Source organism: Chryseobacterium sp. CH25 (genome assembly GCF_004119455.1).
Taxonomy (GTDB): domain Bacteria; phylum Bacteroidota; class Bacteroidia; order Flavobacteriales; family Weeksellaceae; genus Chryseobacterium.
In genome coordinates, this window is the sequence record NZ_NRQT01000011.1 from 57,672 (window position 1) to 157,686 (window position 100,015).

Sequence of the window (100,015 nt, forward strand, 5' to 3'; positions counted from 1 at the left end):
TTGGTCTGATGGATACATTATCCTTCCCAAAGGCTTTTTTCAATTTTTCTGTAGTTTCCGGAGTAAGATCTTTATCTACATAAACGATTGCGTTGGAGATATCTCCGCCTTTGATCAATCCGTGATCTAAAAGCATTTCCAATTCATGTAAGAAACTGAATGTTCTTGCTGAAGAGATTTCGTCTTTAAATTCGGAAATATTTTTAAGAGTAGCATTTTGAGTTCCTAAAACTTTAGTTCCAAAATCTACCATAGTAGTTACTTCGTAAGTATCTGAAGGAATAATAGTGATTTCCGAACCTGTAGCCGGATCACTGTAGGTAAGAACTTCTTTTACAACAAGATATTCTCTGGCAACATTCTGATCTACTACTCCTACGCTTTCGATAGCTTCTACAAAATATTTTGAAGATCCATCTAAAATAGGCGGCTCAGATGCGTCCATTTCCAACACTGCATTGTCTATATCACAACCTACTAAAGCAGCCAAAAGGTGCTCACAGGTAGTAATTTTTACGCCAAGCTTTTCTAATGTTGTACCTCTCTCTGTTGCTACTACATAATTAACATCAGCTTCAACCTGAGGATTTCCCTCTAAATCGGTTCTTACAAATACAAATCCCGTATTTTCTTTTGCGGGTTTGATGGTAAGTTTTACTTCTTTACCAGTATGAAGGCCTATTCCAGAAAGTGTTACCTCTTCCTGAAGCGTTTTTTGCATATCACTCATTAGTATTATCTTTTGAGTTATTCTCAAGATTATTTATTCTGTTGACTATTCCAGGTAAGTTTCTGAAATGAACATAGCTTCTTAAATAGTCATTGTAGCTGATTGCCGGTGAACCATATAAAGTTTCTCTATCGTTAACACTGGAGTTCACCCCACTTTGGGCCTGAATCTTCACCTGGTTTCCGATTTTGATATGTCCGACAACTCCTACCTGACCTCCAATTTGATTCCAGTCCCCAATGGTAGTAGAACCTGCAATTCCGGCTTGCGCTGCAATTACATTATTCTGTCCTATTTTTACGTTATGGGCAATCTGAATCAGATTATCAATTTTTGTTCCTTTTCCAATGATCGTTGAACCAATTGTTGCTCTGTCAATACTACAGTTTGAACCAATTTCAACATCATCTTCAATGATTACATTTCCAAGCTGTGGAATCTTTTTGAATCCTTCAGCTGTGGGTTGAAACCCGAAACCATCACCTCCTACTACTGTATTGGAGTGAATAACACAGTTATCCCCAATGATACAGTAATCGTAAATTCTGGCACCACTGTCAATTTTACAGTTTTTACCAATTTTTACTCCTTTACCAATATATACATGCGGATAAATCTGCGATCCGTCACCGATCTTAGCCTTATCAGAAACATATGTAAATGCTCCTATATAAACTTGATCACCTATTATCGCTGAATCATGGATGGATGAACCATCTTCAATACCTTCTTTTCTTCCTCTCATCTCCTGATATAAGTTCATCAGAATCTGAAAAGATAAATAGGCATCTTTTACAACAATTAAGGTAGGGTTATAACTATTATTATTCAGAAGTTTTTCCGAAACGATGATTACGGAGCATTTTGAGGTATCTAAAAAATGAGAAAATCTATCTTGTGCTATAAAAGAAAGATGTCCTGATTCTCCATTTTCAATTGGAGAAACCCCTGTAATAAGTGCATTCTCATCACCTATTATTTTTCCGTCAATAAAACTTGCAATTTGCGAAGCTGTGAATTCCATATTCTGCAAAGATAAGAAATTCTATAATTTGCAAACATTTTTTGATTTCAGATATTCAATTTTAATATTATTTAAGAATCTAAACGGGAGATATCTCTTGGAAACATAAGAATATAACGGGTTGTTTTATTTACTACCAACCCTGATAAAAGCTGATCTTCTGACTCATGAAGCTTCATTCTTTTCCCATTTTTCTGCAATAAATAAATAGGTTGCTTTTCGGTATCGTAAGGTAAAAGTTTCCTTTTTATTTCATGAACCAATTCTTTCCCGTTATCAATTTCAAAAAACTCATTGGTGATTTTTATTTTTTCTTCAACAACTTTCTCATCAAAAGGGTGTGATGAAATAATGGTTTTCGGAAGGTTTCTCTGAATGACACTTTTACACCAATAGGATAAAACAAAATCATCAGAATTCTGCCATTCCTTCATCGCCTGAATCACATCATTATCATCCAATCTGGTAAATCTCTCTATATCTTCTTCTGTTGCTGTGCTCTTTCCGCGGTATAAAAAATATTTCAGATTATCTGTTGCCGGAAGCTCAATGCCCTGAGAAATTAAATATTTTGCTCTTTCAAGAATTTTCACCAACAGAAATTCTGCCAATGCAGACGTTTTATGATAATATACCTGCCAGTACATAAACATTCTGGCCGTTAAAAAGTTTTCTATAGAGTAAATCCCTTTTGCATCAATAACCAGTTCTCCTTCCTCACATACATTCATCATGGAAATAATTCTCTGGGTATTAATATTTCCTTCCGATACTCCTGTAAAAAAGCTGTCTCTTTTCAGATAATCCAGTCTGTCAACGTCCAGCTGAGATGAGATCAACTGATTAAAGAACTTTCTGTGATATTTCCCCTGAAACATTTCAATTGCCATGGATAGCTGTCCGTTAAACTCTTCATTCAGCTTATTCATCAGTAATAAAGACAATTTCTCGTGATGCCAGTCATCCATAAGCATACTCTCCAAAGCGTGGGAAAACGGTCCGTGTCCGATATCATGCATTAAAATAGCCAACATAGCCCCTTTTTCCTCTTCTTCAGAGATCTTAACCCCTTTCTGTTTTAAGGTTTCCAAAGCAGTAAACATCAGATGCATCGCTCCCAATGCATGATGAAACCTTGTATGGGTAGCTCCCGGAAAAATCAGGTTCAAAAGACCGGTCTGACCAATCCTTCTTAATCTTTGAAAATAAGGATGTTCAATAATATCAAATAAAATTTCGTGAGGAATTTTGATAAATCCATGAACAGGATCGTTGATAATTTTTAGCTTATTCTGCATTGGAACGTCTATATGAGTAAACAAAGTTAGGGATTTTAAATTTGAAGGATAATTAAATTAGTATTAAATGGCTAGAAGGAGGAAGCTGGAGGTTATTGAGTACAAGAGGCAAAGATGGACTATTGATTTTCTGAACACTTTATATATTAATCTTTAGCAGTTGCAAACTCATCACTACTTCCTTCTTCCAGCTCAAATAATTCATCAAATTCCTTTGCTCTTATCCCATTAATCACTTATCTTTGAGAAAACTCGATCCTTTTGATGAGAAAATATTCTCTTTTCATTTTTTTATTTTTAAGTCTACATTTTTCTGCACAGATTTTATCTGAAAATCAAAAACTGGAGTCTCTCTGTAGAGTCTGGGGATTTTTAAAATATTATCACCCTCATGTATCTAAAGGAAATCTAAGTTGGGATCAGCAGCTTTTCAAAAAAATTAATGAGCTTGAAAAAGTCAATGATAAAAAAGCATTGAATAATCTGTATTCCAATTGGATTGCAGAAATTGGAAAAGTTAAAGAGTGTACAGAGTGTCTGCAGGAAAACAATACACCTTATTTTCTGAAAAACTTTGATCTAAGTTGGATGGATAATTCCGACATATTTACCCCAGAAGTTTCCCAAAAGCTCCATTATATAGAAAACAACCGGAATATTGGTAACCAACATTATTTAGGAAAAAACGGGCGAAAAGTATTTTTCAGAAACGAAAATTCTTACGGACCCCAATTCTCTTCCAAACAGATCAGCTTATTAGAACTGTTCAGATATTGGAATTATGTAGAATATTTTTTCCCTTATAAATATGAAACGGATCAAAACTGGAATGATGTTCTTACTGAGATGATTCCAAAGTTTCTCAGTGTTGATAATGATACAGATTATCAACTGATTTTGGCAGAGTTAGTAACCAAAACAGATGATTCACATGCTTACCTTTTTTCAACTCTGATAAGTCTTCATCAATACGGAAACAGAAAACTTCCAGTAGAATATTCCTATGCAGAAGGAAAATTGGTCATTACAAAGGTTAATGAAAATCGATTTCACGAGAAAACACCATTCAACATTGGTGATGTTATTTATGATGTGAAAGGAAAAACAATTCCGCAGATAATTAACAGCCTTGGAAAATATATTCCTGCTTCCAACTCCTGGGGGAAAGTAAATAAAATAAAAAGTAAACTTCTTTTCAGTAATAATGACTCGCTTTCCGTTAAGTTAGAAAGAGACGGACAAAATATCGAAGTAACTGCTAAAACTTATTTTGTTAAAGATATTATCGTTAAAAAAGGATCACCGCCTCAACCATGGAAGTTTCTGGATAAGGAAAAGAAAGTCGGATATGTCAATATGGGAATCCTTACTAAAGATGAAGTAAATGAAATGTACAGAAATCTGAGCTCTGCAGAATCTATCATCTTTGATATCAGAAATTATCCTAAGCTTACCATCATACCTTTAAGCGAGCTGCTCCTTCCGCAATCCACCACTTATTATCAGTTTAACTTCCCGGAAACCAGCTATCCCGGAAAATTTTACAGCAGAAAGAACAATATTGGCAGGAAGAATCCCGATTATTATAAAGGAAATGTAATTGTTTTGGTAGATGAAAATACACAAAGCCAGGCGGAGACTACAACCATGATGTTTAAACAGCACCCTAATTCCAAAGTGATTGGCAGCAATACTTCGGGGGCTAACGGAGATATTATTAAATTTAAAATTGCAGACTTAGATACCTGTTTTACCGGCCTTGGTGCTTATTATCCTGACGGAAGAGAAACCCAAAGGATAGGAATTATTCCGGATATTCTCATAAAACCTACTGTAGAAGGAATAAAAAACGGAAAAGATGAAGTTTTGGAAAGGGCTTTGCTGTATATAAAAAATAAGAATTAAAACCTACGGAAACAGGAAATATCATGGGGTATTTCCATTTAACTAATATTTAACTTTTAAACTCTCGATTTTGTGAGAATTTAAAAGGATTTGGTCAACATTTTGATACAATAACCATGTAAAAAATAAATTATGTCAGAAAAGATATTATGGATCGATGATGAAATAGATTTACTTAAACCTCATATCGTATTTTTAGAAAAGAAAGGTTATCAGGTAACGCCTGTTAACAATGTAAATGAGGCTTTGGAACTTATGGATTCAGAGAAATTTGCCCTAACACTCATTGATGAAAATATGCCCGGAATTTCAGGGCTGGAAGCAATTCCTATGATTAAGGAAAAAGATAATTCCTTAAAAATAGTAATGGTAACCAAAAGTGAAGAGGAACACATCATGGAAGAGGCAATCGGTTCCCAAATTGCAGATTACATCCTGAAGCCTGTAAATCCTAATCAGATATTACTTTCCTTAAAAAAGAATCTTCAGCAGGATAATCTTGTAGAACAAAAAACTATTTTACAATATCAGCAGGAATTCAGAAACCTGTCTATGGAGCTTTCTTATTTGAGAACTTACCAGGATTGGGCAGAATATTATAAAAAAATCCTAAGCTGGGAGATTAAGTTTGATAAGGTTGCAGATAATGAATTTGCAGATCTTCTGCAGTCACAGAAAGAAGAGGCTAATATTCAGTTCGCTAAATTTATTGAAAAAAATTATGCTGACTGGCTTATTGATTCAGACAAGCCTCTGATGAGCCACACCCTTTTCAAAGAGAAGGTAAAGCCTGAGGTAGAAAAAGACAAAGTACTTTTATTAATGGTTGACAACCTTCGTTACGACCAATGGAAAGTGATTGAGCCATTATTTACAAAGTATTACAATAAAATTTCGGAAGATTATTATTACAGTATCCTTCCAACCGCTACACAATATGCAAGAAACTCTTTCTTTGCAGGTTTAATGCCATCAGAGATTGAAAAGCGTTTCCCTGATAAATGGTTTAACGATAACGAGGAAGGAAATAAAAATGAATTTGAACGTGACTTCCTGGAAGATCAGATGAAGAGAATCGGTCTCGGATCAAAATCCATGAAGTACCTGAAAGTATTGAATGCAGATTTTGAAAGAAAGATTTATGATGATTTCAATCAGCATAAAAACAATGACCTGTTAGTGATTGTTTATAATTTCATTGATATTCTTTCTCACGCTAAGACAGATAATCACATTGTAGATCAGCTTATCCGTGATGATAAAACGTTCCGTTCTCTTACGCTTAACTGGTTTGAAAACTCTTCGCTGTTGAAAATCATTAAAACAGCTGCTGAAAACGGGTATAAATTAGTCATTACAACGGATCATGGAACCGTTTACGTTAAAAAACCAAGTAAAGTGGTAGGTGACAGAGAAACCTCTACCAACATACGATACAAAACAGGTAAAAGCTTAACGTATGATGACAGCGATGTTTGGGCAATTACCAACCCGGAAAAACTTTTCCTTCCAAAAGGAAACCTAAGCTCAAAATATATATTTGCTAAAAACAATATATTCCTTGCTTATCCAAAGAATTACAATCATTTTGTAAATTACTATAAAGAAACCTACCAACATGGTGGAATCTCATTGGAGGAATGTATTATTCCTATCAGCATTTTAGAACCCAAGTAGTTTTTTTCATAGTTTATTTAATTTTGGGTCTAAAGCGGGAAAATCAATTGATTTTTCCCGCTTCTTTTTTTATAGTCTGCAAGAGTTCATATCTTCGTAAAAAATAAAAACATGTTCATTATTTCTCTTACGTATAAGGTGCCTATTGAAAATGTAGAGCAACATATTCCTGAACATAATTCATTTCTTCAAAAATATTATAATGCAGGGCTTTTTATAGCTTCTGGAAGAAAAGAACCAAGAACCGGAGGTGTTATTATCTGTAAAGCTTCATCTAAAAATAAATTGGAATATATCATTAAAGAAGATCCTTTTCATATTCATCAGATAGCAGATTATGACATTACTGAATTTATCCCAACGAAATACAACGAGAACTTTAAAATATTTATAGAAGACTAATGAGATTAATTACATACAATGTTAATGGAATAAGAGCAGCTTTTACCAAAGATTTTTTAGGTTGGCTGAAGACTGCTGATCCGGATATTATCTGTATTCAGGAGAGCAAAGCCGGAAACGATCAGATAGACATCGAAAGTCTTGAAAAATTAGGATACCACAGTTATTGGCATTCGGCAGTGAGAAAAGGTTATAGCGGGGTCGGAATTGCGTCAAAAATCAAACCTAATCATGTAGAGTATGGTTGTGGTATCGAAAGTTATGATAATGAAGGAAGAATTATCCGTGCTGATTTTGATGGATTTTCTGCAATTTCAGTATACGTTCCTTCTGCCTCAAATATTGAGAGACTGGATTTCAAAATGCAGTTCTGCCATGATTTCCTGGAATACATCAAAAATCTAAAAAAAGAGATTCCTAACCTTATTATATCCGGAGACTTTAATATCTGCCACGAAGCGATCGATATTCATAATCCTGTTGGCTTAAAGAATGTCTCGGGATTTCTTCCTATGGAAAGAGAATGGATGACTGATTTCATCAATGAATGTGAACTCATTGACAGTTTCAGGTTTTTTAATAATGAGCCTGATAATTATACATGGTGGAGCTACAGACAAAATTCAAGGGAAAGAAATAAAGGCTGGAGATTGGATTATAACTTTGCCTCTTATAGCTTAAAGGATAAGCTTTCCCGAGCTGTTATTTTAAAAGAGGCTGTTCACTCAGACCACTGCCCTGCCCTATTGGAATTGGATATATAATAATCCTTATATCTATCAACACAAAAGCCAGCTGAAATCAGCTGGCTTTTTTTAATTTAAATCATAAGATTAATCGACAATTTCATATTCAACCGGAATGGTACCATGACTGATATCTCCGATCTCATCGAACGCAGCTTTAGACATATCTAAAGATCTTGATGAATGGAAAGGGCCTCTATCATTAATCCTCACTATTACTTCTTTACCATTCTTAAGGTTAGTAACCTTAACGTTTGTTCCAAAAGGAAGCGTTCTGTTTGCTGCTGTAAACTTTGAATTATCAAAGATTTCTCCGCTAGCAGTTTTTCTACCGTTAAATTTATCGTGGTAGTACGATGCATAACTTGTTTTTTTCGCATCTAAGGCATTATTCGTAAATGAATAAATACCTAAAGTTGAAATCATCATTATGATTACGAGAATGAATCTTTTCATCATTTTGAAATTTTTATTGTTTGACAGGGCAAAAGTATCAGGAATCCTTTTATCTCCCTATTCCAATTGTTAAAAACTGTTAATAAAAACCAAATTATATGTTAATCAACCTTGTAAGCCCCTATGAATAGGGATTTTAAAGACCACTGTTAAAAAGTGTTAAAAAAATAAGTTAAATGTTAATTTAATTAACTAATTTATGCATAATTTCAAAAAACAAATATTACAAATAGTTAATTTTCAGACACTTGTGAAAATTAAAAATATTGATTATATCCATAAAATGTACATTTGAAAAGCTGAAAATGTTAAGAGTTGATATAGAGTAAAATAGCTATCAGAATAGCTCTAAGGCAATATAATCAAGTCTTTTAGAAATATTTTAACACCAATAATAATGATAGAATTTATATTTATTGGATTATTATTTCAAATCTTATCATATTTTCATGTCATATTTATCTTAAAGATCGTTTTCTCTTTGTAATTATCTTTCAAAAATAGGAGTTAAGAATCAGATTAAAAAGCATTTCAATAAAAAATATAGACTATTTACTATTATCATTTTCTATCAATATAAGTTGTCTGATCTTCAAGCCTATTCTTTTACTTTGATTTTAAACCTTAAAAATGCTTATTCCTTAGTAGCTCATTCATCTGGATTAAATTAGAAGGTAATTAAATACTAAAAAGCCCAATTAACAGCTTATCTTTCATTATAAATGACTACTATAATATATATAAACAAAAAACCAACGATTAAATCGTTGGTTTTAATATGTAATTAAATAAAAATTATTTTATTTTAAGTATTCCAATACATAATCGTATGTTCCATTAGGATATACTACAGACATGCTAGGAGAACCTGTAATTGCATTTCCTGCAGTAGTTACAACATTATAAGAATATAAGCTTCTATCGTAAACTACTCCTGAACCTGACTTGTAAATAGTAATGGCATACATTGTTGTCATACCAGTTGGTGCCGGAATATTAACTGCTGTAGAAGTTCCATTTGCTGAAAAAGTCCCTTTGATTGCATAAACCTGCTTATCAACACCTGGGCTCACATTAACAATTGTATTAGTTGTTGTTTCAGCTGTTCCGATAGTTACTTTTGGAGAAGCTCCAATTGCTACCCATCTACCAGTTGTTGGTGAGAAGTTACCTGAAGAAGGTCCTGCAGTTGGGTTTGAAAAATAGTAAAACCCAGGAGTAACAGCTTGGGTACCAATCCCTGAACCTGTTGCAGGAGTATTACCTGTTCCTGTGTTATAAACAATCATACCGTCATAAGCAGTAGGGAAGTTATCTTCGTCTCCTGATGATGAAGCAAATGTGAAGTTAGTTAAGTTAGTTCTTGGAAAAACTAAACCTTTTCCATTTTTAGTATTAGCATCGTCACTAAACCCGTTTGTTGCACCTGAAGCATCCATAAAAGCGGATTCTCCACTAATGTTACCACTAGCAAAACCGTTAGTTCTTAATTGAGCCTTAGAATATTGGGACATTACCAATGTTGCGGCAACGATAAGTAAAAATTTTTTATTCATGATGTAAATGTGTATAAGAATTATTAATTATTGTGCAGAATATGATTGCCAAGCTGCACCATCATATATAAAAGCTAATCCTCTACCATTCTGACCAAGAGAATTTACAGAATTCGCACTCATTCCATTAACTGTAAGTGGATTGGGTCCACCAACTTTAACAAGTGTAATTGTTCTACCTTTTGTAGCTGCACTTACTGGAATTGAAGATAAATCTGCATTAGTAGAAATGTAAACATAGCCATCTAGGTCATTTGCTGACAAATCTGTTCCGGTAGCAGAAGTTCTAATACTAGGTACTTTAGCTACTCCGCTGCCACCTAAGGTTTTCCAAACGTTGTTACCGTTAGTACCATCATAATAATAGAATCCTGGAGCTGTAACGTTTACTGTTTTACCTGTACCATTACCTCCTAATCCTGTTACAAACACTAAAGCTCCATTTTGAGCACTTGATGCTGTTGCGTTACCATCGGCATAAGCTGTGTTTTTAGTTTCAAGTTCTGCTCTTGTTAGACGAGGGATCAATAGGGCATCAGGTCTAGAAGCATCAGCAGCATTAGCTACTACATCTAGAGTTGCGGCAGGTGTGGTCGTGTTAATCCCCACTCTCCCCTGCTGAGCCTTGGAAAGAGCCGTAAAGGCAACCAGCATAGTTGCTGTTAATAAAAATTTTTTCATAAGTTTTTAAAGATTTTAATTACATTATTTTTCATCAAAATTTCCAAAAGGAAAACGTATCTCAACTTGCGATTATTATCCTAAGGCTAAAATAAATAAAAAAACATATTTTTCGAATTTTAAGCCTAATTTTAATAAATAACTAATTGATAGCATATGATTTAAAAACATTGCTTATGCCGCAAATTTAAGACATAATTTTCTAATTTTCATAATTTATAATAGAAAATTAAAAAATCTTAACACACAAACAATTAAAATATTAAAAATCAGTAATTTAAAAAAATAATATAAAATTATTTATGTTAAAATTGAACAATATTTCATCTTTCGAGTCTTTGAAATTAAAAACTTTTTGTTCTGATTAATAATGTTTTATATTTTTATATTAATTCACCATATAAGTCGAATTCTTCTGCTGAAGTAATTTTCACATCTGCGAATTCTCCAATGGAAATATAAGTATCTTCAGCGGATACCAAAACGGTATTATCTACATCCGGAGAATCATATTCTGTTCTTCCGATAAAGTAGTTTCCTTCTTTACGGTCAAAGATACATCTGAATACTTTTCCTACTTTTTCCTGATTCTTTTCCCATGAAATCTGAGACTGTACTTCCATGATCTCTTCTACTCTAGCCTCTTTTACCTCCTGTGGAATATCATCTTCCAATACGTAAGCACCGGTATTTTCCTCATGAGAGTAGGTAAAGCAACCTAATCTGTCAAATTTCTGTTCTTTTACCCAGTCTTTAAGCTCCTGGAATCTTTCTTCTGTTTCTCCCGGATATCCTACAATCAGGGTTGTTCTGATTGCCATATCAGGCACTTTTTCTCTGAATTTCCCTAAAAGAGCATCGGTTTTTTCGTGGGTAGTTCCTCTTTTCATTGATTTCAACAGATCAGAATTGATGTGCTGAAGAGGAATATCTATATAATTACAAACTTTAGGTTCTTCACGGATAATATCCAAAACATCCTCAGGGAACCCGCTTGGGAAAGCATAATGAAGACGGATCCACTCTACTCCTTCCACTTTTACCAATTCTTTCAGTAAATCTCCTAATGCACGTTTTTTATAAATATCAAGACCATAATAAGTAAGATCCTGAGCTATAAGAATTAATTCTTTGGTTCCTTTTTTAGCCAGCTTCTGAGCTTCAGAAACCAACTTTTCAATAGGAGTGGAAACGTGGCCACCTCTCATCAGAGGAATAGCACAGAAAGAACAAGGTCTGTCACATCCTTCTGAAATTTTAAGGTATGCATAATGTTTAGGAGTCGTTGTTAATCTCTCTCCTACCAATTCATGCTTGTAGTCTGCACCAAGATGCTTTAAAAGTACCGGAAGATCTCTTGTACCGAAATACTGATCTACATCCGGAATTTCTTTAACCAAATCCGGCTTATATCTTTCGGAAAGGCAGCCTGTAACGAATACTTTTTCTACTTCTCCTCTGTTTTTAGCCTCTACATAATCTAAAATGGTATTGATAGACTCTTCTTTAGCATTATCAATAAATCCGCAGGTGTTAATAACAACAATATCTCCACGGTCTTCATGAACCACTTCTTTACCATTGGCTTTCAGTTGGCTCATTAATACTTCAGAGTCATATACATTCTTGGAACATCCAAGTGTTACTACATTAATTTTTTTCTTCCCTACCGATTTTGTACGCATCTTTTTGATTTTGAGTCTGCAAAGATACAAAATATTAAAGAGTAAAGATTACAAAAATAAAAACCACTTTAAAAAAGTGGTTTTCAATAGTATACTTTAAAAGTTTTTTTCTTTAAAGCCAGGGGCATTCTGGTCTTTTTCTGAAAGGACGGCATCTTTTTCATCAATCTTCCAATCTATATTAAGATCAGAATCATTAAATTTCACACTTCCTTCTGATTCTTTATTATAAAAATTATCACATTTATATGAGAATACGGCATGAGTACTTAAGACAGAAAAACCGTGGCCAAAGCCTCTTGGTACATAAAGCTGCAATTTGTTTTCTGCAGAAAGTTCAATTCCGAACCACTGCCCAAAAGTTGGAGAATCTTCTCTAAGGTCAACGGCTACATCCCATACACTTCCTTCCAGACATGATACCAGTTTGGCCTGAGCATCTTCACCTTTTTGAAGATGAAGTCCTCTTAATACACCATATGAAGATTTGGAAACATTATCCTGAACAAAATGCCCATTCATTCCTGTAAGCTCTTCAAATTTCTTTTCGTTGAACTTTTCAAAAAAATACCCTCTATCGTCTTCAAAAATAGTAGGTTCTATGATATAACAATCTTTAAGTGGAGTTTCTTTAATTTTCATAACAATTGAAAAATTCTATATAATTTTTATTTAAAAATAATTAGCAAAGTACTGAATAAAATCCTGATATCATTTTTGAAGGATAGCTGTTCCAGATATGCAAGATTCATCTTTACTTTATGTGGAAATAATACCTCATCATTATACTTCAGCGGATCTTTCTGTGTCTTGAGGATACTTTCTTCATTTCTGTAGACAATACTGGCTTTACAGGTTAGTCCGGGCTTTAATTCCAGCACCTTTCTGTCAATACCTTCAAGTTTATCATAATATCCTTCAATATCTGGTCTCGGCCCAACAAAACTCATATCACCTTTAAGAATATTGACTAACTGAGGAAGCTCATCCAATTTAAATTTCCGAAGTATTCTTCCTATTTTTGAGCAGTTTCTATTCTTCTCATGAATCGTTTTGAACTTAAAAATAACAAAATCTTTTCCGTACTGTCCGATTCTTTTTTGAAAGAAAATTCCGTTGGAAGAAGTATCCAGGCTTGCAATGATAAATAAAATAATCAGTAGCGGCATCAGAAAAACAGTCAGAATTATCGCAAGGATAAGATCAAAAATAATTTTCCAATATTTATACTGATTCATTTTATTTTCAAAAAGTTAAGATCCGAAGAATGCTTTTATTACAGTTGATATTCTTTCTCTGTCTTCATCAGACAAATTAGAACCTGAAGGTAAGCATAATCCGTTATCAAATAATTCTTCTGCTACTTTTCCTCCATAATAAGGTGCATCAGCAAAAACAGGCTGAAGGTGCATTGGTTTCCATAAAGGTCTGGATTCAATATTATCTTCCAGGAACGCTAAACGTAGTTCTTCACGAGTTTTTCCCGTGATTACAGGGTCTACAACGATCGCTGACAGCCAGTGATTAGAGTAGTAATCTGCGTTGGGTTCAGAAAAAACCGTTACTCCGTCTATATCTGCAAATAAATCTATGTAAAATTTGTGCATTGCTCTACGCGCTTCAACACGACTTGGCAGAACTTCCATCTGACCACGTCCAATACCTGCAGTAATATTAGACATTCTGTAATTATAACCAATATGTGAATGCTGATAATGAGGTGCATTATCTCTTGCCTGAGTGGATAGGAAAACAGCTTTATCTTTATCTTCCTGAGATCTGCAAACTAATGCTCCACCACCGGAAGTTGTAATAATTTTATTCCCATTGAATGATAACACTCCGAAACGGCCGAAAGTTCCGGCAGCTTTTCCTTTGTAGGTTGAGCCAAGTGCTTCAGCTGCATCTTCAATTACAGGAATGTTGTATTTTTCAGCAATGGCAGAAATTTCGTCCACTTTATAAGGCATTCCGTACAAATGAACAGCTAAAATAGCTTTAGGTGTTTTCTCTTTTGCAATTCTGTCCTGGATTGCTTCTTCCAGTGCCTTTGGACAAAGGTTCCATGTTTCGGCTTCAGAATCAATAAAAACGGGAGTTGCTCCCTGATATGCAATAGGGTTGGCTGTTGCAGAGAATGTCATAGACTGACAAATAACTTCATCTCCATATCCCACACCTAATTCAATTAAAGCCAAATGAATGGCTGCAGTTCCCGCTGATAAAGCAGCTACTTTTACATCTGCTTTTAAAAACTTTTCTAAATCTTCTTCAAAACCATTTACATTTGGGCCAAGTGGTGCCACCCAGTTTGCTTCAAATGCTTCGTGAATATATTTTAATTCTGTTCCTCCCATATGGGGTGAGGATAACCATATTTTGTCTTTCATCTGTTTTTAATTTTTACTTCTATATAAAGGGAAGAACCCACTATTTTTATCTGAAACTGATTCAGAAAGTTTATTATAAGTTTCTGAATCAATAATATATTGCCAAACCTTAAACATACATTGTGTCTTTGAAAAGCTGGCTTTAAATAAGAAGAGAGAGTCTTCATCACTACCTCCAGCTCCACCACCTAAGTGTAAAGCATCCATTTTGTGCTCATTTCCTAATAGTCTTGCTTCATCCAAAAGTAACTTCATTGGGGTATTTCGAAGATATTCTCCTGTAGTACCCGATAAATGATACTGCATAATATTATTGGTCATCGTAAAAATACCGCCTGCTACTATTTTGCCTTCATGTTTGGCTAAAAGCAGTTTACTGTCAAAATCACTATTATTAAGGAAGGAATGGAAATATTCTTTCGTGAAAAAATAACTTGGCAGAGCATTGACTCTTTGCATGGTTTCATAATAAATTTCAACAAAAGCATCAAGATCTTCATTGGTTTCGGCTTCTACAACTGTGAATCCATTTCTTCGCAACTGATTGATCTGTGACTTATTTGATTTCCCATATAATGCCCGTTGTTGCTCAATTGGGAGAGTCAGATCTATTGAAATTGTTTTGTTAACATTAATTATTTTTCCAAAATCTTCAAAAAAAGAATCCTGTTCAATTAATGGATGTAATCTTGAAAATGCACAGACAATTGAATTTTCTATACAGTATTTATCAAATTCCTTTTTAAAAAACGCTTTAAAATCTGAACTAAAATTAAAGCCTTTTCTGTTAGAAATAGGCCCTGCATAACCATATACAGAGGTACAGTCATAAAAGCCTGTTTCTTCAATAGGTCTTATTACTAATGGTAATGCTACAAATACATCATCTTCATATGCTACAAATAATTTGCTATCAAAACTATTATCTATTGTATGATAGAATGCAGTATGGTGGAAATCATAAGCAGAGGATGCTTTTACAATTTGATTCCATTCAGGTTGCAGTTTATCTATAACTTCAAATTTATACATTGTCAAAAAAACTATTTATTTTATTTGCTATATACTCTATTTCCTGCCCGGAGTATCTAAAATCCATATGTATATTTAAGACTCTGGACTCAAGATCCTGATCTTTACTATTACGCTGATTAGGCCACAATACAGCCGGAAAAATTTTATTTTCAATTAAGAACTGTCTGAGCTGATTTCTGATATCAGAATTTTTAAACAATAATAATAAACAGAAATTGCTCGGAATAATTTCAAAGTTACTTGATTTTTTAATTAAGCCAGCTCCCAGATCAATATTATCACCCGTTTTTTCCAACATCTCTTCAACCGGAAAAGTTGAGAGCGTTAATTCTGCCTGTGCTGGCATGAGTGAATCAGTAAGAGGTTCTTTAAAAGTATCTTCAGCTTCCAGGTAATACCTTCTATATAAATCGTTGTTTTCTAAATTATTGAGTAAATATTCTTCTTTCAAAAACATGGCTGATACAACTTTCAGATATGTTTTTTCAGCCAAAGCGGTATACTCAGGATCAGTATCAATGTTTTCACCATCTTTATATTTACACATTCCACCTATTCCCAGTGGCAGCTGTTTACGAAGAGATGCAAAAGAATAATCTGCAGTTGATGTATTGAAAGCTCCTAAATCATGTGTAAGATCATCAATGATCGTTGTATTATGTAAATGTGTTACATCGGCTTTAATTTGCCCAAAATACAAAACATTCACAATTACACTTTGGGGATCATCTTCCCAAACTATTTTATTATTTGCCTCCGGATTATAGTCATAATACAAAATCTCAATATCCAGATCAGTAAAAAAGTTAACTACCTCATGGCAATAATAACTGGGAAAACCTACTTTAGTCCAGTTATATTTCTTTATCCCGAATTTAAGTAAGTTATACAGGGCTACCCTTCCGGAAAAATACAGATGGTAATTATCATTATTTTCAAAAAAATTTTCACTCTTCTTTTGAGAATGTATATAATGGAAGCCGGAGCCAAATTCTTTATACATATTTATTTTTGCCAATAATTGTTTAGTTTTATCAGATCAAAATAATCATCTCTGGTTATTCCTACTATCAGCTCATCCCACCATTGGTTTTTTCTGAAATAAGCATTCTTTTTAGTTCCTTCAACAATCCACCCACATTTTTTGGTATAAACGCCTAATGAAGGTTCATTATTAGCAATAATAGTGGTATCAAGTCTCATTAAACCAAGTTCTTCGAAAGCATATCTGTTCATAGTCATGACAGTATCAATACCATATCCCTTACCTCTCATATCTTTGTCTCCCAATAACATTCCGGTAGATGCACGTCTGTCTTTCCAGTTAATATCAACAATATTTACCATACCTATTAATCCAAATTCTTCCGTCTCGATTGCGAAACGCTGATTATTGGAATTAAGGTTAAAGTTGCCAAACCATTTCTGCTGGTCCTGCATACTAGAAGGAAAATGCCATCCACCAAGCTTATAATTAATCTCGGGGTCGTTAGACCATTTATGAAGTAATTCTAAATCTCTTTCTTCTATTGCTCTTAAAACAACTTTGTGACCTATAATATTCATATTGCTATTTTTTAAAATTATTCTTACTAAGGTTTTTACTTATTCCTAAGTCATCAACTTCATCCACCGTTTGACCATGAACAATTGTTGAAGACTTAAAAAGCACCGACTTTACAGTCATTAATATGATTTCTAAATCTAATTTTAACGATACGTGATCCACGTAATAAACATCATTATTAAATCGCTCTGAGAATTTCATCTGATTACGCCCTTTAACCTGTGCCAATCCTGTAATCCCAGGTCTAACCTCATGTCTTCTTTTATGATGATCGTTGTATAATCCTAAATACTCTGGTAATAAAGGTCTTGGACCTATTAACGCCATATCTCCTTTCAGAACATTGATTAATTGTGGAATTTCATCCAAAGATGTTTTTCTCACAAATCCGCCAATTCCTGTTAACCGGTCTGCATCCTGTAATAAATCACCGTTTGCATCCTTTTTATCATTCATTGTTTTGAATTTTATGATCTTAAAGATGCGCTCATTCATTCCCGGCCTCAGTTGAAAAAAGAAAGGCTTACCTTCATTGGCAATATATAAGCCGACAGTAACAATTATAAAAATTGGAGAAAGCAGTATTAATCCAATTAACGCAGCAAAAAAATCGATAAAACGTTTGAAAAAATTTTTATACATTATTTTAATTTGCTATTTATCAAAAAATAAGATTTATCAACGGTATATTTATTAAGAAGGAGTTTTTCGGCATTGTTTCCTAAAACAGAAAGGTCTTCACTTAACAGTCTGTTTAAACAATTCTGCATAGATTTCTGGTCTCCTGCCAATACTTTATACCCACATCTGTTCTCTTCTACAATATCACCAATATCTGTATTTGGATCAGTTGCTACCAACACAGGCATCTTCATTTCCAAATAAGATAATAACCTTGAAGGAAAATTAGGAATTAAAAATCTTTTATCCAAGAATATCAACCCTATATCACATGCTGCCAACATTCTGTCATAATCTTCTTTTGGAAGGCTCTGTAAAAGTTTGGCATTTGCAGGTTGTTTTGCATCAAACCATTCTTTTGTTCTTACAAATTCTGTCCCTCCGCCAACAATCAGGAAAAAAGCCTCTTCATTGATTGTTGCTTCTATGGTTTCTAAAAGAAAATCCAACCCTTGGGGTTTTCCCAAATTTCCACCGTAAACAAATACTTTCCTGTTTGCAGGAATATTATATTTTTCACGAATTGATTTTTTCTCATCATCTGAATAACTGAACCTGATAGGTTCAATGGTATTCGGGTTTACTTCTACTTTTTGCGGATCTACTTCCGGATTGTGTTTTAATACGAAATTGACATTTGCCGGAGACATACATCCTATAGTATCAGATATCTGGTAAAGCTTTTTTTCTTTCTTTACAAACTGTTTATGAATAAGACCGCCTTCTTTCAACATCGCCATATCTACTGCATTTTGAGGAAATATATCTTTCAATAACAGATAACTATAGGCATTATCACGCTTTTTTATAAACTCGATTACTTTTGCAAACGTAATAGGTGGTGTTGAATACAGTACCAGATCAAACTTTTTATGGCCCAGATATTTTTTAATAGCTGACAAAAACTGAAACTCAATGGCCAAAGTACCGATACCTTTTTCAACGATATTTGTTTTTTGGATATTGAATGTTTTCACCTGAAGTATGGAAACGCCTTCTTTCAGCTTAAAATTCGTAGAAATTTTCTGACGTCTTTCCACAGGTGTAACAATGGTAACGTCGTGACCTTCATTTCTGAACTTCCGCAACAGATCCTGATAGATACCCCGCTTTTCAACTGAATCTATACTGGCTAACGTGAGAAAAATAACATTCATATTCTCTTAAATTTCTTCAGACCAAACTGTTCTTTTGATATAATCTGTGTAAGAAATAATAATTCTTACTACTTTTTCTGAAACATTCGGCATAGAATAATCTGCTACCGGTCTGAAATTTCTTTCTTCACCTACTTTCTGCTGTAATACCTGCACTAATCCCTGCATAATTCTTTCCGGAGATAAACCTACCATCATCACAGAAGCTTCTTCCATTGCTTCAGGACGCTCATGGGCCTGACGGATATTTAAAGCTCTGAAATTTAAGATGGATGATTCTTCAGAAATTGTTCCTGAATCTGAAAGACATGCATAAGCGTTCATTTGCAGTGCATTATAATCGTGGAATCCAAGTGGTTTTAAAAACTGAATTTCAGGACGCATTTCAATCTGCATCTTGTTAATCATATTTTGTGTTCTTGGGTGTGTAGAAACAATAATTGGATATTTATATTTCTCTGCAATAGCATTAAGAGAGGTCATTAATCCTCGGAAATTCTTTTCAGAATTGATATTCTCTTCACGGTGTGACGATACTACAAAGAATTTATCCTTTTCAAGATTTAATTTTTGTAAAACATCAGAAGCTTTAATTTCAGGTAAATAATGATTTAAAACTTCAAACATCGGCGAACCTGTTTTGATAATTCTGTCTGCTGGAAGACCTTCTCTCAAAAGATATTCACGGGCAATATCAGAGTAAGTAAGATTGATATCTGCTGTATGATCTACAATTTTACGGTTGGTTTCTTCCGGAACTCTTTGGTCAAAGCATCTGTTTCCTGCCTCCATATGGAAGATCGGAATATGTCTTTTTTTAGCCGGAATAGCACAAAGACAAGAATTAGTATCTCCTAAAACAAGGAAGGCATCTGGCTTTAGCTCTTCTAAAAGCGGATCTATTTTAATTAAAATATTTCCAACCGTTTCAGTTGCTGTCTTACCGGCAGCTTCTAAAAAAAAGTCAGGTTTACGAAGACCTAAATCTTCAAAGAAAATCTGGTTCAGTTCGTAATCATAGTTTTGTCCTGTGTGGACGATAATATGTTCAACAGCTTCGGATGCGTCCAAAGCTGATAATACTCTTGATAATCTAATAATTTCTGGACGGGTCCCAACGACCGTCATTACTTTTAGTTTTTTCATTTTTATGTTTAACTATTAAACCGTTTCAAAATAGGTATCTGCATCTTCAGGGTTGAAGGGCTCATCAATCCAGAAAATAGTATACAAATCTTCGTTTCCGGTGTTTTTGATATTATGAGTGTACCAAATTGGCATATCTACGTAAGCAGGCTCTGATCCATCTAAATAAAAATCTAAAACTTCATCGGTATCAATTTTTCTTAATTGAATTAAAGCTTTCCCTTTAATAACAGCAAACCTTTCAATTTTACGGGTATGGTAGTGATTTCCTCTTGTAATATCTGGAACTGTGGTTGAGAAAGAACACTGCCCCCCTATTCCTAAACGGATTACTTCAACAAACGCTCCTCTTGGGTCAGTATGTTGTGTAAATTTAACAGGGAAATGTGTTTTATAGTCCATATAAGAACGATACGTATTGAACAGATTGTGCTCAAATGTATCCTTCAGAACCGGGATTTCTCCGCCATCAAAATATTTTGTTTTATAATCATTCAATAAAGCGAGAACCTCTGAAACTTTTTTCGTTGAAGTTGGCTCTACAAATAATGCAGGATTACTTTTTTCTGAGCGGATTTCTTCAATAATTTTCATGACCAATTCCTGGACATAAATCAGTTTAACTTCACCGTCGTTCGCAATAGTTGGTATTTCACCATGTGTTAGCTGGTAACAGAAAGTAGCAATAAATGAATTATAAAAAGGTTTTCCAAAAGCTCCAAAAACATTTGGAATAATTAAACCTGTTACTTTTCCATTATTTTCATCTGCCCAGTTTGCAATGGCTTCACGGCCTTCACGTTTTGATTTTCCATACAGATTATCACGTTCTTCCTGTGTAGATGATGAAATTAAAACATGAGCTTTAGAACCAGTTCTTTTTAATGATGCTACCAACTGATTGGACAAAGCTACGTTTGTCTCATAAATCACCTGCTCAGAATCATGACGATTCATTGCTGCCAGATGCACAATTACATCACATTTTTGGGTGAACTCATCCAGTTTAGTATTATCTTCAAAGAATTCTTTTTGAAAATCAACGCGTTCAAACTCTTCCGGAAATAATCCTAAAGTATTATATAAATGGCTTCCAACGAAACCTTTTTGTCCAGTAATTCCTACTTTTTTCATAATTGTTTTTTAAAGTAATCTAAAGGGAATCGGTATTCGTCCTGGATTTCACCCAAAGCATAATCTGCCAAAACCAATAATTTACTTTCTTCTTTTTTTGCTTGAATGGCGGTTATATAACCTGCCGGAATATGCAGATAAGTTAAAAATTCGCAGTTTAATTGGTATTTCGTAATCGTTAAATCTTTTGAAGGCTGAGCAAAATCATCAATCTGAACAACTGAAATTTCAAATTCACCTTTCATACAAGCAAACCAACGCTGCTCTATTTTATGGCCCTGCCAGCCTCTTATAAACTCAGTAGAATGATTCTCTATAGTATAGATCCGTTTAACTACGGAAGCATCAAATTCATTATTAAAAGTGATAATTCCTCTCTCATCTTCATGTCTTTTACCGGCTAGAATCATAATTCTTTATTTTGAACTCAATTAATACGGATACTGCATAACGTCTTCTCCAAAAACTTCTTTTCGGATAAGAGGCAGTTTAGAAATCAGTTTTTTAAGACCTTCAACTCCCTGCTGTTCTGTATTATGAGAATGATAATCTTCTATTTTGGAAACATCTTCTTCTCCTTCTGAAAAATACTTAGCATAGTTCAGATCACGATTGTCAGCAGGAACACGATAGAAGTCTCCCATATCTTCTGCTTTAATCATTTCTTCACGGGTACAAAGTGTTTCGTATAATTTTTCACCATGACGGGTTCCTATAATTTTAACAGGAACTTCTTTTCCGGTCATTTCGATTAACGCCTGAGCTAAATCTCCTATACTTCCTGCAGGTGCTTTGTTTACAAATAAATCTCCCGGATTTCCGTTTTCAAAAGCAAACAAAACCAAATCAACAGCATCTTCCAATGACATAAAGAATCTGGACATATTAGGATCTGTAATAGTAATAGGCTGTCCTTTCTGAATTTGATTTAAAAACAAAGGAATAACAGACCCTCTCGATGCCATTACATTACCGTAACGTGTTAAGCAAACCACAGTATCAGTAAGGTTTCTGGCCTCGGCAACCGCAACTTTTTCCATCATTGCTTTAGAGATTCCCATTGCATTGATTGGATAAGCAGCCTTGTCTGTTGAAAGACAGATTACTTTCTGAACTTTATTAGCTGCCGCTGCGCGAATTACATTTTGGGTACCTTCTACATTGGTTTTTACCGCTTGCATTGGGAAAAATTCACATGAAGGAACTTGTTTTAAAGCAGCAGCATGAAAAATATAATCTACACCACGTGTTGCAGGCTCTACAGAACTGTAATCGCGCACATCACCAATGTAGTATTTAATTTTATCATTTTTATAAAGGTTTCGCATGTCATCCTGTTTCTTCTCATCACGGGAAAAAATACGAATTTCTTTAAAATGGTCTGTCTGTAAAAAACGGTTCAGAACAGCTGTTCCAAAAGAACCTGTTCCACCCGTAATTAATAATATTTTATCTTTTATCTGTTGCATGTGCTTAATTTAATAATTTGATCAATTGATTTATTCCGTTTTTAATAGTTTGCTGTGTTGAATGTACATCATTTTTTATACTTTCTACCAATGCGAGATATATACTTTCTTCATCCAAAGGATCAAAAGTAATACTAGGCTCACACACCTGGAACATATAAGGTAAATTTGCACCTATCACTTTACAGCCACATTCTATTGCTTCAACAATTCCCAGTCCAAAACTTTCGTCTACGGACGGAAAAATTAAATATTCGGTTTTATTATACTGTTTTATTAACTGTTCTCTTTTAATAAATCCCAGGTTAACAATAGGATATCCCTGGTTTATTTTCTCCTGAATTAACTCTCCCAGAGAGGTAAATATTTCAGATTCTACTGTTATATATAATTTTCCTCTTTTTGTTTCATCATAAAATTTACAAAAAGCATTTAATAACCGGATATGATTTTTATGTGGAGCTCCTGCACTTACATAAATATATGAGTCCGGCTCCCTATTCTGCTCTTCATTTTTTAAATCTTCATTCGGATAAAATGGTAAAACCAAAACATTATCTGAATTAAATTTATATTTTTTTAAAAAACCATCTTTCATCAGGTTACTCTGTACCATAAGAAAATTTGTATTTTTCAAAAGCTTAGAAAAAATCAGGGATTTTATTTTAAGCAATAGTTTTTGAGAGATCCCAAATTCTTTAGGAACATTAAGATATAATTTCTGTTGAAGATAGGTATAAACCGGTATATTTAACCGAATCGTTGGCGGTAAATTTCCAAAACAGAATACTTTAGTAAATTTTTGAAAATTGTTCTTATAAAATGTATGCCTGTTAGATAATGAGGCTTTCAAATACAGCTTACGGTCAGATGGAATGTAGTCAAAATCATTTGAACATCTTTCATCAAACAGATAAAAAACGTCCAATTGATGATCTGCTAACTTCTGAACCAGATAATCAAGAAGAACTTTTCCGCCACCATTGTTAATATACAAAGCATCAATTAATAACATTATTATTCAAAATTGTGTTTACATTAGATTCTATCTCATAATTCCTGGCTGCATTGTATTTTAATTTTTTAAAAATACCCAGCTCTTTGGCAGCAACTATTTTAAGACTTTTCTGGTTCCCCTGAATTGTATATGCCATACATCCTTCAGAAATATTGTAGATGGATGTCTTGGGAATATAGAAATCTGTTTCAAAATTAACAAATCGCATATTATTGAAGGAGTAATTTCCATTAATAACATCATTATTAATTTGTTTTACACCATATTTTCCTGAGCCAAGATAACAATTGTCTATGATAACATTACCAGAACTATTTAAACCAAATCCTATTTCAGTTGTTTCGATATGACAATCCCTTACTTCTGTGGATGCCCCACATAAAATGGCAATTCCGCCTTCTGCATATCCTTTATTTCTTGGCGTACCAATCTGCTCAATATCCACTCTCTGAATCATCAGTCTTGAGCCCTTTTCTTCTATTCCTATTTCTGAGCAATTTGTAATGATTCCATCTGTAATTGAAGTAAAATAACTTCCATTTTCAAAAACAATTCCTTTTCTACATGCACCAATATAAAAATCGCGTATTTTATTATTCACAGCTGTAGCTCCTTTAATTCCAATATCAAAATTTGAAATTCTCAGTTTTTCAAGAAAATAAAAATTTGAATTATTAAGTATAAGACCTGCTGTAGCTGTTTTATTGGTTCCTTTGATACTTAATTCACTTACTTTAGCACTTGAAACATCTTTATAAGGTGACAGTCTGATTCCATCGGCTAAACAGTTGATAACTGTTGCATTAATTCCTTCTCCGGTAATACTGATAAAAGGATCTCTTACTTCAATTGCTTTACTTGTCTTATAGATTCCTTTGGGAATAAATAAGGTTCCGCCTTCAAAAGCGGCAAGATAATCTATTGCTTTCTGAATACCTGTAACATCATCATTTTTACCATCTCCCTTGCTTCCAAACCATTTTGCATTCACATTCCCAGAGAAGTTTCTTTTATATAACTGTCCTTTTATATTGATAAAAATAACCTGGTCTGCTTTATAGTTTTTAGGCAGTTGATTTTCATATTTATCAAAAGTAAACACTTCATTTACATTCTGATCAAGAAGAAAGACTTTGTCCGTTGTATTAATATTCTTACTGTTTTGTACAGCTTCACTAATAGATACATACTTAACATCCTGAGAGAAACAAAATGTAATATTAAAAAGTAAAATGATTAAACTTATATTTTTCATAAACTAAATAATTATGAATTCAATTTATATTATCCAACTTCAACTGGTAATTCTTTATTAAAAATAGATTTATAAGGAATGTACAAATCTTTGTATGCGAAAATAACGCCATAAAATTTGAAGGCTAAATAGACAATCAACAACAGTAATACTAAGTTTTTGACTATTTTATTTTTGGTCTGTAAAATTAATATCGGGTACAGGAATATTTGAAATATCTCATAATATCCTGAAAAACGAATTAAAGCTACAGAAATAGGTACAAATAGAATAAACAGTACCACACTCATCAGATACAGATTAAATATTCCTCTGAATTGTGCATTCTCATAATTTTTAAATAGAAAAACGATGAAAATTAAAATCAGGAAAAGCCTGTAGGAAACTCCTCTGATCATGGTCTCCATAGGTGAATAACCAGATCCAAACGCTTCGTCCGTTCCTGCTTCCATATAGACAGCACTTCTTTCAGATACTGATCCTAAACCACTACTTCCTATAGCAGTAAGCAATGAACCGGCAACAGACGTTAAAGCAAAACTACCAACTAATACAATTATGATTTGCTTTCTTGAAAGATTAAGGTTATATATCCAATAAGCAGGGAAAAATATTAATGCAGATTTATGAAAAAGCATCGCAATAAATACCGTCAATAAAAACAGATATACTTTCCTTTGAATGATAAAATGTAAGGCCAAAACACAAATTGAAACGGCAATTGCCTGTCTTACAAAAAATATACTGGCAAGCGATACACTAAACCAAACCAAAACTGAAAGTACTGGTGCTTCAGAATATTTTCTTATGACATAAAAAAAGCAAGAAAATATAATTGAAGCTTCAAAAAATAATAGCACAGAATAATCTCCTGTAGCAGAGTAAATAATTGTATTAAGTCTTATAAACAAAAACTCATACATCATTTGTAAATATTCGTTACTTGCAAGATTTTCGAAGATAAATTTATATGCAGCCCAGTCTGTACCTCTTTCCCATCTTAAAAATGACAGCAGATAAAACACTGAAATAATAGGAATAACAGCTATTTTCCCAAACTTTTTCCCAAAATTCATTTCGGAAAAGGACAGCAAACTAATTAATCCAAAAATTATATATAAATACATAGTATGACATTCATTTTCTAAACATCCTAAATTGGATAATTAATATTTTTCCAATTAAAAATGCTTTTTAATTCTTTGAAATCTTTTATCGTTTCTAAACTGATTTCATGCTTGACAACCTTTCTGATAATACTTTCCATTTCATCGGTATCTTCACATAAATATCCTATTTCTCCATATGAACAAATATGATTGAAGTAATTATTTTTAATGGCAATTACCGGTTTTTCGTGATTGATTGCATCAAAAATTGCTCCACTGGCAGTTAACTGATACTGGTTTTGATCATAAAAAAACAGTATTGCATTCAGTCCTTTAATTGCTTCATTATATTCATTTGTGGGTATTATGGTGTCTGCTTTTGCTATAAAATTAATTAATGGAAAGTCTTCTGTATGATAACCATGTCTGCCTATCACAAATAATTCCAACTTTTTCTCCATAATAAGATCTTTCAGACTTTCGGAAAGCTTAATAAATTTAAGCATCCCTTTATTTTCTCCTACAGCTCCTACAATTCCCATTTTCACTGGTAATGAAGACTGTTTTTCAACAGCTACATCTTTAAAAAAGTATGGATGCTCCATACTCACAAAGGTTGCACTATTTTTAGGATATAATTCAATAAGTTTTTCACGAATTGATTTTCCTAGTGCAATAATCTTAATATTATCTGAGATCTTACTGTTAAAAAACCTTTGAAGAAGTTTCTTATACACAAAGATCGGTTTATTTTTAGGTACATTCTGAATTAAGTACTCCAATTCACCATGGGCTACTATTGTAAGATTGATCTTAAAAAGATTGGAAAGAAGGTTGAAGTACAAAGTCCCAAATTCATTTAAGTTTGCTAGGACAATATCTTGATTTCTGTATTTTAACAATAGAAAGAACAGTAAAAAACTCGCATAAATTTTTCGTAAAAAAATGTGATGTGATTTCTTTCCTTCCAGCACCTTAATCTTTTTAAATTCAACTTTACCGGAATTGTAGCTGATATTATTGCTTACCAGAATCTTTTTTAAATTTTCATAACTGGACTCTGAAGATAAATATATAATTTTTTCAAATCTTGCTTCTAAAATTTTAAAAAAAGCAGCATTGAAAACTTCATGAAAATTTCCAATTGAATTTGAATCAATAAAAACAGTGCTTTTTTTCATTAAAAATAAGATTTAAAATTTGCTTTTAGGAAAGCAAATTTTTCTTTGGTTGTATATTGCTTATTCGCCAGTCTTCCAAATGTTGCAAAAAAATCTAAGAAAATATACTTATAGTAATTTTCTCTGTCGTGTTTTTTTAAGTATCGGTTTCTGCTTTGGTGTATTACAGTTCTCTTGAAATTAGAAACCGTTGCCCCTAAATCACTACCACCTTCCAAATGAATAATTTTTGTGGTTGTTACAATATAATTTTTATATCCCAGATTTACTAATCTTTTCTGTAAATCTGTTTCTTCATAATATAGAAAAAAGTTTTCGTCAAATCCACCAACTTCTTCATAAATCTGTCTTAAAATCATTAGATCTGCTCCTGTCACAAAATCAATTTCCTGAAACTCGTTTTTTGTTGAAATTTCAAATTCTTTTAAATTTTTCCCAAAATAGGTATTGATATAATTTTTTGCTTTCGGAAAAAAACCACCACTATTTATAAAATTCCCATCCTCATCAGTTAAAATACATCCCAATGCTCCAATATTCAATATATTTTGATTGGCAACATAGAAATCCAACATTTTTTTGATAGAGTTTTCCAGTAAAATGGTATCAGAATTCAGTAAAAAAAGAAATTTTCCTTTTGCAGATTTAGCTCCCAGATTATTGGCAAAGCCAAAACCCAGATTATGTCCGGACTGAATAAACCTGATATTTTCTGTTTTCGGAAGAATTACTGAAGATTCATCACTAGAAGCATTATCTACTACTATGATCTCATAGGTAAACCCTGTTGAAAATTTCTGAATACTCTCTACACACTCAAGTGTTAGTTTACAAGTATTGTAATTTACAATAATAATAGAACAATCTAAATTCTGCATTTGATTTATTTTGATTCTAATAGTTCATATAATCGTTTTACCAAAACACTCCAATCATAGTTTTCATCTGCATACGCAATAATGTTTTCTTTAGAAGGTAATGGCATCTTCTCGTCTATAATACTCTGAAGAATAGAGGCTAATTTTTGAGAATCACCTACAGGAAATAATTCACCAAATTTACCAAATCCTGAAATTTCCTGTGCTGGCAATAAATCGCTGGATACTAAAAAGTTTCCGTGTGCGAGTGCTTCAACCAATACCAAGCCAAAGCTTTCATATCTTGATGTTAAAACAAAAACTTTTGATTTAGCATAATACGTATCTAAAAGTTCCCTGCTGGAAATATTGCCTGTAAATTCTACTTTTTCTTTTAAATTTGGAGCGTTTAAAAAAAAGTCATCAACTACTGGTATAAAACTTTCCTCTATAGGACCTATTATTATTACTTTCCAGTCTAAAAGGTTTATATTTTTAATAGCATCCAATAAAACTTCAGTATTTTTTTGATAAGTCCCTATCCTACCCACAGTCAATATAATATTTTGCTTTTCAACAGGGGGTACAGATGATCCAGTATTTACAAAGCCATTAGTTAAATACTTTGTATTATAGTATGATTCTTTATTTAAAAAATCATTGATTTTTTTTGTTTCTACAGTAAATAACGCTGTATAATTATAAAGTTTTTTCTTAAAATTATTAATAAATGTTTTCTAGTAATATTACTTTCAAAAATGGAATCATCCAAATCCATTTTAAAATAAAATTTCAGCCTATTAAAAGATAATATTTTAAATAGAAAACTAATAAAAATCTTCATAAAAGAAGGATGAAACATCATTACATAGTCCATGCTCCTAAAATTGGAAAACAAATAGCAAAAAATATTTAAATCCTCCCTTTTAAAAATTTTCTTAATTGATTTATAATTTAAACCTTTTACCTCATTTTTTAAATAAGGCAAATTTTCAGCTTTTTCATAGAATGAGATATAAGACTCATAATAACCTTCTTTTTGTAACATATAAGGGATCATCCCAACATCTTTTATCAAGTGTACATTTTGTCCTATAGGAAATATACAATGAAATTTCTTTTTCCCCATACTATTCTTTTTTTGAATTATTGAAATAACATTTCTCGTTCATTCATTGTTCCAGTTACTTAAAATCCTTACAGTAAATATAAAGCAGCTGAATTCTTTTAATGATTTACTATTTATTTTTTTATTCTGCTTCTGATTGCATTGATGGCTATTTCCCGCTCTTCCATTTTTAACACTACACTTAATCCAAATGCTGAAACACATAATAAAGCTCCCATGCAGATCATCTTTAGAAGTGAATTATTAATAATAATATACTTTCCTGCACAATACATGATCAGGCAGAGTACAATTGTGAATACGATATATTTCAACAGCCCCAGCTTCAGTTCTTTTTTGAATGGATAACTTTTGCTCATCAGGAATGCGAAAAAAACATGGGCAACCGCAATTGATACCGGAAAAGTATAAATTCCTAAGAGTGGTCTACAAAAGAAATTAAGCGCTACAACCAGAATTTGTGTAAGCATTCCCATTAATGCATAAATTTTCTGTTTTTCAGATGCCAGTAAACTCATTCCAAACAGGATATAAGAGAATAAACCAATTAATGCTACGGCATATAAAACAGTCATTTCTGAAATGGTTTTAAGCTGTTCATGAGCAATACTTCCCTTATTATAAAGAAAATCAATTACAGCAGGTGCAGCCCCCATTAGAAAAGCAATAATTAATCCTATTAATAATATACCTAAATGAAATACTTTTTTAAATTCACTATTAAAGCTATCCTTTTCAGAACGTATATAATATTTAGATAATGTGGGAACAACAACAGTGGTTACAACACTCAGTACGATACTGTACAATAACATTGGAACACGGTTAGAGAAATCTAAAATAGAAACTGAGCCCGATCCTAATTCTGCTGCAAATATTTTCTCTAATAATGTATTGATTTGTCCAAAAAAATAGGGCAGAAAAAATGGAATAGCAAAAAGAAAAAACATTTTGAATCCATCAAATTTAAAGTTCCAGCGATATTTAAAGAGCGGTATTTTTTTCCTGTAAAAATAAAACAGAATAAAAAATATCAGTAATAGTGTTGATATATAATAAGATATTACTAATGCATATATTCCGAACTGATTAACAAATAGTATCAGCAATGCTATATTCAATATATTTGAACAAAAACTTGATATTTCTGCTACAAAGAAAATCTCATAAGCATTTAAAATACTTATCCCTATTTGCATTAATTGATTGAATAATAATGCAGGTGCTACGTAAATGAGCATCTTCTGAAGAATTTCCAGTTGAGCTACATTGTAATCAGGCGCAATAACCCGAGCAAAAAATGCATTAAATAATACAATCAGTACTATCCCCAGAACTGAGAAACAAATAAAGTAAAATAAAAGAGATTGTGTTTTTCTGATAGCATACTCATCATTTTCTTTTTCTTTTAGGAAAACAAATTTTGTTCGGAATGTTTCATTTATTGGCCCCCAGATAGCAAGATCAAGAGTTGTAATGGTTGCAAAAGCAAGTAACCAAATATCTTTCTCTATACTTACTCCAAAGTAACGTGCTGTAAGAGACAGCAACACTAAATTAACAGGTATCTTGAGCAGTTTCAATAAAAACAAAATACTGATTTGCTTTCTCATTCTATATGTACATTATAATGAATCAGCAAAAACTATTGTAGAAAAGGCGAAATATTCTCATAGATTTTTTTAACATCCTGAGATTTTTCTCTTTTCACTACCAAAATAGCATCTTCAGTAACCACCAAAATACTTTTTTTAATTCCTAAAAACTCCGTATGTATATTGCTTCCAATAACCATATTACCATGTTCATCTGTTGGATGACCATTCTTCTTTAAGTAACTGTACAAAGAATCAAAAGATCCCATATCAGACCATTTGAAATTTGATTTTACTACTTTAAGTCGATCTGTCTTTTCCATTACTGCATAGTCTACAGATATAGATGGGATATTCATACTTTCTTCAAAAGGTAATTGATCTCCTATTTTTGCCTTAAAAGCAATCTCAGACTTTGTATAAACCTCAGGTTGATATTTTTTAAGTTCTTCTAAAAAAATTCCAGCTTTAAAACAGAACATTCCCGAATTCCATAAAAAGTTACCTTTCAGGATAAATTCCTGGGCTGTTTCCAGGTTAGGTTTTTCCCTAAATCCCAATACATTATTCCCATCTACCTGAATATAACCAAAACCTGTTTCCGGTTTCGTAGGAACTAATCCAAATGTAACAATGGAGTCCTGCTTTGCCAGATGAATTGCTTCATTAACACATCTTTTATATTCTTCTTCATCTTCTATTAAATGATCAGATGGAGTAATAAGTAAAATATCTTCTTTATCAGCTGCAAATGCTGCAAAAGCTATAGCTGCTGCAGTATTTCTTGGTGAAGCTTCTACTATTTGCTGGAATTGCTCTATATTAATCTTTTGCAATGCTTCTGAAGACAATTCAAAATTGTCTGTATTACCAATCACAGTTAAGCTGTCACAAAGACTAATATTTCTAATTGCTGTTAACTGAAAAAGGGATTTCTCACCAAAAATATTCAGATATTGTTTAGGTCTCTGTTTTCTGGATAAGGGCCAAAGTCTGCTTCCAACCCCTCCAGAAAGTATTATATTAATAATTTTAGTCATTTAATCTACAGTCTCTCTTTAATTTTTTCCAACCAGGTTTTTTCCGTAGCTGAGTAGCCATAGCCATACTTATTTCCATAACCATAATGGTTTTTATCCACATCATTAAGTACAAATCCTACATTTTTAATTTTATGGCTGTCAATATTACTGTTAGCAAAATCAATAAGAGATTTTTCAGTATACCTTGATCTTGTAACATATAATGTAGCATCAGCTAAGTCTGCAAACAAGAAAGTATCAGTTACTAATAGTAGAGGAGCAGTATCTATAATAATATAATCATACTTGGTTCTTAAGTTATCCAGTAATTTCTCATATCTTCCGTTACTCAGTAGATCTGTTGGATTTGGCGGAATCATTCCTGAGTAGATAACATCACAATGTGGGTTAAAAGAAGTAACATGTATGATATCTTCCAATTTTGTCTGATCTGAATATAAATACTCTGTTAAACCGGTTAAGCCTCTTCTTGATGTATTGTAACGCTGAAGCTGAGGGTTTCTAATATCTGATCCGATAATAATCACTTTCTTATTAGGCGTTGCTAAAGTCAAAGCTAAATTAACAGAAACAAAAGTTTTTCCTTCTCCCTTCACTGAAGATGTTACAAAGACTACTTTTCCTTTCTCTTTTTTCGGTAACAGGAAGTTCATATTGGTAATTAAAATACGGAAAGCTTCTGCCATTGGCGAAAGGTCATTAACCTGTACAATATCTGAATCTCCTTTTAAAACACTTGGTAATTCTCCCAATACAGAACCATGAGAAAGTTTTTCCAAGTCATGCTTACTTTTAATCTTATTATTAAGCATTTCTTTAAGATAGATAATAATAACAGGTAAAAGAAGTCCGAATAATAATGCTCCGGCAAGGAAAAGCATTTTCTTAGGAGCCACAGGGGTAGGTGATGCATAAGCATAATCTATAATTCTAGCTTTATTTGCTGTAACAGCCAATGAAATTGCAGTTTCTTCTCTTTTCTGTAATAGAAGCAGGTATAAGCTTTCTTTTATCTGTTGCTGTCTCTCAATGCTTCTGAACATTTTTTCCTGTGCAGGAATTTTAGTAATTTTTGAACTTATGATATTCTGCTCACCCTGATATTGATTTTTAGCTAATTGTAAGCCCGTTCTGTTTTTTACCAGGCTTTCCATAACAGAACCTCTCATAGAAGAGATCTGTTTATTAAGATCAATTATTATAGGGTTCTGAGGTGTAGCGTTTTCAAGGAGTCTGTTTCTCTCTAAAACAAGCTGGTTGTAAGCTGATATATTAGCAGAGGCAGAAGTATTCTCTAATCCTACATTGGAAGGTAATACCTGAGTATTACTCTGTCTTCCCATAAAATCAATTAAAGCATTGGTTAGCTCAAGCTGTGATTCTAGTTCAATTTGTTTGGCTCTGGCTCCAGCTGATGTTTCAAGATTTATTTGAGCTTCTGTTTTTAAATCTGTAATTTGGTTGGCAGCTTTGAAACGTTCTTTTTCGTTTTCAACCTGTCCAAGTTCTTTTGATATAAGATTGATTCTGTCATCAATAAAATCTTTAGTCTTTTGAGACTCTGAATTTTTATCATTGATAGCATCATTATTATATACTGTAACTAAAGTATTTACAATATCCTTAGCTTTATTGATATTTGCATAGTTTAATGATAAGTTGATAACCGTTGCTTCTTTATTAATCAAGTTTACCCCTAATATTGTCTGCAAATAATTAACAGTACCCTCTAAAGTAGAATAGGTAAAATGCATATCACTAATATCTCCGGCCTTAGATTTATTAAATAATGGATTCTTGATAATCAATAAATTAGCGTAAGGCAGGCTGATTGTTTTCTTAAACTGCGTTTTAATTTCCGGAAAATTATCACTTGTTAAAACAATATTCTCTCCAGAAATTTTAATAGCAACAGGAGTTATCTTATTAGAGTAGTCCTTCTCATTAATAACCTGAATAATTATAGGAGATGTCTCTTTATAAAGTTCATTGTCATTCAATTTAGATTTCGCATATATTGAAGTCTGCAAATTATTCTGCTTTACAACTTCATACATGAGCTTTTTTGACTTGAAAATTTCCATCTCATTGTCAATACTGTTCGTACCCATTCCCCCGAAACCTGAGAGATCCTGTAAAACACCAAATTCACCTCCCACAGCAGGCGTTTTTTTAGCATCTTTAATAAGAACTGATGACTGAATGTTATATATAGGGGTAACAAACTTTAAGTAAAAGTAAGTTGCCACTAAGCATATGATAGGAACAATAATAAACCATATCCAATTTCTTAAATAGGGTTTAATGATCTCTTGAATATTAATTTCTTTTTCTGATCCTTCAATAACTGGGTTATCCATTATCTAGTTTTAAATTTTACAAATTTCTTTGTTATCCAACAACAAGTATTAATTATTTTTTTAATTAGAGCCTTGCATCTACTAAGCTTCTGTCTATACAAGCTTTAGTATCAAAAATAACACTATCTTCTTTTTTTATTTTTTCAAAGTCTAATGTGAGGAACTCTTTGTGAGATACGGCAATGATAATTGAATCATATTTTTTATTATCCTCAAGCTGACTAAGAATCGTTACCCCATATTCATGTTTTACCTCTTCTTTATCTGCCCATGGATCATAAATATCTACGTCTACACCATAATCTTTTAATTCATTATAGATGTCGATAACTTTTGTATTTCTTACGTCAGGGCAATTTTCTTTAAAGGTTACTCCTAAAATCAAGGCCTGAGAGTTTTTGATGATATTTCCTTTAGCAATAAGCAGCTTTATCACTTTTGATGCGATAAACTTCGAAATGGAATCATTTACCCTACGTCCTGATAATATAACATCAGGATGATACCCAAGTTGCTCAGCTTTATGAGCCAGATAATATGGGTCTACAGAAATGCAGTGCCCACCAACAAGACCTGGCTTATATTTCAGAAAGTTATATTTTGTGCCGGCAGCTTCAAGAACATCATTGGTATCAATTCCCATTCTGTCAAAAATGAGAGCCAGCTCATTAACAAAAGAAATATTGACGTCTCTCTGTGCATTTTCAATTGCTTTTGAAGCTTCTGCTACCCTAATACTGGGAGCTTTATGAGTACCTGCTGTGATTATTTTTTTATATAAGTCGTCAATTTCCTGTGCTATTTCAGCAGTGGATCCGGAAGTGACTTTCATCACGCTGGTTAAAGTATTTATTTTATCTCCAGGATTGATTCTTTCCGGAGAATATCCTACAAAAAAATCTTCATTGAATTTTAACCCTGAATGTTTTTCCAGAACCGGAACACATTCTTCTTCTGTACAGCCTGGGAAAACTGTAGATTCAAATATAACAATATCCCCTTTCTTGATAATCTCTCCCAGCATTTTTGATGCAGTAAGCAGGGGATTAAGATCTGGAGCATTATATTTATCAATAGGTGTAGGTACTGTTACAATAAAGACATTGCATCCCGCAATCTCCTGAATATTACTTGTTCCTCTATAGCCAATATTTCCCTCTGATTCATGATAGCGGCCTAAACAGTTTTTAAGTTTATCAATATCTGCTTCTAATGTCGCATCATGACCACTATTAAGTTCATTAATTCTTTCTGTATTAATGTCAAAGCCCAAAACCGGATAGTGATGAGCAAACTCCAAAGACAAAGGTAACCCTACATACCCTTGTCCGATAATGGCTATATTGTATGATTTCATTCTTTTGTGATTCTTTCAAATAATTAAATTATCAATATTGTCTTAAGAATTTAATTATGTAACTTTTATTTTTTAAATAGGCTCATAACAACAGCAAGTGCTGTAATACCAATAGAAATAGCTGTCAGATAAAGTCCTGTATTAGGATTCTGTCTTGCTGTTATTTCTTTTGCTTTAGTTGATGGAACAATAATAGCGTCACCTTGTTTTAAATTATAAAACGGAGAGTTAATTAAATTAGCATCCTGTAAATTAATTTTGCCGTGGGTAACTGTTCCGTTTTCAGTTCTTACCACCAATATGTCTGTTCTTTTTCCATACATCGTTAAATCGCCTGCAAGTCCCAGAGCATTCCAAATTGTTGCCTGTCCGTTAGCCACTATATAATCTCCCTGTCTGTTCACCTCACCTAATATTGTAATTTTAAAATTAGCAAGTCTTATACTTACAGTTGGATTAATAACATATTTGCTTATTTTCTCTATTAATTCACTTTTAAAATCGATCAGAGTTTTATCTTTTGTACTAAGTGTACCAATAACCGGAAAGTCTATGTTCCCATTATTGTCTACAACATAGGTAGGTCCAGACAGTGTTGTCATTCCATGATTAGGTGTATTTCCCCCTGCACTGGTATTATTCTGAATCACATCTGATGAAGAATAACTCTGATTAAACGGCTTTACTACATCCATATCTTTAGCAGTAACCAAAATAAGCAATTGATCCCCAGCCTGTATTGTATTACCTGAATTTTTTGCAGATGCTTCAATAGCCACTTGTTCTATATTCTGCAAATAGTTTAAATCATTCTGAGCATTTTCTTTAACCTTACATGATACTAATAAAAGTATAGAAAACAGTCCTAATATTTTACTTTTCATATTTTAAAATTGTACAAATATACATTTATATTTTTTCTATTTATCCAAAACCTCGTAGATAGAATTGTTACTGATAAATTCAGGAACGATAAGTTTAAGGATTTTAACGACTTCTACTTTTTCCTTTTCTACAGAGGCTTCCGTGATTAGATTAACAAGTTCTTCTATCTCAGAAAATGACATTGTTGGATCTTTGGAAATCATAATTTTGTCATTATGTGTAGGAAGCGTTTTAGCATTGTCACTTAGAAGCTCTTCATATAGTTTTTCACCAGGCCTCAATCCTGTATAAATAATTTTGATATCAATATTAGGTTCAAAACCTGATAACTTGATCATTCTTTTTGCTAAATCCAGAATTTTCACAGGTTCACCCATATCAAAAACAAAAATTTCACCTCCCTGGCCCATGGTTCCTGCCTGAAGAACAAGCTCACAGGCTTCAGGAATAGTCATGAAGTATCTTACAATATCAGGGTGTGTAATGGTAACAGGTCCGCCTGCTTCAATCTGTTTTTTGAAATGAGGAATAACGGATCCGTTTGAACCTAAAACATTTCCAAATCTTGTTGTGATAAATTTTGTTGTATTCCCTTCTGCATGTTGCAGAGATTGAACAAACAGCTCGGCAGCTCTTTTGGATGCTCCCATAACGTTAGTAGGATTTACTGCTTTATCAGTTGAGATCATTACAAATCTGTTGACTTTATAACGACTGGATAAAACGGCAATATTTTTTGATCCCAAAACATTTACACGGATCGCTTCATTAGGATTATCTTCTACTAATGGTACATGCTTGTAAGCTGCGGCATGATATACCATCGAAAAATTATGCATCTGGAATAAAGGCTCTACCCTATGGATATTAGAAACATCAGCCAATACAAATTTGAATCTGATATGAGGAAACTTTTCCTTCATTTCAAGTTCAATATCATATAATGGAGTTTCTGCCTGATCAAGTACAACAATTAAAGAAGGAGTAAACTGAGCTACCTGACGGACAATTTCACTTCCGATAGAACCGGCTCCACCAGTGACCAATACACTTTTACCGTGATGTCTGCTTTTTACTTCTTCATTCTCAAGTTTGATAGGTTTTCTATTAAGTAAATCCTCAATTTGAAGATTTCTTATTGATCCACCTAAATCACTGTCTCTTAATTTTTGAACGGAAGGTGCTTTAAATACATTAAGGTCTTTTTCTAAAAACAGGTTGACCCAGGAGTTCATTTCATCCTTTGCCATCATTTCTTTTACAATAATGACTCCATCAATAACGAGGTCATCCTTTGTACTGTTTTCGATTTTTTCTTTGGCATAGATTGGTTTACCTAGTAAAGAAGCCCTTTTTGAATCAGTTCTCTGGGTCAGAAAACCAACTACCTGATATGGAAGATTTGGATTATCTAAAATAGCCCTTGCAATAGCAATAGACTGTTCATCAATCCCCAGTACCAGAATTCTTTTTTTCAGTGCACTTCGTCTGTATTCCCTTACGATATGAAAAAACTCTTTAACATATAACCTGAAAAGAAATAATCCCATAAATGAAATTACGAAGTATAATATCAGGTAAGGAGTTAAGATAAATTTCCCTCCTGTAACCCAAAAATACACCACATTCACTGTACCAACCACAAACATCGTACAGAAGCACGATACAAGCAATTTGAACAAGTCAATAAAAGTAGAGTGTCTGATGATTCCTGCATACGTTTTGAAGATATACATGAAAAATGAGTTTACCAGTATAATAAAAGCAAAAACAATACTTTTATCTTCGTGGTAAATAAACTCTTTCTGAGTAATCTTTTCTATAATGTAAGTAGAAAGAAATAAAGATATAACCAGAATAATAATATCTATTACTAATATTATCCATCTGGGAAGATATCTTACGTCTGAGAGATTGACAATATTATCCCCTCCAAATATTTTTTTTCTAAGAGAATTGTACATTGTCTATATTTGTGTCCATATTTTTAATTAATGTAAGATCCAATTATCCACCAATGATAATTTCGATACAATCATGCAAAAATAGAATAAAATTCTATTCAGTTATTGAAATCAAAAATAATTTTGATGTTTCCCTATTTTCTGAAGTTATTATCAGTCAGTCAATAGAGCAAGTGATTGACAAAAATCATACCATAAAAATTCAGCGAAAGGTGATATTTATGAATAATCCGCTTCTTTTTTATATCTATTTACTCTTTTCTCTTTTGTCAGATTTTGTAAAATATTGATTTTAAACAGAATTAATATTTAGTCAAAAATATCATTTATTTTTTCATATTCAAAGCCTCTGCTCATCAAATATTTTATGGTCTTCGCTTTTTTTTGATATTCTTGTAATCCTTTTTGTTTAGAAGAGTAATCTTCATAGATTCTTGTGATGGTTTTGATGTAATCATCTTCATATATTTCATCAAAACACATGCTGATTAATTTTTCAGAAATTTGTTTCTGTTTAAGATTCATTCTGATCTTATTCCTTCCCCAGTGTTTGATATAAAATTTCCCTCTGATGTAACTTCTGGTAAACCGTTCCTCATTAAGATAGTTTTCCTTCATCAGGTAAAGGATGATCTCTTCCTTTGCCTCATCAATCAGTAAAAACTCTCTCATTTTCTGTTCTACCTCTGCATGACAGCGATCCTGATATACACAATAGCTCACCAGTTTCTGCTTGATCTCATCAAAGGTAAAAGATTTCTTTTCCATATGAATAAAAAAAGAATGAGCTTATGCCCATTCTTTATACTATATTATACTCTTTATTAGTATTTGAATAATGCTTTTCCTTCCATTAATTCATTCACTTTCTTTCTTACAGACGCAAGAACTTCTTCATTTTTGATATTGTCTACTACTTCAGAGATTAATCCTGCAATAGTTTCCATATCATTTTCTTTTAGTCCTCTTGTTGTAATAGCAGCTGTTCCTAATCTGATACCAGATGTTGTAAATGGAGACTTGTCATCGAAAGGAACCATGTTTTTGTTACATGTAATATCAGCAAGTACTAATGCCTTTTCTGTTTCTTTACCGTTTACTCCTTTATTTCTAAGGTCTACCAACATTAAGTGGTTATCTGTACCTCCACTCACGATATCAAATCCTCTGTCGATCATTGCTTTTGACAATGCCTGAGCATTAGATCTAACCTGTTTTGCGTAAGTTTCGAACTGACCGTCTAAAGCTTCTCCGAAAGCAACTGCTTTACCAGCAATTACATGTTCCAGTGGACCACCCTGAATTCCTGGGAATACAGCACCATCCAATACCTGGCTCATCATTTTTGTTTCTCCTTTTGGAGTTTTGTGTCCGTATGTATTTTCAAAGTCTTTCCCCATCATAATCATTCCTCCTCTTGGACCTCTTAAAGTCTTGTGAGTTGTAGTGGTTACAACGTGGCAGTGTTCAAATGGTGAATTTAATAATCCTTTTGCTACCAACCCTGCAGGGTGAGCGATATCTGCCCAAAGAGTTGCTCCGATCTCGTCAGCAATTTCTCTGTATTTTGCATAATCAAGGTCTCTTGAATAAGCTGAGAATCCTGCGATCATCATTTTCGGTCTTTCTCTTAAAGCGACTTCTCTCATCTGGTTATAATCAATAAGACCAGTTTCTCTTTCTACTCCGTAAGAAACTACTTCATACTGAATTCCTGAGAAGTTTACAGCAGAACCGTGAGTAAGGTGTCCTCCCATTGAAAGGTCCATTCCCATGATCTTATCTCCCGGTTTCAAAACAGCAAGATAAATGGCTGCATTCGCCTGAGATCCGGAATGTGGCTGTACGTTTACATAGTCTACTCCGAAAAGCTCTTTTGCTCTGTTGATCGCTAATGTTTCAACCTCATCTACTACTTCACATCCGCCGTAATATCTTTTTCCGGGATACCCTTCAGCATATTTATTTGTCAGTACACTTCCCATTGCTTTCATCACATTTTCAGAAACAAAGTTTTCTGATGCAATAAGCTCTAATCCATGGGCCTGTCTTTGTCTTTCCTTTTCAATCAGGTCGAAAATAATATCCATTTTACTTTTAGTTTTTGAAATTTTTCACCCCAAATGTACGGAATTTTCGTTGAGATTTTGGCATCAAAAAATATGATTTTAGACCTGAAATTTTATAAAAGCATTAAAGTATTGCCTATTTACAAATTTTCTTCTACAAACTGTCTGCAGTAATTTTTTATCTGATCACGCACTCTTCTGAATTCCTGATTGATTTCTTCCTGTGTTCCGGATGCTTTGGCCGGGTCCGGGAAATTATGATGAAATGCTTTTGATTTTGCAGGAAAATAAGGACAGCTTTCTTTGGCATGATCGCAGACCGTAATTACATAATCAAAATCTATATCTCTGTATTCATCAACAGCATTTGAAGTATGCCCGGAAATATCAATACTGTCTTCCAACATTGTTTTAACAGCTCCAGGATTAAGTCCGTGAGTTTCAATACCTGCGCTATACACCTCTGCCCTATCCTGACTAAAGTACTTCAGATACCCTTCCGCCATTTGGCTTCTGCAACTGTTCCCGGTACAGAGTACCAATATTTTCTTTTTCATTATTCAATCAATTAACAACATCCTGATCCTGGTGCACAGGAATTTTGATTCACCACTAATTCACCTAAGCTTATCTTTTGTTTCTGAGGTGGAACTCCACATGCATCTGTTGCCAGGCAAGCTGTTAGCTTATTTTTCAGTACAAAATTTTCACCGTTAAATTCCAAATCATATTTTCCGATAGTGTTATCCTGATACTCTACTTCAATTTCAAAATCACCAATTCCTAATTTTTCTTCAGAAAGATGAATGATATGTAAAAGTTTTCCTGGTTTCAGACGGTGTTCATAATCATCTGCATTCCATAGCTGAAAATTTACTTTCTCTTCCTTTCTGATTACCCCTCCGCAATCAATAAAATTCTTAGTAACCATTCCTACTTCCGTTACATGAAAATGTTCCGGAACAAAGGTGCCGTTTTCTAACTGGAATTCTACATTTTCCAGTTTTGGTAAGATGTTTTTGATTTCTGATAGTTTCATAATTAAATATTTTAAATTGTTATAATGCAATATTACGATATTCTTTTGCAAAAAATGTCTAACAACATTTTTGATTTTTAACGGTTGAAATGATATTTGAAAAGTAATGAATTAAATCTTCAAAAACTTTTTCATCAACACAGTAGCATATAGAATTGCCTTCAATATTTCCTTTGATAAGACCTGCATTCTTTAATTCTTTTAGATGCTGGGAAACAGTAGGCTGTGCAAGAGGGAGCTCATTGACGATATCTCCGCAAATGCATTCGTTTACCTTAAGCAAATATTCAATGATAGCAATTCTTGCCGGATGACCCAATGCTTTTGCTATAAGGGCAATTCTATTTTGTTCTTCTGTAAAAAAATCTGTTTTTGTAGCTCCCATAATTCAAACTATATCGCAATATTACGATTATAAATTAAATTATCAAACTTTTACGATCTTTTTCATAGTTTATTTTGTGTAGAAATTCATTTTTTTATCCTAAAACTCTTCTTCAGAGAGTTCTTTATTCACCATTGCACCAGCTAAGTTTCCTTGTGCGACTGCATTGGCTACAGACCTCATCATGGTTACATTATCACCACATGCAAAAACTCCTGGAACAGATGTTTTCTGCATAAAGTCTACTTTGATAAATCCATATTCAGTAAGTTCACAGCCTAAACTTTCTGAAACTTCAACATTCTGCTCAAAAGGAATTTTAGCGTACAGAGCTTTTAATGCAACAGCATTTCCATTTTTAAAATTTATTTTCTGAATCTTTCCGTTTTCATGTTCAATACTTTCTATTTCTTCTTCATTAAGATTGATGCTATGATCTTTCAATATTTGAATCTGATTTGTGTTAAGAACAGTTTTTCCGTTAGTAAACAAAGTAAGTTTTTTGGTCATATTAAAGATCAGTTTTGAGAATTCAAAGGCCATATCTCCATCAGCCAGAATTCCTGTCACTTCATTTCTTACTTCATATCCGTGACAGTACGGGCAGTGTAATACAGAAATTCCCCAACATTCAGCAAATCCAGGAATATCCGGCATGATGTCTTTTACTCCGGAAGCTAAAATTATTTTCTTTGCATAGAATCTTTCACCGGAAGAAACTTCAATCTCAAAATGGTCTTCATTTCTAATTATTTTTTCGGCTCTTCCTTCAAAAAACTCTACCGTTTTGTATTGTATCACATCTGCTTTTGCAAGAGTTTCAATTTCTTTTGGTGTTTTTCCATCGTGGGTAATGAAATTGTGAGAATGAGGTGTCTGTCTGTTACAAGGTTTTCCTTCATTAATAATTAAGACATTTCTTAAAGATCTTCCCAGAGACATACCAGCAGATAATCCGGAGTAACTTCCCCCGATGATGATTACATCAAAGTTTTTATTTTGCATATAGTAATGAATTAATACTGCAAAGTTAAAATAAAAAACGCTATTGCAACATTATTGCAATAACGTTTTTTTATGTTCTTTTTATATTTTATCTATCGTAAAGTATCTTTATTTTCTGTAATCTATTATTAATCTCTGCCTTTGACTTCCACAATTTCACTCTGAAGTCTTTTTCTGATATCTATTTTAGCTCCTTCAAAGCTGAAAATTGTAGTACCTTTTTCTCTTGCGTATGGATTGGTAATGGAATCAGCCATTACTGAATGTTCAAAAAAAGCTCCGGTCTCTTCAAGTTCATCTTCAGGACGGTCTTTAACTCTGATCAGGTTTTTATATTTCTTGCTTAAATCAAACCAATTGATATAATCTGCATTGAATGAAACAGCTTTTATTCCTTTTTTAGAATAATAATTAATAGCTCCGGCCTGTCCGTAATTATCACATAAAACCAAAGTGTTTCCGGTTTTTGACAGTCTGGAATATTCTTTATCTACCTTCTGAGCCAGCTCTTTCCAGCCTAACATGTCTGCAAAATCCTGAGGTAAAGGATGATCTTTTCCATCTTCCCAGCGCAGAAGCCCGAATTTTTTATAAGGCTCAGGATTTTCAACTATATATTCCGGGCTCTTATTAGGAAATGCCAGATTATATATAGGAACAAATAAAAGTAATGGTAACAAAATACAGACAGGCTTAAGAAATCTTGTCCATCCGCTTTTTAAAATATTCTCCAGATAAACAGCACCAAAACCTATATAAATGGGATAAATACCAATTGCATAATAGTCTTTGGCTCTAAAAAATACAAATAACGACATTGTGATTACATAGCCCCAAAAGAAAAAGCGAAACTTTTCAAAAGGTCTGTAAAACAATAAGGCATAAAAACCAAACAGAATTACAAAAGTTACTCCGATAAAGAATAAAAACTGAGTTTTCAAAAAATCTAACCTGTTAACATTCACCAATTGGGTTTTGGAAAGTTCCTGCATGTGATGTACTACAGGAAAGCCATGATTATACTGCCAAATGAGATTGGGCAGTATAATTATTAAAGCTAAAAGAGCAGCTCCATAAGCATGAGGGTTTGCAAAAATCTTTCTCTGCTTGGTTATTAAAAGTGCCGGAATGAATCCCAGTGCAAGAAAAGCAATGTTGTATTTATTCAAAATACCTATTCCGAAAATGATTCCGCACCAATACAGCCATTTTACATGTTCTGTATTGACATATTTTATCAGGATATAGAAAAAGGAAGTCCATAACAGAACATCCAGTGAATTGGGCTGATACAGCATATTCAAACGAAGCAATGAGGAAAACAATAATCCAAGGGAAGCAAGAATGCAGGCAAAAAGGTTTCCCTTTAAGTCTTCAATCGCTTTCCAGACAACCACCATCGTTAATGCTCCGAATAAAGCAGGAAAAAACCTAACCCAAAATACAGAGTCTCCCAACATCTTTATCAGCCATGAGATCCATGAGCTTACTGGTGGAACAGAAAGATAGCCCCAGGCGAGATGATTTCCCTGATCAAGATGTAAATACTCATCCCGCTGTAAATCGTATTCCGGGGTTACCAGAAAATACTGAAGAACAAATTTTACAATGATAAAAAGTATCAGAATCAGAAGGTTTTTCTTCATGGCCATATTTTATTAATTAAAAATAAGACATTTTAAGCTTCTGATTTGTTACATATTAAAGTTGAAATGAAAAATAGTATAGGCTGGAAGCTAGAAGATGGAAGCTGGAAGTACTTTTATCTATATTATCAAACATTTGCCAGTAAAATTACTCTATAAAAAAATCCCGAAGAATACTCTCCGGGATCTAACAGTTTAAAATGTATAGTATAAGTTTATTATTTTGCTTTTGCTTTTTCTTTCAACTCTTCTTTGTCTTTATCAGAAGGGTTCCAAACTTTTATTTCAGAATCTTTTGTAATGTTGGATCCAGGAAGAACCTGAACATTAATTCCATCACTAGCCCCAAGTTTCAGATATACTTTCTTGAATTTTCCATCTGCCTGTTTTACCTCTACAAAAGGAACATCCTTCCCTTGCTTCTTTTCATACTGAACTAAAGATTCATCCAGTAATAAAGCATTTTTCTGAGAGCTTAATACAATCTCTCCATTCGCAGAGAATCCAGCTCTGATGTATTCATTGTTAGGATTTTCTACGTTTCCTTCTACCGGGAATTTGATGGTTCCTGCGTTATCTTTTCCTTTTGGAGCAATCATAGTAAGTTTTCCAGGGAAAGTTTTATTCTGTAGAGCACCAATGACGATATTCATATCCATACCCTGCTTTAATTTCCCTGCCTGAGCTTCATCAATTTCTCCTTTGAAGATCAAAGAGTTTAAATCTGCAACTGAACAGATTGTTGTCCCAGCGTTAAAGTTGTTTGCTTCAATTACCTGACTTCCTAATTTTACAGGAACTTCAAGTACGGTTCCTGAAGCTTTGGAACGGATTTGTGTAGTGGCTAAACCTTGTCCCTGAAGTTCAGGAGTAGCTCCGGTTTTCGCAATCTGTAGTCTTTTTTGTGCTGTATTCAACTGCTGCTGCGCATTTTTAAGAGTCTGCTGCTGAGAGAATAGTTGCTGTTGGGAATTAAGAAATTCCTGTCTTGAAGCCACCCCTTGCTTATACAGTTTATCCTGCATTTCAAATTGTTTCTGCATATTCCCCACATTCATCTGAGCATTGCTGATCTGAATCTGAGCATTCTGAACTTCCTGCTGAGCTGCATTCACTTCAGAAATACTTGGTACAATTTTCACTGTAGCAATCAGCTGACCTACTTCTACTCTGTCTCCTTCTTTTACTAAAATTTTATCAATGATCCCTGTAATGTTGGGTTTAATTTCAATTTCTTCCTTTGGAACAATTTTTCCGGTGGCCATTACCTTATCATCCATATTCTGGATATTAGGTTTACGGGTAAGGAAAGCCTCGCCTTCTTTAGAGTTTGATTTTACAAGATAACCAATCCCTGAGAACAATGCCACTGCAAATAAAAGCCCCAACACTATATAAATGGCTTTTTTCCAAGTGAATTTCTTTTTCATATGTATAGTTTATTTTTTAATTAAAAGATTGAAAGGATTTAAAAACTAAAAGACCATTCTCTCTATTTTCAAATTCTCAAATTAATTTATTTTCAAATTATTATTCTGTTCTTAATGCTTCAATTGGTCTGATTTTTACCGCTCTCTGTGCAGGAATCATCCCGATAATCAGTCCTAATATCACCATCACAGCCATGGCTGCAAATACATTTCCGTAGTTGACGGTCGGATTATAAAAAGGAAACGAGTCCTGTCCTTGGGTGGCCATATTTAAAATCATCAGCACAAAAATTCCAAACATAAATCCTAACAACCCTGAGGAGAGTGTAATCACCACACTTTCCAGTAAGATCTGATTTCTTACTTCAGCCGGTTTAGCTCCCAATGCTCTTCTGATCCCTATTTCTTTAGTTCTTTCTTTTACGGTAATCAAAAGGATGTTTGAAATGGCAATAACTCCTGCAAGAATTGTTAATGTTCCTACAATAATGGTTAAAAGCTGCATCCCTGTAAGGAAGCCTGTCAGTTTTTTAAATTCTTTTCCTAAGTTGAAACTTCCAAAGGCATTGGTATCTTCGGGAGAAATTTTATTTTTCGCTTTTAATACCTGTTTTACTTCTTCTTCCACACCATTAACATTAGCGTTAGGCTTACTTACAATAGCAAACAGATCAATCTGCTCTCCGGCATTATACATTTTAGTGTAAGTGGATAATGGGATAAAAGCTGTTTGATCATTCTCAAAACCACCTCCTTTCTTTACTCTGAAAACACCAATTACATTAAAAAATATTCCTTTTATATTGATAGACTGCCCTATCGGATTTTCTTTTTTCTTGGAATCAAAAAGGTTCTTGTAGATCTCTTCTCCTATAACCACTACATTTTTATTTCCGGAAATGTCTGCATCATTAAGATAACGGCCGTAAATAAGTTTCTTTTCTGAAATTTTATTTCCTACTGCATAATCTCCTGTAAGGGAATAAGTGGCACTTTTTCCGTTTCTTGACATAGATTCTCCCGGTGTTCCTGTGAAACTCCCTCTTGCATTCTGAGGGGATATATAATCTACATCAATTACTTTTCTTTTGAGCATTTCCATATCTGACAAGTTCAGGTGAACTTCTCTTCCTTTAGGGAAACCTTCATAAGGAATAGATGTCTTCTGCGCCCACAGGAAAATGGAATTGGTCGCAAATCCGGAAAATAGCTTATCAAAACCATTCTCCATCCCTTTTGCAGCCCCAAGAAGGCTTACATACAAAAACATCCCCCATCCTACTCCAATCATGGTAAGAAATGTGCGGAGTTTATTATTCCTCAATGAATAATAAATTTCCTGCCAAGTATCTATTTTAAATATGATATTCACCTTTCTGAATTATAAATTATTAATAGCTGTAAAAAGAATAAAGCAAACTGCTGTCATTACTTTTTTTCAAATGATCTTATTTTCAAATAATTATTCTGTTCTCAATGCTTCAATCGGTTTAATTTTTGAAGCCCTGTATGCAGGAACAAACCCTGCAATCAATCCTGAGCAAACCAATGCAATAAATGCCATAAAGATGGATCCCCAGCCTACACTTGGGTTTTTAATGAAAAATTCTTCAAGGCTGTCACCAATCAGGCTTAATGTTAAAACACCTACCCCGATTCCTACAAATCCGGAGACTACAGTAATCACAACACTTTCCTGAACGATCAGGGCAACAATTCCTGCCGGTTTTGCGCCAATCGCTTTTCTTACCCCAATTTCTTTGGTTCTTTCTTTCACGATATATACCATGATATTACTGATCCCGATGATTCCAGCCAATAATGTTCCCAGACCAATGAAGCCTACGATGGCTGTTAACACTGCCATAAATGTGAAAGTATCGTTCATGTTTTTGGCATTATTCCAGACACGTACTCCATTTTCATCATCTGGAGATACATTTTTTCTTGCTTTTAATTTGTCTTTCAACTCATCACCATATTTAATGGCCTGGTCCGGAGTCAGTTTATCATTATAAGTGATATAAGCTATGTTTACCGTATCGGAACCTTTTTTCATCTGCTGTAAAGTGGTGATAGGAACGGTAATATGTCTTTCATCTCTATCCCCTCCATCATCTGAAAAAACTCCAACAACCTTGTACATGGTTCCGTTGATATCAAGCTCTTTTCCTATCGGGCTTCCATTTTTAATTAAATCCCTCTGAACCATTCTTCCGATGACAGCAACATTTAATTTTTCAGACAAATCTCTGGCAGTCAGATAGCGGCCATCTATAACTTTTCGGTTTTCAATAACCTGTTCTCCCGGGTCTGCCCCGTTAATCTGATAAAGACCACTCTCCTTTCCATATTTCACCATCAAACTTGCGGTATATCTGGGACTTGAAGGGCCTGCTTTTTCCTTATCTGCATTAAGTAAAAAGTCATAGTCTGAGTTATTCATTGTCACATTACGGTCAGACTGCAGCCCTTTATAAGCTAAAGTGGCTTTTCCTGTAGAAACAATAATTAGGTTTTTGGCATCTCCTGCAAATCCTTCTGAGAAAGCATTTTGAAGTCCTTTTCCTATTCCAAAAAGTACAATGAAAATAAACAGTCCCAAAGCTACCGTAAATCCTGAAAGTACCGTCCGAAGTACATTACTCCGGATAGAACTGAATATTTCCTGCCAACGATCTAGGTCAAACATTTTTATTAATATTAAAAGATTGAAAAATTAAAGGAATGAAATCATTCAATTTTCAAATTATCTCATTTTCAAATTATCAAATTGCCTAAAGCACAATCTGCTTAATAAACTCATCACTTTCAATGATCCCGTCCTTCAGTATAACATTTCTCTTCGTCTGTGCTGCTACATCCGGTTCGTGGGTTACTACAATGATTGTTTTCCCTTCATTGTTAATATCCTGAAGAAGCTTCATAATATCATGAGTAGTTTTTGAATCCAATGCTCCCGTAGGCTCATCGGCTAAAACTACTTTTGGATTGGTGATCAGTGCTCTTGCAATAGCTACCCTTTGCTTTTGCCCCCCTGAAAGTTCATTCGGAAGATGATTAGCCCATTGTGCAAGTCCTACTTTTTCAAGATATTCCATTGCCTTCAGGTTTCGCTCCTTTCTGGGTACATTCTGGTAATATAATGGAAGAGCTACATTTTCAAGAGCCGTTTTATAACTGATAAGATTAAAAGACTGGAAAATAAATCCTAAAAACTTACTTCTGTATTCTGCAGCTTTTACTTCTGACAGATGTTCAATAGGAACGCCATCCAGCTCATAGGTTCCTGAATCTTTTTCATCCAGAATACCAATAATATTAAGAAGGGTAGATTTTCCGGAACCGGAACTTCCCATGATTGAAACAAACTCTCCTTCTGAAATATTCAGATTGATTCCCTTCAAAACATGAAGTTTGCTTTTTCCTGTATCGTATGACTTATGTAAATCCTGAATTACTAACATTAAGTGATGTATGTTTTATACCCAATAAGTAGATGATATTTTCAAATTGTTACAAGAATGAAAATTTATTCAAATATTTTTTTGTTTAACACTATATCCCTTTATTTAAAAGCATTTATAAATTTTCGTTTAACTGTAACTTGAGTTTTCCATGTATTTATCCCCTATATACCCTTCCAGCCTATTATTCGAGGCTGTTTCATGTAAATGTGGAAAACTTTTACAGCTAAAAGTCAGCCTATTAGTATTTACCTCTTTCAAAATCAGTTCTTTTTTTCGAACTTTGTCATTAGATTCTGCTCAGAAAAGAAAACTTACAATGTGAATAACTTAAATTCACAACCATCACAAAAACAAAAAGTTACACACCTTCTGAACATTATCCACATAGATCTGAATTATTTAATTATAAAGATATTTAATATGGGAATTTTTGATAAGAGAGTAAGCTATAAGCCATTTGAATACCCGGAGGTTCTACAATTCGTAGAAGCCATCAACAAATCGTTCTGGGTACATTCGGAAGTGGACTTTACTGCAGATGTACAAGATTTTCATTCGCAGTTGGAACCACATGAAAAAAATGCTGTGAAAAATGCGCTTTTAGCCATTGCACAGATCGAGGTGTCTGTAAAGACATTCTGGGGGAATTTATACAACCACCTTCCGAAACCTGAATTCAATGGATTAGGATCTACTTTCGCAGAATGTGAATTCCGTCATTCTGAAGCATATTCCCGTTTACTGGAAGTATTGGGATATAATGACGAATTCCTTAATGTAATTGAAATTCCAGCGGTAAAAGGTAGAATTGAGTTCCTTGGTAATGCTTTAAAGCACGCTAACTCTGCTACTCCTAAAGAATATGTTTCTGCATTACTATTATTCAGTATCTTAGTAGAAAACGTTTCTCTTTTCTCTCAGTTTGCCATCATTCTTTCTTTCACAAGATTCAAGGGATTCATGAAAAATGTTTCCAATATCATCGCATGGACGTCTGTAGATGAGCAAATTCACGCTAACGCAGGAATCTATCTTATCAACAAAATCCGTGAAGAGCAACCTGATCTGTTAACAGACAGCGATATTGAAGACATCTACACTCTTGTTGACGAATCTATTGCAAGAGAAGGAGACATCCTTAGCTGGATCTTTGAACTAGGAGAAATTGACAACGTATCTAAAGAAGATTTATTGAACTTCATGAAGTACCGTGTAGATGACAGTTTGAAGAAAATCAACATGAAGACAAGATATAACATCACTCCTGAGCAATACAGACCTATGGTTTGGTTTGAAGAGGAAGTTTTTGCCAATTCATTAGATGATTTCTTTGCAAAAAGACCTGTAGATTACACTAAACACGATAAGAGTATTACAGCGAACGATTTGTTCTAATGTGAAAGCGCGAGCGAAGCGAGCGTCAAAGCACAAAGTATTAGGATCATACAGTTTCCTATATTTCAAAAACAGAACAACGTTAACTTAATAAGCACAAATAATGATGATTAATGTAATGGTAAGCTATACCGTAAAACCAGAGTTTGTTCCTGCAAATAAAGCCAATATTCAAAAGTTTCTGAATGATTTTAAAAATCTGGATCAGTCTACATTTGAATACAAGGTTTTTGTAAAGGAGGACGGTGTTACTTTTCTACATTATTCAAATTACATCAATGAAGAAGTTCAGCATGAAGTTTTGAATGTTCCGTCTTTTAAGGAATTTCAAAAGTTGAGAGATGAAAGCGGGCTGAATGACTCTCACAAAGTAGAACTTTTACAATCAATAATATAAAAAAACAAAATTCCGGAGTGGGAATCTCATTCCGGAATTCGAAAATATAACATCTATGGAAGAGCAAAATTCAAATATATGGTGGCTCAACGAAGAGTCTGAGCAAATGCTGAACAGAGGATATCTGTTGAAAGGTGAAACGGTAGACGGAGCTATCGACAGAATTACCACTGCTGCTGCAAAAAGATTATATAAGCCGGAACTTCAGCCAGCTTTCAAAGAAATGATTACAAAAGGATGGATCAGCTTCTCTTCTCCTGTATGGGCTAATATGGGAACAGAAAGAGGTCTTCCAATCTCTTGTTTCAACGCTCACATTCCGGACAGTATTGAAGGAATTACTCATAAAATGGGTGAAGTGATCATGCAGACCAAAATCGGTGGTGGAACTTCAGGTTATTTCGGAGAACTTAGAAACAGAGGTACGGCTGTAACAGATAACGGAAAATCTTCTGGGGCAGTTTCATTCATGAAGCTTTTTGATACGGCAATGGATGTTGTTTCTCAGGGAGGCGTAAGAAGAGGTGCATTTGCAGCTTATCTGGACATTGACCACGGAGATATTGAAGAATTTTTATCCATTAAAGATATCGGTAGCCCAATTCAAAACTTGTTCACCGGAGTATGTGTTCCGGATTACTGGATGCAGGATATGATTGACGGTGATATGGACAAACGTAAAGTTTGGGCAAGAGTATTAGAAAGCCGCCAGCAAAAAGGTCTTCCTTATATTTTCTTCACCGATAACGTAAACAGAAACAAACCACAGGTATATAAAGACCTTGGAATGACAGTAAATGCAAGTAACCTTTGTTCTGAGATCATGCTCCCTTCTACTATGGAGGAATCATTTATCTGCTGTCTGTCTTCCATGAACCTTGAATTATACGATGAATGGAAAGATACAGATGCTGTTAAATTAGCCGTTTACTTCCTGGATGCTGTATTATCTGAATTTATTGATAAAACTGAAGGAAACTATTATCTACAAGGAGCTAGAAACTTTGCAATGCGTCACAGAGCGCTTGGATTAGGAGTATTAGGATACCACTCTTACCTACAGAAAAATATGATTCCGTTTGAAAGTTTTGAGGCGACTCAATTCAACGCAAGAGCTTTCAGACATATCAAAGAACAGGCTGAGCAGGCTTCAAGAGAATTGGCCAACATCTATGGAGAACCGGATGTATTGAAAGGATATGGATTAAGAAATACCACTACAATGGCTATTGCTCCTACCACTTCAAGTTCTGCGATCTTAGGACAGACTTCTCCTGGAATTGAACCTTTCTCTTCTAACTATTATAAAGCAGGTTTAGCTAAAGGAAACTTTATGCGTAAGAACAAATACCTGGCAAAATTATTGAAAGAAAAAGGATTGGATAACGAGGAAACATGGAGAACCATCATGTTGAATCACGGCTCTGTACAGCACCTGAATGAGCTTACTCCTGAAGAAAAGGCAGTATTCAAAACATTCAAAGAAATCTCTCCAATGGAGATCATTTCTCAGGCTGCACAAAGACAGCAATATATTGATCAGGCACAGTCTCTGAATCTTCAGATTCCATCTACAATGCCTGTAAAAGATGTCAACTATCTATATATCGAGGCTTGGAAAAAAGGAGTAAAAACGCTTTACTACCAAAGAAGTTCTTCTGTTTCAAAAGAAATGATGGTGAACTTTGTATCTTGCTCAAGCTGTGAGGCATAAGATCAAATAATAAACGCACTATATAGTGGAGCACACCTATTTTAGGTGTGCTTTTTTTATTGCATTTAAAATTTAACAAAAATTTAACGTTTGGCTTAAAAAAATTATTTTCTTTTAATCATCTATTAATACTGAAAATATTAAGCTTTCACTCCCCAAATAGTGAATCAAGTCCCTGTATCATTGGTTTTTTATTATCAATATGAAGTTATTTTATTTACATTTGTTAAAAATAAATCAAACAAAATAGTTTTTAGCAAAGAAAATATCAACTATCAAGCTTATTATTAAACATAAATTCAATACAAATAAAGATTGTATTTTTATTTAAATTAATAGAACAGACCTCTCTTGATGATTGAAAAGAAATTCTTAAAAACTGATTGTTTTAAAAAACACAATATAAAAGAGAAAAAAAACACATTACAAGCGCAATACAGTGTTCTAATCTCCATTAATTAAAAAAAACACAAAAAATAAAATTCAGAGAACAAATTACTCTTAGCAAGAAATTGCTACAATATAAACACAAACAATTATTTCGAAATGAACAAAGTTATTACCTTAATGATGGCAATGGCCAGCATTACTTATTACGCACAGGTAGGTATTAATACCTCATCTCCCGATCAGAGCGCAGCTTTAGATGTTACAAGTACTTCCAAAGGGGTACTTCTACCAAGAATCAGTAATCTGTCTTCAGTTACCAATCCAGCTACAGGACTCATTATTTTTGATGCCAATAAAAAATGCATTAGTCAAAATGTAGGAACACCTGCAACTCCTGACTGGACATGCCTTTCTCCGTATGTATCTAAATTTTTCTACATGCCGAGTATAGTTTTTGATACCACAACAACTTCAACAGGCCAAACGAAAGATCTGTACACATTGTATAAAAATCAGTTTTCGAATGTACCTGCCAATGCAAGAAGTGCATCTGCACCGGCTTCGGTACCTTTTTTTCCTAATGCAACAGATTTATATTATTATGTAACGGGTTATGACACTTCTGTTTTTAAAATAAACAGCGTCAGCAGCACGGGTGTATTGAATTATGATGTTTTATCAAATGCGACTTCAGCATCATTCATCAATATTGTATTTGTTGTAAAATAAGCAGCCATGAAAAAGAATTTTAAAAGGCTGTCTCTGATAAGCCTGGTTTTTGCGCTGCTTACAAACTTTATGTATGCACAGACAGACAGTACCGAAGTGGCAAGTATCTACGGATTTTATTCTTATTCAAATTCGCTTATGAATGCTTCTTCAGCTTCTGAACTTACGATACAGGGTAATGCCTCACATACTTCTACCGGAGTACAGCTTACTCCTGCAAGCTCGGGACAGTTTGGAGGATTATTTATCAATGGCAGAACTTTTACTTCTGTAAACGGACTTCATGTTGAGTTTGAATATGATATGAAAAACGGAACCCCCTTAAGTGGTACTTATGGAGACGGTTTATCTTTTTTCCTGTATGATGGTGCAGTAACAAGTCCTACAATAGGAGCACCAGGAGCGGGTCTTGGTTATGCATATAACAGAGCCCAAAATACCTATGCAAGTCAGAGAAAAGCAGGTTTATCATCAGCTTATCTGGGTATTGCCCTGGATGAATTTGGGAATTTTAAATCAAAGCGTTTTCAGGGTGAATCAAGAGTAAATGGAATTGCAGGGGTAACCTGGTCTCAACCGACAAGTCATGTAACCTTAAGAGGTGCAAAAGGTGCCGCAATCAATACAACAGGACTAGGAGATGGTTTTACAGGATACCCCGTTCTGATAACACGATCTACTTTAAGCAATACAGGAACTGTAGGCAGGGTATTACAAACGGACAGAAGCTATCTGGCTACTTCCAACACCCTTTCTTCAGTATTTGATCTCAGAAACAATGCCGGAGAATTCAGAAAAGTATACCTGGATCTGATTCCCCATTTTATAAACAGTACCACTACAGACGGGTTTGATATAAAGGTTGATATCCAGACAGTCCAAAACGGAACGCCTGTTAATGTTATCAATTATTATCATTATAAAACCTCGGTGCCTTATACGGAAAATGCCAATCCTCAAACTTCTGACTTTAATAATTCGGATGTAGAGGGAGCTGCAACTTCCCAAACACTTAATGCTACAACTCCTTCCTTTCTGAAGTTAGGTTTTGCAGCTTCTACAGGAGCGGCATTCCAGCAACATATTATCAGAAATGTGAAATTAACTCTTCCATATTCAGCAGTAACAAATGATGATGTAGCTTCTACGTGTAAATTTCAACCGGTTAACATCCCTGTTTTCAATAACGATATAGCGTACAAAGGTCCTATCAGTATTACTACTCCACCTACTGGAAGCAATGCCAATATTGATTATTCAACATTCAGTTTTACAAAGACCAGCGATATAGATCTTACCCTGTACCGTAAAAAAGTAACTCCTGCAGGAACATGGACCTACAACAAATCAACAGGTATTGTGACATTCAACCCATCAAGCGGATTTACAGGAACAGCAACAATGACCTATACTGTAAAAGGAAGAACAGTTAAAGATTCAAATGGTAAAATTGTTGAGCCTTATGGAGACACCGCCTATCGATCTGTTCCGGCTACAATTACTGTTAATCTAAAAACTACCGGCTGTATCTATGCTACCATTCAAACAGAATGGTAACACAAACGGTAAAATAAGAATTAATTTTTTTTGATAGAATGAAAGAAATGATATTGCTCCCAGATAAGCAATATTATTTCTTTTATTATTTTAAACAGCAAAAAGGCCCGGAAAGAAAATCCGGACCTTTGAAAGAAGTATTTGTAAAAAGAAGTATTAAAAATTATATCTCACCCCAAGCTGAGCCTGAAATCTTGATGCAAACTGATCAATCGTATAAGCAGATCCTGGTGTTTTAAAGGTATAAGTAGGATCTCCGGCGGATGGTTGCCCTGCAGCAATATTTCCTGCTTTTGTAAGCCCTACACTTGCCGTAGAGTTAAATGTATTCGGTACAAAGTACACCTTACCCCAGTCTTTATTGAGTAAATTGGTAAAATTGATGATACTTAAAGAGATCTGAATATTGTTTTTAGATTTTTCACTCAACCTGATCTCATCCATAATTCTGATATCTGCCTGAACATTCCAGGGAGTGTTATCTCCATTTCTTTCAGTAAATTTTCCTCTTCTGGATTTCAGGTAATCATTGTTATTAACGAAGTTTTCATAATCTGCAACCTGTTGTTGAGCGGTTACCAATACGTTCCCCGATCCGTCTTTGATTGGAACAATATATTTCGCAGCTTCAGCAGCATCTTTAAAGATATAAGCAAGACCGGCCGCTTGTCCTGTATTGGCAATGGTGCTGTTTACAAATCCCCATGAGAAAGGATTTCCTGACTGTGCATTAAAGTACACATTGGTATACAACCTGTTAGATTTTGAAATATTAAAGGCATATCCAAGGTTAGCAACAACTCTGTGCTTGATCGCAAAATTGGAAGTCGTTAACTGAGGATCATTTGGAGTCAATGATTGGTTCATCTGCCAGTTACTTTCCATAGAGTTTCTGATACCATTTGTGATATCCTTAGCATCACCATACGTATAGGCAGCAAAGAAATTAAATCCAAAATGATATGATTTTGAAATCTGAGCCGTCAGATTGTAACGGTATCCTTCTTTGGTATTCGACAGTAAATAAGCATTAGAGAAATTACTGTTGATATTCGTTGTATAGATTGGCATTTCGTGATTCACATCATAACTGTAGTATGTCACATTATCCGTTTTATTCACCTGCTGGAATTTCAGATCATACAGTACTTTTGTATAAATCCCTTCCAAGGTCAGTTTATATCCTGCAAGCGTATAATCAAATGCCAGGGAACTTCTCCAGACTCTTGGCATCTTAAAGTTGTTATCAATAAGGTCAACCTGTACTTTCGATGAATTCTGCCATTTTGAGAAATTAGCTCCAACCAGAGGATCTCCGTTAGTGGCAATCTGTGCCGCTGTTGGTGCATTATAATCATAACTTCCGAAACCAACGCCATCATTATAATATGCATACCCTAACCATGCAAACGGAATTCTTCCTACAAAAATACCGGAACCTCCTCTTAACACCATAGATCTGTCTTCCGTAACATCAATGGTAAACCCTAATCTTGGTGACAGTGTCGGCTTATTAAGATAACTATTGGTTAACTGGCTTAGCAGAGTATAATTATAAGTATTTCCAAAATAAGGATCTTGAGGAGATTTATTAACCTGCGGACTAAGCTGTGGTTTATTAGGTAAATCTGTATAGTCTACTCTTACTCCAGGTGAAAGTCTCACTCTCCCCCAATTAATTTCATCCTGTAGATATAATGAAAGAAGGTTTACTTTATATTGAGCATAAGGATTATCGAAAAGAGTCTGTCTGCTGTCTCCGTTGAATGGATAGGTTCCTCTTATTCTGGCAGGAGTTCCATTATAAAAATCATTTAACGATTTATAAGATATTCTTCCGTTCAAAGCATTTACAAAGCCATAATTGATATTGTATAACTCATTGTGAGTTCCTAATAAGAATGTATGATTTCCTGTCTTATAGGTAAGATTATCGGTAATCTCAAAAGTCTTCTGTTTCATGTTGAAAACTGTAGCTTCCCTGTCATTACCAAACAAAATAGTTCCACCGTTGTGAGTAATTTCCACCTGTGGGAACATTGCATTACTGGATGTAGGATCTCTGTAATCATGAATAGAGGAATATCCAACCACTAAATTGTTATTCCATTTATCATTAAAACGGCTTTTCAGCTCAAGGGTAGTTGTGGATGCTGTATTTTTCTGAACAAAATCCATACTGGAAAACCTGAAGTTGGCACCATCTCTCTCTAAGTTGGAAGCCTGAGAAAATACTGTATTATTTTTGATGGATAATGTATGTTTATCATTAATCTTCCAGTCTAACTTATTAAAAAGTTTAGCACTTTCAGAGAAGTTATTGTATCCGTTAAAACTTCCTATATTAAATCCGTATTTCTTTTGTACAAAATCTGAAAGTTTCTGAGCCACAGATTCATCTATCAAAGCATTAGGATCGTTTGCATTATAAAATATTGGGTCTACTCTTTTAGTGTATTCAAGGTTTGTGAATAAAAATACCTTATCTCTCACTACAGGTAGTCCTACTCTTCCTCCATAAATAAAATCTGAGAAATCACTTGGCATTTTAGAGTTATCCCCTACTCTGTTTCTTCCGGTAATTGCAGCATTTCTGCCATATACATACATGGAACCTGTAACATCATTGCTTCCACTTCTGGTTACGGCATTGATACTTCCGCCAAGAAAATTTCCAAGCTTCACGTCATAAGGAGCAATATAGACCTGTACATCCTGAATCGCATCCAAACTGATAGAATTGGATCGCGTACTGCTTCCAGGCATTCCTGAAGTTCCTGTCTGCCCGCCTAATGAAGGACTGAAACCAATAGCGTCATTATTAATAGAACCATCAATAGTAACATTATTATAACGGAAATTGGTTCCGTTAAAAGAGTTATTGGCACTTTGTGGAATTAGCTTGGTCACATCCTGAATCCCACGGTTAATATTAGGTAATCCGGAGATCTGGGCCTGATTGATTCCCACTCCATATTTTACATTGGTCTTTTTTGAAGTGATCTTCACCTCATCAATCGTTTTTTCCTTATTACCTACCTCTACTACAGGCAAATCATTATTTCCTAAAGAAAGCTGCAGATTAGGATTCTCATAAATAATCTGTGAACCGTCTGATATCTCAATTTTATAAGGACCTCCAGGTTGAAGATTGTCTAAGCTAAACTGTCCTTTGCTGTTACTTTTAGTTTCAAAAGTACTGTTGGTAGGAATATGCACTACCTTTACGGTAACTTCGGAAGATGTTCCTTTTAATCTTCCAAAAATTTTAGAGCTTGTTTCCTGTGAAAATGCAAATCCAAAAGATAATAAAGCAAACGCACAGATCAATTTTTTCTTCATATTTTTATTGCTACAAAACTTGCTGTAAAATTATACCGACTCAATATGAAGTATGGTAACATAGAATTAACATTGCGTAACATAAAGTTTAATATTTCCTTAAAAAAAACTTAATGTTCACAGCTGATTTTTCTCCTCATTTTATATTCTTTCTATGAAAATTACAGCAAAAAAATGATTAATTTTAAACATTAAAACCGCTTAATATGAAATTCGGACAAGTAGAAGACCCATCAAAAATAGACTTCACCCTTCCCAAAGATCACTCCAGAACCAAAGAAATTTTAAGCCTTAATAAAAAGGGACTGGAAAATATTTCTATCGGATGTGCTAAATGGAATAAAACTGACCTTAAAGGATTTTACCCTAAAGGAACCAAGGATGAATTAACCTATTATGCCACTCAATTTAATTCTATTGAACTGAATGCTACCTTTTACGGAATGCCTACCCCGGATCAGGTAAAAACATGGAAAGAAAAAACTCCCGAAAACTTCAAATTCTTCCCTAAGATCACCAATACCGTCTCTCACTTCAGAAGACTGATTGATGTTACAGATCCTGTTACTCATTTTGCATCAGCTGTTATTAATTTTGATGAAAAACTGGGAATGGCATTTCTTCAGCTTCATGATAATTTTAAACCCAAAGATTATGACAGACTGGAAAAATTCGTAAAAGAGTGGCCTAAAGAAGTTCCTCTTGCCATAGAACTGAGAAATACCGAATGGTTTACTGATGAAGAAATCCTGAATACTACCTGTGAGCTCTTTGAAGCCTATAATATCACCAATATCATTGTAGATACCGCTGGAAGAAGAGATATGCTTCATATGCGTCTTACCACTCCCAATGCGTTTATCCGTTACGTAGGAGCTAATGCAGAAAGTGATTATGAAAGGCTGGATGACTGGTTAAAACACCTTACCCAATGGAAAAAAGATGGTCTTCAGAATCTCTATTTCTTCGTACACCAGAATATTGAAAAAGCTTCTCCACTTCTTTCTTCCTATTTCATCAAAAAAATGAATGAAGAATGGAAAACAGACATCCATATGCCTAAAATGGCTACTGAAAGTACAGGAACATTGTTTTAATTAAAATTTTAAATAGACTAATTTAAATTTACAGGTCAAATTACAACAAAAGCCTTTTCATAACGGAAAATTTTATACATTAGAGTAATACCCTATTCAATCTGAAAAAGGTATACTTAAAAAAATAAATGTCATGAAAAAGGAAATTTGTACAATCAGTATCTCCAGCAACTGGCTTGGAGATGAATATACCTTCTATGAAGACCACAGCATAAAAAGAGTATATGATAACCACAGCCTGAACTCCAACAAAACAGAATGGCTGGAGCCACACCAGATCAGCAAACATAATAAAGACAAATTAATACGAGAATGTCCTGAGGAAGTAAAAGAACAGATTATGCATATTCTTGATTATCCTTAATAAAAAACTCTCGCAGATTTTGCAAATACAACAGACTGATAAAACATCATCATCTGCCGGATACAAAATCTGCGAGAGAATATATAATATAATTTAGTTCTTATTATTTTTCTTCAGAAGCAATACCAGATTAAGGAATAGAAGCAGAAAATCCAATGTAATCCAGATTCCAAGCTTCGTATTTTCATAATTATAGGCATCAACCTGCTTTTTAGCAGCATCAGATAATTTCATACTTTGGTTGATATAGTTCTGCACTTCTACAATCTGATCTATATTTTTATTGGGAACAGAATGCTGTGAAAAATAAACCAGATTCTTTTTTCCAAGATAACCTACAATCCAGTACTCATCAGACTTGTCCATTTTCAGATATTCTATTCTGTAATATTCCGGACGTATTTTCCCGATATGTTTAGGCTCAAGCTTAGTTGTATTATCAATTTTATTAACATTGATCAGATAAAAATCCAACGCTTGCGGAAGTTTATTAATAACCTGTAATCCTACAGAGTTATCTACAAACGCCACTGCACTTTTCTTTACAAACCAATAAGTAAAAACTGAAATAGAAGAAACTACTGTTACAATACGGAACAGTCTTGCCCATTTTGCCATTCTTCCCGATTTTATTTTATATAAAATCAGAGAAAATATACACGCCCAAAAGATAACAAGAATGATAAATACCATACTGCAAAGATACTGATTTCAGATTTTTTGAGAGAATCTTAATCTACATTCCACTCATTATAGAACTGGTCAAGGAAATTCAGCATATAATCATGTCTTTCCTGAGCCATTTTCTTCCCATGTTCGGTATTCATCAAATCCTTCAGTAACAATAATTTTTCATAGAAATGATTGATTGTTGTCCCATTAGACTTTTTATACTGTTCTTTAGACATATTTAAATCTGGCTGAACATTGGGATCATACATCGGATTGTTTTTAAACCCTCCAAAGTTGAATGTTCTTGCAATTCCTATAGCCCCAATAGCGTCAATACGATCGGCATCCTGTACAATTTTCAGTTCAATAGGTGGATTAGCCGGTGCCTGGCTTCTATTTTTAAATGAAATATTCTCAATCACAAATAAAACCTTTTCAATGGTTTCATTGGGAACATTCTGACTTTCTAAAAATTCTCTGGAAATCCTTGGTGCTATTGTTTCATCTCCGTTATGGAATTTAGGATCTGCAATATCATGCAACAATGCCGATAATTCTACCACATTCGGATCACAGTCTTTCTCCGTTTCTGCTATTTTTTTAGCAAGCTTCCACACTCTTTCAATATGAAACCAGTCGTGTCCTGCTTCTGCTCCCTCTAATTTTTCCTTTACAAATTCTACGGTGTTGCTAATTGTACTTTTCATTAATCTATCAGTTCATTTAAAATAATATTCCAGAGCTTTTGATTATAGCTTCTAAAAAAATTAACGTGTCCGATTTCTTTTTTTTCAGACTCTGAAGTTTTTACCAGTCTGTAAGTGGGTGCAAGATTAGGATAGGTATTGTTTAAAAGACTCAAAACTCCTTTTTCCGTTAACCAGACATCATCTTCTGCACGAACTACAAATACTTTCTGTGTTAAGTTTTTAGAATAATCATCAATCTTCTCCAACAGTCTGTTGGTTGATTTTTTGTTTAAAATTAAGGTTCTCCAGTCATATGCGCAATTTTTTGGAAGACTTTCTCCAAGCCCAAACCAATTGGCAGGAAAGTATCCTAACAATGAAGTGGTTAATGGCTGCACAATTCCAAACCCGAGATAAGCTTCAATTTTTGTCTTCAGCCTGAGATTTCCTACAAAAGCATTTTGAGTTCCTACAAACACCAATTCTTCAAACATTTCAGAATCTTTATTCATTCCTAAAATCAAAGCACCTACGGAATGTCCCAGACAGAATTTTCTATACTCCGGAAACTGATTTTTAATGTATGTGGTTAATGTTTTATAATCCTTTGAACCCCAAATCCTCATAGATCCATGGAATCCTTTCATATTTTCTGGTTTGGACAGTCCTATTCCTCTGTAATCATAAGTAATCACAGTAAACCCCTGTTCCGAAAAATATTGGGCAAAAGAAAAATACACCTGCTGTTTTACCCCTGTTGCAGAATTAATAAGCAATAATTTTCCATTATTTTTTCAGGCTGAAAAGATGGGCAGTAAGGGTGGCATGGTCTTCTGTGGTAAGTATTAGTTTTTCCATAGGATAAAAAGAAAAAATCCACTATAAAAGTGGACATTTTCAATATATTATTATGTTTAGTTTTAAACTTTCGATATGCAGGAAATAGCTTTAAGAAATGAAATCCGACATTCTTGGCAGACCGGTTTGCGAACCTTTACTTCCTGAAACCCTTGAAGAAACTTCATTTCCAAACTTCACACAATCTTCAATAGAGTTTCCATGACAGAGTGCGATTGCAAATCCTGAAGTAAATGCATCTCCCATTCCCATCTTATAAACGGTCTTTTCTTTATTCTTTCTGTAATACTTCATTTCTGTACCATCAAAATAAACGGTAGAATTGGTATCATCTCTTACAAATACCTTATTAAAGTATTTTTTAAGAACCTCTTCTCTTTTTTCTTCGCCAAAAATGATAAACAGCTCATTACTTTTAGCTACAATAAAATCCACCTCCTCAAGAATGGCATCATTGACCCTCATTGCAGGAGAAGCATACAGTCCTACTTTTTTGCCATACTTCTTGGCTTTTCTTACCGTATACTCTACAACATCCATAGAAACTTCAAGCTGTATAAGAACAAGATCAGAGGTATGAAAATAGCGGTCGGCCTCATCAATATGGGAAACCTTCAGATACTTATTCGCTGCGGGTACTACCACGATAGCGGCATTTCCTTCTGATGTAGTTACGTAAGCTGTTCCTGTGGATTCTTTATCTGTTTCATGTACAAAACCTACATTCACACCTTCGCTCACCAGATTTCTCATGATCTGCTGTCCCAAAGGATCCATTCCAACACAACCTATAAAATAAACGCTGGCTCCCAATCTTGCAGTTCCTACTGCCTGATTGGCACCTTTCCCACCAAAATAGCTCTCTGAATTAACAGCCAAAACGGTTTCGTTAGGCGATGGAAGTTTATCGGTTTCCAAAACAAGATCTATTGAGGAGCTACCTACAACGATAATTTTCGGTTGTTCTGATGAGAAATTCATTGTGTTTGATATTAGTTTAAAAATTATAACAGACTAAATTCCGTGCCAAAAATAACTAATTTTACCTAACTTATTTCAATAAATTCTGTAATAATTTTCACTGGTGATTGATTTTTATCATAAGCAATATAACTTGCATAAAAACCTTCTCCATATCCTGTCTCGGTAGCAAATATAGTCCCGGGATGAGCTTCTGAAGGCTTTAGAAATGCATATTGATCTATTGCTCCGTTTTCATCAAAGAAATATTCATGGAAGAATTCCTCATAAATCCCCATAAAGTCTCCGCCTTTGTTATGATAAAGTTTCTGTTCCAGCTCGTTAAGGCTGTTTTGAGTATCCACATCCATGAAGCAGCCCATACCACTTTCTACAGGGTATCCAAAAACTTCTCCTTCTTTCAGTTCTTTTAAATTCTGTCCTTCAGTAGTCGCCAGCTTCCAGTCTTTAATTTCTGCAGTATTAAAAATAATTTCTGCATAGGCAACACAATTACTGTCTCTCTCCTTATGCAGCATTACAGAAAATTCTCCTTTGGGAAATTCTGCAGAAAAAGGAAGCATATCATTGGTGATTAAAGGATCACAAGCTACCAGCTTTCCACTGGAAAGATAGATCTTCCCTACTTCAAAACTTTCTAACAAGGGACTTTCTACAAAGTCCTTCGAAAATAGTTTTTTTATGTTTTCTATATGTGTCATTTTATATCTTTTTTAAACCATCAGCTGGATACAAGTTTTCATCTGTACCCAGCCTGATATTAAGACAACGCATTGTCTTTATTTTAAAATTACAAACTTTTCAGCTTCTCTTCCAAGATTGCAATCTTGTCAAGAGCATCTTTTTGTTTCTTACGCTCTACCTCTACAATTTCAGGTTTAGCATTAGCCACAAATTTTTCGTTGGAAAGTTTTTTATCTACTGAAATCAAGAATCCTTTCAGATATTTTAATTCTTCTTCAGTTTTAGCTTTTTCTTCTCCTAAATCTAAGTTTTCACTTAAAGGAATAGAAACTTCCGTTGCACCAACCAGGAATGTAAAGCTTGGCTTATCTGTTTTCTGTCCGAAATGAATTTCAGAAACGTTAGCCAGTTTTCTTACTACCGCTTCATTAGCAAATTCAGAAGCATTGGTATAGATTTCAGCTGCCTCTCTTGGAGAAATTCCTTTTGTCTGACGGTAATTTCTAACTCCAGAGATCAATTCTGCTGCGGTTTCAAAGTTTTTAATGATCGTCTCATCAAATGCACCTGCTTCTTTCTGCTGAGCAATAACTAAAGCTTCTTCAATATTTCTTTCTGAAATCGTCTGCCATAATTCTTCTGTTAAGAAAGGCATGAACGGGTGAAGTAACTTCATCAACTCCTCAAAGAAGTATATTGTTTTGCTATAAACCTCTTTAGAAATTCCTTCTCCATAGTTAGGTTTAATAGCTTCCAGGTACCAACCACAAAAATCGTCCCAAATTAATTTATAGATCAAGTGAAGGGCATCCGAAATTCTGAATTTCTCGAACTGATCATTGATTTCAACAATTGTTTTATTTAATTTATTTTCGAACCATTCGATAGCCTGGTTATCTGTTGCAATTGCTGGCTTATCTTCATGATTCCACATGTTGATTAAACGGAATGCATTCCAGATTTTCGTCATGAAGTTTCTTCCCTGAAGCATTAAATCTTCATCAAAAAGAAGGTCATTTCCTGCTGCAGAACTCAATAGAATTCCTACACGAACTCCATCAGCTCCATATTTTTCCATCAGTTCAAGTGGATCCGGAGAGTTCCCTAAAGATTTTGACATCTTTCTTCTTTGCTTATCTCTTACAATTCCTGTGAAATAAACATTTTTGAATGGAACTTCTTTTCTGTACTCCAATCCAGCCATAATCATTCTGGCTACCCAGAAGAAAATAATATCCGGTCCTGTCACCAAGTCAGCAGTTGGATAGTAATAGTTGATGTCTTTATTTTCAGGATCAAGTAATCCATCGAATACAGACATTGGCCATAACCATGAAGAGAACCAGGTATCCAATGCATCATCGTCCTGTCTAAGACCGTCAATTGTCAATGCCTGATTTCCTGTTTTTTGTTTTGCTAATTCTAAAGCTTCTTCTTTGGTTTCAGCTACTACAAAATCTTCATCTCCTGCTCCATAGTAGTACGCAGGAATTTGCTGTCCCCACCAAAGCTGACGGGAAATATTCCAGTCACGGATGTTTTCCATCCAGTATTTGTAAGTATTTTTAAACTTATCCGGATAGAATTTCACTTCGTCATCCATTACTACATCCAATGCTGGTTTAGCAATTTCAGACATTTTAAGGAACCACTGTACTGAAACTTTAGGTTCAATAACAGCTCCTGTTCTTTCAGAAGTTCCTACTTTATTTACATAATCTTCTGCTTTCAGTAAAAGATCTTTCTCTTCTAATTCTTTTGCGATCTGCTTTCTTACGTCAAATCTGTTCTGTCCTGCATAATGAAGACCATGCTCGTTAAGGTTTCCGTCATCATCTAGTGCATCAATCATTTTCAACTGATGTTTCTGTCCGATCTCGTAGTCATTAGTATCGTGTGCAGGAGTGATTTTTAAAGCACCTGTTCCAAACTCAATATCAACATATTCGTCTTCAATGATAGGAATTACTCTGTTAACGATTGGTACGATTACATTCTTACCTTTTAAGTGAGCATATCTCTCATCATTAGGATTGATACACACAGCAGTATCCCCGAAAATAGTTTCAGGACGTGTAGTGGCTACGGAAAGGAACTCTTCTGATCCTTCAATCTTATATTTAAGGAAATATAGTTTTCCGTTCTGCTCTTTAAAGATTACTTCTTCATCTGAAATATTGGTCTTCGCTTCCGGATCCCAGTTTACCATTCTGTATCCTCTGTAGATTAATCCTTTGTTATAAAGATCTACAAAGCTTTTGATAACCTGTTGGGAAAGCTTATCCTCCATCGTGAAACGGGTTCTGTCCCAATCACATGAACATCCTAATTTTTTAAGCTGCTCAAGGATTGTTCCTCCGTATTTATTCGTCCATTCCCAAGCGTGCTCAAGGAATTGTTCACGGGTAATATCAGACTTATTGACTCCTTCAGACTTCAGTTTAGCAACAACTTTAGCTTCGGTAGCAATGGAAGCGTGATCTGTTCCCGGAATCCAACAAGCGTTAAACCCGCGCATTCTTGCACGACGGACCAGAACATCTTGAATGGTATTGTTCAACATATGCCCCATGTGTAATATCCCCGTCACGTTTGGTGGCGGAATAACAATGGTATATGGTGGTTTGTCATTAGGTTCTGAGTGGAAATATTTGTTTTCCAACCAGTAATTGTACCATTTCTGTTCTGTTTCCTGTGGATTGTACTTTTCTGAAATCTGCATAAATTCTATTTCTTTGGCTTGCAATTTGCAAAAATAGTCTAAAGAAAAAAATTTTTAAGCATGAATTAAAATAATTTTTAACTTTGTTTCACAAAATTTATCTAACAAACATATTAACATTCAAGAATATGAAGAAATTAATTGCAGGAATTGCATTATTCGGAACATTTGCTCTAGCATCTGCACAAACTATTACGTTTGATAAAACTACTTTCGACTATGGTAGCATTAAGCCTAGTTCTGATGGTACAAGATTCTTTACAGTAACAAATACAGGTGACAAGCCTTTGATCATTTCAAACGTAAAACCATCTTGTGGATGTACGACTCCTGAGTTCAGCCAAGATCCGATCATGCCAGGAAAATCTGCTAAGATCAAAGTTGGATATAACACTGCTCTTACAGGTGGATTCAACAAAATGATTGAAGTTTTCTCTAACGACCCTGCCAACAGCAGAAGCGTAATCTACATCAAAGGAAACGTAGACGCTAATGCTCCTGAGCCAAAAGTATTAACTCCTGCTGAGCAGAAAGAAGCTGCTAAAGCTGAGAAAAAAGCTGCAAAAATTGCTAAAAAAGCTACAAAGTAATTCTCTACTTACAAAATAAAGAAACCGTCTCTCTTGAGACGGTTTTTTTATTATATTTATGGTAATGGATACACTGGATGTTAGAAAATGAAGATTTATTCTTTTAGGTTTTGGCTAAAGACCACTTAAATTGATGCGGATAAAGACCATGTGAATATTTTATTCCTACAGATAGCACAGATTTTCACAGATCATACTGCATATTTTATTAATAGCTATCTCATTAATTGTCTATAGAGGTTTAGCAACAATATCTTTTATCTTTTATCTTTTATCTTTTATCTTTTATCTTTTATCTTTTATCTTTTATCTTTTATCTTTTATCTTTTATCTTTAAATAAAAAATATATGGACACCAATTTCTCAGACGACTTTAAGGTAAATGGAAAATTTTCCATTAAAAAAGCCTCTACATCATACAAGGGAAAGCTTACCAAAGAAGAGGGAACTCAATTATTAATCCAGGAAAAAGAAAAACTGCGAGAATTGCAGGAAAGGCTTTATGCTGATGGAAGTCAATCTCTGCTTGTTGTACTTCAGGCTATGGATGCTGCCGGGAAAGACAGTATGATTGAACATGTTTTTGGCGGGGTAAATCCTCAGGGATGTAATGTAACCAGCTTTAAAACCCCAAGTTCAAAGGAATATTCACATGATTTTCTGTGGAGACATTATCTGGCTCTGCCTCAGAAAGGAATGATTGGGATTTTTAACCGCTCACACTATGAAAGTGTTTTAGTCTGCAAAGTTCATCCTGAATATAATTTAAGTGAAAAAACATGGTCTTCAGTAGACGATTTTGACAATAAATTCTGGGAAAACCGCTATGAAAGTATCAGAAATTTTGAAAAACATCTTGCCCAAAACGGGACTACCATCATCAAAATCTTTCTGAATGTATCTAAAGAAGAACAAAAGAAAAGATTATTAGACAGAATCAATGAACAGGAAAAAAACTGGAAATTTTCTGCAGGAGATCTTCCGGAAAGGGCGTTATTCGATCAGTATATGGAAGCTTACGAAACAGCGATCAACGAAACCTCAAAGGATCACGCACCATGGTATGTGCTTCCCGCAGACAATAAATGGTTTGCAAGAACGGCAGCTATTCAGATTATTATAGATACTCTGGAAAAAATGAATCTTAAATATCCACAGCTTTCGGAAAAAGACAGATTGGAATTACAGGAAGCTAAAAAGCAGTTGGAAAATGAATAAAAAAAGCCTCAATTGAGCTTTTTTTATAATTTATGATTTCTCGAAATCAACTTTGAATGAAAGTTCTCCATAGTTAAATGTTTTTGAAGTACCTGTAAATTCGGAAAGTGGAATAGAATAAAGTGCAATAAATTCATCCTGCCCTCCATTTTCCAATAATGAGTTATCAGCATCACTATCCTTAAAAACAATATTTACAGATTGTAATGTTTCATACCCCATAAAAACATTATATCCTGTAAGATCAAATCCAAGGTTCATTTGGTTGGGATAAATGCCTGTTGTTACTAAGGGTTCAAAATGTGATACTAACAGATTATGTGGATCACCTGGAGCTGGAGCTGAGAAAACTTTTGCAACTTCTATAAATATATCAGCAAATTTATCGGGACTAGCTGTATTGTAGCTTTTGCTCTCATCCCATGCGCCTGTAAAATTCTCCCAAGATGAAACTCCCCCGCTGTAAACCAATTTCAAATTATTTTTTTTCTGCGGAATAGAAATGATGGTAATTTTTTTAATTCTTAAAACATTGGTATTGGTAACTGTTACTTTTACAGATTTTTCAACACTTTTTCCATTCGCCAGTAGCAGTGTTGCTTTTACAGTATAGTTTCCGGCTTCTTTATAATTATGATAAATAGCCTCCAAGGAACCATTTCCGTAATAAGTACTGCCATCTCCAAAATCCCAATTAACATTATTGATATCTTCTTTAATGCCTCCCTTAAAATAAAACCCAAAAGAAGTATGAATGGATGCCTGTGTTTTTAAAGATACTAGTGAAATAGAGTTTTCTGCAGTTCCAATACCGGTATTAGGAGTGATTTCATTAAGGTCATCCGAACTCCCGGAGCAAGAAAAAGTAACAACTGAAAATAAACCAATCTTAAGAAAGGTAGATAATTTTTATTCATGAATTAATAGTTTTTTTAAAAATCACGAGAAAATCTATAAGCCGGATTTTGTACTCCCGAAGAAGCGCCTGTTATTTATCTACGTGTTACATTGCTGCAACACTTGAGCTGATTACCCCTCGGTTTTCAGGACGAGCCGCCCCTATTTCCATTGCTGAAAAGAACCGATATACTTACCATTGCACCGCAAAGAGTTTACCTGGTTTCACTACAGCCGAACTGTACCTGCTTTCTGTTGCACTTGTCCTACCCTCACGGGTGACGGATGTTATCCGCTTTGCTGCTCTATGGTGTCCGGACTTTCCTACCTCCCGTAAACGGGAAATCAACAGGCCGATTTTCTCGCGGCTGCAAAGGTACATAAAATTCATGGGAAAAAGGATGAATTGTCAGCTTACACATCCGTTTATTTCCTTATCATTCTTTACTCATTTGCTATTCACTATAATTATTTTTCCGCAATTACCACATTATTATTATCTTCGTGCCATTATACATCTATGGATTCCAGAGAAAAAGAATTTGCGCAGCTCATCAAAGATAATCAGGGACTGATTATTAAAGTATCGCGCTTATACACCAATTCGCTGGAGGATGAAGAGGATCTTTTCCAGGAAATTGTACTTCAACTCTGGAGAAGTTATGACTCTTTCAAAGGAAATTCCAAGATTTCAACATGGATGTACCGTGTAGCGCTCAATACAGCCATTACCCTCTTTAGAAAAAAAAGCAAAAGCCTTCCTACAAATGAACTGGATATCAACCACAAAGATTTTGTGGAAGATGATGACGAAAAACAGCAACAGGTCTCGCTTTTGTATACTGTAATCAAGACTCTTCCTAATATAGAAAGAGCCATTGTCATGATGTATCTTGACGATCTGCCTTACAAGGACATTGCAGAAAACCTCGGAATTACTGAAGTTAATGCACGCGTGAAAATGAACAGATTAAAGAAAACCCTTAAAGAACAGATGGAAAAATATGCCTGAATTTGATTTAGATAGTTTTAAAAAAACATGGCAGGAACAACCTGTAGAAACAAAATATGATAACAGCGAGATTCGTCAGATGCTGAATAGAAAATCACGTAATTACGTAAAATATATTTTCTGGATCAGTGTTTTTGAGTTTCTGTTCTTTTCTGTTTTGGGCTTATTCTATTTCTTTCAGGATGATGAATCTGATGGTTTCCGTAAAATATTGGAAAAACTGGGTACTCATGAAGCTCCTGAGGTGGAAAACAATTTCAGTCATTTTTATTTAGCTATTAAAATTCTGAGCGTATTAATTACCGCTTATTTTGTTCTGAAATTCTATCAGAATTATCGTAAAATAAAAATTGAGGAAAACCTTAAAGGTCTTATTACAAGAATCATCAATTTCAAAAAAACAGTCAATGCTTTCATTCTGATCAGTATTGTATTGCTTCTTATGTTTACTTTTGTATTGGTTGCTTTTATATTTTATACTTTAAACTCTCAAAATATACAGCCTTCCGGTTCCGACCTTACGGTCATTATTGTTGCCATTACCATCAGTACTTTATTGGCTATATCTATGATCTGGGTATATTACAGACTGGTATATGGCAGTATCATCAAAAAACTGGATAAAAATCTAAAGCAGCTTAAAGAGATAGATTCTCAGGAAAATTAGCATTCATAGGCTATAGTTCAAGATATTATTGTTAATTTTAGTACACCAAATCTTTTTACTATGCCTTTATCATATGTGTATGGAGCTTCTGAGGTTCCATTATTAGGACAGACTATTGGAGGAAATCTTAAAAGTACTGTCGAAAAATTTCCTAATCAAGAAGCACTTGTCTGTGTTCATCAGGGTTACAGAGCTACTTACCAAGAATTTTACAATCAAACAACTGCTATTGCCAAGGCTCTGATATTTCTAGGAGCAAAAACTGGTGACAGAATCGGAATATGGGCTTCCAACCGCTATGAATGGGTACTTCTGCAATATGCTACAGCCAGGATCGGAACTATTCTAGTGAACATCAATCCGGCTTATAGGACTCATGAACTCACATATGTACTCAATCAGTCTGAAGTCCGCTTTATTTTTTCTTCCTTAAGTTTTAAAACCAGCAACTATAAGGAAATGGTTGAATATGCCAAGGAAGTCTGCCCCACTTTAGAACACGAAATTTTCTTTGATGATAATTGGGAAGACTTCGTAAACAACGGCCAGGAGATTTCAGATGAAGTACTCCACAGCTTTGAAGAACATGTACAGTTTGATGATCCAGTCAATATTCAATATACTTCAGGAACCACTGGTTTCCCAAAAGGAGTTACACTTTCTCATCACAACATTTTAAATAACGGATATTTTATTGGTATTAGATTAAAATATACAGAAAAAGACCGTGTCTGTATTCCTGTTCCTTTTTATCACTGTTTCGGAATGGTGATCGGAAATATCTGCTGTACTACTCACGGCGCCTGTATGGTAATTCCTAATGACAATTTTGATCCCGAAATTACCTTAAAGGCTGTTTCGGATGAAAAATGCACCTCTCTTTACGGCGTTCCTACTATGTTTATTGCTGAACTTGCCGTAAAAGATTTTGATTCATATGATTTCTCGAGTTTAAGAACCGGTGTAATGGCTGGCTCTGTATGCCCTCCGGAAATTATGAAGAAAGTGGAGAATCTGATGAATATTAAAGAAATGAGCATCTGCTATGGAATGACGGAAACCTCCCCCGTGTCTACACAGACTTTAATAGGAACTCCATTAGAGAAACAAGTCAGTACAGTAGGAACAGTTCAGGATCATCTTGAAATAAAAATTATTGATGAAAGCGGAAAAGTTCTGAAACGTGGTGAGCATGGTGAGCTTTGTACTAGAGGCTATTCTGTAATGTTGAAATACTGGAATGATCCCGAAAATACAAAAAAAGTTCTGGATGATGCCCGATGGATGCATACCGGCGATATGGCAGTAATGGATAAAGATGGCTACATCACCATTTCCGGCAGAATTAAAGATCTTATCATTCGTGGCGGAGAAAACATCTCCCCTAAAGAAATTGAAGACTTTTTATACACTTATACCCATATTCTGGATGTCCAGATCATTGGAGTACCGAGTGATAAATTTGGAGAAGAGGTTATGGCCTGGATAAAAGTAAGGAAAGGTTTTACAATCACAGAACAGGAGCTGCTTGAATATTGCAAAGGAAGGATTGCCCATTATAAAGTTCCGAAATACTGGAAATTTGTGGATGAGTTCCCGATGACGATTTCCGGAAAAATAAGGAAAGTAGAAATGCGGGAAGTTTCTATGAAAGAATTGGGGCTGGAAAATGTGAAAAATCTATAACTAAAAATATCGGTTAGCCATCATCTGTCTAAAAAAAATCAAAATTTCATTAAAAAAATGAGATAAAAATATATAAAATTCACCTAATTCAAGGTGAATTTTATTTTTTTAATAAAAAGTCAAATTAAATTCTAATCTTACTAATAAAAATTAGAATTATTATGAAGATATATAAACTGAAAACCTCTTCAATAAACGTTTATAAACCAATTATCATTATTTATAAATTTAATAACACTTTTTGATATATTATAGAAATAATACATCTTTTCCTGGTAAAAAACACGTATATACCAAAAAAAATATCACATTTTTATTCCTAAGATAGTGATTAATACAAATTAATTCCTATATTGCCACTACAAAAATTAACAATTTAAAACTAATAACTAACGATGAGGATTGTAATGGCCATCTGCGCCCTATTACTTGCTATGCCTGTTTTTTCACAAAAAATTTCGGGTATTGTCACGAATGAAGATAGAGAACCTGTTTCATACAGTTCAATAAGCCTAGGGAAAGAAAAAACAAGTACTATCACCGATATCAATGGTAAATATTCTTTGGAGATTCCTAATGACACTAATAAAAATGATGATGTCATTATTGAAGCTAATGGATATGAAAATAAAAAACTTACGGTAAGTGAGATCATCAATAATTCTGATATCAAATTAAGCAAAAAAGTTACTATCATCCAGGAAGTTAATCTAACTGGGCAAAAAACTAAAAGAGAAATAATAGGAGCAAAAAAAAGACCTATGTTTACCTTCTCTAAAATGTTTGATAAAAATGTTCCTACAATTGAACAAGGCCAAATATTCAGTATCTATAACTGGACTAAGATTAACAGTTATAATTTTCATATTATTCCCAGTTCAAGATTTAAAGAAATTACTTTAAAATTAAATATATACAGTGTTAAGAACGGATTACCTTATGAATCTCTTCTTAATGAAAATATCATATTCAAAACTACTACAACAGGTTGGCAAACTATTGATCTGCAAAAATATAAGCTGATCTACACTCATCTGGATAAACTGGCTATTACCTTGCAACTGGTGGAGAGTATTCCTCAGGATAATATAGATTTCATATTTGGAATATCCGCTAAGAAGACATTGTCAAATGATCTGTTATATCATCAGCAGAGCCAAGGAAAATGGGAAACCAGTATGGGAAGTTTTATTTCAAATATAGATGTAAACTACAATAAAGACAAACGCGAGTAATTATTTGAGTAAAACAAGAATGAATTCTGTTTTGAAAATTTTTACAGCTCTAATTATTATCCAACCAATTTTTCATACTTACCATTATCAATCAATGAGGTATTACAATTAATACATATAAAGCGGAAACCGAAAAGCTAACGAGTAGGTAAATTTTAAATTTTTTAACCATGAGCAAAAAGCTTACAAAAAAGTTAACTCTTAAAAAAGAGAAGTTATCACAATTGAACTCTGACGAAATGAAGTCTGTAAAAGCAGGAAAACTAGCATTCACATCTGTATTTGACTGTACACACTGGACATGTACAGCTGGAAGTACTAGATCTTCTGATGCATGTATTTGCCCAACAACAGCATAATAAATCAGAACATTTTACAAAAGAAAGCTACTCCCCAGGGAGTAGCTACTTTTAAAAGCTTATCATGACAAAAAAATTAAAAATAGGCCTTTTAGAGTTTGGAATCAGAGAAAATTCACTTAACAATTCTAAAAAGTCATTATACGATATCATCGATTATGCTACAAGAGCAGACGAAATTGGGTTCTCAAGATTCTGGGTTACTGAAAATTATTTTTCAAAAGCACATGATATGGCCTGGTCTACTCCTGAAATGTTACTTCCTATATTATTAGGATTAACAGATAAAATAAAAATTGGAATTGCAGGCATTATTCTGCCTTTACAAAGTCCATTCAGAGTAGCTCATAATTACAAACTATTGTCAAGTTTATACCCTAAAAGAATAGATCTTGGATTTGTAAAAGGTCTGGTAGGCGAATATGATCTTCAATACTTTAGTACAGATGTGGATAAGGATACTTATTCTTCTTCCTTCCTTCCAAAACTGGAATCTACCTTAAGTTTCTTAAGAGAAGAAAGTGAATTTCTTAAAAAAGATTTAATCATTCCTCCTTATAAAGGTAATATTCCTGATGTATGGTATATGGGAGCTTCACACTCCGGATTGAATGTATCCTTACAACATGATCTTAATTTTGCAAGATCTATATTTCATACAGGATCCAACAAAGAATATTTAAAGGAAGAATTACAAAACTTTAAAGCAGAATACAAAGCAAAACATGGAAAGGAACCTTCTATGGTATTAACTTTTTCCGGCTGCTGTCATAAAACAAAACAAAAAGCAATAAAAGTTGCCCAAAAAAGTACCAATATCGATTTAAATAATATAAATCTTATTGGAGACGGAAGCTTTTTCCACGAAAAACTTCTGGAGTTTAAAGAATTATACGGATACAATGAATTTATCTTTAATAATATCTCCAGATCACACAAAGATTCTTTAACCGCTATCGAAATATTAAGCCAATATGTATAAAGATAAAATTGATTTTTTTCTAAACGAAATTTCAAAAAAATGCAATGAGGACAAAGCTGAAAATATTACCTTCAGCCTGGGCAGTAGTTATTATTCATTATTTTACAATGAGGATGTAGAGATTGAAAAAGTTGAAACCCTCATCGATATGGCTTCCGAAGCTTCTTATTATTCATTCGCCACTGGCAGTCTCGCGGTGATCTATTTTATGAGACTTTTACATACTGCCGACATTATTACAGATGAAGATATTGATGGAATAGAAGAAGATTCCATCGAATTTTTCTTAGAATTACTTGCTACCTGCGTAGACAAGAAAGAATATGACCTATTTACAGGTCTTATTGGCTTAGGTCTTTATTTTATTGAAATTCAAAGATTTGACACTGTAGCAAAAATAGTGTCATATATTGACCATTTAAAACATGAACAAAACAATTCATATTTCTGGATTGATCATATAGTAAAAGAAGATAATATTTGCGATCTGGGTCTGGCTCATGGTTTACCATCCATCATTTCCTTTTTAGCAGAATGTTATCATAAAAACTGTGAGAAAGAAACCTGCGAGAAATTAATCAGAGGAGCTGTTAACTTTCTTATAAAACTCTATGAAGAAAATAAAAATGCAGCCCATATATTTCCTTCAAAGATTAATGTAGTTACCGGTGAAAAACAATTATCAAACAGGCTGGCATGGTGTTATGGTGACTTAGGTGTAGCACTCAGCATATGGAAAGCCTATACCGTTTTGCAGGATGAAAACCTAAAAGACATCTGTCTTAATATTATTTTAAATTCTGCAAAAATAAGATTGGATCAATCGGGAGTATTCCAAAGTACAAAATATAATTGTGTAGACACAGGGATCTGCCATGGTACATCGGGAATATCTCATATTTTCAATAAATTCTTCAAAATTTTCCAACAGGAGGAACTAAAAGAAGCTCACGATTACTGGATGTCTATTACATTACAACAGCTCGAAAAAGGAATAAAATTCCCTTATGATCCTAAAAATGATGTATGGGTAGAACATACCGGCCTTCTGGAAGGTATTTCCGGAGTAGGGATGGTATTATTGGATTATCAGTATCCTGACAAAGCTAAGGATTGGGACAAAATTTATTTAATGAACATAGGATGAAATATAACGATATCGAAAGACTAAACTTTTATTTACTGAGAACTCCTTCTTTTCCACAAACAAATATTGAAGAGTGGGAAAAAGATATCAATACAGAAAGTTTCCGAAAAGCAATTTATCTATCTTCACCAGACTTATATGATCAGCTTATTCTTTGGGATAAAAAAAAACTGCCAAAAGAGAAAGCTGATAAAATAAAAAAATCTTTACTTAAGTACTGGCTAAGAATACATTTCAGAACTATTCCGTTTGGAACCAATGCCGGAGTAAGCATGGGACAATGGGATCACCATACCCTGATAACACTGGATAAAGAACAGGATAAAGTTTATGCCCGACTAGACATGCAGGTTATCCATGATATTGTTGAGCTACTGGAACAAAAAATATTAATAAGACAAGCCTGTACATATTACACTAACAATACAATATACAGTACTAAAAACAAATATCGCTATATTGAACCTTCTTCAAAAGATTCAATGCTGAGCTATGAGGTAATTTCTACAGAAAAAAATAAATATTTAAATTCAATTATAAAAGTCTGTCAGAATGGGCTGAAGCTTTCATCAATCATAGAAGTATTGGTCAATCAGGATATTTCCTATGAAGACAGCTTTGACTATATCAATGAACTTATCGATTCAAAAATTCTTGTCAGTGAACTTTCTCCAAAGGTTACTGATAAATATTTTCAGGATTCCATCTATCAGTTTTTAAAAGGAATAACAATTCCTGTTTCAGAAAAAAATAGCGATGATGCACAGCTTATCGCTCAGCTGATTTCCATATTTGAAATTGTACATGAAGTAAATGAAACCCGTGAAATAGGTAATGCTTTTGATAAGGCATATCAAATTTTAAGTACCATAGGAATCCTAAGCAGCAAGAAAAACGTCCTTCAAACCGAATTATTAAAAGGCAAGGTTTCTAATTCACTTAATAAGAATATTTTTAAAGATTTTAAAAAGGTAATTTCCCTAGCCTTTCAAATTGGAGCTGAGGACACTATTGAAGCACTGGAAAATTTCAAAAAAGTATTTACAGCAAGATACGATCAGCAGGAAATTCCTTTATTATTAGCACTTGATCCGCTGTCAGGTATCAATTACCCATTACATTCAGATCATGATACTCCTGACTTAATTGGGGGAATTCAGTTTAAGTCTGAAAATAAATCCAATATAATTCGGGGATCTCTAAAATGGAATGAATTTCTAGGTAAGAAATTAATTGATGCCGCCCAAAACAATAATCATTCAATACATCTTACCCAAGACGATTTGGTACCATTTTTACATGAAAATAAAAATGTTCCATTTTCAATGTCTTCGTTGATACAAATTTATGAAGATCAGGAAAAACAGCCTGTCATTTTCCATAAGTTCACAGATGGTCCATCATCATCAACTTATCTCGGACGTTTTTGTCATATGGATGACCAGTTGGAAGAATCTGTAAAAGCGGCTTTATTGCAGGAAGAAAATTTCTTTGAAGATCAAATCATTGCAGAAATTGCCCATACACCACAGCCAAGAATTGGAAATATTCTTCTAAGACCATGTTTAAGAAAATACGAAATCCCGGTTATTACTCCACATAGTACGGATAGTGAGCCAATTTATCTGAATGATCTGATGATTTCTATCAAAAATGATAGGATTATTCTTCGTTCCAAAAAATACAATAAAGAAGTCATTCCAAGTCTTTCATCTGCTCACAATTATAATTTACATAAAGTACCTCTTTATCATTTCCTTTGTGATCTCCAGTATCAGAATGCAAGTCCTTCTTATTCCTGGAATTGGGGGATGTTTACCAATTATGATTACCTTCCAAGGGTCATGGTAAATAATGTTATTTTATCAAGAACATCATGGCAACTTTCCTATGAGAAAATCTTTAATAAAAAACAGGCATCTGTAAATATTCTCAGAGATTACTTAAAAGAAAGGAAAATTCCGGAGATCTTTACTTTTGCAGAAAGAGATATGGAGCTTCCTGTATTCATGAATGAGGATGTTTCTCTGGAAATTTTGCTGGATCATCTCACCAAAGAAAAAAACATACGGGTTTTTGAAAACCTTTCTCATCAGTATGAAAGTATCGTAAAAGATACCAAGGGTAATATACACAGCAATGAGTTTCTCATTCCATGGAATAATATAAGCAGCAAAAAAAACAAAGCACTACCACTTTCTACCGTTAAAAATACGGTAACCAGAAATTTTGTTCCGGGAAGTGAATGGCTTTTTTATAAAATCTACAGCAGTCCAAAGGTTACCGATCAGATTATCAAAAATGCCATTTGCAAATTTGCCAATACCCTTATCAAAAAAGGGGTTATCAAAAAATGGTTTTTTATGCGATACAGCGATCCAGATCATCATATCAGGCTTCGTTTTTTGACTTCATCTGAGAATCACAGCATTTCAAATCAGATTTATCAGCTACTTGATAAATATCTAAATCAGGAAATGATTATCCATAAAATTGTTGTAGATACCTACAACAGAGAGATTGAGCGATATGGAGAATCTACCATTGATCATATGGAAAGTATTTTCCATTTTGACAGTGAATGTGTTTGTTCATTACTAAAAGAAGCAGAATTAACAGAAACAGTTACCTGGAAATTTGCTGTTGTAGGAATTGATAGAATCCTGGATGATTTTGGCTATAATCAAACTGAAAAAAGAGATATAATGAGCCAGCTTGCCAATGGATATGGCAGTATGGTTGATGAAGACTCCAAAACAGCCTTAAAAGATAAATACAGAAACCATAGAAGCGACCTTCTCCAGCTTTTGACAGAAAATAATGACATTAGTAAAATAATAAATATCAGGACAAAAAAAACTGCCAGTTATATTGCTGACATTAAAAAGTTACAGTCTGAACAGATCGTTAAATCAATAGTAATAAGCTATATTCATATGTTCATCAACAGAATGTTTGCTTCAAAACCTAATCTCTATGAATCTATTTTGTATTATTTTTTACACAAAAGTTATGACTCATTATTAAATATGAAAAAACTAACATAGAATGACCAGGATTGCTTTAATAAACTGTTATTTTGGAAAAAAATGGCCTTCCTATTTCAACCATTTCTTGTTTAGCTGCAAATACAATTCGGATGTAGACTTTTTAATATTTACTAATCTGGAAGCCCCTTTTCAAATAGCCAATGTTCATTTTATAAAGATCAATGATCTAAGTGAATTCAGTAAAATTGCCAGTGAAAAACTGAATTTATCTATCAATATTTTGGATGGCTATAAACTGTGTGATTTTAAACCTGCTTATGGCCTTATTTTTCAGGAATATTTGAAAAATTATGACTTTTGGGGATATTGCGATATTGATATCATTTTTGGAAACATCCGATATTTTCTTACCGAGAAAATATTGAAAAATATGATGTTATTTCGCCCCTTAAAAATTATCCCGCGGGATTCTTTACTTTATTCAGAAACAATGAGCAATGCATTAATCTTTTTAAACAGAGTAAAGATTACGCACATATTTTAGAAAATAGACGACACTTTTGTTTTGATGAATGTAACTTTGAATTTGACCTTGTTCATACCAAAGATATTACAGATATCACCACTGAAATTGAAAGCTTTACACTTGTTTTAAGAAGACTTGAACTTCAAAAGGAAATTAAGTATTATCATAAAAATATAGTACAGGAATTTACCTATTCAGCAGTAGTTCATCATTGGGTAGAAGGAAATATTGTTAATAGTATAACTGAAAAGCAATACCTACTGATTCACCTTATCAATGTCAAAGACAATCAGTATTTTTTTATTGATCCAATTAAATTTAAAGGCAATTTTTCAATTTCTCCAAAGGGCATCAATTATTCATTCAATAAGCTAACCTACTCTTTAAAGAAAATAAAGGAAAAAATAAAGGAAAACAACAGACATATCTATTACAGGTTTTTATTGTTCAAATCGAAACTTCTCTCCTATACCGAAAAACAACACGTTAATTTTCTTGAAGAACAATCGTATAAAATTGGAAGATCCCATATTATTTTTTATCCGCAGGAACAGAACAAACTTGTTATTCTTAACGTACTAGAGCAAACATTTCATTACAATCAGTTTTCTCTTTATAGGCTTAAAAACAATAAATGGATAGGAGTAAACAAAAATGCAATCAGTACTATTGACTTTCATTTTAAAAATAAAGAAAGTATTCCTTATAAAATAAGTATACACAATACAAGAAATCGCATCAGCGAAAATGCATATTATATCTATTAAAAACTGTCGCATTCATGATTGAAAAAAATAACTATTTAACCTCTTTTAATTTTTTACTGAAAAAATTTATTCAACAAAATATAAAAGTCAAGAAAATAAAAGACTACCACATCCCGGTGGAAGATTACAACTTTTTCAGTTTTTATAATATATTAAAAGATGATTTTGATATTGAAGCCATGGTAGTAAGACTGGAACATGAAGATCTTGAAGAGCTGCCTTTTCCTGCTATAGCATTCTTAAAAATCAATGGTGGTAGTTTTGTTTTAATTAATGATTATAAAGACGGAAAAGTATATTGGGAAAATGAAGTATATGGAAGACAGATCAATACATTCAGTCTTTTCAAAAGAATAAGTGACAACGTATTTCTGATCTCTTAATCCTACATATCTATAAAATTATATAAAAACAAAAGGTGAACATTATCTGTTCACCTTTTATATTATTAAATATTGTATTATAATTCTTTTCTTAATCTCGCAACCGGAATATTAAGCTGTTCACGATATTTTGCAATCGTTCTTCTTGCAATATTATAGCCCTGCTCTTTTAGGATCACCACTAAGGCATCATCCGTCAATGGTTTTCTCTTATTTTCTTTACTAATAACCTCCTGAAGGTGGGTTTTAATCTCTTTAGTGGAAACCTCTTCCCCGTCATCATTGGTTAAACTGTCTGAGAACAGATCCTTAAGGTAAACAATACCGTTTGGTGTATCTGCATATTTACTTTTTACTACTCTGGAAATGGTAGAAATATCAAATCCAGTAATATCCGCAACATCCTTTAAGATCATTGGTTTCAGAGATTTCTCATCACCGGTAATGAAATAATCTTTCTGAAACTTAACAATAGCTGTAATTGTTTGTAGCAAAGTATTCTGACGCTGATTAATGGCATCAATATACCATTGGCAGCATCTAACTTCTGTTTTATAAACAAAGCTGCCTGCTTGTGCTCAGAAGAGTTTTTATCGTGTGAGTATGTAGTAAGAATGTCTTTATATTCTTCAGAAACTCTTAATGTAGGTGCATTTTTACTGTTCAGCATAGGAATCACCTGGCCATCCTTCACCTGAATAACAAAATCCGGGATAATTTCCTGGTTGATGGTAATGGTTTGGGTATCGAAGTTTCCTCCAACTTTAGGGGACAGCTTTGAAATTTCTTCTAAAGCATCCTTAAGATCTTCTTCCTCAATATCGTATTTCTGAATGATCTTGTTATAATGCTTATTGGTTAAGGCATCAAACTGATATCTCAGAATATTGGCAGCTAAAGAAACAGCTTTATCAGAGCTTACTTTCTTTTCAATCTGCAATAATAAACATTCCTGAAGGCCTCTGGCTCCCACTCCTGGCGGATCCAGTTTCTGAACATAGTTCTCAAGGATATCATCCACTCTTTCTTTAGTAGTATAAATACCCTGAGAGAAAGCAAGATCATCCACAATAGATTTGATCTCTCTTCTCAGATATCCGTCTGTATCAAGGTTACCGATAAGATATTCTGCAATCTTCAGATCTTCTTCACTGATATTCACCAGGTGAATCTGTTCTGTAAGATAATCATATAATGACTGTCCTTCAGTTAGAAGGCTTTCATTGTCAAATTCTTCATCATCCGGAGAGTAGTTACTGGATGCGGTTTTATAGCTTGGTTCGTCGTCGTAAAGATATTCGTTAACGTCGAAATCTGTTTCAATGCTTTCTGTACCCTCATCCTGATAAGCATCTTCCAGGGAAGAATAATCATCCTCCTTAGAATCCTCCTTTACAATTTCCAAAGCAGGGTTTTCTTCTAACTCTCTCTCCAACTCCTCTTCAAATTCAAGAGTATGAAGCTGAATAAGCTTCATCAACTGGATCTGCTGAGGGGCCAGCTTCTGTCCTAATTTGAGTTGTAAGTGTTGTTTAAGCATATTAATATTGGCGTTTTAACATAACATATTCTACGAATTTAATAAATTTATTTGATAAAAAATACATTTAGCATGATTTTTGCTTTATACTTTTTTAATAATAAACTATTTAAAAATAAAAAAAGCCTTAAACAGAAGTTAAGGCTTTTTTTATGATTCTAGAATTCAGCACTTTTCGGCGTCCTAGGGAAAGGAATCACATCTCTGATGTTTGTCATTCCTGTTACGAAAAGAACTAATCTTTCTAACCCTAAACCGAAACCAGCATGCGGAACAGAACCGAATTTTCTGGTATCTAAATACCACCAAAGCTCGTGTTCATCTACATGCATTTCTGCCATTTTCTGTTTTAAAACGTCTAATCTTGCTTCTCTTTCCGATCCACCGATGATTTCACCGATACCTGGGAAAAGAACGTCCATTGCAGCAACCGTTTTGTTGTCTTCGTTCAGCTTCATATAGAAAGCTTTGATTTCTTTCGGATAATCGAACAATACAACCGGGCACTCAAAGTGTTTTTCAACCAAATATCTTTCATGCTCAGACTGAAGATCTGCCCCCCATTTTTCAACTGGGTAAACAAACTTTCCTTTCTTATTTTCTTTTGAGTTCAATAAGATCTCAATAGCCTCAGTATAGCTTACACGTTTAAAACGCTTAGCGATTACATTCTGAAGTTTTTCGATAAGACCTTCTTTTGCTCTTTCTTTTTCCGGTTTTGATTTTTGTTCTTCTTCAAAACGCTTGTCTAAGAACTCAAGATCATCTTTACAGTTGTCTAATACATACTGAATGACATATTTTAAGAAGTCTTCTGCAAGATCGATGTTATCTTCAAGGTTATTGAAAGCAACTTCCGGCTCAATCATCCAGAATTCTGCAAGGTGTCTTGTTGTATTTGAATTCTCTGCACGGAAAGTAGGTCCGAATGTATAGATTCTTCCTAATCCCATAGCTGCAGTTTCACCTTCAAGCTGTCCTGAAACCGTAAGGTTGGTTTTCTTACCGAAGAAATCTTGTGCAAAGTCAATTTCTCCTTCTTCAGTTCTTGGCATATTATTCAGATCGAAGTTGGTAACTCCGAACATTTCTCCTGCCCCTTCAGCATCAGCTCCTGTAATAACCGGAGTATTGATATAGAAGAACTGGTTTTGGTTGAAGAATGAATGAACTGCAAAACTTACTGCGTGACGTACTCTGAAAACAGCTCCAAATAAGTTGGTTCTGAATCTTAAGTGTGCCTGCTCACGAAGTTTCTCTAAGCTGTGTTTTTTAGGCTGAAGAATGGTACTCTGAAGCTCTTCTGTAAAGTTATCTCCTAAAATAATAATCTTTTTAGCAACAATTTCTACAGATTGTCCTGCTCCCTGGCTTTCCACTACTTCACCTACTACTTTAAGAGAAGAAGCTGTGCTAATATTCTTGATAAGTTCTTCATCAAAATTTTCGAAATCAACAACTATCTGCAAATTATTAATCGTAGAACCATCATTAAGTGCAATAAAGCGATTAGCACGGAATGATCTTACCCATCCGTAAACTGTAATGTCATGATGTAATACTTTCTTGTAATCCTTTAGGATTTCTTTGATCGTTTGCTTTTTCATTTGTTGATAATAAATTTTTATATAAAAATTAACGGTTGCAAAGTTACAAAAAAACGGCGCAACTTGATGATTGCGCCCTCTTTAAAAATCATTTATCAATTATTTAATACATTAATTAAAGAAAATGGTCTTTTTTCTCTGCTTTCCGCTCCTGATTTTCAGGGTGTGATAACAGCTTGGAACATCATTTTGCCATTGTGGAAGAAATAGGATAATCAGGATAACATCAATATGAGAAATCAATCCCAGAATCACAGCCAGATCAAAAGACCAGCCTGTTTTCTGGAAACCGATCAGATAAGTAAAAGCTAACAAAAGGCTCAGTCCCCACATTTTAGCTAAAAAAGCATGAGTACAGGTCTCTTTTCCAAATTTCCAGATGCTGACGATATAACACAATGCTTCCATAATGAAGATCAAAAGAATACTCTTCCATTCATTAATAATCAGATCCGGATTTAGAAAATAGGAAGCAAACCCTAGAGATACCCAGAAAATAAGATCCGTCTGGCTGTCCATTCGTCTTAATTTTTCTGAAGATACACCTGTTTTACGGGCTATAATTCCATCAAAAATATCGGTAAACAGCCCAAAATACATTAGGATCATTATATATTTACGAGCTGTTTCTCCTACATAATATCCCAGATACAATATAACAAAAGCTGTAATAAAACGGGATAAAATTAATAGATAAGGTATATTTTTCATGATATTTATTTTTAATTAATTCTTTTAAATTTTTCTGCATAATTGATGGTATACCCGGCCCAGAAAAAGAGTAAAAAAGCGCCACTGTTATCTTTATAATTCTGAATCAACAGATGATGGTCTTTTGTTAAACCTATCCTTGACTGGGAAATCTCACAGCCACCCAGCAAATAAGGAACTCCATGGCATTTTGAGACATGATTGTTAAGTATGAGAAGACCTTTCTTTAGTTGAGCCTGATATTTAAAAGTATATCTAAGTTCCTCTCCTTTTAAAAATATAAACTCTAATTCATAAGTCTTTCCCTTCACTAACGGAACCGATTTAATAACGAGTTGGTCACAATCATTAACTAATGTATTTTTTACAGCCAGCATTCTTCCTATATTTCCGTCAGTTCCAGATTTTAAGTTATCATGATTGATGTATTCATAGCCATTATATTGATATTGCCCATCAATCATATGAACATTTTCTTTCTTCAACCCCGAAAGATCATCCTTAATCATTTCCCTGCTGAAACTCACACATGAGTTCAGGCTTAATACTATTGCTGTACTCGCAGCTATTAAAACAATATTTCTCATGGCTATCCGTTTGTTTTGGGTTTCTTAAAATTCCAGTTGATGAAGGGAAGTTTTCGTTTTCCGTTTTCATTCCATCCTCCTATTTGAATTCCACGAAAATCTTTACAGCTATTATAAAGTCCAATCTGAAGGCCCCTACATTTTTGTCCTACATTAGCAAACGGTGCTACAGAAACCCCTTTTATTTCATGATGCAGATTGTACAGTGGAGAAACAGCCATACCGTTCGTTACCGCATATGTATTTATATTGCTCGAAACATTTATTTCCAGCCCATTGGTAACCGTTGGCTCCATATTGATTAATGATAACTGAACTCCATTAATCTTATTCATTTTATTTTCCGGAACAACTTCGTAATCATCATTCAAGCTTCCTTTACTCATAGCATCCGACAAATTAAAAAACAGCAAAGCGGGAAAAAAAACTCCAATGATATTTCCCCCAACTCCCAATCCGTTTACTTTTCTAGGTGTAAAATCCCCATCCTCTTCAAAGTATTTAAATAAAACACCATTAATATTTCTGGTATTCTTTGAAGGGGAAAATCCAACAACCTGGGGTTTCAAAGAATCAACTTTTATTGTGTCTGAAGCATAGATCAGACTACTAAATAAAAGCATGGGTATTAAAAAAAATTGTGCTTTCATAACTCATGATTTTAAAATTATATTTCAAAATTATCAGCAGAAAGCGCAGTATTGAATGTGAAAAAAAATTAAAAAAAATATCATGTTTGCGAAAATCACAAAACACATCTGTAAAGGTATTTCCAAAAAAGATTTTTGCCTTGAAAAAAAAACTACATTTGTGAAAATCACAAAGCCATGCATCAGGAAACTTTATTAAAGGAAATCCGGAGAAAAATAGGTGACAAATCGCTAAATGACGAGATTGCCAATATTCTTAATATCAGTTATGATGCTGCCCATCGAAGAACTTCCCTAAAGGCTAAATTCAGTTTTGAAGAAGCTCTGGAACTTGCCAAATATTATCAGATTTCCTTAGACCAGTTTCTGGGAACAGAAAATCAATTGGTAGTTCAAAGAACTCAACCTGTAAAAACCACTGATGATCTTTTAAATTACTTTGAAAACTCTCTTAGAATTCTGAATGTTTTTCAGAATATTACCAATTCCAAAGTCTATTACTCAGCTAAGGATATTCCATTTTTCTACACAATTTCAGATTCCGTTTTATCCCGTTTTAAATTTTATGTGTGGATGAATTTATTAAATCAGGACAAATTTTTAAGTCCTTTTCATGAGTTTAACATGGAATACCATTCGGTAAAAAATGAAATGCTCAGAGATTTATATGATAAGCAGAATGTAACAGAAATATGGAATGACACCACTATCATGAGCGCTTTAAGACAGATCTCTTTTTATTCTGAAATGGGATTGCTAAAGAAAAGCGATATTGAACTGATTCTTGAAGATCTGAAAACTTATTGGCAGAACTGGAAAACAAGACACTGGAAAAATCTAATTTTCAGATTTACATCAATGATCTGGTGATTTTAAATAACAGTATTTTGTTTAAAAATGAACAGCAATGTTCCTTTTTTATTCCATTCAGTATGTTCGGATATATGATGACAAATGATAAAATTACCTGTGAAGATTCTTTAAGCTATTTTGAACATCAGATTAAAAATTCAAGATCTTTGAATGAATCCGGAAACCGCGAAAGAAAAATGTTCTTTAACAAAATGCATGAACAGATTGAGCAACTTAAACATCATTTATCATGAAAACTTTATATCATGGCGAATACTTTGGTCAGACCAATGAAATTGTTAATCTTGACGGATTAACAATCACAGATACAGAATATACACATCCTTATGTAGACTGGCATTATCATGAGAATGCTTATTTTACTTTTCTACTGCAGGGAAATATGACTGAAGGAAATAAAAAAGAAACATACGAGTGCTCTGCAGGAACGTTACTGTATCATCACTGGGAAGATCCGCATTACAATATTAAACCAGATATATTTACCAGGGGTTTTCATATTGAGATTTCACAAAGATGGTTTGATCAATTTGATTTTCAAAAAAATAAAGCAGAAGGTAGTTTTAATATACAGGATCCTTCTTTGAAATTATTGATTTATAAAATTTTTAAGGAAAATCAAGGAAAAGATAACGCCTTTGAATTAGCTGTTAATCAACTTCTGTTAAATCTTTTCAGTCAGTTCACTATTCATAAAGATAAGATTGAAAAGAAACCCATATGGGTCAACCATATCAATGAAATTTTACACGAAAGCTTTACAGAAAAATTAAGCCTTGCTGAGCTTTCCACAATGGTGAATATTCATCCGATTCATTTAAGCAGAGATTTTCAGAAATATTTTCATTGTAATTTGGGTGAATATCTCCGAAAATTAAAACTGAATAAATCACTGGAACTTCTCACCCAAAAGACTTCATTAACAGATATTGCAATGGAATGTGGATTTGCAGACCAAAGCCATTTCATCCGTTGTTTTAAAGAAAATATTGGAGTAACACCTCTGAAATACAGAAATTTTCTGAGAAAATAATGATGTTAATTCCATTCTATTTTATAAGATAAAAGCCTTTTATTTTTGCTAAAATATTTAAAAATGAAAACTCTACTGCTGCTAATCTTTACTTTCACATTTTATTTTTATTCTGTCCAAGGCCAGAATATTCTTACACCTGAAAAAATTGAGAGCCCAATTCAAAAGAAATATTCCGGAAAAATTATATTTCTGGGAAAAAGCATCAGCCTTGAAGATGTAAAAGAGGATGATATTTTATCTTCTGCAACTTTTCAGGAAGATAAAAACCTGAGTATTCATGCTTTTTTTGATAATTCTCTTGTAAACTATCTGCATCAGCTTGAACCAACATTTACTACTGAGAAGTTACTGAAAAACGGAAATTATCAGTTTTCATTTTATGTGGACGGAAAATTGATTTATAAAGAAAACTTAAATACCGGAGCAGGTACTGCGGAAAGTAAAAAATTAAAAACTACTTTCAGAATCCCGCTCATCAGTAACAATAATGAGGATTCATGGGGAAGATATTTATGGATGCGCTTTTATTTAATTCATGATGGGATTGATGCTTTAGCAAGTGGAAATCATATTTTAAAAATTGAAATCCGTCCTTATCTTAAAACAACATCAATACAATCAGGTCCCATTATCGCTGAGGGGGAAATCAGTATCATTGTACCACAAAAAAATATTTCGGAACAGCAAATTTCTGTTCAACCTATTCAATCTAACAGTGGATGGAATATTTCTAATGAAAAATATGACCAGGAAATCATTAGAAATTTAAACAGAAAAATAGCAGAAGAGAGATTTAAAAATATAACAAGTATTGTTGCTGTAAAAAATGGAAAGCTTTTATTAGAAGAATATTTTAATAATTCAGGAAGAGATTCTTTGCAGGATACACGATCTGTAGGAAAATCTTTTTCTTCAGCATTAATGGGAATTGCTATAAAAGAAAAATATATAAAAAGTGAAGATCAGAATTTAAAAGCTTTTTACAATCTGGAACAGTTTAAAAACTATTCTCCTAAGAAAGACAGTGTCACTATCAAAAGCTTATTAACGATGAGTTCGGGCTTTGATGGAAATGATCAGGATAATGATTCTCCCGGTAATGAAGAAAACATGTATCCTACTGACAATTGGGTGAAATTTGCGTTAGATGTACCTATGACCACTAATACAATTGGCAAGAATTGGAACTACTTTACTTCCGGAGTTGTCATCACCGGAGATATCTTAGATAAATCTGTTCCAAAAGGGTTGGAAAACTATGCTGATAAAAAATTGTTCAAAGCCCTTGGAATCACCAATTATAAATGGCAGTTTACACCTCAAAATAAACCTTCCCTGGCTGGAGGATTAAGAATGAGATCTTTAGACTTCGCAAAATTCGGGCAGCTTTATAAGAACAACGGAATATGGAATGGAAAAACGATATTAGATAAAACCTGGGTTCAAAAAACTTTTACAAACTATTTTCCTGACTCTTCAGATTTTGAAGGATATGGATATTTATTCTGGAGGAAAGTTTATAAAGTAGGAAATCAAAGTTTTGAAGCTTATCAATCCAATGGAAATGGCGGAAATAAAATTATTATATTCACTCATATTCCCTTAGTAATAGTAATTACAGCAACAGCCTATAATAAACCTTATGGCCATTCACAAGCGGACAAAATGGTAGAGCAGTATCTATTACCTGCTCTTCAATAAGTAAGGCGGATTAATAAAGAAAAAGCAGCGAAATTTACTCGTCTTTCTTTGAAGGAACCAGAAATACATCAATAAGACCTTCAGGAAGTACCATTTTAATGGTTCTTTCTTCTCTGTCTACGTCAAGAATCCAGTCTTTGATCATAGGAATAACCACTTCTTTACCATCCAGATTGGTGATGAAATACACCTGTGCAGTCTGATCGTTTACAGATCTGATCACGCCACAATTATTGTTATTTTCATCAAGAATTTCAAATCCTATGATTTCGTGGTAATAGAATTGTTTCCCAGTAAGTTTTGGAAGAGAAGCTAAAGGAAGGTAAACATTTTTGCCTAAAGACTGGTCTACCATAGCTTCAGAAGAGTTTTTGAACGCAATGTTCAGAGCATCCAGTTTGCTCCATGATGATTTTGCAATAAAAAATGGAACCAATAATCCGTTGATTTCAACGAATATTGATTCCAATTTATTGTAAAGCTCGGGTTGATCGGTATCCAATTTAAGAATAACGTTCCCCGCAAGTCCGTGTCTGCGTGTAATTTTCCCCAACAAATAGCAATCTTCTTTACGCATAACCGGAAATGTTCTTAAGCTTCAGTGTTTTCTTCAGTTTCAGCAGCAGCTTCTCCTTCTGTAGCAACTTCTTCAGCAGGTGCGTTTGCAGCTTCTTCAGCAGCTTTAGCATCAGCTTCAGCTTGTGCAGCAGCAGCAATTCTAGCTTCGTTTACTTTTACTTCAGCTTCTAAAGCAGCTTTCTTAGCATCAGCTTTAGCAGTAGCTAAACCGTCAACTTTACCTTGTACTTTAGATTCTTTAGCGTCTAACCAAGCGTTAAATCTTTTTTCAGCTTCAGCTTGATCAAAAGCACCTTTAGCTACACCACCTTGTAAGTGTTTTTTGTAAAGAGCACCTTTGTAAGATAAAATAGCTCTAGCAGTATCAGTAGGCTGAGCACCGTTGTTTAACCACTGTACAGCAGAATCAACGTTCAACTCGATAGTTGCTGGGTTAGTAATTGGGTTGTAAGTTCCTAGTTTCTCGATGAATTTACCATCTCTTCTAGCTCTAGAATCTGCAACCACGATGTGGAAGAAAGGTTTTCCTTTTTTACCGTGTCTTTGTAATCTGATTTTTACTGACATAATGTTTGAATTTTACGGGAACTCGTCCCAGTTAAATATTTAAGAGTGCAAAGATAAAATAAATTTTTCAATTAGGTCATTTGAAAATGAAATAATTTGATTTTTTTACATAATCTGAAGGAAAGGTAAAACTGTAGAAATAATAACAGAAATAAAAACAGCTAAAAATACAATTATATTATCTCTTGTTTTACCGGTAATCATTCTTATAACAATATAATTAATAATATAAACCGGCACCAACAAAAAAAATGAAAACTGAGCTGTGTATAAAACAACACTATATAAAAACAACATCCCAACAACAGAGGCTATAACAACTCCCAGCAAGCTTTTATAAATTGTTTTCTGATCTACTTTATTATTTTCTTTTACTTTTAAAAATTGGTTAAATTTATCTGTAATAAAAAGATTCAGTTCTCTCTTGTCCATAAGTTCTGAAGAAATTCCCTCCAAAATAAGATGTAAGTCATCTCCTTTCTGTACTCTATTATGAACCTCAAATGAGACTCTCCCTTTTTCTTTGATTAGAATCTTTCTATACTCAGCCTTCTTTACAAATTCATTATAATTGAATTTTTGGTTGATCGCTTCACGCATTTCATCATTGATGGTACCTGTATGGTCAACCATATAGAGATAAGCAACAAGCAAATCTTCTTCATTATAATTCCTGTAAATATTTTTCATATTATACAGCTCCCATATAGAAAAGTCCCAGACATTTCTGGTTTTCCTCAATCGTCAAAGATTCTCTCAAATGATCTACAATTTTTGGAGAACTCCAATAGCAACCAATATTGTTTGCAGTACAGCTTAAATACATGTTCTGAACCGCCATAGAAGTAGCCGCAATCTCTTCCCACTCCGGAACCATGCCGCTAAAATTAACAACAATAGAAACAACAACATTAGCTTTATTGATTTTAAAACCAATATCATTATATTTTTTCTCTAAGAATAACTGTTCGGGTTGAGTAGCTTTATAGATAGCCTGCATTTCTGAAGCCAGTTTTGCCTTTTCTTCTCCTTTAAATATTTTGAAACGCCAAGGCTTGGTACGTTTATGATTGGGAGCTAAAGTTGCTGAATGTAAAATTTCATCAATAACTTCCTGTGAGATTTCCGCATCGGTATAATCTTTAGGGAAAATACTTCTTCTCTGCTCTATAATTTCTTTTAAAACTTCTGCTTTATTCATAGAGACAAAAATACAACATGTAAGTTAATTTTCAGGATGATGGGATAAGATTTTAATACGGGATTTGGGGTTCGGGATACGAGTTATTATGGTACAGGATTTTTCTGAATAAAGTTTTGTTGCAGACCAACATCAATGATGAATAGTCAGTTCCTTTGCTTATCAATGCTATCAGTCAAATCATTTACGATTCACTTGCGAAGCAACATTCATAATGGATAATAAAAATTATAATACCTCTATTATTTTCTGATGAATTTTATTCAAAGTAAACTCGTCACCAGCTTTCATTCCCATCATTTTTTAGCCATAGGACTTTCGGAAGAAATAGCATAAAAGCGATCTCCTTCAAAAAAGAATTCTCCTAATGATACAGAAATGTAGAAACGGGCTTTATTGGTAATCACCAAAGAACCCAGCTGAACCCGGTCTGTAGATGTATTCAGAACCTTCCCCATGTTTCGTTTGAGATCATTTAAGGCACCAAGCTGTCGCTGCATCTGATAAATTTCCTCCTGCATTTCTTCCCGCATACTGTCATATTTTGGGGTTTTCTTGATATCACGGCTGGCCTCCAGAGTAAATTCGATGAAGTTTTTAAGCTTCTCAATTTTTTCTGTAATGGTATTTTTTACAAAGTTTCTGATGTCACTTTTTTCAAATACAATCTTCTCCATACAATCGTTTCTTTATATAAAGATAATATTTTTAGAATAATATTTCAATGGCTTAACATAAAATAACTCTCCCTAAATATTTCATCATTTAAAAAAATATTCTTTAGTTTTGTCTTTTTAAAACTAAAAATCATGTTTAAAGCACCATTTTCATTTGAGGGAAGAATCAGGAGAACAGAGTATGGATTATCATATCTTGTATATCTTGTATTTTCTGTACCCTTTAATATTTACTTTCAACGTAACGAACCATCAACGGGTGTTATGTCAATATTCTTCCTTTTACTGATTCCGTTTCTTTGGTTTCTTCTTGCACAGGGAGCAAAAAGATGCCACGACAGGGGAAATTCCGGTTGGTATCAATTAATTCCTTTCTATAGTTTATGGATGTTATTTGCTGACAGTGATCACGGACCTAATGAGTATGGACCTAATCCTAAAGGTGAAGGAAACTATAACTCGATCAACGAGATTGGACAGAAAGAATTGTAATAAAAAAGCCTTGTAAAATTTACAAGGCTTTCATTTTATTTTTCAGCTAATTTTTTCAGATCTCCTAGTCCCTGACCAAACATTTTATCCATATTGCTGTCCATCATAGGTTTCATGATCTTCATCATAGCATTCAGTTCATTATCAATTTTCCAGGTTACTTTGGTTCCTGCACCTTCGGGAGTTAATACAATCGCACTTTTAGCATTTCCCTCAAAAGGTTTTATAAAATGAAGCTGAGTTCCCAATTTTTCATTAGGTACTATTTCCATAATAGACTGCTCTCCTTCACTGTCATCTCCTTTCCAGTGATAAGAATCTCCCATTTTATCTCCTTCCCCGGAATACGTAATCTTAATATTTTTTATTTCTTTTGAAAAAGGATCCCACATATTATATCCTTTTAATGAACCTGCATACTGCCATACTTTTTCTTTGGGAGCATTGATGACAACAGATTTTTCATAGTGATAATCTTTACTGAAGGCCAACATGGCTATAACAGCATACACGATAACCAGCAAAATGATGATGCCGATAAATTTTAAGAGTGTTTTCATAGTCTATATATTTAAGGTTATTTATTTCAAAATGAGTCTCTCATCTGTTTTCAAAATTAAATATTCTGACACCATCCCCTCTTTTCATAGGACAAGATTATTTAAAGATAAGGCATTTTTGTCATAACTTGGCTTTCAGGCATTATTTTTGAGCATTTCAGCAGGGATTCCCCGATGAATCCTTACATTTACGTTTAACTAAAAATCGAAAAATGAATATTTTAACAGAAAAATTCAACACACCATATCACTCAGCACCGTTCGGTGACCTTAAAAATGAAGACTACCTTCCTGCTTTCAAAGAATTAATTCGGCAATCTGAGGAAGAAATTAATGCTATTGTTGACAATTCTGAAGCCCCTACTTTTGAAAATGTTATTGAGGCATTAGCGTATTCCGGTGAGCAACTGGATGTGGTATCAAATATCTTTTTCAATTTAAATTCTGCAGAAACCAGTGATGAGATCCAGCAGATTGCCCAGGAAGTTTCTCCGATATTAACGGAATATTCTTCTAAAATATCTCAGAATGAAGCCCTTTTCAACAAAATCAAAAAGGTTTATGATGAAAAAGAAAAATATAATCTTAATGAGGAGCAGCGGATGCTTTTAAATGAAACTTACAAAGGCTTTGTAAGAAGCGGTGCCTTATTAAACGAAGAAGACAAAGAAAAATTAAAGAAGATCAGCATGGATCTTTCAATAAAGTCTCTTCAGTTCGGACAAAATGTACTGGCTTCTACCAATGCCTACTTCAAGCATATTACAGATAAAGAACAATTAGCCGGAATTCCGGAAGCTATTATTGAACAGTTTGCTGAAGAAGCTAAAGAAAGAAACCTTGAAGGCTGGGTAGTAACTTTACAATACCCAAGCTATATTCCATTCATGACCTATGCGGAAAACCGTGAACTTAGAAAAGAGTTGGCATTAGCTAATGGTAAAAAATCTTTTGACGGTGGTGAATATGACAATCAGAACCTCATCAAAGAACTTCTTCAGTTAAAACAACAGAAGGCTGAGCTTTTAGGGTATAAAGACTATGCAGATTACGTCCTGGAAGAAAGAATGGCAAAATCTCCGGTAAAAGTTATTGACTTTTTAAGCGAACTTTTAACGAAAGCTAAACCCTATGCTGATAAAGAGATTGAAGAATTAAAATCTTTAGCCAAAGCTGATGGAATTGAAGACATGCAAGGCTATGACCACGCTTTTTATGCTGAAAAACTTCGTAAGCAGAAATTTGATCTTAATGATGAAGAGCTGAAGCCTTATTTCCCATTAAACCAAGTGCAGGATGCTGTTTTTGGATTAGCTGGAAAATTGTTCGGATTAACTTTTGAAGAAAGAAATGATATTCCGAAATACCATGAAGATGTAAAGGTTTATGAAGTAAAAGAGAATGGAAACTACAAATCACTTCTATACGTTGACTATTTCCCAAGAAAAGGGAAAAGAGCCGGTGCATGGATGACCAGCTATAAAAATCAGTACAAGCAGAACGGAGAAAACTCACGTCCGCATATCTCCATTGTCTGTAATTTTAGCAAACCAACAAAAGATACACCTAGCTTACTGACATTCCAGGAAGTGACGACTTTATTCCACGAATTCGGACATGCTCTTCACGGAATGATGGCAGACACTCAATACCCTAATCTATCAGGAACCTCTGTGAAATGGGACTTTGTAGAGCTTCCATCCCAGTTCCTGGAAAACTTCTGCTACGAACCTGAGTTTTTAAAAACATTTGCCAAGCATTATAAAACCGGGGAAGTTCTTCCTGACGAAAAAATTGAAAAAATCGAGCAGTCTAAAAACTTTATGGAAGGTTACCAAACATTAAGACAATTAGGTTTTGGTTTACTGGATATGAATTACCATACAAAAGTGGCAGAACTGGAAAATAAAAGCATAAAGGAGTTTGAAGATCAATACACCAAAGCTACAACCCTTTACCCTATCAATTCTGAAACGGCAATGAGCCCAAGTTTCTCTCACATTTTCCAGGGTGGATATTCTGCGGGATATTATTCTTATAAATGGGCAGAAGTATTGGATGCGGATGCCTTCCAGTATTTTAAGGAAAACGGAATCTTCAACTCTGAGATTGCAGCCAAATATAAAGTACTTCTTTCTTCAGGAGGAACAAAAGATCCTATGGAGCTTTATAAAGCTTTCAGGGGAAGCGAGCCGAAAGTAGAGAGTTTGTTGAAAAGAGCTTTTGGATAATAAAAAGTATTGTATAAAAGAAAACCTTCACAAACAAATGAAGAGCATATCACAAAGACTTGAAAATGTAAAAAAACTTCAGGCAAAGAGATGGGAAAATGAGGATCATTGGGATACATTAAACGATCTTTTGGTTAAAGAATTAGATGAAATCTTACTTATTGAACCTGAGAATACCTCTGCACTCATCAATATTGGAGCAATTTACTCTGATATGGGAGAAAATGAGAAAGCTATAGATTATTTAAAAATGGCTTTGAACCTCGGTTCGGAAGATAAAAACCTTTTCATAAACCTGGCTATCGTTATGATTTACATGGAAAAGCATCAGGCTGAATATTTAGAATATCTCGAAGATGCTGAAGGGAAAGTTGAAGACCCGCTTACTTTTAAAGCCTATTTTGACCCTCAATCTCATTAAAATGATGATAGAAAAACTAAAAAATTAGAAGCAGCTTTTAATACCTCATTAAAAGCTGCTCTTAATAATATTGATCCTGAAAAGATTAATGAAATCCTAGACAACAGAGATTCTTCAACATTTTCAGAGGCATGGATGGAAGCTTACCAGGCTGTTGATGAAAAAACAGTAGATGAAGAAACTGAAGATGCTGTTAATCAGATCAGAAAAGAGATTTTTGTCTCTATTTTTAAAGCTACAGGTTCCTCTGAACTGCCGGCTTATATTTCTGATGACTTTGGATTGATCTCATCTTATTTTATTCATGATATTGAAAACAGTTGGGCCACCAATTTGTTCTTCACCTATCTTAATCACCAAATTCCTCAGGGAGAACTGATGAAAACGGATAAGACAATGAAGGAACTGATTTCATAAAAGGCACTGTAATTTTCAAAATAACAAAAGATGAACACCATTGAACAACTTTACCAGACTTTAGATCAACGCCGCCGTCCCGAAGATGTTGCGGAAATGATCGTTGAGCTGATGAGCAGACAATTAGCCATTCACGAGCTTGCTACTTTGAACAAAGCAGCCAACCGTTCTCTGAAAAACAGTGTTTATGGCTATACCTCAATGCTTGAAACTTTTGGAAAAGCCATTGGTGCAGATAAACAGATCAAAAAGGCCGTTGAGATCTTTAAAATAGATGAAAAAGAAAACTCAAATTATTATAGTGCAGATAGAATTGAAACATTCTTGAAAGAAGTTTCCCCACTCATTCATAAAGAAGTTGGAGAGAATAATTTCAAAAGCGACCGGCTTAATAAGGATCTAAGAAAACTGGCTGGGCTGGATATTTCCAAACGAAATTACAATAAGAAATGGAGGCTTTTAAAACGAATTGAAATAAGGCTTCAGAAATTCATTCATGAATCAAAAAAACTTGAACTTCAGAAAATAGCCAAACACGGACTTTCTCACACCATCAGTTTTGAAGATTTCAGTAAAGATTTAAATACAGCCTGTTTTATTGCTTATTTCAATGCAAGAAGTAATCTAAGAAGTACATTTACTAATCAAAGTCAGGAAAGACCATTTGATGAAATATGTGAAATGCTGTTCAACAGATGTCTGAAAAATCCAGATGAAACACAATGGGAAGCCATTTCCTATATTTATACTGATGCTAAAGTTCTGGAGTACCTGAGTGATGAGCAAAAAGGAAAGCTCTTAGGAAAATGGATGGCTATTCTTCAGGAAATTTCTGATTTTCTGGAAGAACTTTGGAATGAGAACGATATTTACAGGAAAACCATGGCTGTAAAAAAAGGTAATGATTCCACTACATGGAACAATACGGCCGGAGCCTGGAATAAAGCAAGAGACAACTGGATGAACTTAATTTACGCTCTTGATCTTGATTTTATTCTTGATGATATTTGTTTCGGAAAAGTGATGCGGTTAATGGCTGCGGATGTTATCGCCTGGCATCTGTCAACCGGCGGAAAGATTGATCCCAACACAGAAGTTTGGAATTTAGTACCTTTGCCTTGGGAGGTTTTTCAGGAAAGAATTTTCTGTAACAAAGAAATGATTGTCAATGCCTGCAAAGAAGCAGGAATTGATCCCGAAAAATCAGGTTGGATTGCTCCCCGCATTCATGGAGTAAGTCAATTTAAGCCTACTCCGGAATTGGTACATGGAGTAACCGTTTCCAATCCTTTTCTGGCTAAGATTTTAAGACAAAACAAATATTTTTCAGGAAAACTCTGAGAACAAAATAAAGGATAGGTTAGTTCAGTGGTAGAACTCCTGGCTCTTTAACCGGGTTGACGCAGGTTCGAGCCCTGCACCTATCCTGATTTCTGATATAGCTCAGCGGCAGAGCACCCGGCTCTTCATCCGGGAGGACACAGGTTCGAGCCCTGTTATCAGACCTATAAGAAATAATATAACTGTGAAAAAAACACACTTCATTTACACCCTTCCATTCCTATTCTTTTTAAGCTGTAAAAACGAAAAGAAAGATTCCATCATTGAAACAAAAGCTCCGGAAATTAATCAGGTAAAGAAAACAGATTCTTTAGTTACCACAAAAATAGACTCTGCTCAGGTTTCAAAAGCATTGAAATATAAAGGAAATTTTAAAGAAGGATTCCAATGGAAAGATAAAACCGGAGAATATATAGTGTTTACTTCAGAAACAGGAGTTTACATCAATGAAAATTTTCCGCATGAAAATGATGGAAGTGATGCTGAAGTTTTTGCCCAATGCTATTCTTTAGGAAATAATCAATTGGTATGGAAGGTAAACGATTTTATCAAAGACTGTATGGTAGATATTGATGCCGCATTTAAGACCAATACTCTAAATGTAACAGATCTTGATAAAAATGGTATTGCTGAAGTTTGGATGATGTATGAAATAGCTTGTAAAGGAGATGTAAGCCCTTCAGACTTAAAGGTCATCATGTATGAAGGAAACCAAAAATTTGCCATGCGCGGGCAAACGAAGATACGAACAGGAATAGAAAACCATGGTAAACCGGTATTTGAAGGTGGGTCTTATACCTTTGACAAAGCCTTTAAAGAAGGACCGAAAGAGTTCAGAGACTATGCTGAAAAATTGTGGAATAAGAATATGGGTGAGTAATTTAACCGTTTTTCCATCATATTAAATTCTATACCTTTGAGAATAAAACAATATAATAACTTTTAAAAATTCACATCATGTTTTTAGCTATTGTACTTCCCTTTCTATCTTTTATTGTCAGAGGAAAAGTTCTTACCGGAATTATCTGTTTCATTTTACAGATTACCGTCATTGGCTGGCTTCCTGCTGCTATTTGGGCAGTGATGTCTTTAAACAATGCCAGAGCGAATGAACGAAATGAAAAATTAATCCGTGCTGTGCGTGAGGGCAGAAAATAAAATCATTTTATAACTATACATTCAATCCTTTATTTCAGTAAAGGATTTTTTGCAAAAAAGTTTGAATAAGCGTTTTAAAA

The 100,015-nt window shown here is 33.9% G+C and carries 95 protein-coding genes, 2 tRNA genes, 1 other RNA gene and 1 pseudogene (1 of these 99 running past the window's edge); 36 read left to right on the forward strand and 63 right to left on the reverse strand.

Annotated features, from left to right (window positions below; translation table 11 throughout):
- The 3 genes from BOQ64_RS19830 to BOQ64_RS19840 all read right to left on the reverse strand — a co-directional run.
- On the reverse strand, window positions 1-730 hold the 5' portion of the coding sequence (locus tag BOQ64_RS19830) for a bifunctional UDP-3-O-[3-hydroxymyristoyl] N-acetylglucosamine deacetylase/3-hydroxyacyl-ACP dehydratase (protein WP_089737485.1). 668 nt of this gene lie to the left of the window's left edge; the window shows 730 of its 1,398 coding nt (coding positions 1-730); the start codon lies at window positions 728-730; the stop codon falls past the left edge of the window.
- On the reverse strand, window positions 723-1,754 hold the full coding sequence (gene lpxD / locus BOQ64_RS19835; protein ID WP_129055043.1) for a UDP-3-O-(3-hydroxymyristoyl)glucosamine N-acyltransferase: 1,032 nt from the start codon (window positions 1,752-1,754) through the stop codon (window positions 723-725). Before lpxD ends, BOQ64_RS19830 begins: the two co-directional genes overlap by 8 nt.
- A 71-nt stretch (window positions 1,755-1,825) precedes the next feature.
- Window positions 1,826-3,052, reverse strand: a complete 1,227-nt coding sequence (locus BOQ64_RS19840) for an HD domain-containing protein (RefSeq protein WP_129055889.1) — start codon at window positions 3,050-3,052, stop codon at window positions 1,826-1,828.
- Window positions 3,053-3,316: 264 nt separating this feature from the next.
- On the opposite strand from BOQ64_RS19840, the gene BOQ64_RS19845 reads away from it, so the two are divergent.
- The 4 genes from BOQ64_RS19845 to BOQ64_RS19860 all read left to right on the forward strand — a co-directional run bounded on the left by BOQ64_RS19845 (window position 3,317) and on the right by BOQ64_RS19860 (window position 7,800).
- Window positions 3,317-4,957 carry a S41 family peptidase gene (locus tag BOQ64_RS19845; protein WP_129055041.1) on the forward strand — a complete coding sequence of 547 codons (1,641 nt, stop codon included), beginning with the start codon at window positions 3,317-3,319 and terminating at the stop codon, window positions 4,955-4,957.
- A gap of 132 nt (window positions 4,958-5,089) precedes the next feature.
- Window positions 5,090-6,634 (forward strand): bifunctional response regulator/alkaline phosphatase family protein, encoded by a 1,545-nt coding sequence (locus BOQ64_RS19850; protein ID WP_129055039.1) that lies wholly within the window; start codon window positions 5,090-5,092, stop codon window positions 6,632-6,634.
- 111 nt (window positions 6,635-6,745) lie between these two features.
- Entirely contained in the window at window positions 6,746-7,036 is a 291-nt protein-coding gene (locus BOQ64_RS19855; RefSeq protein WP_129055037.1) for a YciI family protein, read from the forward strand.
- On the forward strand, window positions 7,036-7,800 hold the full coding sequence (locus tag BOQ64_RS19860; protein ID WP_129055035.1) for an exodeoxyribonuclease III: 765 nt from the start codon (window positions 7,036-7,038) through the stop codon (window positions 7,798-7,800). The genes BOQ64_RS19855 and BOQ64_RS19860 overlap by 1 nt, the downstream gene beginning before the upstream one ends.
- A 69-nt stretch (window positions 7,801-7,869) precedes the next feature.
- Here BOQ64_RS19860 and BOQ64_RS19865 read toward each other — a convergent pair whose 3' ends face one another.
- The 40 genes from BOQ64_RS19865 to BOQ64_RS20060 form a co-directional block, all read right to left on the reverse strand.
- Window positions 7,870-8,241: a septal ring lytic transglycosylase RlpA family protein gene (locus tag BOQ64_RS19865; RefSeq protein ID WP_027374598.1), complete on the reverse strand. Its 372-nt coding sequence runs from the start codon at window positions 8,239-8,241 to the stop codon at window positions 7,870-7,872.
- Between the two features lie 797 nt (window positions 8,242-9,038).
- Window positions 9,039-9,794, reverse strand: coding sequence for a hypothetical protein (locus tag BOQ64_RS19870; protein ID WP_129055033.1), 756 nt, complete (start codon window positions 9,792-9,794; stop codon window positions 9,039-9,041).
- Window positions 9,795-9,821: 27 nt separating this feature from the next.
- Complete coding sequence (locus BOQ64_RS19875; RefSeq protein ID WP_129055031.1) at window positions 9,822-10,475, reverse strand: hypothetical protein; 654 nt, start codon at window positions 10,473-10,475, stop codon at window positions 9,822-9,824.
- Between the two features lie 383 nt (window positions 10,476-10,858).
- Window positions 10,859-12,160 (reverse strand): 30S ribosomal protein S12 methylthiotransferase RimO, encoded by a 1,302-nt coding sequence (gene rimO, locus BOQ64_RS19880; protein WP_129059807.1) that lies wholly within the window; start codon window positions 12,158-12,160, stop codon window positions 10,859-10,861.
- A gap of 96 nt (window positions 12,161-12,256) precedes the next feature.
- Window positions 12,257-12,802: a dTDP-4-dehydrorhamnose 3,5-epimerase gene (gene rfbC, locus BOQ64_RS19885; protein ID WP_129055029.1), complete on the reverse strand. Its 546-nt coding sequence runs from the start codon at window positions 12,800-12,802 to the stop codon at window positions 12,257-12,259.
- A gap of 26 nt (window positions 12,803-12,828) precedes the next feature.
- Complete coding sequence (locus BOQ64_RS19890) at window positions 12,829-13,398, reverse strand: sugar transferase (protein ID WP_129055027.1); 570 nt, start codon at window positions 13,396-13,398, stop codon at window positions 12,829-12,831.
- A gap of 15 nt (window positions 13,399-13,413) precedes the next feature.
- Window positions 13,414-14,550 (reverse strand): DegT/DnrJ/EryC1/StrS family aminotransferase, encoded by a 1,137-nt coding sequence (locus tag BOQ64_RS19895; RefSeq protein WP_129055025.1) that lies wholly within the window; start codon window positions 14,548-14,550, stop codon window positions 13,414-13,416.
- 6 nt (window positions 14,551-14,556) lie between these two features.
- Window positions 14,557-15,582 (reverse strand): GNAT family N-acetyltransferase, encoded by a 1,026-nt coding sequence (locus BOQ64_RS19900; protein ID WP_129055023.1) that lies wholly within the window; start codon window positions 15,580-15,582, stop codon window positions 14,557-14,559.
- Window positions 15,575-16,588: a hypothetical protein gene (locus tag BOQ64_RS19905; RefSeq protein ID WP_129059809.1), complete on the reverse strand. Its 1,014-nt coding sequence runs from the start codon at window positions 16,586-16,588 to the stop codon at window positions 15,575-15,577. The genes BOQ64_RS19900 and BOQ64_RS19905 overlap by 8 nt, the downstream gene beginning before the upstream one ends.
- Before the next feature lie 2 nt (window positions 16,589-16,590).
- A complete protein-coding gene (locus BOQ64_RS19910) occupies window positions 16,591-17,151 on the reverse strand; it encodes a GNAT family N-acetyltransferase (protein ID WP_129055019.1) in 561 nt (186 codons plus the stop codon).
- A gap of 4 nt (window positions 17,152-17,155) precedes the next feature.
- Window positions 17,156-17,794 carry a sugar transferase gene (locus tag BOQ64_RS19915; protein ID WP_129055017.1) on the reverse strand — a complete coding sequence of 213 codons (639 nt, stop codon included), beginning with the start codon at window positions 17,792-17,794 and terminating at the stop codon, window positions 17,156-17,158.
- The gene (locus BOQ64_RS19920; RefSeq protein ID WP_129055015.1) at window positions 17,794-18,990 is read right to left on the reverse strand and encodes a glycosyltransferase family 4 protein; all 1,197 of its coding nucleotides are present in this window, start codon (window positions 18,988-18,990) and stop codon (window positions 17,794-17,796) included. Before BOQ64_RS19920 ends, BOQ64_RS19915 begins: the two co-directional genes overlap by 1 nt.
- A 6-nt stretch (window positions 18,991-18,996) precedes the next feature.
- Window positions 18,997-20,136 (reverse strand): non-hydrolyzing UDP-N-acetylglucosamine 2-epimerase, encoded by a 1,140-nt coding sequence (gene wecB / locus BOQ64_RS19925; protein ID WP_129055013.1) that lies wholly within the window; start codon window positions 20,134-20,136, stop codon window positions 18,997-18,999.
- A 15-nt stretch (window positions 20,137-20,151) separates the two neighbouring features.
- Window positions 20,152-21,270, reverse strand: coding sequence for an NAD-dependent epimerase/dehydratase family protein (locus BOQ64_RS19930; RefSeq protein WP_129055011.1), 1,119 nt, complete (start codon window positions 21,268-21,270; stop codon window positions 20,152-20,154).
- Window positions 21,267-21,680, reverse strand: coding sequence for a WxcM-like domain-containing protein (locus BOQ64_RS19935; RefSeq protein ID WP_129055009.1), 414 nt, complete (start codon window positions 21,678-21,680; stop codon window positions 21,267-21,269). Before BOQ64_RS19935 ends, BOQ64_RS19930 begins: the two co-directional genes overlap by 4 nt.
- A 21-nt stretch (window positions 21,681-21,701) precedes the next feature.
- Window positions 21,702-22,739: a polysaccharide biosynthesis protein gene (locus tag BOQ64_RS19940; protein ID WP_129055007.1), complete on the reverse strand. Its 1,038-nt coding sequence runs from the start codon at window positions 22,737-22,739 to the stop codon at window positions 21,702-21,704.
- Between the two features lie 4 nt (window positions 22,740-22,743).
- Window positions 22,744-23,754 (reverse strand): glycosyltransferase, encoded by a 1,011-nt coding sequence (locus BOQ64_RS19945; RefSeq protein WP_129055005.1) that lies wholly within the window; start codon window positions 23,752-23,754, stop codon window positions 22,744-22,746.
- The gene (locus tag BOQ64_RS19950; protein WP_129055004.1) at window positions 23,741-25,012 is read right to left on the reverse strand and encodes a glycosyl hydrolase family 28-related protein; all 1,272 of its coding nucleotides are present in this window, start codon (window positions 25,010-25,012) and stop codon (window positions 23,741-23,743) included. The genes BOQ64_RS19945 and BOQ64_RS19950 overlap by 14 nt, the downstream gene beginning before the upstream one ends.
- 29 nt (window positions 25,013-25,041) lie before the next feature.
- The gene (locus tag BOQ64_RS19955) at window positions 25,042-26,088 is read right to left on the reverse strand and encodes an EpsG family protein (RefSeq protein WP_164975855.1); all 1,047 of its coding nucleotides are present in this window, start codon (window positions 26,086-26,088) and stop codon (window positions 25,042-25,044) included.
- Window positions 26,089-26,165: 77 nt separating this feature from the next.
- Window positions 26,166-27,302 carry a glycosyltransferase gene (locus tag BOQ64_RS19960; protein ID WP_129055000.1) on the reverse strand — a complete coding sequence of 379 codons (1,137 nt, stop codon included), beginning with the start codon at window positions 27,300-27,302 and terminating at the stop codon, window positions 26,166-26,168.
- Window positions 27,302-28,180: a glycosyltransferase family 2 protein gene (locus BOQ64_RS19965; RefSeq protein ID WP_129059810.1), complete on the reverse strand. Its 879-nt coding sequence runs from the start codon at window positions 28,178-28,180 to the stop codon at window positions 27,302-27,304. Before BOQ64_RS19965 ends, BOQ64_RS19960 begins: the two co-directional genes overlap by 1 nt.
- A 5-nt stretch (window positions 28,181-28,185) precedes the next feature.
- A complete protein-coding gene (locus tag BOQ64_RS19970) occupies window positions 28,186-28,887 on the reverse strand; it encodes a glycosyltransferase family 4 protein (protein ID WP_129054998.1) in 702 nt (233 codons plus the stop codon).
- Entirely contained in the window at window positions 28,836-29,288 is a 453-nt protein-coding gene (locus BOQ64_RS19975) for a hypothetical protein (RefSeq protein WP_129054996.1), read from the reverse strand. Before BOQ64_RS19975 ends, BOQ64_RS19970 begins: the two co-directional genes overlap by 52 nt.
- 113 nt (window positions 29,289-29,401) lie before the next feature.
- Window positions 29,402-30,901 carry a lipid II flippase MurJ gene (locus BOQ64_RS19980; protein WP_129059812.1) on the reverse strand — a complete coding sequence of 500 codons (1,500 nt, stop codon included), beginning with the start codon at window positions 30,899-30,901 and terminating at the stop codon, window positions 29,402-29,404.
- A gap of 32 nt (window positions 30,902-30,933) precedes the next feature.
- Complete coding sequence (locus tag BOQ64_RS19985) at window positions 30,934-31,923, reverse strand: mannose-1-phosphate guanylyltransferase (RefSeq protein WP_129054990.1); 990 nt, start codon at window positions 31,921-31,923, stop codon at window positions 30,934-30,936.
- A 5-nt stretch (window positions 31,924-31,928) separates the two neighbouring features.
- On the reverse strand, window positions 31,929-34,286 hold the full coding sequence (locus BOQ64_RS19990) for a GumC family protein (protein ID WP_129054988.1): 2,358 nt from the start codon (window positions 34,284-34,286) through the stop codon (window positions 31,929-31,931).
- A 64-nt stretch (window positions 34,287-34,350) separates the two neighbouring features.
- The gene (locus tag BOQ64_RS19995) at window positions 34,351-35,643 is read right to left on the reverse strand and encodes a nucleotide sugar dehydrogenase (RefSeq protein ID WP_129054986.1); all 1,293 of its coding nucleotides are present in this window, start codon (window positions 35,641-35,643) and stop codon (window positions 34,351-34,353) included.
- Window positions 35,644-35,708: 65 nt separating this feature from the next.
- Window positions 35,709-36,527, reverse strand: a complete 819-nt coding sequence (locus BOQ64_RS20000; protein WP_129054984.1) for a polysaccharide biosynthesis/export family protein — start codon at window positions 36,525-36,527, stop codon at window positions 35,709-35,711.
- Window positions 36,528-36,563: 36 nt separating this feature from the next.
- On the reverse strand, window positions 36,564-38,492 hold the full coding sequence (locus BOQ64_RS20005) for a polysaccharide biosynthesis protein (RefSeq protein ID WP_129054982.1): 1,929 nt from the start codon (window positions 38,490-38,492) through the stop codon (window positions 36,564-36,566).
- Window positions 38,493-38,801: 309 nt separating this feature from the next.
- On the reverse strand, window positions 38,802-39,266 hold the full coding sequence (locus BOQ64_RS20010) for a regulatory protein RecX (protein ID WP_410494445.1): 465 nt from the start codon (window positions 39,264-39,266) through the stop codon (window positions 38,802-38,804).
- A 50-nt stretch (window positions 39,267-39,316) separates the two neighbouring features.
- Window positions 39,317-40,582: a serine hydroxymethyltransferase gene (gene glyA, locus BOQ64_RS20015; RefSeq protein ID WP_129054978.1), complete on the reverse strand. Its 1,266-nt coding sequence runs from the start codon at window positions 40,580-40,582 to the stop codon at window positions 39,317-39,319.
- 119 nt (window positions 40,583-40,701) lie between these two features.
- The gene (locus BOQ64_RS20020; protein ID WP_129054976.1) at window positions 40,702-41,118 is read right to left on the reverse strand and encodes an arsenate reductase ArsC; all 417 of its coding nucleotides are present in this window, start codon (window positions 41,116-41,118) and stop codon (window positions 40,702-40,704) included.
- Between the two features lie 11 nt (window positions 41,119-41,129).
- On the reverse strand, window positions 41,130-41,600 hold the full coding sequence (locus tag BOQ64_RS20025) for a DUF6428 family protein (RefSeq protein ID WP_129054974.1): 471 nt from the start codon (window positions 41,598-41,600) through the stop codon (window positions 41,130-41,132).
- Window positions 41,601-41,658: 58 nt separating this feature from the next.
- The gene (locus BOQ64_RS20030; protein ID WP_129054972.1) at window positions 41,659-41,985 is read right to left on the reverse strand and encodes an ArsR/SmtB family transcription factor; all 327 of its coding nucleotides are present in this window, start codon (window positions 41,983-41,985) and stop codon (window positions 41,659-41,661) included.
- A 99-nt stretch (window positions 41,986-42,084) separates the two neighbouring features.
- Complete coding sequence (locus BOQ64_RS20035) at window positions 42,085-42,990, reverse strand: NAD(P)/FAD-dependent oxidoreductase (protein ID WP_129054970.1); 906 nt, start codon at window positions 42,988-42,990, stop codon at window positions 42,085-42,087.
- 128 nt (window positions 42,991-43,118) lie between these two features.
- Complete coding sequence (locus BOQ64_RS20040; protein ID WP_129054968.1) at window positions 43,119-44,636, reverse strand: glycosyltransferase family 39 protein; 1,518 nt, start codon at window positions 44,634-44,636, stop codon at window positions 43,119-43,121.
- Window positions 44,637-44,854: 218 nt separating this feature from the next.
- Window positions 44,855-46,066, reverse strand: coding sequence for an efflux RND transporter periplasmic adaptor subunit (locus tag BOQ64_RS20045; protein WP_185147090.1), 1,212 nt, complete (start codon window positions 46,064-46,066; stop codon window positions 44,855-44,857).
- A 100-nt stretch (window positions 46,067-46,166) separates the two neighbouring features.
- Window positions 46,167-47,438, reverse strand: coding sequence for an ABC transporter permease (locus BOQ64_RS20050; RefSeq protein ID WP_129054964.1), 1,272 nt, complete (start codon window positions 47,436-47,438; stop codon window positions 46,167-46,169).
- 90 nt (window positions 47,439-47,528) lie between these two features.
- The gene (locus BOQ64_RS20055; protein ID WP_129054962.1) at window positions 47,529-48,758 is read right to left on the reverse strand and encodes an ABC transporter permease; all 1,230 of its coding nucleotides are present in this window, start codon (window positions 48,756-48,758) and stop codon (window positions 47,529-47,531) included.
- Window positions 48,759-48,843: 85 nt separating this feature from the next.
- Entirely contained in the window at window positions 48,844-49,533 is a 690-nt protein-coding gene (locus tag BOQ64_RS20060) for an ABC transporter ATP-binding protein (RefSeq protein WP_129054960.1), read from the reverse strand.
- A 423-nt stretch (window positions 49,534-49,956) separates the two neighbouring features.
- Here BOQ64_RS20060 and BOQ64_RS20065 point away from each other — a divergent pair, with 423 nt between their 5' ends.
- The 5 genes from BOQ64_RS20065 (at window position 49,957) to BOQ64_RS20085 (ending at window position 55,718) form a co-directional block, all read left to right on the forward strand.
- On the forward strand, window positions 49,957-50,931 hold the full coding sequence (locus tag BOQ64_RS20065) for a ribonucleotide-diphosphate reductase subunit beta (RefSeq protein WP_027374636.1): 975 nt from the start codon (window positions 49,957-49,959) through the stop codon (window positions 50,929-50,931).
- Between the two features lie 106 nt (window positions 50,932-51,037).
- The gene (locus tag BOQ64_RS20070) at window positions 51,038-51,328 is read left to right on the forward strand and encodes a hypothetical protein (protein WP_129055885.1); all 291 of its coding nucleotides are present in this window, start codon (window positions 51,038-51,040) and stop codon (window positions 51,326-51,328) included.
- 55 nt (window positions 51,329-51,383) lie between these two features.
- A complete protein-coding gene (locus BOQ64_RS20075; RefSeq protein WP_065394915.1) occupies window positions 51,384-53,042 on the forward strand; it encodes a ribonucleoside-diphosphate reductase subunit alpha in 1,659 nt (552 codons plus the stop codon).
- Window positions 53,043-53,588: 546 nt separating this feature from the next.
- Window positions 53,589-54,161: a hypothetical protein gene (locus BOQ64_RS20080; protein WP_129054958.1), complete on the forward strand. Its 573-nt coding sequence runs from the start codon at window positions 53,589-53,591 to the stop codon at window positions 54,159-54,161.
- A gap of 6 nt (window positions 54,162-54,167) precedes the next feature.
- A complete protein-coding gene (locus BOQ64_RS20085) occupies window positions 54,168-55,718 on the forward strand; it encodes a hypothetical protein (RefSeq protein ID WP_129059814.1) in 1,551 nt (516 codons plus the stop codon).
- A 156-nt stretch (window positions 55,719-55,874) separates the two neighbouring features.
- On the opposite strand, the gene BOQ64_RS20090 is transcribed toward BOQ64_RS20085, so the two are convergent.
- On the reverse strand, window positions 55,875-59,060 hold the full coding sequence (locus BOQ64_RS20090) for a TonB-dependent receptor (protein WP_129054954.1): 3,186 nt from the start codon (window positions 59,058-59,060) through the stop codon (window positions 55,875-55,877).
- A 206-nt stretch (window positions 59,061-59,266) separates the two neighbouring features.
- Between BOQ64_RS20090 and BOQ64_RS20095 the strand changes: the two genes are divergently transcribed.
- Together BOQ64_RS20095 and BOQ64_RS20100 are read left to right on the forward strand one after the other, a co-directional pair.
- On the forward strand, window positions 59,267-60,157 hold the full coding sequence (locus BOQ64_RS20095) for a DUF72 domain-containing protein (RefSeq protein WP_129059816.1): 891 nt from the start codon (window positions 59,267-59,269) through the stop codon (window positions 60,155-60,157).
- Window positions 60,158-60,290: 133 nt separating this feature from the next.
- Window positions 60,291-60,521: a hypothetical protein gene (locus BOQ64_RS20100; protein ID WP_129054951.1), complete on the forward strand. Its 231-nt coding sequence runs from the start codon at window positions 60,291-60,293 to the stop codon at window positions 60,519-60,521.
- 93 nt (window positions 60,522-60,614) lie between these two features.
- Here BOQ64_RS20100 and BOQ64_RS20105 read toward each other — a convergent pair whose 3' ends face one another.
- The 6 genes from BOQ64_RS20105 to BOQ64_RS20130 form a co-directional block, all read right to left on the reverse strand.
- A complete protein-coding gene (locus BOQ64_RS20105; protein ID WP_164975857.1) occupies window positions 60,615-61,139 on the reverse strand; it encodes a hypothetical protein in 525 nt (174 codons plus the stop codon).
- A 113-nt stretch (window positions 61,140-61,252) separates the two neighbouring features.
- On the reverse strand, window positions 61,253-61,900 hold the full coding sequence (locus BOQ64_RS20110) for an HD domain-containing protein (protein WP_129054947.1): 648 nt from the start codon (window positions 61,898-61,900) through the stop codon (window positions 61,253-61,255).
- Window positions 61,900-62,658, reverse strand: coding sequence for a serine aminopeptidase domain-containing protein (locus BOQ64_RS20115; RefSeq protein ID WP_129059818.1), 759 nt, complete (start codon window positions 62,656-62,658; stop codon window positions 61,900-61,902). The genes BOQ64_RS20110 and BOQ64_RS20115 overlap by 1 nt, the downstream gene beginning before the upstream one ends.
- 172 nt (window positions 62,659-62,830) lie before the next feature.
- Window positions 62,831-63,721 carry a ribokinase gene (locus BOQ64_RS20120; RefSeq protein WP_129054945.1) on the reverse strand — a complete coding sequence of 297 codons (891 nt, stop codon included), beginning with the start codon at window positions 63,719-63,721 and terminating at the stop codon, window positions 62,831-62,833.
- A 65-nt stretch (window positions 63,722-63,786) separates the two neighbouring features.
- Window positions 63,787-64,422: a DUF4241 domain-containing protein gene (locus tag BOQ64_RS20125; protein ID WP_129054943.1), complete on the reverse strand. Its 636-nt coding sequence runs from the start codon at window positions 64,420-64,422 to the stop codon at window positions 63,787-63,789.
- A gap of 89 nt (window positions 64,423-64,511) precedes the next feature.
- On the reverse strand, window positions 64,512-67,127 hold the full coding sequence (locus BOQ64_RS20130) for a valine--tRNA ligase (protein ID WP_129054941.1): 2,616 nt from the start codon (window positions 67,125-67,127) through the stop codon (window positions 64,512-64,514).
- Window positions 67,128-67,255: 128 nt separating this feature from the next.
- Between BOQ64_RS20130 and BOQ64_RS20135 the strand changes: the two genes are divergently transcribed.
- Window positions 67,256-67,717 carry a DUF1573 domain-containing protein gene (locus tag BOQ64_RS20135; protein WP_129054939.1) on the forward strand — a complete coding sequence of 154 codons (462 nt, stop codon included), beginning with the start codon at window positions 67,256-67,258 and terminating at the stop codon, window positions 67,715-67,717.
- 348 nt (window positions 67,718-68,065) lie between these two features.
- Window positions 68,066-68,935, forward strand: coding sequence for a polyphosphate kinase 2 family protein (locus BOQ64_RS20140; protein ID WP_129059820.1), 870 nt, complete (start codon window positions 68,066-68,068; stop codon window positions 68,933-68,935).
- Window positions 68,936-68,965: 30 nt separating this feature from the next.
- On the opposite strand, the gene BOQ64_RS20145 is transcribed toward BOQ64_RS20140, so the two are convergent.
- Both BOQ64_RS20145 and rnpB read right to left on the reverse strand, forming a co-directional pair.
- Entirely contained in the window at window positions 68,966-69,823 is an 858-nt protein-coding gene (locus BOQ64_RS20145) for a PKD domain-containing protein (RefSeq protein WP_317127670.1), read from the reverse strand.
- Window positions 69,824-69,873: 50 nt separating this feature from the next.
- Window positions 69,874-70,197: RNase P RNA component class A (gene rnpB / locus BOQ64_RS20150), an RNA gene on the reverse strand.
- A 155-nt stretch (window positions 70,198-70,352) separates the two neighbouring features.
- Here rnpB and BOQ64_RS20155 point away from each other — a divergent pair.
- The 10 genes from BOQ64_RS20155 to BOQ64_RS20195 all read left to right on the forward strand — a co-directional run bounded on the left by BOQ64_RS20155 (window position 70,353) and on the right by BOQ64_RS20195 (window position 81,586).
- Window positions 70,353-70,844 carry an RNA polymerase sigma factor gene (locus BOQ64_RS20155; protein WP_129055883.1) on the forward strand — a complete coding sequence of 164 codons (492 nt, stop codon included), beginning with the start codon at window positions 70,353-70,355 and terminating at the stop codon, window positions 70,842-70,844.
- Window positions 70,837-71,511, forward strand: coding sequence for a beta-carotene 15,15'-monooxygenase (locus tag BOQ64_RS20160; protein ID WP_129054931.1), 675 nt, complete (start codon window positions 70,837-70,839; stop codon window positions 71,509-71,511). Before BOQ64_RS20155 ends, BOQ64_RS20160 begins: the two co-directional genes overlap by 8 nt.
- 60 nt (window positions 71,512-71,571) lie before the next feature.
- Window positions 71,572-73,197 carry an AMP-binding protein gene (locus BOQ64_RS20165; RefSeq protein ID WP_129054929.1) on the forward strand — a complete coding sequence of 542 codons (1,626 nt, stop codon included), beginning with the start codon at window positions 71,572-71,574 and terminating at the stop codon, window positions 73,195-73,197.
- Window positions 73,198-73,592: 395 nt separating this feature from the next.
- Entirely contained in the window at window positions 73,593-74,432 is an 840-nt protein-coding gene (locus BOQ64_RS20170; RefSeq protein WP_129054927.1) for a carboxypeptidase-like regulatory domain-containing protein, read from the forward strand.
- A 170-nt stretch (window positions 74,433-74,602) separates the two neighbouring features.
- Window positions 74,603-74,791, forward strand: coding sequence for a class I lanthipeptide (locus BOQ64_RS20175; RefSeq protein ID WP_129054925.1), 189 nt, complete (start codon window positions 74,603-74,605; stop codon window positions 74,789-74,791).
- A gap of 64 nt (window positions 74,792-74,855) precedes the next feature.
- Entirely contained in the window at window positions 74,856-75,773 is a 918-nt protein-coding gene (locus BOQ64_RS20180) for an LLM class flavin-dependent oxidoreductase (protein ID WP_129054923.1), read from the forward strand.
- Entirely contained in the window at window positions 75,766-76,920 is a 1,155-nt protein-coding gene (locus BOQ64_RS20185; RefSeq protein ID WP_129054921.1) for a lanthionine synthetase LanC family protein, read from the forward strand. The genes BOQ64_RS20180 and BOQ64_RS20185 overlap by 8 nt, the downstream gene beginning before the upstream one ends.
- Window positions 76,917-79,967 (forward strand): lantibiotic dehydratase, encoded by a 3,051-nt coding sequence (locus tag BOQ64_RS20190; protein ID WP_129054919.1) that lies wholly within the window; start codon window positions 76,917-76,919, stop codon window positions 79,965-79,967. Before BOQ64_RS20185 ends, BOQ64_RS20190 begins: the two co-directional genes overlap by 4 nt.
- Before the next feature lies 1 nt (window position 79,968).
- The gene (locus BOQ64_RS24965; RefSeq protein ID WP_410494435.1) at window positions 79,969-80,454 is read left to right on the forward strand and encodes a DUF6625 family protein; all 486 of its coding nucleotides are present in this window, start codon (window positions 79,969-79,971) and stop codon (window positions 80,452-80,454) included.
- Window positions 80,455-81,217: 763 nt separating this feature from the next.
- Window positions 81,218-81,586, forward strand: a complete 369-nt coding sequence (locus BOQ64_RS20195; RefSeq protein WP_129054917.1) for a cysteine peptidase family C39 domain-containing protein — start codon at window positions 81,218-81,220, stop codon at window positions 81,584-81,586.
- Between the two features lie 77 nt (window positions 81,587-81,663).
- On the opposite strand, the pseudogene rpoN reads toward BOQ64_RS20195, so the two are convergent.
- From rpoN to BOQ64_RS20220, 5 genes and pseudogenes are all read right to left on the reverse strand, one after another.
- Window positions 81,664-83,126 (reverse strand): annotated as a pseudogene (gene rpoN / locus BOQ64_RS20200) (RNA polymerase factor sigma-54).
- A 158-nt stretch (window positions 83,127-83,284) separates the two neighbouring features.
- Entirely contained in the window at window positions 83,285-84,733 is a 1,449-nt protein-coding gene (gene asnS, locus BOQ64_RS20205; RefSeq protein ID WP_129054913.1) for an asparagine--tRNA ligase, read from the reverse strand.
- Between the two features lie 111 nt (window positions 84,734-84,844).
- On the reverse strand, window positions 84,845-85,444 hold the full coding sequence (locus tag BOQ64_RS20210; RefSeq protein ID WP_129059824.1) for a CDP-alcohol phosphatidyltransferase family protein: 600 nt from the start codon (window positions 85,442-85,444) through the stop codon (window positions 84,845-84,847).
- Between the two features lie 11 nt (window positions 85,445-85,455).
- Entirely contained in the window at window positions 85,456-86,031 is a 576-nt protein-coding gene (locus BOQ64_RS20215; RefSeq protein ID WP_228448492.1) for a hypothetical protein, read from the reverse strand.
- Window positions 86,032-86,033: 2 nt separating this feature from the next.
- On the reverse strand, window positions 86,034-86,681 hold the full coding sequence (locus BOQ64_RS20220) for an LA_2272 family surface repeat-containing protein (RefSeq protein WP_129054910.1): 648 nt from the start codon (window positions 86,679-86,681) through the stop codon (window positions 86,034-86,036).
- A gap of 177 nt (window positions 86,682-86,858) precedes the next feature.
- On the opposite strand from BOQ64_RS20220, the gene BOQ64_RS20225 reads away from it, so the two are divergent.
- From BOQ64_RS20225 to BOQ64_RS20235, 4 genes are all read left to right on the forward strand, one after another.
- Window positions 86,859-87,551 (forward strand): helix-turn-helix domain-containing protein, encoded by a 693-nt coding sequence (locus BOQ64_RS20225; protein ID WP_228448493.1) that lies wholly within the window; start codon window positions 86,859-86,861, stop codon window positions 87,549-87,551.
- Between the two features lie 17 nt (window positions 87,552-87,568).
- A complete protein-coding gene (locus tag BOQ64_RS24235; RefSeq protein WP_228448494.1) occupies window positions 87,569-87,787 on the forward strand; it encodes a hypothetical protein in 219 nt (72 codons plus the stop codon).
- On the forward strand, window positions 87,784-88,587 hold the full coding sequence (locus tag BOQ64_RS20230; protein ID WP_129054906.1) for an AraC family transcriptional regulator: 804 nt from the start codon (window positions 87,784-87,786) through the stop codon (window positions 88,585-88,587). The genes BOQ64_RS24235 and BOQ64_RS20230 overlap by 4 nt, the downstream gene beginning before the upstream one ends.
- A gap of 63 nt (window positions 88,588-88,650) precedes the next feature.
- The gene (locus BOQ64_RS20235; RefSeq protein ID WP_129054904.1) at window positions 88,651-90,291 is read left to right on the forward strand and encodes a serine hydrolase domain-containing protein; all 1,641 of its coding nucleotides are present in this window, start codon (window positions 88,651-88,653) and stop codon (window positions 90,289-90,291) included.
- 34 nt (window positions 90,292-90,325) lie between these two features.
- Here BOQ64_RS20235 and rimM read toward each other — a convergent pair whose 3' ends face one another.
- The 5 genes from rimM to BOQ64_RS20260 form a co-directional block, all read right to left on the reverse strand.
- Window positions 90,326-90,868 (reverse strand): ribosome maturation factor RimM, encoded by a 543-nt coding sequence (gene rimM / locus BOQ64_RS20240; RefSeq protein ID WP_129054902.1) that lies wholly within the window; start codon window positions 90,866-90,868, stop codon window positions 90,326-90,328.
- A 14-nt stretch (window positions 90,869-90,882) separates the two neighbouring features.
- Window positions 90,883-91,437 carry a 30S ribosomal protein S16 gene (locus BOQ64_RS20245; RefSeq protein WP_129054900.1) on the reverse strand — a complete coding sequence of 185 codons (555 nt, stop codon included), beginning with the start codon at window positions 91,435-91,437 and terminating at the stop codon, window positions 90,883-90,885.
- A 105-nt stretch (window positions 91,438-91,542) separates the two neighbouring features.
- Window positions 91,543-92,127, reverse strand: a complete 585-nt coding sequence (locus BOQ64_RS20250; RefSeq protein ID WP_129054898.1) for a hypothetical protein — start codon at window positions 92,125-92,127, stop codon at window positions 91,543-91,545.
- A gap of 1 nt (window position 92,128) precedes the next feature.
- Complete coding sequence (locus BOQ64_RS20255; protein WP_129054896.1) at window positions 92,129-92,638, reverse strand: nitroreductase; 510 nt, start codon at window positions 92,636-92,638, stop codon at window positions 92,129-92,131.
- Between the two features lie 296 nt (window positions 92,639-92,934).
- Window positions 92,935-93,315, reverse strand: a complete 381-nt coding sequence (locus BOQ64_RS20260; protein WP_228448495.1) for a hypothetical protein — start codon at window positions 93,313-93,315, stop codon at window positions 92,935-92,937.
- Between the two features lie 132 nt (window positions 93,316-93,447).
- Between BOQ64_RS20260 and BOQ64_RS20265 the strand changes: the two genes are divergently transcribed.
- Window positions 93,448-93,807: a DUF805 domain-containing protein gene (locus BOQ64_RS20265; RefSeq protein ID WP_129054894.1), complete on the forward strand. Its 360-nt coding sequence runs from the start codon at window positions 93,448-93,450 to the stop codon at window positions 93,805-93,807.
- A 35-nt stretch (window positions 93,808-93,842) separates the two neighbouring features.
- Here BOQ64_RS20265 and BOQ64_RS20270 read toward each other — a convergent pair whose 3' ends face one another.
- A complete protein-coding gene (locus BOQ64_RS20270) occupies window positions 93,843-94,367 on the reverse strand; it encodes an SRPBCC family protein (RefSeq protein WP_129054892.1) in 525 nt (174 codons plus the stop codon).
- 212 nt (window positions 94,368-94,579) lie between these two features.
- Between BOQ64_RS20270 and BOQ64_RS20275 the strand changes: the two genes are divergently transcribed.
- The 8 genes from BOQ64_RS20275 (at window position 94,580) to BOQ64_RS20310 (ending at window position 99,935) form a co-directional block, all read left to right on the forward strand.
- On the forward strand, window positions 94,580-96,598 hold the full coding sequence (locus BOQ64_RS20275) for a M3 family metallopeptidase (protein ID WP_129054890.1): 2,019 nt from the start codon (window positions 94,580-94,582) through the stop codon (window positions 96,596-96,598).
- 37 nt (window positions 96,599-96,635) lie between these two features.
- On the forward strand, window positions 96,636-97,019 hold the full coding sequence (locus tag BOQ64_RS20280) for a tetratricopeptide repeat protein (RefSeq protein WP_129054888.1): 384 nt from the start codon (window positions 96,636-96,638) through the stop codon (window positions 97,017-97,019).
- A 135-nt stretch (window positions 97,020-97,154) separates the two neighbouring features.
- Window positions 97,155-97,436, forward strand: a complete 282-nt coding sequence (locus BOQ64_RS20285) for a hypothetical protein (protein WP_129059826.1) — start codon at window positions 97,155-97,157, stop codon at window positions 97,434-97,436.
- A 30-nt stretch (window positions 97,437-97,466) separates the two neighbouring features.
- Window positions 97,467-98,777, forward strand: coding sequence for a hypothetical protein (locus tag BOQ64_RS20290; RefSeq protein WP_129054884.1), 1,311 nt, complete (start codon window positions 97,467-97,469; stop codon window positions 98,775-98,777).
- A 12-nt stretch (window positions 98,778-98,789) separates the two neighbouring features.
- Window positions 98,790-98,864 (forward strand) — tRNA-Lys (locus tag BOQ64_RS20295).
- A gap of 4 nt (window positions 98,865-98,868) precedes the next feature.
- Window positions 98,869-98,941 (forward strand) — tRNA-Lys (locus BOQ64_RS20300).
- A gap of 20 nt (window positions 98,942-98,961) precedes the next feature.
- Window positions 98,962-99,657, forward strand: coding sequence for a M949_RS01915 family surface polysaccharide biosynthesis protein (locus BOQ64_RS20305; RefSeq protein WP_228448496.1), 696 nt, complete (start codon window positions 98,962-98,964; stop codon window positions 99,655-99,657).
- Between the two features lie 77 nt (window positions 99,658-99,734).
- A complete protein-coding gene (locus BOQ64_RS20310) occupies window positions 99,735-99,935 on the forward strand; it encodes a YqaE/Pmp3 family membrane protein (protein WP_185147091.1) in 201 nt (66 codons plus the stop codon).
- The last annotated feature ends 80 nt before the right edge of the window (window positions 99,936-100,015 follow it).

What these genes read in the sequence shown, in the direction of transcription:
- BOQ64_RS19985 (WP_129054990.1), bottom strand. Translation starts at nt 31,923, where the DNA reads ATGACTAAAATTATTAATATAATACTTTCTGGAGGGGTTGGAAGCAGA.
- BOQ64_RS20260 (WP_228448495.1), bottom strand. Translation starts at nt 93,315, where the DNA reads ATGGAGAAGATTGTATTTGAAAAAAGTGACATCAGAAACTTTGTAAAA.
- BOQ64_RS20030 (WP_129054972.1), bottom strand. Translation starts at nt 41,985, where the DNA reads ATGGGAGCTACAAAAACAGATTTTTTTACAGAAGAACAAAATAGAATT.
- BOQ64_RS20040 (WP_129054968.1), bottom strand. Translation starts at nt 44,636, where the DNA reads ATGAAGAAAAACCTTCTGATTCTGATACTTTTTATCATTGTAAAATTT.
- BOQ64_RS20065 (WP_027374636.1), top strand. Translation starts at nt 49,957, where the DNA reads ATGGGAATTTTTGATAAGAGAGTAAGCTATAAGCCATTTGAATACCCG.
- BOQ64_RS20120 (WP_129054945.1), bottom strand. Translation starts at nt 63,721, where the DNA reads ATGAATTTCTCATCAGAACAACCGAAAATTATCGTTGTAGGTAGCTCC.
- BOQ64_RS19960 (WP_129055000.1), bottom strand. Translation starts at nt 27,302, where the DNA reads ATGAAAAAAAGCACTGTTTTTATTGATTCAAATTCAATTGGAAATTTT.
- BOQ64_RS20215 (WP_228448492.1), bottom strand. Translation starts at nt 86,031, where the DNA reads ATGAGAAATATTGTTTTAATAGCTGCGAGTACAGCAATAGTATTAAGC.
- BOQ64_RS20135 (WP_129054939.1), top strand. Translation starts at nt 67,256, where the DNA reads ATGAAGAAATTAATTGCAGGAATTGCATTATTCGGAACATTTGCTCTA.
- BOQ64_RS20020 (WP_129054976.1), bottom strand. Translation starts at nt 41,118, where the DNA reads ATGAAAAAGAAAATATTGGTACTCTGTACCGGGAACAGTTGCAGAAGC.
- BOQ64_RS19990 (WP_129054988.1), bottom strand. Translation starts at nt 34,286, where the DNA reads ATGGATAACCCAGTTATTGAAGGATCAGAAAAAGAAATTAATATTCAA.
- BOQ64_RS19950 (WP_129055004.1), bottom strand. Translation starts at nt 25,012, where the DNA reads ATGAAAAATATAAGTTTAATCATTTTACTTTTTAATATTACATTTTGT.
- BOQ64_RS19930 (WP_129055011.1), bottom strand. Translation starts at nt 21,270, where the DNA reads ATGAAAAAAGTAGGAATTACTGGACAAAAAGGTTTCGTTGGAAGCCAT.
- BOQ64_RS19900 (WP_129055023.1), bottom strand. Translation starts at nt 15,582, where the DNA reads ATGTATAAATTTGAAGTTATAGATAAACTGCAACCTGAATGGAATCAA.
- BOQ64_RS20125 (WP_129054943.1), bottom strand. Translation starts at nt 64,422, where the DNA reads ATGACACATATAGAAAACATAAAAAAACTATTTTCGAAGGACTTTGTA.
- BOQ64_RS19860 (WP_129055035.1), top strand. Translation starts at nt 7,036, where the DNA reads ATGAGATTAATTACATACAATGTTAATGGAATAAGAGCAGCTTTTACC.
- BOQ64_RS20100 (WP_129054951.1), top strand. Translation starts at nt 60,291, where the DNA reads ATGAAAAAGGAAATTTGTACAATCAGTATCTCCAGCAACTGGCTTGGA.
- asnS (WP_129054913.1), bottom strand. Translation starts at nt 84,733, where the DNA reads ATGAAAAAGCAAACGATCAAAGAAATCCTAAAGGATTACAAGAAAGTA.
- BOQ64_RS19915 (WP_129055017.1), bottom strand. Translation starts at nt 17,794, where the DNA reads ATGTATAAAAATTTTTTCAAACGTTTTATCGATTTTTTTGCTGCGTTA.
- BOQ64_RS20235 (WP_129054904.1), top strand. Translation starts at nt 88,651, where the DNA reads ATGAAAACTCTACTGCTGCTAATCTTTACTTTCACATTTTATTTTTAT.
- BOQ64_RS19975 (WP_129054996.1), bottom strand. Translation starts at nt 29,288, where the DNA reads ATGGGGAAAAAGAAATTTCATTGTATATTTCCTATAGGACAAAATGTA.
- BOQ64_RS19940 (WP_129055007.1), bottom strand. Translation starts at nt 22,739, where the DNA reads ATGCAACAGATAAAAGATAAAATATTATTAATTACGGGTGGAACAGGT.
- BOQ64_RS20265 (WP_129054894.1), top strand. Translation starts at nt 93,448, where the DNA reads ATGTTTAAAGCACCATTTTCATTTGAGGGAAGAATCAGGAGAACAGAG.
- BOQ64_RS20220 (WP_129054910.1), bottom strand. Translation starts at nt 86,681, where the DNA reads ATGAAAGCACAATTTTTTTTAATACCCATGCTTTTATTTAGTAGTCTG.
- BOQ64_RS20045 (WP_185147090.1), bottom strand. Translation starts at nt 46,066, where the DNA reads ATGAAAAAGAAATTCACTTGGAAAAAAGCCATTTATATAGTGTTGGGG.
- BOQ64_RS20190 (WP_129054919.1), top strand. Translation starts at nt 76,917, where the DNA reads ATGAAATATAACGATATCGAAAGACTAAACTTTTATTTACTGAGAACT.
- BOQ64_RS19920 (WP_129055015.1), bottom strand. Translation starts at nt 18,990, where the DNA reads ATGAATGTTATTTTTCTCACGTTAGCCAGTATAGATTCAGTTGAAAAG.
- BOQ64_RS20000 (WP_129054984.1), bottom strand. Translation starts at nt 36,527, where the DNA reads ATGAAAAGTAAAATATTAGGACTGTTTTCTATACTTTTATTAGTATCA.
- BOQ64_RS19870 (WP_129055033.1), bottom strand. Translation starts at nt 9,794, where the DNA reads ATGAATAAAAAATTTTTACTTATCGTTGCCGCAACATTGGTAATGTCC.
- BOQ64_RS20250 (WP_129054898.1), bottom strand. Translation starts at nt 92,127, where the DNA reads ATGAAAAATATTTACAGGAATTATAATGAAGAAGATTTGCTTGTTGCT.
- BOQ64_RS20245 (WP_129054900.1), bottom strand. Translation starts at nt 91,437, where the DNA reads ATGTCAGTAAAAATCAGATTACAAAGACACGGTAAAAAAGGAAAACCT.
- BOQ64_RS24965 (WP_410494435.1), top strand. Translation starts at nt 79,969, where the DNA reads ATGACCAGGATTGCTTTAATAAACTGTTATTTTGGAAAAAAATGGCCT.
- BOQ64_RS20060 (WP_129054960.1), bottom strand. Translation starts at nt 49,533, where the DNA reads ATGTTAGTAATTCAGGATTTACATAAGTCATACGATACAGGAAAAAGC.
- BOQ64_RS20275 (WP_129054890.1), top strand. Translation starts at nt 94,580, where the DNA reads ATGAATATTTTAACAGAAAAATTCAACACACCATATCACTCAGCACCG.
- lpxD (WP_129055043.1), bottom strand. Translation starts at nt 1,754, where the DNA reads ATGGAATTCACAGCTTCGCAAATTGCAAGTTTTATTGACGGAAAAATA.
- BOQ64_RS20270 (WP_129054892.1), bottom strand. Translation starts at nt 94,367, where the DNA reads ATGAAAACACTCTTAAAATTTATCGGCATCATCATTTTGCTGGTTATC.
- BOQ64_RS20230 (WP_129054906.1), top strand. Translation starts at nt 87,784, where the DNA reads ATGAAAACTTTATATCATGGCGAATACTTTGGTCAGACCAATGAAATT.
- BOQ64_RS19855 (WP_129055037.1), top strand. Translation starts at nt 6,746, where the DNA reads ATGTTCATTATTTCTCTTACGTATAAGGTGCCTATTGAAAATGTAGAG.
- BOQ64_RS19875 (WP_129055031.1), bottom strand. Translation starts at nt 10,475, where the DNA reads ATGAAAAAATTTTTATTAACAGCAACTATGCTGGTTGCCTTTACGGCT.
- BOQ64_RS20105 (WP_164975857.1), bottom strand. Translation starts at nt 61,139, where the DNA reads ATGGCAAAATGGGCAAGACTGTTCCGTATTGTAACAGTAGTTTCTTCT.
- BOQ64_RS19965 (WP_129059810.1), bottom strand. Translation starts at nt 28,180, where the DNA reads ATGCAGAATTTAGATTGTTCTATTATTATTGTAAATTACAATACTTGT.
- BOQ64_RS19865 (WP_027374598.1), bottom strand. Translation starts at nt 8,241, where the DNA reads ATGATGAAAAGATTCATTCTCGTAATCATAATGATGATTTCAACTTTA.
- BOQ64_RS20285 (WP_129059826.1), top strand. Translation starts at nt 97,155, where the DNA reads ATGGAAGCTTACCAGGCTGTTGATGAAAAAACAGTAGATGAAGAAACT.
- BOQ64_RS20310 (WP_185147091.1), top strand. Translation starts at nt 99,735, where the DNA reads ATGTTTTTAGCTATTGTACTTCCCTTTCTATCTTTTATTGTCAGAGGA.
- BOQ64_RS19905 (WP_129059809.1), bottom strand. Translation starts at nt 16,588, where the DNA reads ATGTATAAAGAATTTGGCTCCGGCTTCCATTATATACATTCTCAAAAG.
- BOQ64_RS20195 (WP_129054917.1), top strand. Translation starts at nt 81,218, where the DNA reads ATGATTGAAAAAAATAACTATTTAACCTCTTTTAATTTTTTACTGAAA.
- BOQ64_RS20160 (WP_129054931.1), top strand. Translation starts at nt 70,837, where the DNA reads ATGCCTGAATTTGATTTAGATAGTTTTAAAAAAACATGGCAGGAACAA.
- BOQ64_RS19840 (WP_129055889.1), bottom strand. Translation starts at nt 3,052, where the DNA reads ATGCAGAATAAGCTAAAAATTATCAACGATCCTGTTCATGGATTTATC.
- BOQ64_RS20225 (WP_228448493.1), top strand. Translation starts at nt 86,859, where the DNA reads ATGCATCAGGAAACTTTATTAAAGGAAATCCGGAGAAAAATAGGTGAC.
- BOQ64_RS20140 (WP_129059820.1), top strand. Translation starts at nt 68,066, where the DNA reads ATGGACACCAATTTCTCAGACGACTTTAAGGTAAATGGAAAATTTTCC.
- wecB (WP_129055013.1), bottom strand. Translation starts at nt 20,136, where the DNA reads ATGAAAAAACTAAAAGTAATGACGGTCGTTGGGACCCGTCCAGAAATT.
- BOQ64_RS20290 (WP_129054884.1), top strand. Translation starts at nt 97,467, where the DNA reads ATGAACACCATTGAACAACTTTACCAGACTTTAGATCAACGCCGCCGT.
- BOQ64_RS20255 (WP_129054896.1), bottom strand. Translation starts at nt 92,638, where the DNA reads ATGAATAAAGCAGAAGTTTTAAAAGAAATTATAGAGCAGAGAAGAAGT.
- BOQ64_RS20085 (WP_129059814.1), top strand. Translation starts at nt 54,168, where the DNA reads ATGAAAAAGAATTTTAAAAGGCTGTCTCTGATAAGCCTGGTTTTTGCG.
- rimM (WP_129054902.1), bottom strand. Translation starts at nt 90,868, where the DNA reads ATGCGTAAAGAAGATTGCTATTTGTTGGGGAAAATTACACGCAGACAC.
- BOQ64_RS20005 (WP_129054982.1), bottom strand. Translation starts at nt 38,492, where the DNA reads ATGTACAATTCTCTTAGAAAAAAAATATTTGGAGGGGATAATATTGTC.
- BOQ64_RS20110 (WP_129054947.1), bottom strand. Translation starts at nt 61,900, where the DNA reads ATGAAAAGTACAATTAGCAACACCGTAGAATTTGTAAAGGAAAAATTA.
- BOQ64_RS19850 (WP_129055039.1), top strand. Translation starts at nt 5,090, where the DNA reads ATGTCAGAAAAGATATTATGGATCGATGATGAAATAGATTTACTTAAA.
- BOQ64_RS20075 (WP_065394915.1), top strand. Translation starts at nt 51,384, where the DNA reads ATGGAAGAGCAAAATTCAAATATATGGTGGCTCAACGAAGAGTCTGAG.
- BOQ64_RS19945 (WP_129055005.1), bottom strand. Translation starts at nt 23,754, where the DNA reads ATGTTATTAATTGATGCTTTGTATATTAACAATGGTGGCGGAAAAGTT.
- BOQ64_RS19910 (WP_129055019.1), bottom strand. Translation starts at nt 17,151, where the DNA reads ATGAATATTATAGGTCACAAAGTTGTTTTAAGAGCAATAGAAGAAAGA.
- glyA (WP_129054978.1), bottom strand. Translation starts at nt 40,582, where the DNA reads ATGGATATTATTTTCGACCTGATTGAAAAGGAAAGACAAAGACAGGCC.
- BOQ64_RS20055 (WP_129054962.1), bottom strand. Translation starts at nt 48,758, where the DNA reads ATGTTTGACCTAGATCGTTGGCAGGAAATATTCAGTTCTATCCGGAGT.
- BOQ64_RS20155 (WP_129055883.1), top strand. Translation starts at nt 70,353, where the DNA reads ATGGATTCCAGAGAAAAAGAATTTGCGCAGCTCATCAAAGATAATCAG.
- BOQ64_RS20280 (WP_129054888.1), top strand. Translation starts at nt 96,636, where the DNA reads ATGAAGAGCATATCACAAAGACTTGAAAATGTAAAAAAACTTCAGGCA.
- BOQ64_RS20130 (WP_129054941.1), bottom strand. Translation starts at nt 67,127, where the DNA reads ATGCAGATTTCAGAAAAGTACAATCCACAGGAAACAGAACAGAAATGG.
- BOQ64_RS19995 (WP_129054986.1), bottom strand. Translation starts at nt 35,643, where the DNA reads ATGAAATCATACAATATAGCCATTATCGGACAAGGGTATGTAGGGTTA.
- BOQ64_RS19955 (WP_164975855.1), bottom strand. Translation starts at nt 26,088, where the DNA reads ATGAATTTTGGGAAAAAGTTTGGGAAAATAGCTGTTATTCCTATTATT.
- BOQ64_RS20170 (WP_129054927.1), top strand. Translation starts at nt 73,593, where the DNA reads ATGAGGATTGTAATGGCCATCTGCGCCCTATTACTTGCTATGCCTGTT.
- BOQ64_RS20180 (WP_129054923.1), top strand. Translation starts at nt 74,856, where the DNA reads ATGACAAAAAAATTAAAAATAGGCCTTTTAGAGTTTGGAATCAGAGAA.
- BOQ64_RS20080 (WP_129054958.1), top strand. Translation starts at nt 53,589, where the DNA reads ATGAACAAAGTTATTACCTTAATGATGGCAATGGCCAGCATTACTTAT.
- BOQ64_RS20095 (WP_129059816.1), top strand. Translation starts at nt 59,267, where the DNA reads ATGAAATTCGGACAAGTAGAAGACCCATCAAAAATAGACTTCACCCTT.
- BOQ64_RS20185 (WP_129054921.1), top strand. Translation starts at nt 75,766, where the DNA reads ATGTATAAAGATAAAATTGATTTTTTTCTAAACGAAATTTCAAAAAAA.
- BOQ64_RS19845 (WP_129055041.1), top strand. Translation starts at nt 3,317, where the DNA reads ATGAGAAAATATTCTCTTTTCATTTTTTTATTTTTAAGTCTACATTTT.
- BOQ64_RS19895 (WP_129055025.1), bottom strand. Translation starts at nt 14,550, where the DNA reads ATGAAAGACAAAATATGGTTATCCTCACCCCATATGGGAGGAACAGAA.
- BOQ64_RS20035 (WP_129054970.1), bottom strand. Translation starts at nt 42,990, where the DNA reads ATGCAAAATAAAAACTTTGATGTAATCATCATCGGGGGAAGTTACTCC.
- rimO (WP_129059807.1), bottom strand. Translation starts at nt 12,160, where the DNA reads ATGCGTACAAAATCGGTAGGGAAGAAAAAAATTAATGTAGTAACACTT.
- BOQ64_RS20175 (WP_129054925.1), top strand. Translation starts at nt 74,603, where the DNA reads ATGAGCAAAAAGCTTACAAAAAAGTTAACTCTTAAAAAAGAGAAGTTA.
- rfbC (WP_129055029.1), bottom strand. Translation starts at nt 12,802, where the DNA reads ATGAAAATTAAAGAAACTCCACTTAAAGATTGTTATATCATAGAACCT.
- BOQ64_RS19935 (WP_129055009.1), bottom strand. Translation starts at nt 21,680, where the DNA reads ATGATTCTAGCCGGTAAAAGACATGAAGATGAGAGAGGAATTATCACT.
- BOQ64_RS19980 (WP_129059812.1), bottom strand. Translation starts at nt 30,901, where the DNA reads ATGAGAAAGCAAATCAGTATTTTGTTTTTATTGAAACTGCTCAAGATA.
- BOQ64_RS20210 (WP_129059824.1), bottom strand. Translation starts at nt 85,444, where the DNA reads ATGAAAAATATACCTTATCTATTAATTTTATCCCGTTTTATTACAGCT.
- BOQ64_RS20165 (WP_129054929.1), top strand. Translation starts at nt 71,572, where the DNA reads ATGCCTTTATCATATGTGTATGGAGCTTCTGAGGTTCCATTATTAGGA.
- BOQ64_RS20025 (WP_129054974.1), bottom strand. Translation starts at nt 41,600, where the DNA reads ATGAAACTATCAGAAATCAAAAACATCTTACCAAAACTGGAAAATGTA.
- BOQ64_RS19890 (WP_129055027.1), bottom strand. Translation starts at nt 13,398, where the DNA reads ATGAATCAGTATAAATATTGGAAAATTATTTTTGATCTTATCCTTGCG.
- BOQ64_RS20090 (WP_129054954.1), bottom strand. Translation starts at nt 59,060, where the DNA reads ATGAAGAAAAAATTGATCTGTGCGTTTGCTTTATTATCTTTTGGATTT.
- BOQ64_RS20070 (WP_129055885.1), top strand. Translation starts at nt 51,038, where the DNA reads ATGATTAATGTAATGGTAAGCTATACCGTAAAACCAGAGTTTGTTCCT.